General features: G+C 61.3%; 107 protein-coding genes, 2 tRNA genes and 1 riboswitch (2 of these 110 only partly in view). Of the genes, 46 read left to right on the plus strand and 63 right to left on the minus strand.

Going from position 1 to position 111,825, the window contains the following annotated elements; genetic code table 11:
- The 3 genes from pyrC to ASE04_RS11805 all read left to right on the plus strand — a co-directional run.
- Positions 1 to 1,011, plus strand: partial view of a dihydroorotase gene (gene pyrC / locus ASE04_RS11795; protein WP_056817026.1) — the 3' portion only. Its footprint begins 30 nt before the window's first position; the window shows 1,011 of its 1,041 coding nt (coding positions 31-1,041); its start codon lies off the left edge, out of view; it ends in the stop codon at positions 1,009 to 1,011.
- Positions 1,012 to 1,196: 185 nt separating this feature from the next.
- Positions 1,197 to 2,375, plus strand: coding sequence for a GGDEF domain-containing protein (locus ASE04_RS11800; RefSeq protein ID WP_056817028.1), 1,179 nt, complete (start codon positions 1,197 to 1,199; stop codon positions 2,373 to 2,375).
- Between the two features lie 189 nt (positions 2,376 to 2,564).
- Positions 2,565 to 3,101: a glyoxalase superfamily protein gene (locus ASE04_RS11805; protein ID WP_056817031.1), complete on the plus strand. Its 537-nt coding sequence runs from the start codon at positions 2,565 to 2,567 to the stop codon at positions 3,099 to 3,101.
- Positions 3,102 to 3,136: 35 nt separating this feature from the next.
- Here the strand turns inward: ASE04_RS11805 and ASE04_RS11810 are convergent, their stop codons facing one another.
- Entirely contained in the window at positions 3,137 to 3,619 is a 483-nt protein-coding gene (locus ASE04_RS11810) for an anthrone oxygenase family protein (RefSeq protein ID WP_056817035.1), read from the minus strand.
- 93 nt (positions 3,620 to 3,712) lie between these two features.
- Between ASE04_RS11810 and ASE04_RS11815 the strand changes: the two genes are divergently transcribed.
- On the plus strand, positions 3,713 to 4,363 hold the full coding sequence (locus ASE04_RS11815) for a TetR/AcrR family transcriptional regulator (RefSeq protein ID WP_056817038.1): 651 nt from the start codon (positions 3,713 to 3,715) through the stop codon (positions 4,361 to 4,363).
- On the opposite strand, the gene ASE04_RS11820 is transcribed toward ASE04_RS11815, so the two are convergent.
- Entirely contained in the window at positions 4,360 to 5,262 is a 903-nt protein-coding gene (locus ASE04_RS11820) for a GGDEF domain-containing protein (protein WP_056817043.1), read from the minus strand. The genes ASE04_RS11815 and ASE04_RS11820 overlap by 4 nt on opposite strands.
- 275 nt (positions 5,263 to 5,537) lie before the next feature.
- Positions 5,538 to 6,809 (minus strand): MgtC/SapB family protein, encoded by a 1,272-nt coding sequence (locus ASE04_RS11825; RefSeq protein ID WP_056817047.1) that lies wholly within the window; start codon positions 6,807 to 6,809, stop codon positions 5,538 to 5,540.
- Positions 6,810 to 7,017: 208 nt separating this feature from the next.
- Between ASE04_RS11825 and ASE04_RS11830 the strand changes: the two genes are divergently transcribed.
- Together ASE04_RS11830 and ASE04_RS11835 are read left to right on the plus strand one after the other, a co-directional pair.
- A complete protein-coding gene (locus tag ASE04_RS11830) occupies positions 7,018 to 7,707 on the plus strand; it encodes an orotate phosphoribosyltransferase (protein WP_056817050.1) in 690 nt (229 codons plus the stop codon).
- Between the two features lie 91 nt (positions 7,708 to 7,798).
- A complete protein-coding gene (locus tag ASE04_RS11835; protein WP_056817052.1) occupies positions 7,799 to 8,725 on the plus strand; it encodes a carbohydrate kinase family protein in 927 nt (308 codons plus the stop codon).
- Between the two features lie 8 nt (positions 8,726 to 8,733).
- Here ASE04_RS11835 and ASE04_RS11840 read toward each other — a convergent pair whose 3' ends face one another.
- The 3 genes from ASE04_RS11840 to ASE04_RS11850 all read right to left on the minus strand — a co-directional run bounded on the left by ASE04_RS11840 (position 8,734) and on the right by ASE04_RS11850 (position 13,122).
- Positions 8,734 to 9,534 carry an alpha/beta fold hydrolase gene (locus tag ASE04_RS11840; protein WP_056817055.1) on the minus strand — a complete coding sequence of 267 codons (801 nt, stop codon included), beginning with the start codon at positions 9,532 to 9,534 and terminating at the stop codon, positions 8,734 to 8,736.
- 123 nt (positions 9,535 to 9,657) lie between these two features.
- Positions 9,658 to 11,283 carry a glucose-6-phosphate isomerase gene (gene pgi / locus ASE04_RS11845; RefSeq protein WP_056817058.1) on the minus strand — a complete coding sequence of 542 codons (1,626 nt, stop codon included), beginning with the start codon at positions 11,281 to 11,283 and terminating at the stop codon, positions 9,658 to 9,660.
- A gap of 138 nt (positions 11,284 to 11,421) precedes the next feature.
- Positions 11,422 to 13,122, minus strand: coding sequence for a long-chain fatty acid--CoA ligase (locus ASE04_RS11850; protein WP_056817061.1), 1,701 nt, complete (start codon positions 13,120 to 13,122; stop codon positions 11,422 to 11,424).
- A gap of 246 nt (positions 13,123 to 13,368) precedes the next feature.
- Between ASE04_RS11850 and ASE04_RS11855 the strand changes: the two genes are divergently transcribed.
- Positions 13,369 to 13,761, plus strand: coding sequence for a PRC-barrel domain-containing protein (locus ASE04_RS11855; RefSeq protein ID WP_056817063.1), 393 nt, complete (start codon positions 13,369 to 13,371; stop codon positions 13,759 to 13,761).
- Positions 13,762 to 13,874: 113 nt separating this feature from the next.
- Here the strand turns inward: ASE04_RS11855 and ASE04_RS11860 are convergent, their stop codons facing one another.
- The 7 genes from ASE04_RS11860 to osmF form a co-directional block, all read right to left on the minus strand.
- The gene (locus ASE04_RS11860; RefSeq protein ID WP_056817066.1) at positions 13,875 to 14,099 is read right to left on the minus strand and encodes a DUF4189 domain-containing protein; all 225 of its coding nucleotides are present in this window, start codon (positions 14,097 to 14,099) and stop codon (positions 13,875 to 13,877) included.
- 115 nt (positions 14,100 to 14,214) lie between these two features.
- A complete protein-coding gene (locus ASE04_RS11865; RefSeq protein ID WP_056817069.1) occupies positions 14,215 to 16,665 on the minus strand; it encodes a glycoside hydrolase family 2 protein in 2,451 nt (816 codons plus the stop codon).
- Between the two features lie 9 nt (positions 16,666 to 16,674).
- The gene (locus ASE04_RS11870) at positions 16,675 to 17,070 is read right to left on the minus strand and encodes a VOC family protein (protein ID WP_056817072.1); all 396 of its coding nucleotides are present in this window, start codon (positions 17,068 to 17,070) and stop codon (positions 16,675 to 16,677) included.
- Positions 17,071 to 17,117: 47 nt separating this feature from the next.
- A complete protein-coding gene (locus ASE04_RS11875; RefSeq protein ID WP_056817075.1) occupies positions 17,118 to 17,867 on the minus strand; it encodes an ABC transporter permease in 750 nt (249 codons plus the stop codon).
- Positions 17,864 to 18,808, minus strand: a complete 945-nt coding sequence (locus ASE04_RS11880; protein WP_056817078.1) for an ABC transporter ATP-binding protein — start codon at positions 18,806 to 18,808, stop codon at positions 17,864 to 17,866. The genes ASE04_RS11875 and ASE04_RS11880 overlap by 4 nt, the downstream gene beginning before the upstream one ends.
- Complete coding sequence (locus ASE04_RS11885) at positions 18,805 to 19,971, minus strand: ABC transporter permease (protein ID WP_056817083.1); 1,167 nt, start codon at positions 19,969 to 19,971, stop codon at positions 18,805 to 18,807. Before ASE04_RS11885 ends, ASE04_RS11880 begins: the two co-directional genes overlap by 4 nt.
- A 59-nt stretch (positions 19,972 to 20,030) precedes the next feature.
- Positions 20,031 to 20,939, minus strand: a complete 909-nt coding sequence (osmF, locus tag ASE04_RS11890) for a glycine betaine ABC transporter substrate-binding protein OsmF (RefSeq protein ID WP_056817095.1) — start codon at positions 20,937 to 20,939, stop codon at positions 20,031 to 20,033.
- A 217-nt stretch (positions 20,940 to 21,156) separates the two neighbouring features.
- On the opposite strand from osmF, the gene ASE04_RS11895 reads away from it, so the two are divergent.
- Entirely contained in the window at positions 21,157 to 21,879 is a 723-nt protein-coding gene (locus ASE04_RS11895; protein WP_056817098.1) for a copper homeostasis protein CutC, read from the plus strand.
- Here the strand turns inward: ASE04_RS11895 and ASE04_RS11900 are convergent.
- The 7 genes from ASE04_RS11900 to ASE04_RS11930 form a co-directional block, all read right to left on the minus strand.
- Positions 21,876 to 22,895, minus strand: coding sequence for a zinc-binding alcohol dehydrogenase family protein (locus tag ASE04_RS11900; RefSeq protein ID WP_056817107.1), 1,020 nt, complete (start codon positions 22,893 to 22,895; stop codon positions 21,876 to 21,878). The two genes, ASE04_RS11895 and ASE04_RS11900, sit on opposite strands and share 4 nt — an antisense overlap.
- Positions 22,896 to 22,962: 67 nt before the next feature.
- Positions 22,963 to 23,937, minus strand: coding sequence for an ABC transporter permease (locus ASE04_RS11905; protein ID WP_056817109.1), 975 nt, complete (start codon positions 23,935 to 23,937; stop codon positions 22,963 to 22,965).
- A gap of 24 nt (positions 23,938 to 23,961) precedes the next feature.
- On the minus strand, positions 23,962 to 25,509 hold the full coding sequence (locus ASE04_RS11910) for a sugar ABC transporter ATP-binding protein (protein ID WP_056817672.1): 1,548 nt from the start codon (positions 25,507 to 25,509) through the stop codon (positions 23,962 to 23,964).
- A 121-nt stretch (positions 25,510 to 25,630) separates the two neighbouring features.
- Positions 25,631 to 26,617 (minus strand): ABC transporter substrate-binding protein, encoded by a 987-nt coding sequence (locus ASE04_RS11915; protein ID WP_056817112.1) that lies wholly within the window; start codon positions 26,615 to 26,617, stop codon positions 25,631 to 25,633.
- Between the two features lie 292 nt (positions 26,618 to 26,909).
- A complete protein-coding gene (locus tag ASE04_RS11920; RefSeq protein ID WP_056817113.1) occupies positions 26,910 to 27,356 on the minus strand; it encodes an RbsD/FucU family protein in 447 nt (148 codons plus the stop codon).
- 10 nt (positions 27,357 to 27,366) lie between these two features.
- Positions 27,367 to 28,386 carry an aldo/keto reductase gene (locus tag ASE04_RS11925; RefSeq protein ID WP_056817116.1) on the minus strand — a complete coding sequence of 340 codons (1,020 nt, stop codon included), beginning with the start codon at positions 28,384 to 28,386 and terminating at the stop codon, positions 27,367 to 27,369.
- 34 nt (positions 28,387 to 28,420) lie between these two features.
- A complete protein-coding gene (locus tag ASE04_RS11930; RefSeq protein ID WP_056817120.1) occupies positions 28,421 to 29,923 on the minus strand; it encodes a UxaA family hydrolase in 1,503 nt (500 codons plus the stop codon).
- A 204-nt stretch (positions 29,924 to 30,127) separates the two neighbouring features.
- Between ASE04_RS11930 and ASE04_RS11935 the strand changes: the two genes are divergently transcribed.
- On the plus strand, positions 30,128 to 31,039 hold the full coding sequence (locus tag ASE04_RS11935) for a GntR family transcriptional regulator (protein ID WP_056817677.1): 912 nt from the start codon (positions 30,128 to 30,130) through the stop codon (positions 31,037 to 31,039).
- A gap of 179 nt (positions 31,040 to 31,218) precedes the next feature.
- Complete coding sequence (locus ASE04_RS11940; protein ID WP_056817124.1) at positions 31,219 to 32,184, plus strand: flagellin N-terminal helical domain-containing protein; 966 nt, start codon at positions 31,219 to 31,221, stop codon at positions 32,182 to 32,184.
- Positions 32,185 to 32,267: 83 nt separating this feature from the next.
- On the opposite strand, the gene ASE04_RS11945 is transcribed toward ASE04_RS11940, so the two are convergent.
- Both ASE04_RS11945 and ASE04_RS11950 read right to left on the minus strand, forming a co-directional pair.
- A tRNA-Thr gene (locus ASE04_RS11945) sits at positions 32,268 to 32,343 on the minus strand.
- A gap of 127 nt (positions 32,344 to 32,470) precedes the next feature.
- Entirely contained in the window at positions 32,471 to 33,430 is a 960-nt protein-coding gene (locus ASE04_RS11950) for an NAD(P)H-dependent flavin oxidoreductase (RefSeq protein WP_056817128.1), read from the minus strand.
- Positions 33,431 to 33,686: 256 nt separating this feature from the next.
- Between ASE04_RS11950 and ASE04_RS11960 the strand changes: the two genes are divergently transcribed.
- A complete protein-coding gene (locus ASE04_RS11960; RefSeq protein ID WP_056817134.1) occupies positions 33,687 to 34,877 on the plus strand; it encodes a hypothetical protein in 1,191 nt (396 codons plus the stop codon).
- Here the strand turns inward: ASE04_RS11960 and ppk2 are convergent, their stop codons facing one another.
- Positions 34,878 to 35,759 (minus strand): polyphosphate kinase 2, encoded by an 882-nt coding sequence (gene ppk2 / locus ASE04_RS11965; RefSeq protein ID WP_056817137.1) that lies wholly within the window; start codon positions 35,757 to 35,759, stop codon positions 34,878 to 34,880.
- Between the two features lie 220 nt (positions 35,760 to 35,979).
- Between ppk2 and phoR the strand changes: the two genes are divergently transcribed.
- The 7 genes from phoR to phoB all read left to right on the plus strand — a co-directional run bounded on the left by phoR (position 35,980) and on the right by phoB (position 43,693).
- The gene (phoR, locus tag ASE04_RS11970) at positions 35,980 to 37,206 is read left to right on the plus strand and encodes a phosphate regulon sensor histidine kinase PhoR (RefSeq protein ID WP_443216858.1); all 1,227 of its coding nucleotides are present in this window, start codon (positions 35,980 to 35,982) and stop codon (positions 37,204 to 37,206) included.
- Between the two features lie 200 nt (positions 37,207 to 37,406).
- Positions 37,407 to 38,441, plus strand: a complete 1,035-nt coding sequence (locus ASE04_RS11975; RefSeq protein WP_056817139.1) for a substrate-binding domain-containing protein — start codon at positions 37,407 to 37,409, stop codon at positions 38,439 to 38,441.
- 149 nt (positions 38,442 to 38,590) lie between these two features.
- Positions 38,591 to 40,072 (plus strand): phosphate ABC transporter permease subunit PstC, encoded by a 1,482-nt coding sequence (gene pstC / locus ASE04_RS11980; protein ID WP_056817141.1) that lies wholly within the window; start codon positions 38,591 to 38,593, stop codon positions 40,070 to 40,072.
- Positions 40,069 to 41,388 carry a phosphate ABC transporter permease PstA gene (pstA, locus tag ASE04_RS11985; RefSeq protein ID WP_056817142.1) on the plus strand — a complete coding sequence of 440 codons (1,320 nt, stop codon included), beginning with the start codon at positions 40,069 to 40,071 and terminating at the stop codon, positions 41,386 to 41,388. Before pstC ends, pstA begins: the two co-directional genes overlap by 4 nt.
- Positions 41,389 to 41,402: 14 nt before the next feature.
- The gene (gene pstB, locus ASE04_RS11990; RefSeq protein WP_056817144.1) at positions 41,403 to 42,218 is read left to right on the plus strand and encodes a phosphate ABC transporter ATP-binding protein PstB; all 816 of its coding nucleotides are present in this window, start codon (positions 41,403 to 41,405) and stop codon (positions 42,216 to 42,218) included.
- A gap of 42 nt (positions 42,219 to 42,260) precedes the next feature.
- Positions 42,261 to 42,974 (plus strand): phosphate signaling complex protein PhoU, encoded by a 714-nt coding sequence (gene phoU / locus ASE04_RS11995; RefSeq protein WP_056817146.1) that lies wholly within the window; start codon positions 42,261 to 42,263, stop codon positions 42,972 to 42,974.
- A gap of 35 nt (positions 42,975 to 43,009) precedes the next feature.
- A complete protein-coding gene (gene phoB / locus ASE04_RS12000) occupies positions 43,010 to 43,693 on the plus strand; it encodes a phosphate regulon transcriptional regulator PhoB (protein ID WP_056817148.1) in 684 nt (227 codons plus the stop codon).
- Positions 43,694 to 43,755: 62 nt separating this feature from the next.
- On the opposite strand, the gene ASE04_RS12005 is transcribed toward phoB, so the two are convergent.
- Both ASE04_RS12005 and ASE04_RS12010 read right to left on the minus strand, forming a co-directional pair.
- Positions 43,756 to 44,406: an aspartate/glutamate racemase family protein gene (locus tag ASE04_RS12005; RefSeq protein ID WP_056817151.1), complete on the minus strand. Its 651-nt coding sequence runs from the start codon at positions 44,404 to 44,406 to the stop codon at positions 43,756 to 43,758.
- Between the two features lie 145 nt (positions 44,407 to 44,551).
- Positions 44,552 to 45,085: a GcrA family cell cycle regulator gene (locus ASE04_RS12010; protein ID WP_056817154.1), complete on the minus strand. Its 534-nt coding sequence runs from the start codon at positions 45,083 to 45,085 to the stop codon at positions 44,552 to 44,554.
- Between the two features lie 430 nt (positions 45,086 to 45,515).
- Here ASE04_RS12010 and ASE04_RS12015 point away from each other — a divergent pair, with 430 nt between their 5' ends.
- The 3 genes from ASE04_RS12015 (at position 45,516) to ASE04_RS12025 (ending at position 48,761) form a co-directional block, all read left to right on the plus strand.
- The gene (locus tag ASE04_RS12015; RefSeq protein WP_056817157.1) at positions 45,516 to 46,709 is read left to right on the plus strand and encodes an aspartate aminotransferase family protein; all 1,194 of its coding nucleotides are present in this window, start codon (positions 45,516 to 45,518) and stop codon (positions 46,707 to 46,709) included.
- Between the two features lie 45 nt (positions 46,710 to 46,754).
- Positions 46,755 to 47,672, plus strand: a complete 918-nt coding sequence (gene argF / locus ASE04_RS12020) for an ornithine carbamoyltransferase (RefSeq protein ID WP_056817160.1) — start codon at positions 46,755 to 46,757, stop codon at positions 47,670 to 47,672.
- Between the two features lie 93 nt (positions 47,673 to 47,765).
- On the plus strand, positions 47,766 to 48,761 hold the full coding sequence (locus ASE04_RS12025) for an Hsp33 family molecular chaperone (protein WP_056817168.1): 996 nt from the start codon (positions 47,766 to 47,768) through the stop codon (positions 48,759 to 48,761).
- On the opposite strand, the gene apaG is transcribed toward ASE04_RS12025, so the two are convergent.
- On the minus strand, positions 48,762 to 49,154 hold the full coding sequence (gene apaG / locus ASE04_RS12030; protein WP_056817175.1) for a Co2+/Mg2+ efflux protein ApaG: 393 nt from the start codon (positions 49,152 to 49,154) through the stop codon (positions 48,762 to 48,764).
- A 186-nt stretch (positions 49,155 to 49,340) separates the two neighbouring features.
- On the minus strand, positions 49,341 to 50,525 hold the full coding sequence (locus tag ASE04_RS12035) for an O-succinylhomoserine sulfhydrylase (protein ID WP_056817185.1): 1,185 nt from the start codon (positions 50,523 to 50,525) through the stop codon (positions 49,341 to 49,343).
- Between the two features lie 43 nt (positions 50,526 to 50,568).
- Positions 50,569 to 50,647, minus strand: a riboswitch (SAM riboswitch).
- A gap of 73 nt (positions 50,648 to 50,720) precedes the next feature.
- On the opposite strand from ASE04_RS12035, the gene ASE04_RS12040 reads away from it, so the two are divergent.
- Positions 50,721 to 51,815: a 2'-deoxycytidine 5'-triphosphate deaminase gene (locus ASE04_RS12040; RefSeq protein WP_056817191.1), complete on the plus strand. Its 1,095-nt coding sequence runs from the start codon at positions 50,721 to 50,723 to the stop codon at positions 51,813 to 51,815.
- Between the two features lie 54 nt (positions 51,816 to 51,869).
- Positions 51,870 to 51,943: transfer RNA gene (locus tag ASE04_RS12045), tRNA-Gly, on the plus strand.
- A gap of 51 nt (positions 51,944 to 51,994) precedes the next feature.
- Here the strand turns inward: ASE04_RS12045 and ASE04_RS12050 are convergent.
- From ASE04_RS12050 to ASE04_RS12065, 3 genes are all read right to left on the minus strand, one after another.
- Positions 51,995 to 53,143: a hypothetical protein gene (locus ASE04_RS12050; RefSeq protein WP_056817194.1), complete on the minus strand. Its 1,149-nt coding sequence runs from the start codon at positions 53,141 to 53,143 to the stop codon at positions 51,995 to 51,997.
- On the minus strand, positions 53,133 to 53,348 hold the full coding sequence (locus ASE04_RS12055) for a hypothetical protein (protein WP_056817197.1): 216 nt from the start codon (positions 53,346 to 53,348) through the stop codon (positions 53,133 to 53,135). The genes ASE04_RS12050 and ASE04_RS12055 overlap by 11 nt, the downstream gene beginning before the upstream one ends.
- A 693-nt stretch (positions 53,349 to 54,041) precedes the next feature.
- Positions 54,042 to 54,401, minus strand: coding sequence for a hypothetical protein (locus ASE04_RS12065; RefSeq protein WP_156408761.1), 360 nt, complete (start codon positions 54,399 to 54,401; stop codon positions 54,042 to 54,044).
- 652 nt (positions 54,402 to 55,053) lie between these two features.
- Here ASE04_RS12065 and ASE04_RS12070 point away from each other — a divergent pair.
- Complete coding sequence (locus tag ASE04_RS12070) at positions 55,054 to 56,127, plus strand: acyltransferase family protein (RefSeq protein WP_056817207.1); 1,074 nt, start codon at positions 55,054 to 55,056, stop codon at positions 56,125 to 56,127.
- 135 nt (positions 56,128 to 56,262) lie between these two features.
- Complete coding sequence (locus ASE04_RS12075; RefSeq protein WP_056817210.1) at positions 56,263 to 56,451, plus strand: hypothetical protein; 189 nt, start codon at positions 56,263 to 56,265, stop codon at positions 56,449 to 56,451.
- An 85-nt stretch (positions 56,452 to 56,536) separates the two neighbouring features.
- Here the strand turns inward: ASE04_RS12075 and ASE04_RS12080 are convergent, their stop codons facing one another.
- Both ASE04_RS12080 and ASE04_RS12085 read right to left on the minus strand, forming a co-directional pair.
- A complete protein-coding gene (locus ASE04_RS12080) occupies positions 56,537 to 58,552 on the minus strand; it encodes a methyl-accepting chemotaxis protein (protein ID WP_056817686.1) in 2,016 nt (671 codons plus the stop codon).
- Positions 58,553 to 58,745: 193 nt separating this feature from the next.
- Positions 58,746 to 60,713 carry a glycosyltransferase family 2 protein gene (locus ASE04_RS12085; protein ID WP_056817217.1) on the minus strand — a complete coding sequence of 656 codons (1,968 nt, stop codon included), beginning with the start codon at positions 60,711 to 60,713 and terminating at the stop codon, positions 58,746 to 58,748.
- Between the two features lie 59 nt (positions 60,714 to 60,772).
- On the opposite strand from ASE04_RS12085, the gene ASE04_RS12090 reads away from it, so the two are divergent.
- Positions 60,773 to 61,648 (plus strand): transporter substrate-binding domain-containing protein, encoded by an 876-nt coding sequence (locus ASE04_RS12090; RefSeq protein WP_056817220.1) that lies wholly within the window; start codon positions 60,773 to 60,775, stop codon positions 61,646 to 61,648.
- A gap of 14 nt (positions 61,649 to 61,662) precedes the next feature.
- Here ASE04_RS12090 and ASE04_RS12095 read toward each other — a convergent pair whose 3' ends face one another.
- The 5 genes from ASE04_RS12095 to ASE04_RS12115 all read right to left on the minus strand — a co-directional run bounded on the left by ASE04_RS12095 (position 61,663) and on the right by ASE04_RS12115 (position 64,784).
- Positions 61,663 to 62,076, minus strand: a complete 414-nt coding sequence (locus ASE04_RS12095; protein ID WP_056817224.1) for a tellurite resistance TerB family protein — start codon at positions 62,074 to 62,076, stop codon at positions 61,663 to 61,665.
- A 52-nt stretch (positions 62,077 to 62,128) separates the two neighbouring features.
- On the minus strand, positions 62,129 to 62,866 hold the full coding sequence (locus tag ASE04_RS12100; protein ID WP_056817227.1) for a thermonuclease family protein: 738 nt from the start codon (positions 62,864 to 62,866) through the stop codon (positions 62,129 to 62,131).
- 11 nt (positions 62,867 to 62,877) lie between these two features.
- On the minus strand, positions 62,878 to 63,543 hold the full coding sequence (locus ASE04_RS12105; RefSeq protein WP_056817232.1) for a S24 family peptidase: 666 nt from the start codon (positions 63,541 to 63,543) through the stop codon (positions 62,878 to 62,880).
- Positions 63,544 to 63,648: 105 nt separating this feature from the next.
- Positions 63,649 to 64,296, minus strand: coding sequence for a response regulator (locus ASE04_RS12110; RefSeq protein WP_056817242.1), 648 nt, complete (start codon positions 64,294 to 64,296; stop codon positions 63,649 to 63,651).
- Between the two features lie 89 nt (positions 64,297 to 64,385).
- Positions 64,386 to 64,784: a hypothetical protein gene (locus ASE04_RS12115; RefSeq protein ID WP_056817246.1), complete on the minus strand. Its 399-nt coding sequence runs from the start codon at positions 64,782 to 64,784 to the stop codon at positions 64,386 to 64,388.
- Positions 64,785 to 64,832: 48 nt separating this feature from the next.
- Between ASE04_RS12115 and ASE04_RS12120 the strand changes: the two genes are divergently transcribed.
- Together ASE04_RS12120 and ASE04_RS12125 are read left to right on the plus strand one after the other, a co-directional pair.
- Complete coding sequence (locus ASE04_RS12120; RefSeq protein ID WP_056817254.1) at positions 64,833 to 65,246, plus strand: DUF952 domain-containing protein; 414 nt, start codon at positions 64,833 to 64,835, stop codon at positions 65,244 to 65,246.
- The gene (locus ASE04_RS12125) at positions 65,243 to 66,331 is read left to right on the plus strand and encodes a quinone-dependent dihydroorotate dehydrogenase (RefSeq protein ID WP_056817259.1); all 1,089 of its coding nucleotides are present in this window, start codon (positions 65,243 to 65,245) and stop codon (positions 66,329 to 66,331) included. Before ASE04_RS12120 ends, ASE04_RS12125 begins: the two co-directional genes overlap by 4 nt.
- Here ASE04_RS12125 and ASE04_RS12130 read toward each other — a convergent pair.
- Genes ASE04_RS12130 through ASE04_RS12140 form a run of 3 tightly spaced genes read right to left on the minus strand, consistent with a single transcriptional unit; the run spans position 66,307 to position 68,451 of the window.
- Positions 66,307 to 67,653 carry an MATE family efflux transporter gene (locus ASE04_RS12130; protein ID WP_056817267.1) on the minus strand — a complete coding sequence of 449 codons (1,347 nt, stop codon included), beginning with the start codon at positions 67,651 to 67,653 and terminating at the stop codon, positions 66,307 to 66,309. The genes ASE04_RS12125 and ASE04_RS12130 overlap by 25 nt on opposite strands.
- Before the next feature lie 32 nt (positions 67,654 to 67,685).
- Positions 67,686 to 68,183, minus strand: a complete 498-nt coding sequence (locus tag ASE04_RS12135) for a CAP domain-containing protein (RefSeq protein ID WP_056817276.1) — start codon at positions 68,181 to 68,183, stop codon at positions 67,686 to 67,688.
- A 1-nt stretch (position 68,184) separates the two neighbouring features.
- On the minus strand, positions 68,185 to 68,451 hold the full coding sequence (locus ASE04_RS12140; RefSeq protein ID WP_056817288.1) for a DUF6460 domain-containing protein: 267 nt from the start codon (positions 68,449 to 68,451) through the stop codon (positions 68,185 to 68,187).
- A gap of 146 nt (positions 68,452 to 68,597) precedes the next feature.
- Here ASE04_RS12140 and ASE04_RS12145 point away from each other — a divergent pair, with 146 nt between their 5' ends.
- Positions 68,598 to 69,530 (plus strand): methyltransferase, encoded by a 933-nt coding sequence (locus ASE04_RS12145; protein WP_056817690.1) that lies wholly within the window; start codon positions 68,598 to 68,600, stop codon positions 69,528 to 69,530.
- A 208-nt stretch (positions 69,531 to 69,738) separates the two neighbouring features.
- The gene (locus tag ASE04_RS12150) at positions 69,739 to 70,374 is read left to right on the plus strand and encodes a YitT family protein (protein ID WP_056817299.1); all 636 of its coding nucleotides are present in this window, start codon (positions 69,739 to 69,741) and stop codon (positions 70,372 to 70,374) included.
- Positions 70,375 to 70,390: 16 nt separating this feature from the next.
- On the opposite strand, the gene pdeM is transcribed toward ASE04_RS12150, so the two are convergent.
- The 4 genes from pdeM to ASE04_RS12170 all read right to left on the minus strand — a co-directional run bounded on the left by pdeM (position 70,391) and on the right by ASE04_RS12170 (position 75,815).
- Entirely contained in the window at positions 70,391 to 71,116 is a 726-nt protein-coding gene (gene pdeM / locus ASE04_RS12155; RefSeq protein WP_056817311.1) for a ligase-associated DNA damage response endonuclease PdeM, read from the minus strand.
- A 64-nt stretch (positions 71,117 to 71,180) separates the two neighbouring features.
- Complete coding sequence (locus ASE04_RS12160) at positions 71,181 to 73,691, minus strand: ligase-associated DNA damage response DEXH box helicase (RefSeq protein ID WP_056817320.1); 2,511 nt, start codon at positions 73,689 to 73,691, stop codon at positions 71,181 to 71,183.
- 51 nt (positions 73,692 to 73,742) lie between these two features.
- The gene (locus ASE04_RS12165; protein ID WP_056817328.1) at positions 73,743 to 74,996 is read right to left on the minus strand and encodes an NAD(P)/FAD-dependent oxidoreductase; all 1,254 of its coding nucleotides are present in this window, start codon (positions 74,994 to 74,996) and stop codon (positions 73,743 to 73,745) included.
- Positions 74,997 to 75,059: 63 nt separating this feature from the next.
- Complete coding sequence (locus ASE04_RS12170) at positions 75,060 to 75,815, minus strand: ABC transporter substrate-binding protein (RefSeq protein WP_056817331.1); 756 nt, start codon at positions 75,813 to 75,815, stop codon at positions 75,060 to 75,062.
- Between the two features lie 176 nt (positions 75,816 to 75,991).
- Between ASE04_RS12170 and ASE04_RS12175 the strand changes: the two genes are divergently transcribed.
- Positions 75,992 to 76,492 (plus strand): RrF2 family transcriptional regulator, encoded by a 501-nt coding sequence (locus ASE04_RS12175; RefSeq protein WP_056817333.1) that lies wholly within the window; start codon positions 75,992 to 75,994, stop codon positions 76,490 to 76,492.
- 29 nt (positions 76,493 to 76,521) lie between these two features.
- Positions 76,522 to 76,983, plus strand: a complete 462-nt coding sequence (locus ASE04_RS12180; protein WP_056817336.1) for a carboxymuconolactone decarboxylase family protein — start codon at positions 76,522 to 76,524, stop codon at positions 76,981 to 76,983.
- A 54-nt stretch (positions 76,984 to 77,037) separates the two neighbouring features.
- Here ASE04_RS12180 and ASE04_RS12185 read toward each other — a convergent pair whose 3' ends face one another.
- Together ASE04_RS12185 and ASE04_RS12190 are read right to left on the minus strand one after the other, a co-directional pair.
- Positions 77,038 to 77,619 (minus strand): transglycosylase SLT domain-containing protein, encoded by a 582-nt coding sequence (locus tag ASE04_RS12185; protein WP_056817338.1) that lies wholly within the window; start codon positions 77,617 to 77,619, stop codon positions 77,038 to 77,040.
- A 135-nt stretch (positions 77,620 to 77,754) separates the two neighbouring features.
- Positions 77,755 to 78,318, minus strand: coding sequence for a dihydrofolate reductase family protein (locus ASE04_RS12190; protein WP_056817341.1), 564 nt, complete (start codon positions 78,316 to 78,318; stop codon positions 77,755 to 77,757).
- A gap of 87 nt (positions 78,319 to 78,405) precedes the next feature.
- Here ASE04_RS12190 and ASE04_RS12195 point away from each other — a divergent pair, with 87 nt between their 5' ends.
- Complete coding sequence (locus tag ASE04_RS12195) at positions 78,406 to 78,981, plus strand: winged helix-turn-helix transcriptional regulator (RefSeq protein WP_056817344.1); 576 nt, start codon at positions 78,406 to 78,408, stop codon at positions 78,979 to 78,981.
- Here ASE04_RS12195 and ASE04_RS12200 read toward each other — a convergent pair.
- Positions 78,907 to 79,710: a TIGR02186 family protein gene (locus ASE04_RS12200; RefSeq protein WP_056817346.1), complete on the minus strand. Its 804-nt coding sequence runs from the start codon at positions 79,708 to 79,710 to the stop codon at positions 78,907 to 78,909. The genes ASE04_RS12195 and ASE04_RS12200 overlap by 75 nt on opposite strands.
- Positions 79,710 to 80,633: a sulfite exporter TauE/SafE family protein gene (locus ASE04_RS12205; RefSeq protein ID WP_056817349.1), complete on the minus strand. Its 924-nt coding sequence runs from the start codon at positions 80,631 to 80,633 to the stop codon at positions 79,710 to 79,712. The genes ASE04_RS12200 and ASE04_RS12205 overlap by 1 nt, the downstream gene beginning before the upstream one ends.
- A 251-nt stretch (positions 80,634 to 80,884) precedes the next feature.
- Here ASE04_RS12205 and ASE04_RS12210 point away from each other — a divergent pair, with 251 nt between their 5' ends.
- Positions 80,885 to 81,484, plus strand: a complete 600-nt coding sequence (locus ASE04_RS12210) for a DUF922 domain-containing Zn-dependent protease (RefSeq protein ID WP_082597320.1) — start codon at positions 80,885 to 80,887, stop codon at positions 81,482 to 81,484.
- An 18-nt stretch (positions 81,485 to 81,502) separates the two neighbouring features.
- Here ASE04_RS12210 and ASE04_RS12215 read toward each other — a convergent pair whose 3' ends face one another.
- The 3 genes from ASE04_RS12215 to ASE04_RS12225 form a co-directional block, all read right to left on the minus strand.
- Complete coding sequence (locus ASE04_RS12215) at positions 81,503 to 82,132, minus strand: TerC family protein (protein WP_056817702.1); 630 nt, start codon at positions 82,130 to 82,132, stop codon at positions 81,503 to 81,505.
- A gap of 205 nt (positions 82,133 to 82,337) precedes the next feature.
- Positions 82,338 to 86,141: a peptidoglycan-binding protein gene (locus tag ASE04_RS12220; RefSeq protein ID WP_056817353.1), complete on the minus strand. Its 3,804-nt coding sequence runs from the start codon at positions 86,139 to 86,141 to the stop codon at positions 82,338 to 82,340.
- Positions 86,142 to 86,444: 303 nt separating this feature from the next.
- A complete protein-coding gene (locus ASE04_RS12225; protein WP_056817358.1) occupies positions 86,445 to 86,903 on the minus strand; it encodes an Lrp/AsnC family transcriptional regulator in 459 nt (152 codons plus the stop codon).
- 121 nt (positions 86,904 to 87,024) lie between these two features.
- Here ASE04_RS12225 and ASE04_RS12230 point away from each other — a divergent pair, with 121 nt between their 5' ends.
- Positions 87,025 to 88,308 carry a cystathionine gamma-synthase family protein gene (locus tag ASE04_RS12230; protein ID WP_056817362.1) on the plus strand — a complete coding sequence of 428 codons (1,284 nt, stop codon included), beginning with the start codon at positions 87,025 to 87,027 and terminating at the stop codon, positions 88,306 to 88,308.
- 11 nt (positions 88,309 to 88,319) lie between these two features.
- Here the strand turns inward: ASE04_RS12230 and ASE04_RS12235 are convergent, their stop codons facing one another.
- From ASE04_RS12235 to ASE04_RS12255, 5 genes are all read right to left on the minus strand, one after another.
- On the minus strand, positions 88,320 to 88,691 hold the full coding sequence (locus ASE04_RS12235) for a hypothetical protein (protein WP_056817365.1): 372 nt from the start codon (positions 88,689 to 88,691) through the stop codon (positions 88,320 to 88,322).
- A gap of 198 nt (positions 88,692 to 88,889) precedes the next feature.
- Positions 88,890 to 89,909: a sensor histidine kinase gene (locus ASE04_RS12240; RefSeq protein WP_056817371.1), complete on the minus strand. Its 1,020-nt coding sequence runs from the start codon at positions 89,907 to 89,909 to the stop codon at positions 88,890 to 88,892.
- Between the two features lie 16 nt (positions 89,910 to 89,925).
- Positions 89,926 to 90,363 (minus strand): response regulator, encoded by a 438-nt coding sequence (locus tag ASE04_RS12245; RefSeq protein WP_056817375.1) that lies wholly within the window; start codon positions 90,361 to 90,363, stop codon positions 89,926 to 89,928.
- Entirely contained in the window at positions 90,360 to 91,853 is a 1,494-nt protein-coding gene (locus tag ASE04_RS12250) for a sensor histidine kinase (protein ID WP_156408762.1), read from the minus strand. The genes ASE04_RS12245 and ASE04_RS12250 overlap by 4 nt, the downstream gene beginning before the upstream one ends.
- Before the next feature lie 129 nt (positions 91,854 to 91,982).
- Complete coding sequence (locus ASE04_RS12255) at positions 91,983 to 92,456, minus strand: VOC family protein (protein WP_056817379.1); 474 nt, start codon at positions 92,454 to 92,456, stop codon at positions 91,983 to 91,985.
- Positions 92,457 to 92,658: 202 nt separating this feature from the next.
- On the opposite strand from ASE04_RS12255, the gene ASE04_RS12260 reads away from it, so the two are divergent.
- Genes ASE04_RS12260 through ASE04_RS12275 form a run of 4 tightly spaced genes read left to right on the plus strand, consistent with a single transcriptional unit; the run spans position 92,659 to position 98,177 of the window.
- Positions 92,659 to 94,455: an acyl-CoA dehydrogenase C-terminal domain-containing protein gene (locus ASE04_RS12260; protein ID WP_056817382.1), complete on the plus strand. Its 1,797-nt coding sequence runs from the start codon at positions 92,659 to 92,661 to the stop codon at positions 94,453 to 94,455.
- A gap of 36 nt (positions 94,456 to 94,491) precedes the next feature.
- Positions 94,492 to 95,700, plus strand: a complete 1,209-nt coding sequence (locus tag ASE04_RS12265) for an acetyl-CoA C-acetyltransferase (protein ID WP_056817385.1) — start codon at positions 94,492 to 94,494, stop codon at positions 95,698 to 95,700.
- An 11-nt stretch (positions 95,701 to 95,711) separates the two neighbouring features.
- The gene (locus ASE04_RS12270; RefSeq protein ID WP_056817389.1) at positions 95,712 to 95,927 is read left to right on the plus strand and encodes a hypothetical protein; all 216 of its coding nucleotides are present in this window, start codon (positions 95,712 to 95,714) and stop codon (positions 95,925 to 95,927) included.
- 33 nt (positions 95,928 to 95,960) lie between these two features.
- Entirely contained in the window at positions 95,961 to 98,177 is a 2,217-nt protein-coding gene (locus ASE04_RS12275) for a 3-hydroxyacyl-CoA dehydrogenase NAD-binding domain-containing protein (protein ID WP_056817392.1), read from the plus strand.
- A gap of 58 nt (positions 98,178 to 98,235) precedes the next feature.
- Here the strand turns inward: ASE04_RS12275 and ASE04_RS12280 are convergent, their stop codons facing one another.
- Positions 98,236 to 98,640, minus strand: a complete 405-nt coding sequence (locus ASE04_RS12280) for a VOC family protein (RefSeq protein ID WP_056817397.1) — start codon at positions 98,638 to 98,640, stop codon at positions 98,236 to 98,238.
- A gap of 221 nt (positions 98,641 to 98,861) precedes the next feature.
- Here ASE04_RS12280 and ASE04_RS12285 point away from each other — a divergent pair, with 221 nt between their 5' ends.
- Positions 98,862 to 99,791 (plus strand): lytic transglycosylase domain-containing protein, encoded by a 930-nt coding sequence (locus ASE04_RS12285; protein WP_056817403.1) that lies wholly within the window; start codon positions 98,862 to 98,864, stop codon positions 99,789 to 99,791.
- A gap of 16 nt (positions 99,792 to 99,807) precedes the next feature.
- Here ASE04_RS12285 and greA read toward each other — a convergent pair whose 3' ends face one another.
- Entirely contained in the window at positions 99,808 to 100,290 is a 483-nt protein-coding gene (greA, locus tag ASE04_RS12290; protein WP_056817406.1) for a transcription elongation factor GreA, read from the minus strand.
- Between the two features lie 165 nt (positions 100,291 to 100,455).
- Entirely contained in the window at positions 100,456 to 101,661 is a 1,206-nt protein-coding gene (locus ASE04_RS12295) for an MFS transporter (protein ID WP_056817409.1), read from the minus strand.
- Between the two features lie 132 nt (positions 101,662 to 101,793).
- On the opposite strand from ASE04_RS12295, the gene ASE04_RS12300 reads away from it, so the two are divergent.
- On the plus strand, positions 101,794 to 102,393 hold the full coding sequence (locus tag ASE04_RS12300; protein ID WP_056817414.1) for a TetR/AcrR family transcriptional regulator: 600 nt from the start codon (positions 101,794 to 101,796) through the stop codon (positions 102,391 to 102,393).
- Here the strand turns inward: ASE04_RS12300 and ASE04_RS12305 are convergent.
- On the minus strand, positions 102,353 to 105,856 hold the full coding sequence (locus ASE04_RS12305) for a PAS domain-containing hybrid sensor histidine kinase/response regulator (protein ID WP_056817417.1): 3,504 nt from the start codon (positions 105,854 to 105,856) through the stop codon (positions 102,353 to 102,355). The genes ASE04_RS12300 and ASE04_RS12305 overlap by 41 nt on opposite strands.
- A gap of 216 nt (positions 105,857 to 106,072) precedes the next feature.
- Here ASE04_RS12305 and mscL point away from each other — a divergent pair, with 216 nt between their 5' ends.
- The 4 genes from mscL to ASE04_RS12325 all read left to right on the plus strand — a co-directional run bounded on the left by mscL (position 106,073) and on the right by ASE04_RS12325 (position 110,227).
- Positions 106,073 to 106,510, plus strand: a complete 438-nt coding sequence (gene mscL / locus ASE04_RS12310) for a large conductance mechanosensitive channel protein MscL (protein WP_056817427.1) — start codon at positions 106,073 to 106,075, stop codon at positions 106,508 to 106,510.
- 123 nt (positions 106,511 to 106,633) lie between these two features.
- Positions 106,634 to 107,800 (plus strand): pyridoxal phosphate-dependent aminotransferase, encoded by a 1,167-nt coding sequence (locus ASE04_RS12315; RefSeq protein ID WP_056817438.1) that lies wholly within the window; start codon positions 106,634 to 106,636, stop codon positions 107,798 to 107,800.
- A 175-nt stretch (positions 107,801 to 107,975) separates the two neighbouring features.
- Entirely contained in the window at positions 107,976 to 109,010 is a 1,035-nt protein-coding gene (galE, locus tag ASE04_RS12320; RefSeq protein WP_056817449.1) for a UDP-glucose 4-epimerase GalE, read from the plus strand.
- A gap of 152 nt (positions 109,011 to 109,162) precedes the next feature.
- Complete coding sequence (locus ASE04_RS12325) at positions 109,163 to 110,227, plus strand: enoyl-CoA hydratase/isomerase family protein (protein WP_056817452.1); 1,065 nt, start codon at positions 109,163 to 109,165, stop codon at positions 110,225 to 110,227.
- A gap of 28 nt (positions 110,228 to 110,255) precedes the next feature.
- On the opposite strand, the gene ASE04_RS12330 is transcribed toward ASE04_RS12325, so the two are convergent.
- Positions 110,256 to 110,522, minus strand: a complete 267-nt coding sequence (locus ASE04_RS12330; RefSeq protein ID WP_056817456.1) for a hypothetical protein — start codon at positions 110,520 to 110,522, stop codon at positions 110,256 to 110,258.
- Between the two features lie 283 nt (positions 110,523 to 110,805).
- On the opposite strand from ASE04_RS12330, the gene ASE04_RS12335 reads away from it, so the two are divergent.
- Entirely contained in the window at positions 110,806 to 111,066 is a 261-nt protein-coding gene (locus ASE04_RS12335; protein ID WP_056817459.1) for a hypothetical protein, read from the plus strand.
- 327 nt (positions 111,067 to 111,393) lie between these two features.
- Here ASE04_RS12335 and ASE04_RS12340 read toward each other — a convergent pair whose 3' ends face one another.
- Both ASE04_RS12340 and ASE04_RS12345 read right to left on the minus strand, forming a co-directional pair.
- Complete coding sequence (locus ASE04_RS12340) at positions 111,394 to 111,636, minus strand: DUF982 domain-containing protein (RefSeq protein ID WP_056817463.1); 243 nt, start codon at positions 111,634 to 111,636, stop codon at positions 111,394 to 111,396.
- Positions 111,637 to 111,811: 175 nt separating this feature from the next.
- A protein-coding gene (locus ASE04_RS12345; RefSeq protein ID WP_056817467.1) for a hypothetical protein crosses the window boundary here: on the minus strand, positions 111,812 to 111,825 show its end. It continues 247 nt past the right edge of the window; only the last 14 of its 261 coding nucleotides appear in the window; the start codon falls outside the window, past its right edge; the stop codon is at positions 111,812 to 111,814.

Consider the following 111,825-nt stretch of genomic DNA (forward strand, 5'->3'; position numbering starts at 1 on the left):
GACTGGCATCTGCACCTGCGCGATGGCGCCATGCTGGAAGGCGTGATCGGCGATACGAGCCGCGATTTCGCCCGCGCGATCATCATGCCGAACCTTGTGCCGCCGGTTGTGACCACGGCCGATGCCCAAGCCTATCGCGGCCGTATCATGGCGGCGCTGCCGAAGGGCGACAGCTTCCAGCCGCTGATGACGCTTTACCTGACGGAGCATACGAACCCGGATGACGTCGAAGCGGGAAAGAAGAGCGGCCTGATCACGGCCGTCAAGCTTTACCCGGCCGGTGCGACGACCAATTCTCACGGCGGCGTCCGCGATATCGAGAAGGCGATGCCGGTGCTGGAACGCATGGCCAAGGTCGGCCTCCCGCTCTGCGTCCACGGCGAGGTCACCACGCCTGACGTCGATATCTTCGATCGCGAGGCGGTCTTCATCGAAACCGTCCTCGATCCGCTGCGCAAGCGGCTGCCAGAGCTGAAGGTGACGATGGAACACGTCACCACGAAGGACGGCATCGACTACATCAAGTCCTCGAACGGCAATCTCGCAGGCTCGATCACGACGCACCATCTGATCATCAATCGCAACGCCATCCTGGTTGGCGGCATTCGACCACATTACTATTGCCTGCCGGTCGCCAAGCGCGAGAACCATCGCCTCGCGCTCCGCGCCGCGGCAACGAGCGGCGATCCGCGTTTCTTCCTCGGCACCGACTCGGCACCGCACGTCGATCCGCTCAAGGAATGCGCTTGTGGTTGCGCCGGCATCTATACCTCGATCAACACGATGAGCTGCCTTGCGCATGTCTTCGAGCAGGATGGCGCGCTCGATAAGCTCGAGGCGTTTGCGTCGCTGAACGGTCCGGCCTGGTACGGCCTTCCCGTCAACGAGGAGACAGTAACGCTGGTGAAGCGGGATGCTCCCGTCAACTTCCCCGCAAAAGTCGAAACCGGCGCGGGACCCGTTACCGTCTTCGACCCAATGTTCCCGCTTCATTGGGATGTTCAGCGCTAGACTTTTTCTGGTCTCACGTGATTTTTACTGCCGTTCTTCTATGAGAACGGCACGTGAGTGCTATGGGCACGGCAGTACTGATTTAATTGCATGATTTTTTAACGAAAAAAGTAAGACATTCGTCATAGCGGACCCTTAGGCTCCGCACGAATGAGGGGCGCGGCGATTGCTGCGATTTTTAGAGCATGACGCTTGATTATAATTCCCTATTGATGGCGCTCGCCGTTTCGACGACGTGCCTTGCCGTGACGCTGCTCGGGAGCTGGTTTGCCCGCCGTGCCGAAACATTCCTCCTGACCGGAACGCTTGGCCTTACGCTGATCGTCAGCGGTATCGTCGTCTATGGCCTGTACGTCGATGATCCGGCGATAGCCTTTGCCGTTGCCTCGTTCGTGCTTTTCCACGCGGGTTTCGCCGCACTTTGGGGAGCTGGTCGCCAGTTTCTCACCGGCGCCTTGCCGCGTGGCGCCACCGTCGCCTGCGCACTCGCGGCAATGCTTGTTTCGATACCGCCGATGCTGGTTGGCTATGACGGGCTCGGGTTCATCGCCGAGAACATCGCGATCGCCGCCATGCTGTTCGGCACCGCCCATCACTATTGGCGCGCGCGCGCCGAGGCGCCGGCTCCGCTGATGGGAATAACCGCGCTCTATTGCCTCACGGCGACGTCCTTCGTCATGTGCGCCGGCGTTCTGATCGCCGATGGCAAAATGGTTCTTGGCACTGCTCCAAGCAACTGGGCGGAAGATTTCAGCATTGCTATCTCCATCGCCAGCATGACGGGCATCGGTGCCCTGTCGCTGGCGCTGCATCAGTGGCGTCTTGCCGCCCGCCACCGTCTGGACGCGATCACGGATCCGCTGACCGGCCTTCTGAACCGGCGAGCGCTTTTCGATCGTCACGGACATGGCACGATGGGGGCAACAACTGCCGTCCTGATTTTCGACCTCGATCACTTCAAGTCGATCAACGACACCTTCGGCCACGCCGGCGGCGATCGCGTCCTGAAAGTCTTCGCAGCCGAGCTTGCCGCCAATTGCAGAGCCGGCGACATCGCCGCCCGTCTTGGTGGCGAGGAGTTTGCGCTGGTGCTGACCGAAACGATGCCTGGCCGCGCCGAGCTGGTCGCCGAACGCATCCGCAAGGCTTTCGCCAAGCGTGACATCTATCTCGACGACGAAACGCTGAACTGCACCGTCAGCGTCGGCGTCGCGCCGGGCCGCTCCACGCCTGTCGATTTCGATGCCATGTTGAGCGCGGCCGACAAGGCGCTCTATGCTGCCAAGAGGGCAGGGCGAAACAGGATCGAGCTTGCCAGCCACCTGCATGCCGTGCCGGCTGGCGCCGTTCGCACCGGCTCTTGATCGGACGGATATCCTCACCTAATGTTGGCGCTGGCCGGATGCGGCCTGCCGCCCCGCGGCGCGAAAGCGCTATGGTGAATGCATCCAGATACATCCTTCACATCCCTTGCCGTTTGGCGATTGATGGCGAACGGGTCAGCAGACGCGGGCACTGATCATCCTGTTTGCCGCCAACGGAAGGAATGAACCATGCGCGATTTTCGCGACGCCAAGCTCATGGCGAAAGCACTGCGGCAGGCACTGGCCGCCCGCGATGTAGATCTCACACACAGCGAAACCCTGGGGATCGTTGCCCGGCAGTTCGGCTTCGATCAATGGAATATCCTATCGGCCAAGCTCGATGAGCAGGAAACGGTGAAACCCGCGGTGGCCATCGAGCCGCCGATCCCGATCTTCCGCATCTTCGACGTCGATAAGGCGAAGGAGTTCTATTGCGGCTTCCTCGGCTTCGCGCTCGACTGGGAGCATCGCTTCGGCGACCACTTCCCGCTTTATTGCCAGGTGTCGAGAAGCGGTATGATCCTGCATCTCAGCGAGCATTCCGGCGATGCCAGTCCCGGCGCCCGCGCCTTCGTACCGGTCAACGGCGTGCGCGCCTTCCAGGCCGAACTCGCGGCCAAGCAATACCGCTATATGAAGCCGGGCCTGCAGGAGGCACCCTGGGGCCTCGAAATGGAAGTCGTCGATCCCTTCAACAACCGACTGACTTTCTGCGAGCGCAGCTAGGTCTGCCAGGCGGGAGACATGTTTTCCCGCCGTCATCAGCCAAGCATCAACGCTCGAACAAAAGCGATCGAAGCCAGCAGTGAGGCGATCGTCCTGACATGGTTCCACCATGTCCAGTCTTTCAGATAGCTCGTCCATAGCGCCGTCGCTTCCGCGCCGTTGCCGCTGACTTTTGCTAGCGCGTCATTCATCGGCACGTTGAAGACGATGGTCGAGATGAAGGACGCGAAGATGTAGAGAGCTGCGCCTGCCAGCATCCAGAGGCTGGCGCCGCCGCGCCAGTTGAAGAAAGCCAAAGCAGCGATCGCGAGACACAGCACCAGCGTTGTCAGAAACAGCAGCATGAACGGCGAGCGGACGATGGTGACGTTGATGGAATTCATCGCAGCGATCCCCTGTTCCGTCGGGATGCGCGCGAAGGCGGTCATGATGAATGTCGAGAAGGCGAAGAAGATGCCGGCCACGAGGCCGCTGCCGATCGCCGCGGCGACAAGGGCGATGACGAGAACGATGGCCATCTGAATATTCCTCCACAAATAAGAGAAATTCTCTCATTTGCTAAATGCGATAATCTCTCTTATTTTCTGCGTCAAGCGAAAATGGAGATCAGGATGGCCGAAGAGGGTGGCGTCAGGCGCAGAAGGCAGCCGGAGCCGACAGGTCAGCCGCGCCGGATTCCGAAGCAGCAGCGCGGGCGGGAGCGGTTCGAAAAGATCCTTTCGGTGGCGCTTTCCCTGATCGAGAAAAACGGCAGCGATGCGCTGAAGATGAGCGAGATCGTTGAAAAGGCCGAACTCTCGTTCGGCGCACTTTACCAGTATTTTCCGGACAAGAGCTCGATCATTCGAACGCTTGCCGAACGCTTCAACGAGCAGGGCCGCGTATGTGTCGAGGCTGAGCTTGCTGGGGTGACTGACGCGGCGACGCTGCGGCAGGCGCTCTGCAATATCGCCGATCAGTACTATGACTTCTTCCGGCAGGAGCCGGTCATGCGCGATATTTGGGTTGCGACCCAGGCAGACCGGCTACTGCAGGAGGTAGATGCCGAGGATATGGAGTTTCACGCCCAGGCGTTGTTGACAGTGCTCGTGCGGCTGGAGCCGGAGCGGAGCAAGAGCGAACTTCTCGCCATTGCCAGGCTGACCATGCAGCTCATGGCCGCCGCCGTCCGCTACGCCATCTCATTGGAGGATGCTGAAGGGCGCTCGGCGATTGCGCTTTATAAGCGGATGCTGCCCGCCAACATCACGCGGCTGGCTTAGGCTCGGATGCGCCGATCTCTGATCGAGGGCGCAACCTCGGCGTGAACCCGGTTGCGGCCGGCATTCTTCGCGGCATAAAGCTTGCGGTCGGCCTCGGTCAGCATGGTCTTCAGCGTCTCGCTGTTCGGATCCCCGTGGTAGACGCCGAAGCTCGCGGTAATGCGTCCCTTCGGCAAGGCCCCGACGGTCTTTGCCTCCAGCTGCGTACGCAGGCGATCGGCGATGGCGGTTGCCGCGTCGACATCGGTGCGTGGCAGCACGAGGCAGAATTCCTCGCCACCGATGCGCGCGGCGATATCGTAGGGGCGCAGGCAATGCTGGATCGTTGCACCCGTCATCATCAGCACTTGATCGCCAACGTCGTGGCCGAACTGGTCGTTGATCTGCTTGAAATGGTCGAGGTCGAAGACGACGACGGATAGCGACGTGCGTTCACGCTGCGCCCTGTTGATCTCCAGGGACGCGATCTCCTTCAGCCAGCGGCGGTTGCCGAGGCCGGTCAGGACATCGGTCGTCGCCTGTCGGCGCAACTGCGAAAGCGTCGCATCGAGTTCGCCAATCAGGACGGAAATGCCATTGGTGACAACGCCGATCTCATCCTTGCGCGAGCTATGGACCGCTTGAACGGCTCCGGTCGAGCGATAGGCTTCGACGACGTTGGCGACTTGATGCAGCGGCTTGATCAGCCGCCATACGGACGCGAGGCAGAAGGCCGTGCCGGCAAGCGTGGCGGCGAGCACGAGCAATAGAACAGGCAGGGCTTCGCTGCGGAAGCCGGTAACCAGATAGACGACCAGCGCCAGCAACGGCACATGGGTCGATAGGAAGCAGATTGAAAAGATCTTGAAGGTCAGTGACGCGCTGAATTTTTCGCGGATATCGGACAGGCTCAGGTTCATTCCGGATTTCCTCTCATGTCTCCTCGGAGCGGGAAAATGCCGCCGGAGTTCCGACTGGATTCCTAAGGAAATCATTAGAATTTGAGTGATCCGGCGCCCGTCCACAGGGCTCGCGCAGGCAAGTATCCGGAAGCAAAGCAGTTTTGCGAAGTATCTGAAATTCAATAGGTATTGCACTTTATTGCATAGTGATATTCGTTTATATCGCAAAAGTTATCGCAGCACGCGGCGAACTCGCCTTTGGCGCGATTTTCCGGCGCCGGTAATGATTTGCTTCAGGCTTCCAGGAAGCCGCGCATGGTGAAGTAGCCGATCGCCCCAAGGATGACGGCGACGGCCGAAGCGATGCCAAGCGACACCGCATATTCCCGGCGCCCGGCTGTAAACGCGAGCGCGACCTTCGCTACCATGTTGACCGTAACGGCGATCAGGATGACATCGGCAGCCGTTTTTACCGCGATCGTCGAGCCGACGAGGCGGGCCGTTGAAAGTGTGATGGCATCGACGTCGACTAGGCCTGAAATCGCAGCCACGACAAAGAGCGCCGATGGTCCGACATACTCGATCGCGACTTTCGACACGAGGCTGATCAGGCCGAGCAGCAGCGCGAAGGAAACGACTGTTTGCAGTTCGAACGGGTTCTTGAGCCCGATGTCAGGCGCCTGCGTCACCGACTTGGAGCGCCAGACCGAAAAGAAACTGGTGGCGAGGAAGCCGATGATCGCAGGGATGAGGGCGGTGGAAAGCGGCGCGAACATGCTGAAAGACAGCGCACTGGCAATGACGAGGACACGCGCGAAGGAAAGAGCGCCGGCAACCGCTGCGCCGGCAGCCAACTGCTGCGCGCCCTGCGGCGCTTCGGTGGAGTAGCGAGCGAACGACAGCGTCAACGCCGTGGAGGAGACAAGCCCGCCCGCAGCGCCCGCCAGCAAGATGCCGCGATTGGTGCCCATCAGGCGGATCGCCACATATCCGGCGAAGGAAAGTGCTGCGATCGTGATGGTCAGCAGCCAGAGCGAATAGGGATTGAGCGCCCCCCAAGGGTCGAGTGGCTTGTCCGGCAACAACGGCAGAGCAATGACCGTCATCGCAAGCAGCATCAGTGCTGACCGGAGTTCCACCCAGGTCAGCCCCTCCAGGAAGCCATGCAGGCTCGTGCGCGCCGCAAGCACGACCGTTATCGCAACAGCGCCGGCGCCCGCCGTGACGAGGTCGCCGACGGCGGCGAGTACGCCAAGCGCGAACACGGCGAGGGCGGCAACGATCGAGGTGATGCCGTAGTCCTTGTCCTCGATCGCCTCCTGCCATTTGCCGGCGATGTAGACGATGCCGAGAAGGGCTGCGATCGTTGCCGGCAGGAACGGTCCGGTCAGCGGTTGCAACGTGCCGACGACGCCGCCGAGAAAGCCGGTGAGGCCGAAGGTGCGAATGCCGGCGGTTCGTCCGCCGGCGCGCACCTCGCGCTCCGTCCAGCCGCGCTCGACGCCGACGAGCAGACCAATGGCAAGCGCAACGCCGAGACGGCGGAAGACTTCGATATGTTCCATGCCAGGCACGATATCGCCGCCGCGCCGCTAAGCAAGCGCAAACATCTGAAACCATTGGCGCATTCGGATCGCGCGGGCGCAAAAGCAGACAACGGAATGATCGCGCGGCATTCGCAGGCGATGTTTCTGCGGGTGGAAGTGCGGCTCGTTCTGGAAAACCGGCGCGCTTGCTGCTATTGGCCCATAAATTTGGCCAAAGGAGAGAGCGATGATCCAGACGACATTCACCGACCGTGCCGTAATGGCGGAACTCGTGGCGAAGATGCTCTGGGAGATCAAGGCGGTGCACTTCAATGCCGCACAGCCTTACAAGTTCGCCTCCGGCATGGCGAGCCCGGTCTATATCGATTGCCGCAAGCTGCTCTCCTTCCCGCGCGTCCGTTCGACCGTGATGGATTTTGCCGCGAGCGTCGTGCTGCGCGAAGCCGGTTTCGAGCAGTTCGATTGCATTGCCGGTGGCGAGACCGCGGGCATTCCCTTCGCAGCCCTGCTCGCCGATCGCCTCAGCCTGCCGATGATCTATGTCCGCAAGCAGCCGAAGGGCCACGGCCGCAACGCGCAGATCGAAGGCAACATGCCTGAGGGTTCGCGCGTCCTCGTCATCGAGGACCTGACGACGGCCGGCGGCAGCATGTTCAAGTTCATCGATGCCGTCAGGTCTGCCGGCGGTGTCGTCGATCACGGTATCGCGCTGTTCTACTACGGCATTTTCGATGAAGGCGCGCTGCGCTTTGCCGATGGCAAGGTGAAGCTGCACTACATCGCGACTTGGCGCGATGTGCTGGCTGTTGCCAGGGCGCAGAAGCTGTTCGACGAGAAGACACTGAGCGAAGTCGAGGCCTTCCTCGATGCGCCGCTCGCCTGGTCGGGACGCAACGGCGGCATTTCATCACTTTGAATGAAGAATTACGTCGCGGCGCTTTGCTTTTGCCACGAAATTATCTAATCGATTTGAACATCGATGGATCGCAATGCCTTGGGAGGCCGGAATGATTTTGTGCTGTGGCGAAGCGCTGATTGACATGTTGCCGCGGGAGACGACGCTCGGCGAAAAGGGCTTTGCTCCTTACGCCGGCGGTGCGATCTTCAATACGGCAATTGCTCTCGGACGCCTCAACATTCCGACCGCCTTCTTCACCGGCCTTGCCGATGACATGATGGGCGAAATCCTGCGCGATACGCTGAAGGCGAGCAACGTCGATTTCAGCCTGTGCGCGATCACACCGCGTCCGTCGACGGTCGCCTTCGTCAAGCTCGTCAATGGCCAGGCGACCTATGCCTTCTATGACGAGGGCACAGCCGGTCGCATGATCACAATCGACGATCTGCCCGCGCTCGGCGACGATTGCGAAGCGCTGCATTTCGGCGCGATTAGCCTGATCCCCAGCCCCTGCGGCGAAACCTATGAGGCGCTGCTCGATCGCGAAGCCGACAAGCGGGTGATCTCGCTCGATCCAAACATCCGCCCCGGCTTCATCAAGGACAAGAACGCGCACATGGCGCGCATCAAGCGCATGGCCTCCAAGTCCGATATTCTGAAGTTCTCGGATGAGGATCTGGAGTGGTTCGGCCTCGAGGGCAGCCATGACGATCTCGCGGCCTACTGGCTGAAGCAGGGCGCCAAGCTCGTCGTCATCACCAAGGGTGCCGAAGGCGCGTCGGGCTACACCAGCGAACGCAAGGTCACCGTGCCGAGCGAGCGCGTCACCGTCGTCGACACCGTCGGCGCGGGCGACACTTTCGATGCCGGCGTGCTTGCCTCGCTGAAGGTCGATGATCTCCTGACCAAGGAAAAGGTCGCCTCGCTCAGCGAAAAGGCGTTGCAGAACGCCCTCTCGCTCGGCGCCAAGGCCGCCGCCGTCACCGTCTCGCGCGCCGGCGCCAATCCCCCTTGGGCGAAGGAAATCGGCCTCTGAGAGGAGGCTTATAGCCGATCGAGAAAGGCGAGCACTTCACGATTGAAGTGCTCTGGCCGCTGCAGCGGTGCGAAATGGCTGACCTCGGGAAGCAGGATCAGTTCGGCATCGGGAATGCTGCGTGCCAGATAATCGGCGTGCTCGCGCTTGATGAACTCGTCGTTCTCCCCGAGTACGACCGCGACCGGCACCTTTATGCCTTCGAGGTCGGCTGCCGTATAGTTCGGCTCGCTCGCCATCATTTTCGACACGTCGCCAACGAAACTCTCAAAGGCATCGGGCGTGGCTGAAAGTGCCTGATAGTCTTTCCGATGGCGGCTGAAGCAGCGATCGATCACTGGTGTCGGCTTGAATTCAAGCGTGCCGCTCGGATCCATGTTGCAGGCGAAGAAGAACACGCCGGAAGCCCGCTCCGGCTGCTTGTCGGCCAGGATCAGTGCGGTACAGGCACCGTCACTCCAGCCGACAAGTGCGGCCTTTGCAAGCTCCAGCCGATCCATGACCGCAAGCACATCGTCTGCCATTTGGGTATAATGATACGGACGCTCATCGCGCGTGCTGCGACCGTGGCCGCGACTATCGATGACGACAACCTGCCGGCCGGCTGCGACGAGTGCCGGCACCTGATAACCCCAGTTTCCGGCATTACCGAGTCCGCCATGCAGCAGGATTACTGCCGGGCCCGAACCGTAGGTCGCATACCAGATGCGCGCGCCGTCATTCTCCACGAAGCCTTCACGTGCCGCCTCGGGCAGAGGAGCGGCCCCAATCGCTTCGAATGCCACCAGTTCATCGTCCGTCTCGTTCATGCCTCGCTCCCTTATCATTCTGCAATAGAGACGAAGAGATGTAGCCCGTTTCGACAGCTTCAAACAAAAAAGCTCACCCACATGGCATGGGCGAGCTCTTGATGCGTTCTGTTGTGCGCGGGCTTACTTCGCGAGCTTCGCCAGCGTAGCGACCAGACCCTGCGTCGAGGAATCATGGCCGGCAGCACTTTCCTTGCCCTCGACAACGGGAAGCAACCCGGTTGCCAGTTCCTTGCCGAGCTCGACGCCCCACTGGTCGAACGAGTTGATGCGGAACAACACGCCTTCGACGAAGACGCGGTGCTCGTAAAGCGCGATCAGGCGGCCGAGCGCATAGGGCGTCAGCTTGTCGTAGACGAAGGTGATCGACGGGCGGTTGCCGGTGAAGACGCGGTGCGGTGCGATGAAGTCAGCCTTCTTGTCGTCCATTCCCTTGTCGGTCAGCTGCTTCTTCGCTTCCTCGAAGGTACGGCCCTTCATCAGCGCTTCGGACTGTGCGAGCACGTTCGAGATCAGAAGCTGGTGCTGGTGGCGCAGTTCCGGCTCGAAGGCGTTTGCCGCGATCATGAACTCGGCCGGGATGACGCTCGTGCCCTGGTGGATCAGCTGGTAGAAGGCGTGCTGGCCGTTTGTGCCGGGCTCGCCCCACACGACAGGACCGGAATTGCCCTCGACCGGCGTGCCGTCGATCGTCACACCCTTGCCGTTCGATTCCATGTCGAGCTGCTGCAGATAAGCCGGGAAGCGCGACAGGCGCTGATCGTAAGGCAGGACCGCGCGGGTCGGATAGCCGAGCACATTGCGGTGATAGAAGCCGATCAGGCCGAGCAGAACAGGCAGGTTCTTGGCAACAGGCGCCGTGCGGAAGTGGTTGTCGACCGCGTGGGCGCCCTCGAGAAACCTGATGAAATTATCCGGTCCGATCGCGATCATGATCGGCAGGCCGATCGCCGACCAGAGCGAATAGCGGCCACCGACCCAATCCCAGAAGCCGAAGACGCGGCCACTCTCGATACCGAAAGCCGAGACCTTGTCGAGTGCGGTCGAAACGGCGGCGAAATGATGCTGGACGGCGGCCTCGCCGAGGGCATCGGCGATGAACTTGCGCGCCGTCTGCGCGTTCGTCATCGTCTCCACCGTCGTGAAGGTCTTGGAGGCAACGATGAACAGCGTCGTCTCGGGCTGAACAAGCTTCAGCGTGTCGGCGATATGGGCGCCGTCGATGTTGGAGACGAAGTGCGCGCGCGGGCCGTCGTGGAAGGGTGCCAGCGCCAGCGTTGCCATCACCGGGCCGAGGTCGGAGCCGCCGATGCCGATGTTGATGACGTCGGTGATCGCCTTGCCGGTCGCGCCCTTGAGGGCGCCGGAGCGGATACCGTCGGCGAACTTGCCCATGGCTGATAGCACGGCGTTGACGTCGGGCATGACGTCCTTGCCATCGACCAGCACCGGCGTATTGGAACGGTTGCGGAGCGCGGTGTGCAGAACGGCGCGGTTTTCGGTGAAGTTGATCGCCTTGCCGGCAAACATCGCGTCGCGCTTGGCCTCGACGCCGCCCGTTTCCGCGAGCTTGACCAGAAGAGCCAGGATCTCGTCGTTCACCGCCGTCTTGGAATAGTCCATCAGGAGGTCGTCGAGCGACGCGCTGAAGTGGGCGAAACGCTGCGGATCGGCGGCAAAGGCGGCGCGCAGATCAGTCGCCTTGGTGGCGGCCGCAGTGCTCTTCAATTGTTCGACGATGGCATTCATGGGAGGCTCCTTTGCAGGGCGAGAGGGTCGCGGAAACTATTCGCTTTGTAGGGCGCAAATCAAGTTCGACGACCTGTCGAAACGCAAAAAAGCCATCCGAACAAACGGATGGCTCTCAATTTCACGCAATCGTCAAAATTAACCGCGCAGATCCTTGCGCAGGATCTTTCCCACAGGCGTCTTCGGCAACTCGGTGCGGAATTCGATGAAACGCGGGCGCTTGTAGTTGGTGAGGTTCGCCGCGCAGTGCGTCTTCACGTCGGCCTCCGTGAGCGTCGGGTCCTTACGCACCACGAAGAGCTTGACGGCCTCGCCGGAATGCCCGTCGGGGATACCGACAGCCGCCGCCTCGAGAATGCCGGGATGCATTGCCGCCACTTCCTCGATCTCGTTCGGATAGACGTTGAAGCCGGAGACCAGGATCATGTCCTTCTTCCGGTCGACGATCTTGGTGTAGCCGCGCGCATCCATGAAGCCCATGTCGCCGCTGCGGAAATAGCCGTCCGGTGTCATCACGCGGGCGGTTTCCTCCGGCTTGTTCCAATAGCCGGCCATCACCTGTGGACCGCGGATGCAGATCTCTCCGATCTCGCCGAGCGGCAGCGAATTGCCGTCCTCGTCGCGAATGTCGAGCTCGGTCGAGGGGACAGGCAGGCCGATCGAGCCGGTGAACTCGGCCGAGTCGAAGCGGTTCGCGGTGGCGACCGGCGACGTCTCCGAGAGCCCGTAGCCCTCGGTGATATGAGAGCCGGTGATCTTCATCCAGCGCTCTGCGACCGGCCGCTGCACCGCCATACCGCCACCGAGCGACATCACGACGGAGGAAAAGTCGAGCTTGGCGAAATCGGCATTGTTCATCAGCGCATTGAAGAGCGTGTTGAGGCCAGGGAAGATATGAACCTTCACCTTGCCGAACTCCTTGACCAGGGCCGGAATATCGCGCGGGTTGGCGACGAGGATATTATGGGCGCCAAGCGACATGCCCATCAGCGAATTCACCGTCAATGCGAAGATGTGATAGAGCGGCAGCGCACAGAGGAAGTTCAGAACATCAGGGCGCGGCTTGTTGTCGAAGGCCGATTGCAGCCAGAGTTCGAGCTGCAGCTTGTTGGAGAGCAGGTTCCTGTGCGTCAGCATCGCGCCCTTGGCAACGCCGGTCGTGCCGCCGGTATATTGCAGGAAGGCGATGTCGTCGCCCTTGAGGCTCGTGGGCTTCAAGGTCTTGCCGGCACCTTCGCCGAGCACCTGCTTGAACGTCCTGTGCTGTGGGATCGACCAGGACGGGACGAGCTTCTTCACTTTCCGCACGAGTAGATTGACGATCAGCCCCTTGGCACCCAGCATCTCGCCAAGCGACGTGACGACGACATGGCGCACATCGGTCTTGACCAGTACCTGCTCGACCGTGCGGGCGAAATTCTCGAGTACGAAGATGGCTTTGGCGCCGGAGTCGCGCAGCTGGTGTTCGAGCTCGCGGGGCGTGTAGAGCGGGTTGACATTCACGACCACGAAGCCGGCCCGCAGGATACCATAAACGGCGACCGGATTTTGCAGCACGTTCGGCATCATGACCGCGACGCGATCACCCTTTTCTAGGCCGATGCTCTGCAGCCAAGCCGCGATCTTGCGCGTCTGGCTTTCAAGATTGCCGTAGGTCAGGGACTTGCCCATGCTGGAGAATGCAGTGCGGTTGGCGTAGCGCCCACAGGATTTCTCGAGCAGTTCCGCCAGCGATTCGTATTCCAATGCGGGGAGTTCTGCCGGTACGCTGTTGGGATAGGTCGCAAGCCAGGGCTTTTCGGGCTTCGCACCGTCTGGATGGACGGAAATGCTGTTCATCGTGTCTCTCTCCCTGTCGCCGCCGGCCGGTGCCACCGGCAAGCCGTTGGACGATCCTCCATCTTCCAACGCAGCAGCTTATGTCATCGCCTGAATGGTTCAAGCTGGAATAGAGTTATACTAACCTTGACGTAAACGTCAATATTCGTCCACCTGCGCTTTCTCGCGTCGGATCGGGAACCATGAGTGTGGGGCGACGTTCTGAATTTGTGGACCAACCACGAGGAAACAATAAGGAGGTGCACAATGCTGCATCAGGACGCTGACAAGACCCGCCGTGACCCCAACGTGAAGGATACGCCGACGCTAATTGCCAGCGACCGCGTGGAAGGCACACGCGTGTATGGGGCTGATGGCAAGCATATCGGCTCCATTGAACGATTGATCCTCGGCAAGCAGGATGGACGCGTGGCCTACGCCGTGCTCAGTTTCGGCGGGTTCATGGGCATCGGCCACGATCACTATCCACTGCCGTGGGAAAAGCTGACCTATGATACCCAGCTTGACGGCTACCGCATCGACCTGACGAAAGAGCAGATCGAAGGCGCGCCAAGCTATTCGGACGACGATGACAGCTGGTACAACGACAATGGCCGCCGGGTCTACGACTACTATGGCGTGCCGCCCTACTGGATGTAACGTTATTCGCACGGCGAAAACGGCGGGCCCCGGCGGCCACCGTTGAGCCTTCGCCACCAAGACCTCCGGCGGAAGCCGGAGGTTTTTGATACAGCAGGTATCCGGACCGCGAATTACTTGTCCTCGTCGCAGTCCTGTATCTCGCAGATTTCGTCGGTGCGCGCTGTGCACTCATCTAGTGCGCGATCTTCCGCATCGCCTCTCCTGTTGAAGTCATAGCTATACCCATAAGCGTTGCCGCTGTCTGAGGTTGCGATGCATCCCCATGCAAAGGCATTGGAGACGGGAGCGGCCACGCAGAGCGCGCAGGCCGCCGCAGCGAGTACAGTCATTCTCATTGGCGGTCCTCTGGAGCGTTTATATCCGGCCCCAGTAGCAGCTTCAGTCTTAAGCCATCAGCAACAGCATCGGCCCATTTTTGGGGTCAATCGTGCTTCCGAAGAAAGAGCTCTCTTAGCCCTGCGTCACAAGGTCGTTTGCACACCGCAGCACGGTCCCGGGCGTGATGTCTGCCGCCGAGATGCTCCTTGCCGTAGTGACCCGGAACACATGGCTTTCACCCGGCAGCAGCGTGACCAGCATCGAATCCACCACCGCATCGGGATCGAGGCGGTCCACCATCAGGCAGAGGTCCTTCAGGAAAGAGACCGCCGTGAACCTGACATGATAACCCTCATCGGTTTTAATCACGGAAACCGTAAATTCGGGCTTCGGCAGCTTGAGATCGATGTCCTCGACGAAATAGTGGAACGCGCGTCGGTCGAGCATCTGCACCACGATGAGTTCGTCGTCGGCATCATCAGGCGTGGCGATATCCGCCGGTAGCGGAAACGCCTTTGCCTCGAAGCGGTCGCATAGAAGCCGCCAGAACTCGAACTCCGCAATCACCGTGCCGTCGAGTTTCAACCGCTGGCCACTGATCTTGGCGCGCCAGAACAGCGTCCGTTCATTCACTGCCACGGCAGCAAGGCCGTTGTCGCGCGGCTGGATCGTCAGCAGCCTCGGATCGAAGGCCTGCTGCATCGCATACCACAGCGGCTTCCGCCGTCCCGCCGAGTCGAGTGCCGCCCAGGAGGTCACCGGCCAGCAATCATTGAACTGCCAGACGACGGCGCCCTTGCAGACATCCCGGTGCGAGCGCATGTGCTCGATCGCGAAGCGGATGGCGCGCGCCTGGTTGAGTTGCGTTGCGAAATGCCAGGCGTCCATCGTCTGCGGCACCGGCAGATGCCCGGCGAGCCCGCGGATCAGCTTGTCGTTGCCTTGTGTTGCCTTCTGATGGTGGAACACGCCGTTCGAAACGGGCGTCAGCGGCGCGTCATGCACGCTCTCTTCGATCGTCGCCCAGTTCGGCGGCGCCTGCCAGCCGAATTCCGAGCAGAAGCGCGGGATGTAGTTGCGATAGACCTCGTAACCGACATCGTTCCAGACGTCCCAGATGTGCTTGCAGCCGTGCTCGTCCGCGTTCGGCTCGATCTCCATCGTCCCGGAATAGGGGCTGCCGGGATAGTAGGGCCGATCCGGATCGAGTTCGGCGCAGAGCTTGGGCAGAACATCGAGATAGTAACCGAGCCCCCAGCTGACGCCATCCTTGATGATCGGTCGCCAGCCCCATTCGTCGAAGCCCCAGATATTCTCGTTGTTGCCGTTCCAGACGATCAGCGACGCATGCGGCATCAGGCGCACGACGTTGTCGCGCACCTCTGCTTCGACCTCGCCGCGCAACGGTTCTTCTTCCGGATAGGAGGCGCAGGCAAACAGGAAGTCCTGCCAGACGAGCATCCCTGCGCGGTCGCAGGCCTCGTAGAAGTCGTCGCGCTCGAAGATGCCACCGCCCCAGACGCGCAGCAGGTTGATGTTCGCAGCCTTTGCCTCCTCGATCCGCGAGACATAACGCTCGGCGGTCACCCGCGACGGGAAGCAATCATCCGGAATCCAGTTCGCGCCGCAGAGGAAAAGCGGCACGTCGTTGATGACGAAGGTGAAGGCCGAGCCGTGTTCGTCCGGTGCCGTATCGAGCCGAACCGAACGGAAGCCGATCTCTTTCGAATAGCTGTCGAGTAAGTCATCGCTTACGGCGTCACGCAATTCGATCAGCAGCGGATAGAGCGGTTGGGCGCCAAGATGATGCGGCCACCAGATCTGCGGCGAGGCAACAGTCAGCTGGAACTCGACCGCATCAGTTCCTTCCGTGAACTCGGCGACATGACGGACGCCGGCAATGGTTGCGACAAGCTTTGCCGGAACGCCATCGTGGCGCTCGACGCTTGCACGAACGGTCACGCGCCCGTCGGCGCCGGCAAGCGTTGCGGATACCCGCGTTTCCGCAAGTCGCACCCGCTCCCAGCTTTCCAGCCGCACCGGCTTCCAGATCCCCGCCGTCACCAGCGTCGGACCCCAGTCCCAGCCGAAGTTGCAGGCCATCTTGCGCATCAGATTGCCTGGACCGGGATAGTTGTTCGGCCGGTAGCCGTAATGCGCCTCCATCTCGGCGCCGTAGGCATAGGCAGAGCGGAAGGTCACGACCAGCTCGTTCGCCCCTTCTTTCAGCCGCTCCGACACGTCGAAGCGATAGGTGCGGTGCATGTTGAAGGTTCGGCCAAGCTCTTCGCCGTTCAGCACGATCGTCGCGACCGTATCGAGGCCTTCGAACACAAGTTCCTGGACCTTCCCGGCGTCAGGCGATCCATCGAAGCTGCAGCGATAGGTCCAGTCTTCCTTGCCGATCCAGTCGCTGGTGATCTCGTTGACGTCGAGATAGGGATCGGGGATGAGCCGGTTGGCGAGCAGGTCGAGATGCACGCAGCCGGGCACCTGTGCTGGGATTTCAGCCGGCAGGTCGCGGCGGCCTGTAACGTTGCAGGAGAGCGTCCAGCCCCGGTTCAGTTTGGTCTTTTCGATCATGGGAAACTCTTAGAGATAACGGCCGTGGCGCTGCAGGACTTCGATCTTGTAGCCGTCGGGATCGGTGATGAAGAAGAACAGCGCCAGCAGCTTGCCGTCGCGGTTGAGCTCGGCGATCTTGCCGGGATTGAGGCCGGCCTCCGTCAGACGCTTGTGTTCCGGCGCGATTTCCTCGACCGACAGCGCAAGGTGGCCGTAGCCGTTGCCGAGATCATAGGGCTCGGTGCGCCCCTTGTTGACCGTCAGTTCCAGCTCGAAGCCGGTTTCCCCGTTGCTCATGTAGATCAGCGTGAAGGTATCGAAGTCGATGCGATCGGCGACCTTGAGGCCGAACACCTTGCCGTAGAACTCGACCGATCGCGCCTCCTCGAGAACGCGGATCATGGAGTGGATCATCTTGGCCAAGGCTGCCTCCCATTGCCGATATCACGGCAGCCTTGGTAGCCGCCGCCTCATGCCGGGCGCAAGCCAATTCTTTGCGTGATGATGTTTTCGACGAGCCCCATCGCATCGTAGATCAGGACCGCCATCAGCCCGACGATCAGGCCGCCTTGCAGGATGAAGGCCGTGTTGTCGGAGTTCAGTCCGGCGATGATGACTTCACCGAGCCCCTTGGCCGCAACGGTGGAGCCGATGGTGGCGGTCCCGATGTTGATGACGGTCGCTATCTTCAGCCCCTCCACGATCAGCGGCAAGGCAAGCGGCAGCTCGACGCGAAAGAGTTTCTGCGGTCCGTTCATGCCCATCCCGTCGGCGGCGTCCAATACCGAGGAGGGAACCTGTCGCAGGCCGGAGATCGTATTCTCGAAGATCGGCAGCAGACCGTAGAGGAAGAGCGCGATCAGCGTTGGCTGCGCGCCGAAGCCGGTGGCGGGAACCGCAAGCGCCAGCACGGCGACCGGAGGAAAGGTCTGCCCCGCATTGGCGATGGCGCGCGATAGCGGCAGGAAATCGGCGCCGCTCGGGCGCGTCACGAAGATCCCGCCGATGACTGCGACGAGCGCGCTTGCGAAGATGGAAATCGCCACGAGCTCCAGATGACCCGCCGCAAGCCAGGCCAGGCTGTTCTGCCTATAGATCGCGGGAGCACCGTTCTTGGTCAGCGGCTCCAGCAGAAACGACAGCCACTCGGTTTTGAACAGCAACACGAGCAGCAGCAGAAGCGCGAGTGCGCGAAAGAGGTTCGTAGCAATCAGCTTCATGCACGGCGGCCCAGCCGCAGAAGCCGCGACATCGAAATGGATCCGACCGGCGCTTTCCGCTCATCCTGAACCGCAGCCTCGTCGACGCCTTGCCAGATCATCTCGGCAAGCGCATCGCGGGCGCTCAGCGTTTGCGGCAGGGCGGGCAAGAGGCCAGGCTTCGGCGGCGCCATGCTATCCCTGATCGGCTGCAGCGACAGCAGCTTCAGAGCCCGGTCGGATGTGCCGGTCAGCTGCTGGACCAGCGGATCGGCAGGCTCCGTCAGGATCTTTTCCGGCGGCGAGCATTGCAGGAGCCGGCCCTTGCTCATGACGGCGATCTGGTGGCCGAGATGAAAGGCCTCGTCCATGTCGTGGGTGACCAGAACCACGGTTGTCCCGAACTGCTTCTGGATGGCAAGCAGGTCATCCTGGGCCTTTGCGCGGATCACCGGATCGAGCGCGCCGAACGGCTCGTCCATGATCAATATTTCAGGCTCGGCTGCCAGCGCCCGCGCGACGCCGACACGCTGCTGTTCGCCGCCGGAAAGCTGATGCGGGTATTTGCCGGCGAAGGCGACCGGGTCGAGGTTGAACAGCGACAGCAGCTCCTCGACGCGCGTGTCGATACGCGTGGTATCCCATCCGAGCAGCTGCGGCACGGTCGCGATGTTCTCCGCCACTGTTCGATGCGGGAACAGGCCGTGGCTCTGGATCGCATAGCCGATCCCCCGGCGCAGCTCGGTGGCCGGCACATCCATGATGTTGCGGCCGGCGACGAGGATTTCGCCTTCGGAGGCGGTAACCAGCCGGTTGATCATCCGCACTAAGGTCGATTTTCCGGAGCCTGAGGTCCCGACGATCACGGTAATCGTGCCCTTTTCCATCGTCATGGAAACATCGTTCACGACTGCTGTCGTGCCGTAGCGCTTGGTGACGTGTCTGATATCGATCATGCTCATGCGGAAGCGCCTCGGAGGGTATCGATGACCGCATCCAGGATGACGGCCGAAGAAAAAGCGAAAAACACGGTCGGTACGGCCCCGAGCAGCACAAGATCCATGGCTGTCTGGCCGAGCCCCTGGAAGATGAAGACGCCGAAACCGCCGCCGCCAACCAGCGCCGCGACCGCAACGAGGCCGATGGTCTGCACAAGCACGATACGGATACCGGTCAGAATGACGGGCAGGGCGAGGGGAAGCTCGATGTCGGTAAGAATCTGTCTGCGCGTCAGGCCCATCCCTGTTGCGGCGTCACGCACCGCAGGGTCGACACCATCGAGCCCGACAACAGTGTTGGCGACGATCGGCAGCAACGCGTAGAGCACAAGCGCGATCAATGCGGGCGCGGCGCCGATCCCGTGGATGCCGAGCCACGCGGCAAGGGGAAAGTCGGCTGCCAGCGAACCGAGCGGCACCATCAGGAGGCCAAAGAGCGCAAGGCTTGGGATCGTCTGGATGATGCTCAGCGCCTGCAGCGCGACGGCTCTCACTTTCGGCAGCCAGAAACAGAGAATGCCGAGCGGCAGGCCGATCAGCGCGGCGATCGCCAAAGAACCAAAGGCAAGACGCAAATGCGCGAGCGCTTCCGTCCAGAACTGGCTGCCGCGGATCGAAAACTCCTTGAGGATCGAAAGATCGTCGAGGAGGCCGGAAGCAAGGCAGCCGCCGAGCAGAACCGTGTAGGCAAGCAGCGCCGCGATCCTCTGCCAGGCGGCCAGCCGGATTTTGACGAGGGCATCGGAGATGATCAGGCCGATCACGGCAAACAGCACCCAGAAAGCTCCGCCGGGCGACATGCGCGCGGCGGTGCTGTTCGGCGGCGTAAACGTGCTGGCCGTGATGCCGATCGCGACCATGAGCGCAACAAGGCAGAGCGAGCCGATCGCCAGCCGAATTTCCGCCTTCTGGACAAGGATCGCTGCCGCTCCGGCCACGACAAGCAGGACGACGAGAGCGATGACGGAAGGCTGGTCGAAAAGCCGGGCGATCGGCATCGGCTTGCCGGCCGCGATCCGGTTCGCCTTGACGTATATGAACGGCAGAAACGCCGCAGCGGCCGCGCCGACGGCGGCAAGTACCAGTCCGAGCCGATCCACTTTGTGGACCGCTGAGGTTTCTTCCATCGATACGTCCTAATGCGGGCAGAAAGGATCTCCGCCCGTGAAGGGCGGAGCCAGATTTACTACTTCAGGAATCCCTTTTCCTTCAGATAGTCTTCCGCCACGGTCTTTGCAGGCTGGCCATCCACTTGGATCTTGCCGTTCAGCTTGCGCAGTTCATCGGCGGTCAGGCCCTTGAAGATCGGCGCCAGGACTTCCTCGATCTTCGGGTTGGCCTTCAGGATCTCCTCGCGGATGATCGGCGTCGGCGCATAGACCTGCTGCACGCTCTTGTCGTCCTCGAGGACGGTGAGTTCCGCAGCTTCGATGGCTCCGTCGGTGCCGTAGACCATGGCGGTGTTCGCGCCGTTGGTCTGGTCCGCCGCAGCCTTGATGGTGGCAGCCGTATCGCCGCCGGACAGGACGATCTCCTGCTCGGGCTTCAGCGTGAAACCATAAGTCGTCTGGAACGCCGGAAGCGCGCCGGCGGAGTTCACGAATTCGGCGGATGCGACAAGCTTTGCCGTGCCGCCGCCCGCAACCCATTTGCCGAAGTCGGACATGGTCTTGAGCTTGTTTTCGCCCGCGACGTCATTCCTGACCGCCAGCGCCCAGGTGTTGTTGGCGGGCGATGGCGTCAGCCAGACGATCTTGTTAGCATCATAGTCCAGCTTCTTGGCGAGGTCGTAGCCTTGCTGCAGGTTCTTCCAGGCGGCATCATCTGCCTTGTTGAAGAAGAACCCGGCATTGCCGGTGTATTCCGGATAGATGTCGATTTCTCCGGCGGTGATTGCCTTGCGCACCACGGGGGTTGCCCCGAGTGCGATGCGGTCCTGCGTCTTGATGCCATTGGCATTCAGAGCCAGCGCGATGACGTTTCCGAGGAGCGTTCCTTCGGTGTCGATTTTCGAGGAAACGACGACGTCTGCTGCCTGGGCGACGCCCATGCCAAGAATTGTCAGCGGAGCGGCAAGTGCGAATTTCGTCAGCATGGAGTACCCCCTGAGTAAATCATCGGATGCCGCAACACTCTGGCGGAGAGCCCGCGGCGGATAGTATCGGCGGCGGATGCATTCCGCCGGGAAGAACGTGCGTAACGGAAATAGTGTGCGCAATCGAAAAATCGATGCAACGATTAAATTTGTCCGAATGTTATCGCATCGCGTGGCGACTCCAAGTAAAAACGCCTGCAAACAGGGAGAAGCGACCGTGACGATTTTGCTGGAAGTATGTGTGGACAGCCCGCGTGGCCTGGCAGCCGCGATCGAGGGAGGTGCCGACCGCATCGAACTTTGCTCCGCGCTCGAGGTCGGTGGTCTGACGCCGCTCGCCGGCTTGATGAAGGCGGCCGCTTCCGCACCCATCCCGATCTACGCAATGATCCGCCCGCATGCCGGCCCTTTCGTTTTCGACGCAGCCGACGAAGCCGCGATGATGGCCGACATCGATGCTGTCAGGGCGTTTGGTCTTGCCGGCGTCGTCATCGGAGCCAATCGGGTCGATGGAACGCTCGATCTGCCACTGATCCATCGGCTGAAGGCCCACGCGGCAGGGCTCGGCTCGACTCTGCACCGTGCATTCGATCTCGTGCCGGATGCGGACGCGGCTCTCGATCAGGCAATCGAGCTTGGCTGTGAGCGCATCCTGACGTCCGGTTGCGTGCCGAAGGCGTTCGACGGGATCGATACGCTCGCCCGCCTGTCGCGAAAGGCTGCCGGTCGTATTTCGATCATGCCAGGCAGCGGCGTGCGACCGACCAATGCGGCGGAAATCCTTCGCGCAACCGGTGCGCGCGAGATCCACGGATCCTGCAGCACGCCAGTCGCGAGCGTCGATGCACGCGCAGTGGCCTTTGGTTTCGAGGCGCCCGCCGCCAACCGAACGGATGCCGCTGTCGTCCGCCAGATGCGACAGACGATCGACGCGATTTAGTCCGCGATCTTTATCACCGCCTTGATCAGGCCACCCTTTTCGTGCGCCCAGCGCGCCAGGTCTCGTGGCGCGTTCTTGAGCGTGGTTCGGTGCGTGATCAGTTGCTCGACGGGTACGAGGCCCTTGGCCATCGAATCCGCGACATGTTCGAAGTCGACCTGCGTCGCGTTGCGGCTGCCGATCACCATCATCTCGCGCTTGTGAAATTCCGGGTCGGAGAAGCGGATGTCGTCCTTCACCACGCTGACCAGCACCAGCGCGCCGCCATGCGCGACGAAGCTGAAGGCCTTTTCCATCGACGGGCCATAGCCCGTGGCGTCGAAGACGACGTCGAAACCGTCGCCGCCCGTCTTCGCCTCGACGGCTTCGGCAGCACCATCCCCGGCCACAATGCTTGAGGAGAAGTCGAACCGGTCGGCTGCCATCTGCAGCCGCTCCTGGCTGGTGTCGAGCAAGGTGACCTCATGGCCGGCAATCCGCGAGAAGATCGCGGCACCCAGCCCGATCGGGCCGGCACCGATAACGAGCGAGCGTGATCCCGCTGGCGCCATCGACCGGCGAACCGCATGAGCGCCGATCGCCAGAAATTCAGTTGTCGCCGCAGCCTCCAGGCTCACGCCCTTTGCGGGATAGAGGTTGCCTGCAGGAACGCTGATCTCCTCGCAGAAGGCACCATCCGTATGGACGCCCAGCACCTTGATGTTGGTGCAGCAATTCGGCTTTCCCTGGCGACACGCGACGCAGTTGCCGCAGGACAGGTAGGGATTGACGATGACAGGCGTACCGACCGCCAGGACAATACCGTCACCTGCCTCCAGAACCGTTGCCGAGATTTCGTGCCCCATGACGCGCGGATATTCGAGGAACGGATGCTTGCCCTCGAAGATGTGGTAGTCGGTGCCGCAGATGCCGACGTGGCTGACGGCAAGGCGCACCCAGCCGGCTTCAGGCGTGCCGGGGGAAGGGCGGTCCACGAGTTCGAGGACGCCGGGTTCTTGGCAAAGCACTGCTTTCATGAGGGTCTCGCATTCCTGAAATTGAAGAAGCCGACGTTCAATGCCGGCTTCTTGTCTTGCCGGCCGTTTACGGGTTGCGGCGACGGCGCAGCTGATCGAAGTAGACAATCACGATGATCAGCAGGCCGGTGATGATGCGCTGCCAGAACGAATTGACGTTGAGCAGGTTGGCACCGTTGTTGATGGTCGCAAGGATGAACGCGCCGATCAGCGGGCCATGGACGGTGCCAACAGCACCGAACAAGCTCGTGCCGCCGATGACCGATGATGCAATCGCCTGCAGTTCCCAACCATCCGCCTGCGTGGCGTTGCCGATCGCGATACGCGAGGCCAGCAGAACGCCGACGAAGGCAGCGAAGGTCGCCGAGAGAATATAGGCCATGTAGATGATGCCGTTCACCCGCACGCCCGAAAGACGCGCCGCTTCACGGTTTGAACCGACGGCGAAGAGATAGCGTCCCCAACGGCTGAGATGGAGGAAGATGTAGGAGGGCACCGCGACGAGGATGACCATCCAGAACAGGCTAGGCACGCCGAGAAAGTCGGCGCGGGCAAAGTTCGTGAACGGCTCGTTGACGATATTGATGGTCGAACCGTTGGTGATGAGAAGCCCGATACCGCGCAGCGACGTCAGCGTTGCCAGCGTAATGATGAAGGGCGGCAGTCCCATCTTGACGATGCCGAAGCCATGGAAAACCCCGATACCGACACCGATCAGCAGAGTGATCAGGATCGACGCCCAGACCGGAAAACCGGCCTGCAACAGCCAGGCGAGGATAACGGTGCAGAAGCCGACGATCGCACCGACCGAGAGGTCGATGCCGGCGGTGATGATCACGAATGTCTGGCCGAGCGCCAGAATGGCGGTCATCGCGCCCTGACGCAGCAGGTTCGAAATATTCAGCGGCGTCCAGAAGCTGACGGTGACGAAGCCAAGCAGGATCCAGAGGAAAGCCAGAAGACCGATAAGGGTCAGGCCGAAGAGGATGTTCACTTTCCGGCGCGGCGGCGGTGCGGCGATATCGGTGGGGGTTACGGTCATTGGTTCTCTCTCCCTCTTATTCTTCTAGACGCCGATCGCTTCGCTGAGCACTTCTTCATGTGTAGCCGCATGGAAGTCATGGCTCGCCACCAGCTGGCCACGCCGGAAGACATGCAGCCGGTCCGCAAGCTCGTAGACTTCGGGCAGGTAGGACGAGATCAGGATGATCCCGGCGCCCTGTTTCAGCAACTTGGCGAACAGCCGGTAGATTTCGGCCTTCGTGCCGACGTCGACACCCACGGTCGGCTCGTCGAAAATGAACAGACGCGCACCATGGCTCAGCCATTTGCCGATGACGACTTTCTGCTGATTGCCGCCCGACATGGCCGAGACCAGCACACGACGGCTTGGCGTCTTGATCGCCAGGTCACGGATCTGTTGGTCGGCGTTCTGCGCTTCCTCGCTATGGCTGATGACGGGGCCCTTGCTCAGCCGCTTGAAGACCGGGAGGTTGATGTTCAGCCCGATTGGCAGGTTGAGGCAGAGGCCTTGGTCGCGGCGGCTCTCCGGCGCGAGGGCGATCCCGAGTTCCATCGCCGTACGCTCGTCCTTGATGTCGACCTTCTTGCCCATCCAGTGGATGTCGCCGGTTGTCTTTTCGCGGCCGTAGAGGCCGAGCGCGAATTCGCTGCGACCGGCGCCAATGAGGCCATAGAGGCCGACGATCTGCCCGGCCTTGACGCTCAGCGAGACATTCTCGAAGCCTGGTCCCGATAGCCCGCGCACGTCGAGGATCGTCTCGCCGATCGGGATTTCTTCCTTGTGGTAAATCTGCTCGATCGAGCGGTTGATCATCAAGGCGATCAGCTCGTTCTCGTTGGTCTCGCCAATGATCCGCGTGCCGACATGGGTGCCGTCGCGCAGCACCGAAACGCGATCGGCAAGCTCGAACACCTCTTCCATGCGGTGGCTGATGTAGACGATCGTCACGCCTTCGCCCTGCAAGCGGCGGATCAGCTTGATGAGCTGTGCAGACTCCTGACGAGTCAAATAGGCGGTCGGCTCGTCGAATATCAGGAACTGCGTACCGCGCATTGCCGCGCGCGCCGTCGCAACCAGCTGCTGCTGGCCGATCGTCAAATCGCTGAGCGGGGCGCCGGCAGGCAGTCCGAAACCGAGATCGTCGAGAACGGCCTGCGCCATCTTCTCCATCTCTTTTTTGCGCATCAGGCCGTATTTATTGACCTCGTCGCCGAGAAAGAGATTGGCCGCGACCGTCAGGTGCGGGCAAAGCACGACTTCCTGGTGAACGGCGTTGATGCCGCGGGCGATCGCCTCGTTGGGCGTTGCGAGCGCAACCGGCTGTCCGCACCACAGGATCTCGCCTGCCGTGCGGGTGATCACGCCCGTCAGCAGCTTGATCAGCGTCGACTTGCCGGCGCCGTTTTCGCCGACGATCGCGTGGATCTCGCCGGCGAGGAACGTCATTGTCGCCGGTTTCAGCGCCTGGACGTATCCGTAATTCTTCTGCAATCCCTTGAGTTCGAGGATCGGGGCGCCCGCTGGAACGCGGTCTCCCTCTTTCCGCGTGGCGCTATCATCGTGTCGATGACTGACCTCTTCCAAGCTCATAGGCGTGTCCTCCTCGCGAATTGCCATGCCTCCACCGGCCATCCGCGCTCCTCATGCGGACGATAACACAGGTGAAGGAAAGGCCGCGCGGGATTTCTCCCGCGCGGCCATCGTCAGATCATTACTTGATCTTCGGGTTCAGCAGAGCGTCGATCTTCGGGTCGCTCATGTTGGCCTTGGTGACGAGGTTTGCGCCGGTGTCGACGTTTTCTTCAACCTTTTCGCCCTTCGATACGGCGAGCGCCGTCTTCACGCCGTCATAGCCCATGCGATAGGGATCCTGAACGACGAGGCCGGCAAGCGAGCCGTCCTTGAGGAAACCGACCGTCTTGTCGTCGCTGTCGAAGGCGATGACCTTGATCTTGTCGCCGAGCTTGTTTTCAGCGATTGCCTGGCCGACGCCCTGGCCGAGGATGAGGTTCGAAGCGAACACACCCACGAGCTTCGGATTGGCGGTGATCAAGTCGGTCATCATGTTGAGGCCGGTCGTTGCCTGGCCGTCACCATACTTGTCGGCGATGACCTTAAGGCCCGGATGCTTGGTCTTCACCTGATCCAGGAAGCCTTCGCGGCGCTGCTCAAGAGAGCCGACGCCCGGCAGGTTGGTGAGGATGACGACTTCGCCTTCTTCCTTGCCGGTCATTTCCTTGATGGCAGCGGCAAGGCCGTCGGCGGCGATGCGGCCACCCTGGACGTTGTCGGTCGTCAGGAACGACTTGAAGGCCTTGGAGTCCGCGCCCGAGTCGATGCCGATGATCGGAACCGACTTGGCAGCTTCGTCGATCGGCTTGCCGAGCGCCTTGAATTCGGTCGGCGAGATCACGATCGCAGCCGGCTTGCCGGCGACGGCGTTCTCGAGAATGCTGATCTGGCCGTTGATGTCGGATTCAGCCTGCGCGCCGAGTTCCGGCACCTTGACGCCGAGATCCTGGCCGGCCTTGCGGGCGCCGGCGAGAACGATCTGCCAGTAGAAGGACGTCGTGTCCTTGACGATGATCGGAATGGTCACGTCGGCTGCAAAGGTCGTGACCGGCATCGCCGTGGCAATAGCGGCCGCGCCGGCAAGAGCGGTGAAGGCTCTGCGTGACAGAATGGACTTCATGCGCATTTTGGTTCTCCTCTCAGGTGCGTTCTCCTCCAGGAAATCTCTCGCGAACGCGGACGAGAGACTTTTATCGATAAAAAACATTTATCTTTGGAAGCTAGCCGAGCCCCATATCAATTTCAAGTCCGGCGCCTCTAAGCCTTTGGTGCCTGTCCGGCCCGCCCCGCCGAACGCGTTTGTCGGGAGTTAATGCCGACTGTAGGCGGGGTGACTTTTTCTGGCTGCAGGCACTGCTGTTATTGTAAAATGCAACATAGATTTCGAATGATTGTCAATACGGAATGTTTATTCCGTTTTATCCCGTGAAGACCTCGTGCGGGTGCACGACGCCCTTCTTGAGAATGAGATTGCCATAAAGCCTGAATTCCGTCGTCGCGACGATGTAGGCCGCCTTGCGCGAGCGTTCGTAGAAAGCGAAGCGCTCGAGCGTGGCAATCGGATAGTCGCCGGCGCGCGCATTCACGATGGTCTGAAACTCGGTGCAGACCTCCGGCACCGCCTGGGGATCGCCGACGACTTCCATGCGCCAGGCAGTCTCCGGAACAAAGGTATCCAGCGGCAAGTGCGTCAGGATGGCTTCGGCCATCGTCGTGGCGCTCACGCCGTCGGCGCGGATCACTTCCGGTCCCATGCTGCTGGAGGGGAAATTGGCATCGGCGATGACGATTTCGTCGCCATGGCCCATGCGGGCGATCGCCAGAAGGAGATCGGGGCTGAGTACGGGATGAATACCTTTGAGCATACCTGTGTCCTTAAACGCGTACGGCTTCCGCACCGAGCGGTGGTGCGACGAGCGTGAAATTATCGAATTCCGGAAAGATCGAATCCGCAATGGCCGGGGAAAGAAGTTTCATGTTGCGCTCAAGGCTCGATGCCCTGGCGGTGCCGATCAGCACCGATGAAACAAGCGGATCGCGCAGGGCAAACTGCAGGGCGGGCGCGGCGAGCGGAACGCCATGCTTGCTGGCGACGGCCTCCATCTGCCCGACCTTGGCAAGCACATCGTCATTGGCCGGCATGTAGTCGAAGTGCGAGCCGGGCACCGGCCCGGTGGCCAGGATGCCGGAATTGAACACGCCGCCAACCACCAGCGACGTGCCCTTGCGGCGGCAAAGCGGCAGCAGCTCGGCAACTGCCGTGCGGTCGAGCAGCGTGTAGCGGCCGGCCAGCAGAATGCAGTCGATGTCGGCGTTGGTCATCACGTCGATGCAGACGGGAACCTCGTTGACGCCAAGCCCGAACGCCTTGATCGCTCCCGAGGATTTCAGTTCCTCAAGCGCCCGGATGCCGGAGTCCAGGAAATGCCGGAGGTGAACGGCGTTTCTTTCGGCGCCGTGCGTGTAGCCGCCGAGATCGTGGACATAGAGGATGTCGATCCTGTTCAGACCGAGGCGCGCATAGCTGAATTCGACCGAGCGCATGATGCCGTCATACGAATAGTCGTAGTCGGCGTCGAAGGAGAGCGGATCGACATAGCTGTAATCAGGTACGGTCCCCGTCGGCACCGGGCGCAGTAGCCGCCCGACCTTCGTCGAAAGCACCCATTCTGTCTCCGGCTTGCCGCGCAGGAAGTCGCCGACGTGGCGTTCGCCCAAGCCGAGGCCGTACCACGGCGCGACATCGAAATAGCGGATGCCGGCGTCCCAGGCGGCCGAAAGGGTTTCCATCGCCTGCTCGCGGGGGCATGCCCGGTAAAGGCCGCCGAGTGCAGCTGCACCGAAGCTTACTTCGCTCACTTCGAGCCCGGTCTGGCCGATCCTCCTCGTCTTCATCATTCCTCCTCTGAAGACCCTATCCGCAGTTGATCTAGAGCGTTGCTCCGAGATGCCACGGCACGAATTCGTTATCGCCGTAGCCGAACTCTTCGCTCTTGGTTTTCTTGCCCGAAGCCGTGTCGATGATCAGATCGAAAATCTCGCGGCCCTTGGCGCTGATCGAAATGTCCCCGGTGGCGATCGTGCCGCAGTCGATATCCATGTCTTCTTCCATGGAAGCATAGAGCGCCGAATTGCTCGATAGCTTGATCGACGGCGCCGGGCGGCAGCCGAAGCAACTACCACGACCGGTGGTGAACGCGATCATGTTCGCGCCGCCAGCCACCTGGCCGGTTGCCGAAACCGGATCGTAGCCGGGCGTATCCATGAAAACGAGGCCGGGAGCCGTGACGCGCTCGGCGTAGCCATAGACCGCCGTCAGAGGCGAACGGCCGCCCTTTGCGACGGCGCCCAGCGATTTCTCGAGAATGGTCGTCAAGCCGCCGCGCTTGTTGCCGGGCGATGGATTGTTGTCAAGCGAAGCGCCGTGCATGGCGACATACTTCTCCCACCACGCGATCTTCTCGTCGAGCTTCCTCGCAACGTCGTCGCTGACGGCGCGGCTGCGCAGAAGATGTTCGGCGCCGTAAATCTCCGAGGTCTCGGAGAGGATCGCCGTGCCGCCGGCCGCGGCCAGAAGATCCGCCGCAATCCCGAGTGCGGGATTGGCGGTGATGCCGGAGAAACCATCGGAACCACCGCATTGCAAGCCGATGATGATATCGCCGATCGGAAGTGCGACGCGCCGCTCCTTGCCGACATCGGCTGCGATCTCCCGCAGCATGCCCATGGCCCGCTCGACAGCGCGCCGCGAGCCGCCGGCATCCTGGATGTTGAAGTGGCGTTTCGAGTTGCCTGCGCCGCTCTGGCCGTACAGCGTCAACTGGTTCACTTCGCAGCCAAGACCGATCATCAGCACGCCGCCGAAATTGACGTGGCGCGTATAGCCGGCGAGCGTGCGGTGCAGAACCGACATGCCATCGCCGGTCGAGCTCATGCCGCAGCCTTGGTCGTGCACGATCGGAACGAAGCCGTCGATGCCCTCGTAATGAGGCAGGATCGTGCGGTTCGCCTCGTCGGCGATGGCACGACAGACGGTGGTGGAACAGTTCACGCTGGCAATGATGCCGATATAGTTGCGGGTCGCCACACGCCCGTCGGCGCGCTTGTAGCCCATGAAGGTGCGCGCCTTGTCAGCGGCGCTGGCTTCCTCGGGCGCCGCGTTGGCGGTGGCCGCAAGGCGATCGTTTTCGAAGTGCAGATTGTGGCTGTGAACGTGATCGCCAGCTTTGACGTCAGCCGTGGTGCGCCCGATCGCCTGGCCGTATTTCACGACTGGCTGCCCAAGCTCGATGTCTGCGAGCGCGATCTTGTGGCCGGGGTCGATCTTCTCGCGCGTTTCAACTCCGGCAACCATCGCTCCTGCGGGAATGGCAGCCGTCGCGACCGCGACATTGTCTCCGGCCGACAGGATGATCCAAGGGTCCTTGTTCAACAATTTTCTCCCTAGGGAAGCACCCGCTGCCTCGGCGAATGCGCATTGATTTTGTTTTTTATCTACAATAAACATTTTCAAGTCAACGGGGTTCTTGATCCTGTGGACGAGGGAGGCAAACAGCCGCAGGCGGTCCGGAATTACGATAAGGATTGCCGCGAAATACGCTTCTGCCATGCGGCGGAGCAGGAGGGCGGGGCGCGCATGGCAAGGCAAAACACGGTCTTCAAGGAAGCCTACAACCGCTATGTGGCGACGTTGCGGACCGATGAGGCCCTGCCGTCGGAACCCGAGATCGCAAGCCAGCTTGGGATCAGCCGCAGCACCGCGCGCGCCATTCTTGGACGCCTCAGCGAGGAGGGCATCATCCGCTGGAACAAGCGCCAGAAGATCGTACTTCGTGATCCATCGCGTGATGATTTCTTCCCGTCGGAAGAAACGGATTCACTGCATGACATCATCGAGCGCAGCTTCATGCAGCGCATTCTCTCTGATGATGCAGCGCCCGGCATGCAGATCAACGAGCTCGAACTTGCGCGCGAAATCGGCACGGGAACCACGAGCGTCCGCGAATTTCTGATCCGCTTCTCGCGCTTCGGCCTGATTGAGAAGCGGCCGAACAGCCACTGGATATTGAAGGGCTTCACCCGCGAATTCGCGCTTGAGCTCGCCGATGTCAGGGAGATGTTCGAGCTGCATTCGGCCGCCGAGTTCGGCAGGCTGCCCGCCGATAACGAAGCCTGGGAGGCGCTTGCAAGGATCAAGGACGACCACCGGGCGATGCTTGTCGATTTCGACAACCGCTACAAGGCGTTCTCGGCACTGGACGAGCGCTTCCATCTTTTGATCCACGGGGCATCGAGAAACCGCTTCATTGCCGATTTCTATGATGCGATCGCCATCATCTTCCACTATCACTATCAGTGGAACAAGGCCTTTGCCCGGGAACGGAACGAGCGCGCCATCCACGAACACCTCGATTATATCGCGGCACTTGAGGCGCGCGATCCAGCGGCGATCGAGCGTGCATGCCGGCTGCATCTGCGCTCCGCACGCCAGACACTCCTGCAGTCGCTGCCGCAGTCCATGTCGGACGCCGAGGCCCGCACGGCCTGAACGGCCGAACATTTTCCAAGCGCCGAAATAACTGCCAAAAGTTGTGAGAGATCATCAGATTTATCCGATGGACTCTACTCTTTGTTAACCAAGGCTTTTCTATTTTGACAGCTATAGGCTGCATGAGGCGCCGAAGTTCTCGCCACGAATAAATCTCCGGTTTTATCTTCAGGATCTTCATGACTTCCATAGTCACGAACACGTCTGCAGCGAACGCGCTTCAGACGCTTCGATCGCTCAACTCTGGACTGCATCAGACGCAGGGCCGGGTATCGTCAGGCCTCCGCGTCGAACGCGCCGCCGACAACGCCGCCTATTGGTCGATCGCAACGACGATGCGTTCCGACAACAAGGCCCTTTCGGCGGTCAGCGATGCCTTGGGGCTTGGTGCGGCAACGGTGGATACCGCCTATTCGGCGATGTCGCAGGCAATTGACGTGATGTCCGAGATCAAGGCTAGGTTCGTTGCCGCGACAGAGGCGGGCGTCGACAAGACGAAGATCAACGAGGAGCTCGATCAGCTGAAGGCGCAACTGCGCAGCACCGCGGAATCGGCGTCCTTTTCCGGCCAGAACTGGCTCTACATGAATTCGCCTGAAGACAACGTCGATCGGTCGGTCACCTCGGGCTTCACCCGCGACGCGGACGGCAGCGTGTCGCTCCAGAGCCTGACCTACAGCCTCTATTCCGATTGGGATACGCCGGACGTCTCGTTCCTGGTCGATGATGAAAGCGGCGATGCCGGCATTGTTACCAACTCCGCCTATGCCGACAGTCTGGGGACCGCCAGTGACTGGGTGCTGTTTAACGGAGAGCGCCATCAGGTCCACCGCGAGATGGTTCTGACGGATGCGACGACGACCGACGAGATCCAGGAGATGCTGCAGGTAACGGAGACGATGACAGCAAAGATGACCGAGGTCGGTTCCCGCCTGGGCTCGCTCTCGAAAGGCATTGCGATGCAACAGGCCTTCGCATCCAATCTTCGGGATTCGATTTCATCCGGCATCGGACGTCTCGTTGATGCCGATATGGAAACAGAATCCAGCAAGCTGGCCGCACTTCAGACTCAACAGCAGCTCGCAACCCAATCGCTATCGATCGCAAACCGTGCGCCGCAGAACATTCTCAGCCTTTTTCAATAGGGAATGATTTCAGGCTGAAGTATGCGGATTCACGAAATCCGAACTGACCTCGAGCTATTTTTGGGATGACCTGAGAGAAAGAATGGTGCCGCTTGCAGGACTCGAACCTGCGACCCCATCATTACGAATGATGTGCTCTACCACCTGAGCTAAAGCGGCAACTTGCGAGAGGAACTATCCGGCCCGCGATTTGCATGGCGCTGATACAGGCATTGTTTGCAGATTTCAAGCGCCCTGTCGCGTCTTTGGAAAAAAAGAGTGATGCTGTGGAGAGCAGCGCTCGTTCTCAGGCCAAGAGACGCGCACGGGCGCCATTATACTCCGTCTTGAGGCGATCGACGAGGGCGGCGACGGGTTCGACGGCCTTGATGGCGGAGATGCCTTGGCCGCTGCCCCAGATGTCCTTCCAGGCTTTCGCGCCGCCGACGGCCTGCTCGAAGTTCATTTTCGAAGGGTCGGCGGCGGGCAGGTTATCAGGATCGAGGCCGACTGCCGTGATCGAGGGCTTGAGGTAATTGCCATGCACTCCGGTAAAATAGTTGGAATAGACGACGTCACCGGCCGCGCCTTCGACGATCGCCTGCTTGTAAGCCTCGGATGCACGCGCTTCGGTGGTGGCGATGAAGGGAGTGCCGATATAGGCCATGTCGGCACCCATTGCCTGCGCCGCGAGGATCGCACCGCCATTGGCGATCGCGCCCGCGAGCAGCAACGGCCCGTCGAACCACTCGCGAATTTCCTGCACCAGGGCAAACGGCGACAGCGTTCCGGCATGGCCGCCAGCACCGGCCGCGACGGCGATCAATCCGTCGGCACCCTTGCGAATGGCCGAGTTGGCATGGCGGTTGTTGATGACATCGTGAAGAACGATACCGCCGTAGGAATGCACCGCAGCATTCACCTCGGGGACCGCGCCGAGCGACGAAATCACGATCGGTACCTTGTATTTCACACAGAGGCCGAGATCATGTTCCAGCCGCTTGTTGGACATGTGGACGATCTGGTTGACCGCAAAGGGCGCGGCCGGTCGGTCGGGGTGTGTCGCATTGTGGGCGGCAAGGTCTTCCGTGATCATGGCCAGCCACTCGTCGAGTTGGCTCTCCGGCCGTGCGTTGAGGGCCGGGAAGGAGCCGACGACGCCGGCCTTGCACTGCGCGAGCGTCAGGGCGGGATGCGAAATGATGAACAGCGGCGATGCCACCGCAGGCAGCCGGAGGTTTTCAGTCAAAATCGGGGGAAGGGCCATATGTCACCGCTGCTGATTGACGTTTACGAAAACGTCAATTTTCTAGCAGAGACTTTCGCAAGTGGGAAGGTGGTCTATCGGTTCTCGGAATATCGTCTATTGTTGACGTTGCCGGGGCGAAGACCCTGCGTCATGCTGTTATCCCCTGCCGACGCGACAACGAGTGCCCTGCCGGACTTGCGGTTTGCGCAAACAGCAGTTACCGCATTTATGAATTGTTAAGCATGATGCCCAGTCTCAGAGTAAAGGACCGGACGTGAGCGGATTAGAAACGGCTATCAGAACGGCGCTCAGCAACGCCGATCGCGACAATCCCGAAGTCCGAGCAAAGATCTATCAATCAGCCCGCCAGGCATTGGAAGCCGGTCTGCGCAAGCAGGACGTCACCGACGCCGACGCTGTCGCTCATCATCGCCACAGGCTCGAGACCACCATCCACATGATCGAGGCGGAGGAGCGCGAACGGCTGCATCCGCGCCAGGGGCCGCCGGAAGTGGCGGTTCCGCCTGTCGTCGATGTCCCGCGCGCCACCACGCATCGCCCTGCGGAAGGCGCTGCCGATAGCCTGTCGATCGGCGGCCAGACGCGCGCCCATACGGTCGCCGACCCACGCTTCGACGATGACTCCAGCCTTGCCGGTATCCATGCTGAGGATGCCGATCATCTCGGAACCGCGCCCGCGCCAGTTGCGGCCGAGACCATGACCGCAGAAAAGCCGGCGACGAACATGGATTTCCGGCCGGAGCGGGCAGCCGCCCGCCGCAAGCCGCGCAAGTTCTTTTCCAGGCTGCTGGTCTGGTGCGTGTTGCTCGCCTTCATCGGCATAGGTGCATGGTGGGCGCATACGTCTGGCCTGTTGATGACGTCGGCCGAGCGTGACACCAGTGTCGCCAACCCGCCCCCGAGCACCGAGCCTGAAGACTTCAACGGCAACGAAAATGCCGAAAACGGCGGTGCCACCGGCGAGGCGCCTACGATCGATCCGCAAAACTCCTTCTCCTCTGCATGGATCGAGGTGTTCAAGCCATCCGACGCGGACAAGATCGTCCCCGGCGCGCAGGCGAAGACGCAGAACGTCGCGGAGAATGATGGTCCCGCCGTCCGCCTGATCTCGCAAAGCGGCGACACCGCCGGCAATGTCGGCATAAGTGTTCCGGCCGATGTATTGCAACAGCTGGCCGGCAAGTCCTCCACGGTCGCGATCACGCTTCAGTCCACCACGGACGAGCCGACGCAGGTCACCGTCGAATGCGACTTCCAGTCGCTCGGCGACTGCGCGCGCCATCGCTTCACGGTCACGCGCGAAAAATCGGATGTGCTGCTGCAGGTGCGTTTCGATCGCTCGCTGGCGCCGAGTTCCGCCGGAAAGCTGATGATCAACAGCGATCTCGACGGAAAGGCCCGCGGCATCAACCTCTACGCAGTGCGGATTCTGCCGGGGCAGTGATCACTTCAGGAAGCCCGGCCCCGAGCCGATGATCTTGTCGTCGAGCTTGCCGATGGCATCCTTGTCCTTGCCGTCGTAGTCCATCGATTTCAGCATGTGACGGATCAGGTTCAGCCGGGCGCGGCGCTTGTCGTTCGCGTGGATCACGGTCCACGGCGCGAATTCGGTGTGCGTCTGCTTCAGCATCCGGTCGCGCTTCTCGCTGTAATCGCCCCATTTGGTCAGCGCGGCGATGTCCATCGACGAGAGCTTCCAGACCTTCAGCGGATCATGCCGGCGGTCGTGGAACCGCTTCAGCTGCATCTCGCGGCCGATATCCAGATAGAACTTGAAGAAGAAGATGCCTTCGTGAGCCAGCACTTTCTCAAGTTGCGGCACCTGCTCCAGAAAGTCCTCGTATTGCTTCGGCGTGCAAAAGCCCATGACTGGTTCGACACCGGCGCGGTTGTACCAGGATCGGTCGAAGAGCACGAATTCGCCTGACGTGGGAAACTGGGCGATGTAGCGCTGGAAGTACCATTGGCCAAGTTCGCGCTCGGTCGGCTTCGACAGCGCCACGACGCGCGCGAGGCGCGGGTTCATGTGCGCCGAGGAGGCGGAAATCGCGCCGCCCTTGCCGGCGGCGTCGCGTCCCTCAAAGACCGCCATGACGCGCTTGCCGGTCGCCTGCAGCCAGAACTGAACTTTCACGAGCTCCACCTGCAGCTTCTGAAGCTCCTCCAGATACTCCTCTTCCTTCAGTTTTTTGTTGTAGGGGAAATCGCCGGACTGGAAGGCGTTCTCATCGATCCAGTCGGGCAGGACAGGATCGTCGACATCGAAGATGCGCTTCTTGCCGCGAATATCCAATTCGACGGCTCTGCTTTCGACATCATCGGCCATGGTGCACCTCCGCTAAACTCTTTTCGACAGGCGAACATATTTTCCGTTGAAAATCAAATGCCTTGCCCATTGGCAAAAAACTTAGGGAGAAGTGAGGGGTCATGGCGGCATGTGAAAATTTCTGTCATGAATCAGGTCTATCAGGCACAATCTGGTCTAATGAAGAACGCATCGGCGTCGCGAGGGGCAGTTGGAAGACGAAATACCATGGGCACGCAGGTTGATTGTACGCATACGCGATGCCCGCCTCTCACTGCTGGTAGCCCTGTTTATAGCGCTTCTCGCGCTTGCAGCCGACGTTAATCAATGGGCCGTGCTTGGATTGCTGGCGGCGATGGTCGTTGCGATCCTCGCGTCAATGAGGCCTTCAGTCAGGCCGTCGCCTCCGGTTCCCGAAGTTATCTTCGAAGAACCTGCCGAGCGCAGCCTGTTGCCTGAAGTTTCCGCGACGCTCTCGGCCCTCGATATACCGGTCATGGTGCTATCGGGTGATGCGTCGGTGCTCTTTCAGAACCCCGCGGCCGAGAAGGCTTTCGGAGAGGTCGCGCGTGGCGCGCATCTGTCGTCGCGCCTGCGATCGCCGGGCATTCTCGACATGGTGGGCGAAACGATCGCCACCAACGCGCCGAACCAGATCGAGCACTCCGAACGGCTTCCCTCGGAACGCGTCTACATAGTCCGCAGTTCGCCGGTGAAGCTGCCGACGAATGGCAATGGCGAACGCCTTTTCATGCTGGCATTTCGGGATATTTCCGAGGTTCGCCGGATCGACCGTATGCGGTCGGATTTCGTTGCCAACGCAAGTCACGAACTGCGCACGCCCCTCGCGTCGCTGCGCGGGTTCATCGAGACAATTCAGGGGCCCGCCAAGAACGACCTGAAAGCGCAGGAACGCTTTCTCGGCATCATGTTCGATCAGACGACGCGCATGAGCCGTCTGGTGGACGATCTCCTGTCCTTGTCTAGGCTCGAGCTGAAATCGCATATCGCGCCGGATCAGAAGGTCGATCTCGTTCCGCTTCTCGGGCATGTCAGGGATTCACTGCTGCCGCTTGCCAAGGATGTCGGCGTCGAGATTGCGCTGCATCTGCCGGAGGGCAAGGCGGAGGTCTTGGGCGACCGCGACGAGCTCGTGCAGGTCTTCGAGAACCTGATGGAGAATGCCTGCAAGTATGGCCAGGAAGGAAAGTCGGTCGATGTCTTCCTGAAGAACGGCCCGGGCGAGCCGGTGGAGGTTTCGGTGGTCGACAAGGGGCCGGGCATTCCGGCCGAACATGTGCCGCGTCTGACCGAGCGTTTCTACCGCGTCAGCATCGAGGATAGCCGCTCGAAAAAGGGAACCGGCCTTGGCCTCGCCATCGTCAAGCACATTCTCACGCGCCACCGCGCCCGACTGATCGTGAAGTCCGAAGTGGGCAAGGGAACGAGCTTTACCGTGCGTTTTTGACATATAGCGGCGCACCTGCTGTAATCGGCTGTAATTTTTGCATTATAAATCAGCTACATAAGCTGTCACAAATGTTTCATCGAACTGACATAAAAGCTCTAGGCAACGGGCGCTAAAGAGAGCGTGCCGCTGATGAAGACGGCGCCGCCAAGGGGCCGCTCAAGGCCACACTCAGACCGCTATATGTCCGGGAGATTGACATGAACGCTTTTAAACTTACGGTCGCCGCACTTGCTGCTTCCGCCGCTTTCGCTGGCGCAGCTGTTGCTCGCGATCAGGTCCAGGTCAGTGGTTCGTCCACCGTTCTGCCTTACGCCAAGATCGTTGCCGAAACGTTCGGCGAAACCTTCAAGGACTTCAAGACGCCGGTCGTCGAATCCGGCGGTACGGGCGCTGGCCTCAAGGAATTCTGCAAGGGCGTTGGCCCTGACACGATCGACGTTGCGAACGCTTCGCGCCCGATCAACGCCAAGGAACTGGAAGCCTGCAAGGCTGCCGGCGTAACCGACATCCAGGAAGTCAAGATCGGCTACGACGGCATCGTCTTCGCAACCGACGCTTCGAACCCTGACGTTGCCTACGTTCCGGCCGACATCTACAAGGCTCTCGCTGCTCAGGTTGTTGTTGACGGCAAGCTCGTCGAAAACCCTTACAAGAAGTGGTCGGAAGTCAACCCGAAGCTCCCGGCTGTTGATATCGCTGCTTACATCCCGGGCGAAAAGCACGGCACCCGCGAAGTCTTCGAACAGAACGTTCTCCAGGCTGGCTGCAAGGCTTCCGGCGCTCTCGACGTCATCAAGGCTTCGATCACTGAAGCTGCCGCCCAGACCAAGGCTTGCGTTGCAGTTCGTAAGGACGGCGCTGCTGTCGACATCGACGGTGACTATCCGGAAACGCTGGCACGCATCGCTGCCAACAAGACCGGCGTTGGCGTCTTCGGCCTGTCCTTCTATGAAAACAACGCCGACAAGCTGAAGGTTGCGACCGTCAACGGTATCGTTCCGTCGACAGAAACCATCTCCAACGGCACGTACCCGGTTTCCCGCCCGCTGTTCTTCTACGTCAAGAAGGCACACCTCGGCGTCATCCCGGGCCTGAAGGAATACGTCAACTTCTTCGTTGCCGACCAGATGATCGGCCCCGAAGGCCCGCTCGCTGAATACGGCCTCGTTGCCGCTCCGGACGCAGAGCGCGAAGAAATCCGCAAGTCTGTCGAAGACGGCAAGACCATGTAATCGACTTTGCCGGCGCGACCTTGGTCGCGCCGGCATTGCCTTGTCGGTGTCTTCGGGCCGGCGAGGCTGACATCTCCATCATTGGAAGCCGGATCGGCCCGCCCGCCGTTTCTGGTTTTTTGGGGCCAAGGGCCTGGGGACCTTAAAGAATGAGTACATCCGTCATACTCTTGTGCCTCGTGGTGCTGGGCGCCGTTGCCTTCGTGGCAGCACGCAGCCGCGCTACGGCACTTGCCGGAGGCAAGTCCTCGGCATTGCATTCCAGACCCGGTTATTATGGTGCCTATGCCGCCATCTGGGCGATCCTGCCGGCACTGATCGTTCTTTTCGCCTGGCTCGCCATTAGCCCGTCGATCATCGAATCCTCCGTCCGCGGTGGGTTCCCGGATGATATCAAGGCTCAGCCTGCCGCCCAGCAGAACCTGAATTACGGCATGGTCAGCGCGATTGCGCGCGGTCTACCGTCGCTGACGCCGGAAGAAATCGGCGCTGGGGTGGGTGATCCCGCTGGTCTGCAGGCGAAGCTTGCGGCGAAGGGCGTCCCGCTCGCCGGCGAACCGCAGCCTTACATGATCGAAGCCGCCCAGAAGCTGAACGCAGAAAGTGGCGCCAGCCGCGCTGTGATGACTGCCGTCATTCTGGCCCTGGCGCTCGCCGGCGGTTTCTATGCTCTGCGCGAGGTCGCACCGCGCTTCCGTGCTCGTAACCGTGTCGAGCGCGTCATGCTCTGGGGTCTGCTCCTGGCATCGTCGATCGCGATCCTCACGACCATCGGCATTGTATTGTCGATGCTGACCGAGGCGGCCCACTTCTTCGCCGCTGTTCCGGCCGCCGATTTCTTCTTCGGCACCGTCTGGGACCCGCGCTTTGCCGGCGCCGGCAGCTCGTCCTTCGGCCAGTTCGGCCTGATCCCGCTGCTGCTCGGCACGCTCTACATCGGCTTTGTGGCCATGCTGGTCGCGGTTCCTGTCGGTCTGTTTGCTGCCGTCTACATGGCTGAATACGCGGCTCCCAAGGTTCGCTCGCTGGCCAAGCCTTTGCTCGAAGTTCTGGCGGGCATCCCGACCATCGTCTACGGCTTCTTCGCGTTGATCACCGTCGGCCCCTTCCTGCGCGACCTTTCCTCGCAGGTGAACGGCCTTCTGACCGGCAACTACACCAACTTCATTCAGGCACAGAGCGTTCTGACCGCCGGTATCGTCATGGGCATCATGCTGATCCCGTACGTTTCGTCGCTCTCCGACGACATCATCACCGCCGTGCCGCGCGCGCTGCGTGACGGTTCGCTCGGCCTCGGGGCAACGCGCTCGGAAACGATCAAAAAGGTGGTCCTGCCCGCAGCGCTTCCCGGCATCGTCGGCGCTCTGCTGATGACCGCCTCGCGCGCCATCGGCGAAACCATGATCGTGGTGCTTGCTGCGGGTGTCGCAGCCCGCATCCAGATCAACCCGTTCGAACCGATGACGACAGTGACTGTCAAGATCGTCAACCAGCTGACGGGTGACCTTGAGTTCACCTCGCCGCAGACGCTGGTGGCCTTCGCGCTTGGCATCACGCTGTTCTTCATCACGCTTTGCCTCAACATCTACGCGCTCTACATCGTGCGCAAATACCGGGAGCAGTACGAATGACGGATATTGTTTCCCCCGCAGGCGTCATCGTCTCCAAGGCGCCCGCCCGCCGCGACATCGGTATCAAGCGTCGTTACGCAGCCGAGCGTCGGTTCCAGGCCTATGGCATCGCCGCCATCTCCTTCGGCCTGATCTTTCTCGCGATCCTGCTGACCACCGTTATCCGCCAGGGCTATACGGCCTTCCAGCAGACGGCGATCACGCTGCCGATCGAGTTCAGCGAAAAGACGCTCGACCCGAACAACAAGCGCGCCACCGATCCATCGGTGCTGGTGGCCGCGAACTATCCGGTCCTGATCCGCGATGCGATGGTCAAGACGCTCGGGCTCAATGCCTCCAGCCGCCCGGACACGCGCGACGCTTCGGCAATGATCTCCAAGGGTGCTCCGATCGTGCTCCGCGACATGGTCGTGGCCGATCCGTCGCTCATCGGCAAGACCGTCAATGTCACGCTTCTCGCGGATGCCAATATCGACTCTGCCAACAAGGGCCAGATCGATCTCAAGGTCGCCGAGAAGAACCGCAAGGTTAACGACAAGCAGGTCGGCTGGATGCAGCAATTGACGGCTAGCGGCGCCCTGCACAAGGACTTCAACACCGGCCTTTTCGTCAACGGCAATTCGAGCCGTCCTGAAGCAGCGGGTCTCGGTGTAGCTCTGATCGGCTCGCTTTATCTGATGCTGATCGTTCTCGCCCTGTCTCTGCCGATCGGCGTTGCCGCTTCGATCTATCTCGAAGAGTTCGCGCCGAAGAACAGGCTGACCGACCTGATCGAGGTCAACATCAACAACCTCGCGGCTGTTCCCTCGATCGTCTATGGTCTGCTCGGTCTCGCTGTCTTCATCAATTTCGCCGGTCTGCCGCGCTCCGCGTCGCTCGTCGGTGGCCTTGTTCTGTCACTGATGACCCTGCCGACCATCATTATCGCGACCCGCGCAGCGTTGCGCGCCGTGCCACCGTCGATCCGCGCTGCGGCGCTTGGTCTCGGCGCATCGAAGATGCAGATGGTGTTCCACCACGTCCTGCCGCTTGCGATGCCCGGTATCCTGACCGGCACGATTATCGGTCTGGCGCACGCGCTCGGCGAAACCGCTCCGTTGCTGTTGATCGGCATGGTCGCCTTCGTCGCCAATGCACCGGCCACCCCAATGGATCCTTCCACGGCTCTGCCGGTGCAGGTCTATATGTGGGCAAACGAAGCCGAACGCGCTTTCGTCGAGCGTACGTCCGGCGCCATCATCGTCCTGCTCCTGTTCCTGATCGTCATGAACCTCGGAGCTATCCTCTTGCGTCGTCGCTTTGAGCGCCGCTGGTAAACGGAGTAGACATTATGAACATGTTGACGGAAGCAGCAGTTGAGAAAGCGGTTGATCAGAAGATGAACACCATTCCTTACAAGATGATCGGCCAGGACGTTTCGGTTTACTACGGCGAAAAGCGCGCGCTCTTCGACGTCAAGCTGAACATTCGCGAAAACACGGTGACGGCGCTTATCGGCCCGTCCGGTTGCGGCAAGTCTACCTTCCTGCGCAGCCTGAACCGTATGAACGACACGATCGACAATTGCCGCGTCACTGGCAAGATCACGCTCGACGGCGATGATATCTACGATCCGGATATCGACGTGGTCGAGCTGCGGGCTCGCGTCGGCATGGTCTTCCAGAAGCCGAACCCGTTCCCGAAGACGATCTACGAGAACGTCGCTTACGGCCCGCGCATCCACGGTCTGGCAAAGAGCAAGGCTGACATGGACCAGATCGTCGAACACAGCCTGCAGCGTGCCGGCCTGTGGAACGAAGTGAAGGATCGCGTGCACGAGTCCGGCACCGGCCTCTCCGGCGGTCAGCAGCAGCGCCTCTGCATTGCTCGCGCCGTCGCCGTCAGCCCTGAAGTCATCCTGATGGACGAGCCGTGCTCGGCTCTCGACCCGATCGCGACGGCGAAGGTGGAAGAGCTGATCCACGAGCTGCGCGAAGCCTATACCATCGTCATCGTGACGCACTCGATGCAGCAGGCGGCCCGCGTTTCGCAGCGCACCGCCATGTTCCACCTCGGCAACCTCGTCGAGGAGAATGATACCGACAAGATGTTCACCAACCCGGATGATCCGCGCACGCAGGATTACATCATGGGCCGCTTCGGTTGATTTCCCGCGTCGGAACCCCACACGATATTCAAGGATAATCCTATGGCATCGACACATATTTTTTCCGCCTACGACGACGACCTGAAGTACCTTTCGCGCCGGATTTCTGAAATGGGCGGCCTGGCCGAACAGATGGTATCGGACGCCGTCCGCGCTCTCGTGAACGGCGACACGGGGCTGGCACAGAAGGTCATCTCCGACGACGTGATTCTCGATCACGCCGAACGCGAAGTCGGCGACAAGGCGATTGTTACGATCGCGCGCCGGCAGCCGATGGCCGCTGACCTCCGCGAGATCATGGGTTCGATCCGCATCGCCGCCGATCTCGAACGCGTCGGCGACCTCGGAAAGAACACAGCCAAGCGCGTGATCGCGGTTCAGAACACCGGCGTGCCGCGCAAGCTCGCCCGTGGCCTTGAGCACCTGTCGGAGCTGGCGCTGGTTCAGCTCAAGGAAGTGCTCGACGTCTACACGAGCCGTGCGGCCGACAAGGCAAAGTCGATCCGTGAGCGCGACGAGGAAATCGACGCGATGTACACCTCGCTTTTCCGCGAGATGCTGACCTACATGATGGAAGATCCGCGCAACATCACCAGCTGCACGCATCTTCTGTTCTGCGCCAAGAACATCGAACGCATCGGCGACCACGCCACCAATATCGCCGAAACGATCTACTACATGGCCACCGGCGCCCAGCCGGAAGGCGAGCGTCCGAAGGACGACACCGCCAACACCGTCGGTGCGGTGACGGAATAAGCGTTCCGGACCACGCCCCCAGGAGACCGAAACGAATGATCCCGAGAATAGCTGTTGTCGAAGACGAAGAAGCACTGAGCGTGCTTCTTCGCTATAACCTTGAGGCTGAAGGCTTCGACGTCGACACGATCTTGCGCGGCGATGAGGCCGAAATCCGCCTACAGGAACGCACACCGGACCTGTTGATCCTCGATTGGATGCTGCCGGGCGTTTCCGGCATCGAGCTGTGCCGTCGTCTGCGCATGCGTCCGGAAACCGAACGTCTGCCGATCATCATGTTGACGGCGCGTGGCGAGGAGAGCGAACGCGTTCGCGGCCTCTCGACCGGCGCCGACGACTATGTCGTGAAGCCGTTCTCGACGCCGGAGCTTGTCGCCCGTGTCAAGGCGATGCTGCGTCGCGCCAAGCCGGAAGTGCTGTCGACCCTGCTGAAGTGCGGCGACATCGAACTCGACCGCGAGACCCATCGTGTCCACCGCAAAAGCCGCGAGGTTCGTCTGGGGCCGACGGAGTTCCGCCTTCTCGAGTTCCTGATGGCGTCGCCGGGGCGTGTCTTCTCGCGCTCGCAGTTGCTCGATGGCGTCTGGGGTCATGACATCTACGTCGACGAGCGCACTGTGGACGTCCATGTCGGTCGTCTGCGCAAGGCGCTGAACTTCTCCAACATGCAGGACGTCATCCGCACCGTACGTGGCGCCGGATACTCGATGGAAGCCTGAGGCTTCCATCCTGCTGCCGGCAAGAACGAGCCGCTGGGGGCTCGTCTTGCGGGTACGCGACCTCAGGCTTCTCGCAAAACCATTTCGACAGCGGCGGCAAGTCCCGCCGCTGGACTGCTCAGGGGCCTCGGGCCGCCTTTCACCAAATCCGCCGCGCCCGCCATCGATGCCTGTGCGAGAGCGACAATCGTGGCTCCCTCGCGGTAAGCGGCATCGGCCGCCTCGGCAATGGCCGATAAATAACCATCGCGATCACCGGTTTTGAACAGATCCCATGCTCCGGGAACGAGGCGAACCTCGAACGGCGTTTGAGTTGCCGCGACTGCCGCAGCGAACAGCCGTGCGGTTGGCTCCAGGGTTGTTTCAACCGCGCAGAGGACGACGATCCTGCCGCCGACCTGAACTGCCTGTTCTGCCAGCGCGGCATCGACGCGAAGGGTAGGGACGGACATCGTGCGCTCAGGTTCGTCGACGGACGGCCCCAGGGTCGAGCATGTCAGGACAACAGCATCTGCCGTCTGCCCAAGCGACCGCAGCACCGAGGCAGTCTCGCGAGCAATATCGTCGGTCAATCCACCAGCCCGCTCGGCACCCGCGAGCAGATCTGCCCGAACCGCATGGGAGAGCACGTCTTTGGAAAGGCCGATCTCTCGGGCTGCGGCCTCGAAGACAGCAATATTGCTATCGGCCGTATGCAGGCAGGCTATTCTCATCGCATTCTCCAGTCCAAGCGGCTCCAAGATTGCACGGCAGACAGCGGTCTGGAAATGCGCGTGCCGACATGAGTATCGGGTATCGCGCCCAATGAAAAACGGGCCCGCGAAGGCCCGTTTTTGTATTCCTTATCCGGCTTCCGGATCAAGCGACCCGGTTGGCGGCCTTCCGGCGCTCGTTGACCGGCTGGTAAGCCATGCGCTGATGGTATGTGCAGTAAGGCGAGGAGTCCGGGGACTCGCAGCCGCAGAAATGAAAGTCGTCCTTGAGCGGATCACCGACCGGCCACTTGCAGGTGCGTTCGGTCAGTTCCGTCAGGCCGAGGCGGCGCGAGATCGGGATGACAACGTTGGAAGCGGGGCGGAAGCGGACTTCCTCGATCGCATTGACGTCGATCTCTTCCTTCAACATCGTTGCGCCTTGCTGGCGGGTAACGGTGCGGGTTGCAACGCGCGATGCATAGTTCGGAGCGCGGGGAGCCGTGGTGGTGCGCTTCGGTGTGCGAGCGGTCGTCGTGGTGCCGCCAGCCTTGGCCCGGCCTGGCAGGCTGAGGCGATGGACCTTGCCGATAACGGCGTTACGACTTACACCGCCAAGTTGTGCTGCGATTTGGCTGGCGCTTAGTCCTTCGGACCATAGCTTTTTCAGCTTTTCAACGCGCTCGTCTGTCCAGTTCATGCCCCTGTCTCCGCCTTGTTAGCGTTGGTGTAGGCAGAATCCTTCACCGTCACCCCGGACGTGTCCGAGGCAAGAAACGCTTGCTCGATTTTTGGTGACTAGTTCCGCCGCATGCAGTCTAGTAATTGAGTTTTAACCTAGTGTGAGGCTGACTCCGTGACAAGAGTCGGTTGAATCGCGGAGAATCGATTTTCCGGTTTTTCCCCAACTTGCTCGTGCGGAGAGTCATTTCTGCAACATTGCTTGTTGATAGCTGGCGTCGCATGAATTGACCGCTTGACGCATGCAGTAAATCCTCAGTTTTGTTGACATCGCAGTGCGAAAAGTAAATAGTGCTGCTCGCCGCCGAAAGGCGGCATTTTTAATTTTCCGGACCTGCTTTTCTTAGCCGGAGTCCGGCTGCTGATGGTCAATGACAGGAGATCGCGCCATGGCTGAAGCCGCGCTATACGATACCTACTCTCGCGCCCCTTTGCGGTTCGAGCGAGGAGAGGGTGTATGGCTGATCACCGAAAACGGCGAGCGATATCTCGATTTCGGAGCGGGCGTGGCGGTCACTTCAGTCGGGCATGGCCACCCGCATGTCGTCGGCGCATTGAAGGAGCAGGCCGACAAGGTCTGGCACCTGTCCAACGTTTATGAAATTCCGGGCCAGGAAGCCTTCGCCAGGCGCCTGACCAACGCAACTTTTGCGGATAAGGTGTTCTTCACCAACTCTGGCGCCGAGGCGCTCGAGTGCGCCATCAAGACGGCTCGTCGTTATCAGTTCTCCAAGGGCCATCCGGAGCGCTTCGGCATCATCACGTTCGAGGGCGCCTTCCACGGCCGCACGCTGGCAACGATCGCCGCCGGTGGCCAGGAAAAGTACCTTGAGGGCTTCGGTCCGAAAACGCCTGGCTTCGATCAGGTCGCCTTCGGTGACATCGATGCCGTGCGCGCCGCCGTGACCGATGAAACCGCCGGTATCCTCATCGAGCCGGTACAGGGCGAAGGCGGTATCCGCCCGGCGACGACCGAATTCATGAAGGCGCTACGCCAGCTGTGCGATGAGCGTGGCCTTCTTCTCATTCTCGACGAAGTCCAGTCCGGTGTCGGCCGCACGGGCAAGCTGTTCGCGCATGAATGGTCCGGCGTCACGCCTGATATCATGGCTGTTGCAAAGGGCATCGGCGGCGGCTTCCCGCTTGGCGCCTGCCTCGCGACCGCGGAAGCGGCCTCCGGCATGAAGGCCGGCACGCATGGCTCCACCTATGGCGGAAATCCGCTGGCAATGGCTGTCGGCAATGCCGTGCTCGACGTGGTGCTCGAAGAGGGCTTCCTTCAGCAGGTCCGCGACGTTTCGCTGGTCTTCCGTCAGGGGCTGGCGTCTCTGAAGGATCGCTATCCCGATGTCATCGAGGATGTCAGAGGCGAAGGTCTGATGCTTGGCGTTAAGGCCGCCGTGCCGTCCGCCGAATTGCTGCAGGCGATGCGGGCAGCTCAACTTCTTGCTATTCCGGCCGGCGACAACGTCATCCGTCTGTTGCCGCCACTCGTCGTCACGCCGGACGAAGCTCGTGAAGGGCTCGCCCGCCTCGAGCGCGCTGCGGAAACCGTGCGCGCATCGGCAAAGAAGACGGCTTGAACGGAAAGGTGATCTGCCGAACGGCAGGCGTAACAGGTACACACAATGGCTTCCCCGAAACACTTCCTCGATCTCTCCGCTGTTGAAGCGTCCGAGCTGCGGCTCATCATGAACGACGCCATCTCCCGCAAGCAGGCCTTCAAGGCCGGGCAGGGGGACAAGCCGCTCGCCGGCAAGATGCTCGCCATGATCTTCGAGAAACCGTCCACCCGCACCCGCGTCTCCTTCGACGTCGGCATGCGCCAGCTTGGCGGCGAGACACTGTTCCTGTCCGGCACCGAAATGCAGCTCGGCCGCGCCGAGACGATTGGCGACACGGCCAAGGTATTGTCTCGCTACGTCGATGCGATCATGATCCGCACGACCGATCATGCCCGCATGCTGGAACTTGCCGAGCATGCGACGGTTCCCGTCATCAATGCGCTGACCGACGATACGCATCCCTGCCAGATCATGGCCGACGTCATGACCTTCGAAGAACATCGCGGCCCGATCAAGGGCAAGACGATCGCCTGGACCGGCGACGGCAACAATGTGCTGCATTCGTTGGTCGAAGGGGCAGCGCGTTTCGGCTACCGGATGAATATGGCAGTGCCTCTTGGTTCCGAGCCGAAGGATCACTATTTGAACTGGGCCCGCAATGAGGGCGCCGAAATCATGCTTTACCATGATGCAGACCGTGCGGTCGCCGGCGTCGATTGCGTGGTGACCGATACCTGGGTTTCCATGAATCAGGAACATCGGGCACGCGGTCACAACGTCTTCCAGCCTTACCAGGTCAATGAGACCCTGATGGCGCAGGCCGGCAAGGATGCATTGTTCATGCATTGCCTGCCGGCTCATCGCGGTGAGGAGGTTACGGACGAGGTGATCGACGGCCCGCAATCCGTGGTCTTCGATGAAGCGGAAAACCGTCTTCATGCGCAGAAGTCGATTCTTGCTTGGTGCCTGGGCGCGATCTGAACCATACTGGACGCCACGTTTGGCCTTGGGGCCCGTTGGCCGCGCGAGCGGATGGATGCTCTATTCCATTCGTTCTCAGACTAGGAGAAGACCATGGCAGAACCTTCAGCCGCGCTCGGCGAGTTCGATTTCGCCGGCGATGATCACGTCGTTCCCTTTCAGGTGGAAGGCCTGGACGTGCGCGGTCGCGCCGTTCAGCTCGGCCCCATGCTGGACGCGATCCTTGAGCGTCACAACTATCCCGCGCCGGTCGCGAGGCTTCTGGCCGAAGTCATCGCCCTTACGGTGCTTCTCGGCACGTCGCTGAAATTCGACGGCAAATTCACGGTTCAGACCAAGGGTGACGGCCCGGTGGATCTGCTCGTCTGCGATTTCACGACGCCCGAGAATGTCCGTGCCTATGCGCGCTTCAACCAGGGTCTTCTCGACGAGGCTGTCGCCGCCGGCCAGATCGAGCCTGAACAGTTGCTCGGCAAGGGCATGCTGGCGTTCACGATCGACCAGGGCAAGTTCAGCCAGCCCTATCAGGGCATCGTTGCGCTCGACGGTGCGACACTCGAGGAAATTGCCGGAACCTACTTCCGCCAGTCGGAGCAGATCCCGACGAGAGTGCGCCTTGCTGCCGCCGAACTGCTCGATCGCGATGAGGACGGCAAGCCGCGTCATCGCTGGCGTGCTGGCGGACTTGTCGCGCAGTTCCTGCCGGAAGCACCGGAACGCATGCGGCAGCAGGATCTTCATGGCGGCGATGGCGATAGCGCTCCGACCCTGCACAAGGAAGACGATTCCTGGTCGGAAGCCCGTTCGCTGGTCGAGACGATCGATGCGGACGAACTGACGGATCCGCTGGTCGGCACTGAGCGACTTCTCTATCGCCTGTTCCACGAGCGCGGCGTGCGGGTTTATGGCGCGAGCGCCGTCTTCGACCGTTGCAGCTGTTCGCGGGAAAAGATCAAGGGCGTATTGAAGGGCTTCTCGGCCGAGGAAATCGATGCAAGCCAGGAAGACGGCAAGATTTCCGTCACCTGCGAATTCTGCTCGACGACCTATCGTTACGAGGTTGAAGAGGTCGCGCAGGCAGCCGAGTGATCAGTTCAGGACTCTGAGCAGCCCTGGCGAATCCAGCGAGAAGGCGGGTATTTCGACATCGAAAAGCTCGCCTTCGTCCGTTTCCATCTGGTAATGGCCGAACATAAGCCCCGACGGCGTGTCGAGCGGGCAACCCGAGGAGTACTCGTAGGTATCTCCCGGTGAAAGCCGTGGCTGTTCGCCGACGACACCGGCGCCGGTAACCTCGTCGACGATGCCGTTCTGATCAGTGATGTTCCAATAGCGGTTCACCAGTCGTACGGTCTTTTCGGAGTTGTTGCTGATGACGATCCGATAACCCCAGACATAACGATCGTCGTCCGGATCGGATTGCTCCTCCAGATAAAAGGGTTCGACGACGACTTCAATGTCTCGTGTCAGGGCGCGGTACATGCCTACACCATAGTCAATATGCGTTACCGGTATCTTATACGACAGCGGATCCGTCAATAAACCGTGAGGCGATCATGCCTTGAATGCCCGCAATGGCAAAAGGTTTCGCGTGTTAAGCCTAATTTCCGCGCTTTTCGCGCGCATATGTAAGCTGCGGCCGATGAAAGCTCGGCCGCAGCGTCTTGATCAGGAATTCACCTTGGCGAGCGCCTGGGCGAAATCTTCGATCAGGTCATCGGTGTCCTCGATGCCCGCTGAAAGGCGCACGGTGCCGCCGGAGATGCCGAGTTCGGCGCGTGCCTCGTCGGTCAGGTTCTTGTGCGTGGTTGTGGCTGGATGCGTGATAAGGCTCTTCGCATCGCCGAGATTGTTGGAGATCTTGACGATCTCAAGCGCGTTCTGCAGCGCGAATGCCGCTTCTTTCCCGCCCTTGAGTTCGATCGCAACAAGCGTCGAGCCGCCCTTCATCTGCCGGGCAACGATATCGGCTTGTGGATGGTCCTTGCGGCCTGGGTAGATGATCTTTGCGACCTTCGGCTGATCGGCGAGGAAGTCCGCGATCTTCGAGGCGTTCTCGGTCTGCTGCTTGACGCGCAGGGGGAGAGTTTCCAGCCCCTTCAGCAATGTCCATGCCGTGAACGGTGACATCGCAGGACCTGTGTGACGATAGTAGTCCTGCAGGTGCTCGGTTACCCATTCCTTGTCGGAAAGGATCACGCCGCCGAGGCTGCGGCCCTGGCCGTCGATATGTTTGGTCGCGGAATAGACGACGATATGGGCACCGAGTTCCAGCGGCTTCTGGAAGATCGGGGTCGCAAAGACGTTGTCGACGACGACCTTGGCGCCGATCTGGTTGGCGAGCTTGGCAACGCCTTCGATATCGACCACTTCAAGTGTCGGATTGGTCGGGCTTTCCAGGAAGAAGACCTTGGTGTTCGGGCGTATCGCCTTTTCCCAGTTTTCCAGATGGCGACCATCGACCAGCGTGCATTCGATGCCGTACCTCGGAGCGAGTGTCTCGACGACCCAGCGGCAGGAGCCGAAGAGCGCGCGTGCGGCGACGATGTGGTCGCCGGCCTTGACCTGGCAGAGGATCGCGGCTGCGACGGCGGCCATGCCGGATGCCGTGGCGCGGGCTTCCTCGGCGCCCTCGAGGGCGCACATGCGCTTCTCGAACATGTCGTTCGTCGGGCTGCCGTAACGGGCGTAGATATAGCCCTCGGTCTCGCCCTTGAAGCGCGCTTCCGCCGCTTCGGCGCTATCGTAGACGAAGCCCTGCGTGAGATAGATCGCCTCGGAGGTCTCGCCGTACTGAGAGCGCAGCGAACCGCCATGGACGAGTTGGGTTGCCGGGCGCCAGGTCTTGCTCATGAATCACCACTTTCAAACACAAAAAAACCGGCCGCAAATGCAGACCGGTTTCAACCCGGTCTATTTAGCCACTTGTTTAACGTGGCTGCAAGCCGACCGGCCAAATCACCACGGGATAAAGCTGCAATACTGCCGTTCCGTGCTTGCGTCAATTCCTCGAGTTTGGTTTTGTCTGCGGCAAAATATGGATGGGGCATGATGGCTCGCGAAACAGGAATATTGGCAGACCGCGCGATCGCCGCGTTGTTTGAAACGGGGCGGCTGATTTCCGAGCGCGATCTCGACAGCGACCAGATCCAGCCGGCGAGCCTCGATCTGCGGCTCGGTGCAAAGGCATTCCGTGTCCGCGCCAGCTTCATGCCGGGCCCGAACAGCCTCGTTTCCGACAAGCTGGACCGCCTCAAGCTGCATGTCGTCGACCTCAGTGAAGGCGCGGTGCTGGAAACCGGCTGCGTCTATATCGTTCCATTGATGGAGCGCCTCGACCTTCCGGCAGATATGTCAGCTTCGGCAAATCCGAAAAGCTCGACCGGCCGTCTCGATATTTTCACCCGCGTCATTACCGACTACGCCCAGGAATTCGACAAGATTCCGGTAGGCTATTCCGGCCCGCTCTATCTCGAAATCTCGCCGCGCACCTTCCCAATCGTCGTGCGTCGCGGCTCGCGCCTGTCGCAAATCCGCTTCCGCGTCGGCCATTCGGTCTTGGGTGACCCGGAATTGCTGGCGCTGCATGATGCCGAGACGCTGGTCGCCAGCAAGCAGCCGAACGTATCGGGCGGTGGAATTGCGCTGTCGATCGACCTCGCCGGCGACAAGGACGGTCTGATCGGCTACCGTGGCAAACACCACACCGCCGTCGTCGACGTCGACAAGAAGGCGCAGCACGACATTTATGATTTCTGGGAGCCGCTCTATAGCCGCGGCCGCAACGAACTGATCCTCGATCCGGACGAGTTCTATATCCTCGTGTCGCGTGAGGCGGTTCACGTGCCGCCGCACTACGCGGCCGAGATGACGCCGTTCGATCCGCTCGTCGGCGAATTCCGCGTACACTATGCCGGCTTCTTCGATCCGGGCTTCGGCCACGCCCCCGCCGGCGGTCGTGGCAGCCGCGCCGTGCTGGAAGTGCGCAGCCACGAGGTGCCGTTCATCCTCGAGGACGGCCAGATCGTCGGTCGCCTGATCTACGAACACATGCTCGAACATCCCACCAGCCTCTACGGCACGGGCCTTGGCTCCAACTATCAGGCGCAGGGCCTGAAACTCTCCAAGCACTTCCGCATCTGACACGACCGCTGCCGCTTGACAGCGGTGGCCATCTGTTGGAAGTCTCCGTCTAGCGCGGGTGTAGCTCAATGGTAGAGCAGCAGCTTCCCAAGCTGACGACGAGGGTTCGATCCCCTTCACCCGCTCCAGCAAATTCAATAACTTAAGTATGTCGGCGTTTCACTCGTTTCACTGCCGTGTCACTTACGCTTTGCGTTGCGTGCTTCGGCAATCTTGCGGCTGGTCTCAAGTCTGTCGCCGCGGCTGTACTTTTTTGTCATCTTCGTCGTCGTGTGGGTGGCGAGATCGCTGGCCATTTCGATAGAGCCCGTTGCTTCCACCGTCTCCGAAACGGCGCCAGCTCGGGTATCCATAGACCAGACATTGTCTGGCACCCCAGCCGCATCGCGAACCGTTCTGAACTTGGTCGCGTAGCGGTTTTCCCAATAGGGTTTCCCGTAATCCTCATCGATCACGAGAGGCCCAATATCGGGCAGTGAGTAGGCCTTTAGAGCCTCGACCACCAACTGATAGCTTTTCAGGTCCCGCGCTACTGGCGCTCCTGTCTTGCTGGTCTTGATGGACAGGATCATGTCTCGCGACAAATCGCGAGGCGCTGTCAGGCCTGTCCATTTGAACGGACCACCTTCTTCCGATGGAGCCCATTCACCTATCACATCGATGCGTCGCAACGCGGTTTCGAATTTGACCGCCTCGACGAACCCAATAGAAGGGCAACCGAGTTCGGCGCTCTTCTTCACGATCGCCAAGCATTGCTCGTAGGTCATGAACACGTCTCGCGGCGCTGGCTGCTCAAACCGCATGTCGGCCAAGATTGCCCTGGCGTCCTTGCATCCTCGCAATCGCTCGCCAGCACCATATGACAGGATCAACCGGAGGAGCTTGATTGCGCCGGTTGCTCGGCGGTGCTTTCCTTTCTTTCTCCACCCATTGAACCACCTGGTGAAGTCAGACGCCCGGAGAGCGTTGATGTCACGGTCGCCCACGTTTTTGTCGAGAATACGCAAGCTCGGTTCGTAGTCCCTGATCCGGGTCGAGTGCTTCACCCCGTGCAAGGTGCTTGTCTTGTCGTGACGGTAGCACTTGATGAGCGAGGAGATGGTGCCGTCGAACACAGGTGCGTTCCCGGCATTCCGAACCTCGGGCCGCAGCTGGGTTGTCAGCCTTTGGCACTCGGCGCAGATCTGCTCCTCGGTGAAGTCGTCGGGCAGGCGTATGATCGAAAGAGCGCTGGATGCGCCTTTCACCGCTCGCTGCGGGTTCCAGTAGTGGACGCGTGTTCCGTCCCTTTTAGCCCGGTACTGGTAACCGGGCCGGTCATTCCTCATCCCAATTTTCCTTTCCATCGGGGGCGTAATTGCCCGATGGCAAGATGCCCAGCGGATTGCCCTCTTCGTCAACCGGTTTCTGCTGATCGGATGGGATGATGGTGACAATCAGGGTTTTCATGTCGATTTGAACGAACGCTTTGGCACGGCCTGCGGCTTTGACCACGCGCTCCATATCGGATTGTCGAAAGGCAACGCGACTCATTCGCCCTCCGCTTCGGCTGAAGATGGGTTGACCTGGTGGTCAGCCGTGTGCGCCGCGATGAGAGCCAACCGAACGATGGACAATCGTATCTGTCGCTGCTCGTCGCTCGATGCTTTGAAGTAATTCTCGGGTACGGGTCGGTCAAAGATATCGTGTGCCGCCAAGACGGCGGCAGTTGTGATTCGAGGTTTGCTCAATGATTTGCCGCCGTCTCTGAGGCCGTTGCGATATCCTGCTTCCCAGCGTCGCTTTGAAGACCCTGCCATTACTGAGAATCCCTCTGGACGGGTGGTGGGATGACCTCGATCGGCGCTGAGCGAGACTTATCTGAGACGCGCTCTATATTAAGATCATCGCCGAAATCTCGGCGGCTGGGAGATAAGTGAGCTCTCGCGATGGCGCGGAGCTGCTCATGCCTAGCATCACCCCTTACGAACCGGATATGTTTGTTTTCTACGACAGCTCGACGCGGAGCGTGATTGTCAGCTTCCGTGGATATCTCACTTTCCTGGGCCGCTTCGTTGACAAATCTGGTGCTTACGAGGCAGCGGAGGACTTCTGTCGGAGGCGCGGCTGGAAAGGATGATAAGAAGCAACTCAGGAGCGGTTTGGTAGGCAAATCCCCGATAGACGTTTGATTACGGCGCGCGGTGGACGATGCTGAGGGAGCGAAGTGAATTAGCGTCGGAGAATTCATTTGCTATCGTCCATGATTGAGCGCAGGTTGAAGTTCTCGGCAGCCATCGAACGGGCGCTGCTGATTGAAGCTGTTAGCTTCGCCCTGACCGAAAGGAGGACAACATGTCTTCCACGATCGACACCACCAATCTCCCTGCCAAAGACCTGAAGATGCTTAACGGGGTCCTTGCTAGCTGCGGCTACAGCGGCAACATATCGGGTAGCCTGACAGGTGAACTGAATGTCGCCTGCAAGTTGATAGTCAGGCTTTTCCACCAGGGCATTCGTGAACCTGCGCACCTGGCTGGCGCTTTGCACCGAAACTTCGGTAAGCCCTTGGCCGCGCTGAACTCGATTCACGTCACGGGCCTGCATCGATATGCAGTCCAAGGCATAACACCGCTGAGGGGACGCCGCGTTCACACAACTCCTCCTTCTGCTGAACACACTCCCATCATTGCGGATCGGTGACTGGGGCCCGGACCCCCCACTCGGGCCCAACGGTCCATTGCTAACCGCGCGACAATCCTCGGATATGTCGGGCGCTGAATGATCAATGCTGTTAGCGGATTGTCTTCCTTCAGGGCCCTTATTCCTGTGTGGGCCTAGGGGCTCATCGCTCACCCCGCGATGAGCCTCTGATGCTTCCGCACCCCTCACATTATGTTGGGGCGCTGGGGTGCCGGTGCGCACTCGACATCACCGGTAGCCTAGACTTTAACGGCGCACACTTGGAGCGGCTTGCCGTCGCTATCGCTTCCGCCCTTGAAGCGGAGCGAATCTCCGGTATGGCGTTTCAAATCCTCGCCGGGGAGTGCCCGGCGAGGTCTGGTATCAGTGAAACGCCGCCTTGAATTTGCTCAGGGTTCTCGAAGCTTCCCAAGCTGACGACGAGGGTTCGATCCCCTTCACCCGCTCCAGTTCTGCCGACTGTCCCCGTTTACCAAATTTCCGCTTTCCGTTTTGCAGCCGCGTCGAAGCGCGCTAATCCCTAGGGTGAATTTTCTCTTAATGAGAGCCCAAGGATATGGCCGAACGCAGGGAAATAAGACCGCTCACTGGCTTTCGCGGCGTCGCAGCCCTCGTGGTCGTCACCTATCATTTTTTCCTGGCGATGGGAGGGACGGCGCCCCTCCCGTTCGATCGCGGCTATCTTGCCGTCGATGCCTTCTTCGTGCTGAGCGGCTATGTTCTCGCATACAACTACGATGCGACCTTCAGAGCGGGTGCGGATATTGCAAAGTATGGCGAATTCCTCTTCCGCCGATTTGTCCGTCTCTATCCGGCCTATATCGTTCTTGTGTCGCTCGGCGTCGTCAAGCTGGCGATCAAGCCTGGGCTTGGCGATTTCACCGCCTGGGATACGTTCTGCAATCTGTTCATGCTGACGGGCTGGGGTTTGCATGCCAAGCCGGTGGTCGGGCTTTCATGGTCGGTGAGCGCTGAAATCTTCTGCTACGCGGCTTTTCCGCTGGTCCTCATGCTCGGGCGATTGAAGACCGTCGGGACATGCGCGGCGCTGCTCGGTCTCGCCGTGTTGATTGTCGCAATCTCGAAAGTCGGTGGCGGCATCAGCGGGCCGATGGATGTCGTATCCGACGTCACGGTCTTCCCATTGCTCCGCGCCCTGGCCGGTTTCAGCATCGGTGTCATTCTCTGCGGTCTGGCGGCTCGCCGCTCGGCCTTCAGTTCCTCCATCGCCGATCTCGGCACCCTGCTTGCGTGTCTTGCTGTGATCGCTGCCGCCACTTTCGATCACAGCGATCTTGTGACCTACCTCTGCATCGTCGGCGCCGTATTCTGGTTGGCCGCGGATTCGCCGCTGTCGAATGCGCTGTTTGCGAACGGGCCGGTCTATCGGCTGGGCGAAATCTCCTATTCGCTTTACCTCATCCATCCCCTCGTGTTCAGCGCCTTCGGGCGCCCGATGCTCGCCCTTCAGCCGGTCATTGGGGCGAAAACGACCTTGGCGATAGCCTATGTCGTCTGCGTCGGCGCAACCATTTTGTTGGCTTCGCTGTCTTATCGCTTCATCGAAATCGGCGGAAAACGGGCATTGATGCAGCTGCGTCAGAGTGTGCTTAAACCCGCAAGCAGATAATCGGCTGTGGCGGCTACGCCCTTTCGATTAGTTGACGATTATCTAATATATATGGTTAATTTTTAACTATTCCCCGGTACACGGAACAGAGGCGGCGTTAGGCCGTTATCGGCTCACGACGAGGAGGAATGCGGAATGCTTCTGAGAATCTTTACTGCGAAACGCGATGCGGTCGATACCGGCGACACCGGTACCTATGCTGACGGCTATCATATGCCGGAACTGGAAACGGCTGCCTACAAGCGTGGCGATAGCCGTTCGTCCTACGAGCGCGACTACGGCCGTGGACGCAAGATCGAGGAAGTTCCGCTGGGTTTTGCCTGATCATCCGGACATCACATTCGGCTCCTGCCGAACGAAAAATGGGCGGCCACTGGCCGCCCATTTCATTTGTGCATCCACGATGCGGTCAGAACTCGGTCCAGTCCGCATCCTTGCTTGGCTCGGCGCTGCCGAAGGCACTCGCGAGCTTCTGGCCAAGCGCGCGCGCAGGCGACGAGGACGGTCGCGAAACGCCAGGTGTCGCGACCCGGACCGGCGCCTTGCGGGTGACGACGGGCTGGCTTGCCGGACGCGGAGCGGTGGCTGCCTGAGCAGGCGCGGAGCGCGCGCCCGTCGGTACGAAGTTTGTAGCCATGCCACCCGTACCCGTCAGCTTGAACTGGTCGAGCAGATTGCCGAGCGTTGCTGCTTCGGTCGCGAGCCTATGGCTGGCAGCCGTGCTTTCCTCGACCATGGCGGCATTCTGCTGCGTGCCCTGGTCCATGGTGTTGACGGCGGTGTTGATTTCCTGAAGGCCGGTCGATTGTTCGCGTGCGGCTTCCGCGATCGCGTTGACGTGCTGGTTGATCTCCTGCACCTCATGGACGATCTCGTCCAGTGCCTTGCCGGTTTCGCCGACGAGCGAAACGCCGGACTGGACGTGGTCGCCTGAGGTCGTGATCAGCGACTTGATCTCCTTGGCGGCATTGGCCGAGCGCTGCGCCAGTTCGCGAACTTCCTGTGCGACAACCGCAAAACCCTTGCCCGCCTCGCCGGCACGCGCGGCCTCGACGCCGGCGTTGAGCGCCAGCAGGTTCGTCTGGAAGGCGATGTCGTCGATGACACCGATGATGTTGCCGATCTCGACCGAGGATTGCTCGATCTGCTGCATCGCATCGACTGCCTTGCGCACGACGTTGCCGGATTTCTCGGCGCCGTTCCGCGTCCTTGCGACCAGCGAGCGAGCTTCCTCGGCGCGCTTGGCGGCGTCCTTGACCGTCGTTGTGATTTCTTCCAGCGCGGCGGCCGTTTCTTCGACGGAAGCAGCCTGCTGTTCGGTACGCTTGGCGAGCTCATCGGCGGCAGCGCGGATTTCGCTGGAGCCGGCCATGATCGCCCGGGCATTGGTGCCAACGGTCTGCATGGTTTCGTTCAGCCTGTAGACTGAATTGTTGAAATCCTGGCGCAGCGCGTCGAGATCTCCGACGAAGGGCGTGTTGATCTGCGAGGCGAGATCGCCTGCGGCCAGACGACGGAGACCATCGCCAAGCGCGCCGACGGCACGCGACAGATCGGCGGCTTCGGTGGCCTTTTGCGCATCGCGTTCACGACGTTCGCTGTCGCTGAGATTGCGGTTCCGCTCCGCCTCGTTTTCGAGACGTCCGCGCTCGATCGCGTTGTCACGGAATACGGCGACAGCTTCCGCCATCTTGCCGATCTCGTCGCGGCGGTCCAGTCCGTCGATCGGGCTTGCCGTCTCGCCCTGGGCAAGGCGCGTCATGCGTTCGCGCAGCTTCGCCATCGGTGCGGAGATGCCAGCCTGTGCGATCCACACGCTCAGTCCGATCGCGCCGAGAACGGCGAGGCCGATCAGCGCGAAACAGAGGTCGATGCGTGCGTTGACTTCGGCCGAGAGTTCGTCGCCGCCATCGTTGAGAAGGGACATCAGCGCATCGTTGTTGGCGATCAGCTTCGGTGTAGCGAGGTTGAGCTTGGCGTTCAGGTCAGCGACGACGGCGAGCGCGCCGGCCTTGTCCTTCGCCTGCGCAAGCTGGGTGGACTTGGCGGCCAGCGTCTCCATCTCGTCGATGCTTGCGATAAGCTCGTCGGTGGCGGGCTTGCGACTCGGGACGAGCTGGGCCGACTGCTGCAGGCGCTCGCGAGCCTGGGTGAACCTGTTCGGTGCTGCGAGGGCGGCGTTGAATTCCGGCGTCTCGGGCGTCAGGTTGGCAACGAAGGTTGCCTGCAGCACGGCGGCGTTGGCTGAGGCGCTGGCGCGGGAGGCCTGCATCGCCGCGAGCGCTTCATGGTCGATGAACGCGCTGTAAGCGGCATCGGCGCCACGGAATTCGCTGACAGTGTAGATGAGGCCGCCGATCGAGATCACGCCAAGAAGCGCGACGACCGATATGATCTTGGTGCGGATTTTGAGATGTTTCAGCATGGAGATCCACTTGAGGTCCAGTGTTGCGCTGGACTGGCATTTTGGGAGAACGAGAAGGGCGATCTGAATTGGCGGGAAATGCCTGGAGTGGCTCGACATGCGCATCATGCGTTGCGGTCAGAAAAAGAGCCGGCGTCGTCGGTCTCGAATAGAGGCGATATTGCTTAATGGGGACCTAACGGCCGAGCGATGTTCAACGAAATTTTTCAGCGTTTACGCTTCTGACGGAATGGAACCGCGCGGGATGCAACTTTCCTTTTGTATCGGTCGGCAGGTGGGGCGTCTTGCTCCAGAAGAACGGCTTGAACGGGAGCTCGAGAGCCGCGCGCCAGGCGGCAAGCGAAATCATCAGCCAGTAGACGGGAACCGCCAGCCAGCGCTGGCCGATCTGTTGCCGTTCATCCCGCAGCATCGCCCGCCGGCCGAGCAGGTAGAACAGGCCGTAGCTCATTGTCGTGTTCGCGATGTCGAGCATGAAAAGGACCTGCTCGGTGCTGCCGGGCGGCGGAAAACCGAGCAACACATAGGTCGCGGTCGTCATCAAAAGGACGATGAGCCAGGGATGGGCGAGAGAGGAAACCAGCATCCCGCCGATCAGCAGCTGGAAAACCGCGAAGGCCCGAGGTCCCATCTCCTTTAGGAGCACGAGCGGCGAACGCATCATCACCAGCCAGGTCTGCAGCCAGCCCTTGAACCAGCGGGTCCGCTGGTTCAGCCAGACCTTCGCGGTCGTCGGCGCGTCTTCATAGGTGGGGCAGTCGATCACCCCGCAGCGGTAGCCAAGCCGGTAAAGCCGCATGCCGAGGTCGGCGTCCTCGGTGACGTTGTGGGGATCCCATCCGCCTGCTGCTTTCAGTTCCGCGACGCGCAGGTGGTTCGACGTGCCGCCGAGCGGCATCGGCAGGCGGTAGCTCGCCAGCATCGGCAGCAGCATCCGAAACAGCGCGGCATACTCGAGCGCGAAGGAGGCTGCGATCCAGGATGCGCTTCCGTTGGTGGTCACAAGCGGCGCCTGCAGGCAGACGACGTCGGCGGGGCTTGCCGCGAACTCGGCGTGCGCGGCGCGCAACTGATCCGGATGCGGTCGATCTTCCGCATCGTAGATGACGAGGAATTCGCCGCGCACGGCAGTTAGTGCATAGTTGAGCGCCTTGGGCTTGGTGCGCGGCTGCATGGCCGGCACTTCGACAAGCTCGAACTGCGGTCCCAGCTCCTCAGCGCGCAGGGCGGCAATGGTCAGGTGATCATCAGCCTCGCAGATGAGCTTGATGTCGAGCTTTGAGGCCGGCCAGTTCAGCCGCTTGAGAGCGGCCACAAGCTGGCCCGCGACCTCGGCCTCCTTGTAGAGGGCAACGAGCACCGTGTAGACGGGCAAACGGTCGGTCGTTTGCGGCATGGCTGCCGATTTGCGGGTATGGCCGAGCGCGAGCGCACGCAGCAGAATTGCTCCCATATAGATCATCGAGACGGTCAAGTGCACGATGAGCCCGGTCGCCACCCCGGATGCAAAGGCCGCGGCTGCGGCACAGAGGCCGAGCCCTGCCAGAAAACCCTGCTTGCCTGAAAGAACGATCCGCGCGCTGAAACCAGCTCGCGTGTCGAACAGGTGCCGGGCACTATCCTTGACGCGGCGCTCGGCGCCGCAACGCCAGACGGCCTGCCGCAGCGCCGCGGGTGTCGTGATGACGGTTCGCTCCGAGAGCGTCGGGCGGTCGCGCATGAATGCAGCGATCTCGTCGAGTTTCGAGATCTCAGGCACGATCGCCAAAACGGCCCCGCTGACATGGTTTAGCCTGACCATGCGTGCATCGATCAGCTGCGTATCCAGCGTCTTGCTGTCGGCAATCAGCGAAGCGTCGATGGTGGGAAGAAACGAGAGCCGCAGCACGCGCGCCAGTCCGGCATAATAGCTGTCGGGGTCAAGCGTGCCGCTTGCGAGCAGTTCGCGTTCTATCGTTGTACCGTTGTTGCGAGCGGCGATCGCTGCGCGTGCAATGACCGGCTTCCCGATACCGAGCCTGAGCAGCGCATCGATTTCGACTTCGAACGAATCGAACGCCGCCCTTTGCGGAGCGGGCCGGTCGCGAGACGATATAGCGATGTTATGCGGCGCTGCCTGGTCGGCTTCCAGCCCACCCAGCGCATATTCCCCGATACGCATGACTCTGATACACCGTCGTTAGTTGTGGCAGTGCATATTCATCCCCGAGGCGGATCATAATGGTGCGAATAAAACCGGCATCTCTCAATCTTAAGGGGTTTTTCTGCTTATGGCTGTCATTGGTTGCATTTCTCGCCCCTAAAATGCTGCTTGCGCAGCAGCCGGCGCCATCCCTGCCGCTCCTCTTCGATTCCAGGGAGCGATTGGCCAAGCCCGACTTGTCGGCGCTGGTGCGCCTTCGGTTTCTGACCTCGGTCGATTTTCCGCCGTTCAATTTCATGGATCAGAACGGCAAGCTCTCCGGCTTCAATGTCGATCTCGCCCGTGAGATCTGCGCCGAACTGGAGATCGCCGACAAATGCCAGATCCAGGCGCTGCCTTTCGCGGACCTGAAGGAGGCGCTCGCCGCCTCGCAAGGCGACGCGGTCATCGCCGGTGTTGCGGTCAGCGAGCAACTGCGCAGCCAGTTTGCCTTTTCGCGTCCCTATCTGATGCTGCCGGCCCGCTTTGCACGCAATCTGAAGGCGCCGCTTCAGGGTGACAGCGCCGCTGCCCTTGCGGACCGACCGGTCGGCGTTGTGAAGGCGACCGTTCACGAAGCGATGCTGGCCGCCTATTTCCCGAAAGTGAAGGCCGTGGCGTTCGACAGCAAGGAGACGCTGCTGACCGCATTGAAGGACGGCAAGGTCGACGCAGCCTTCGCTGATTCCCTGCAGCTTTCCTTCTGGGTGGCGTCACAGGCATCCGGCAATTGCTGCACGCTCTTCGATGGGCCATACACCTCGGAACGGTTTCTCGGCGAGGGCATGACGATCATGCTGCGACAGAAGGACGACGTCTTGAGAGCGGCCTTCGACCATGCGCTGGCCGCGCTGTCGCGGAGCGGCCGTCTCCAGGAAATCTACCTGCGTTATTTCCCTTACGGTCTCTATTGAGGGAATGTGACTGATCAGCCCTTGCGGAAGCGTGCGATCGCACTGCGTTCGATTGCAGCGCAGGTGAGCTTGTCCAACCCGAAGCGATCGCGAAGCAGGCTGAGCAGGCGCAGTTCCTCCGCCTTTACCGAAAGATCTGCGGAAGCGACTTCCACGGCAAGCGCATAGGCGGTGTCGTAGAGGCGGATCGGCAGTGTGTCCTTGACGGTTTCGAGCACGATGTCGAGACCTTCGGGTCCAGCGAGAAGAGCCGCGCAGTCGCGGGCGACCGAAATCAGCTTGTCGTCGTCGAAGCCCCTGAAGACCGGCAGAAAGCCGATCAACTGGCCGATTCTTTCCATTTCGCGATCGTTCATCGTGCTGTCGACGGCGGAGGCCATCACCATCACGTAGATCAGTGCGTCGTGGGGCGAAAGCGGCTTGTTCATGCGGGAAAGGTCCTCTCTGTTGGACACAGAGTTTAGGGAGTGGCCGGCGGCATTACAAGGGATCGGGTAGCGCTTGCGGCAGTGGTTCGGTCGCTGGTGTCACCGGATCTCCCTTGCGCGGATCGTCGCCATGGATGCCCTTCCTCTCGTCCTTCGCGCTCTTTCCGATGTCCGCCAAGGAAGACCCCTCCGACGGTGCGGCCCAGCCGTTTTCCACCAGCCATCGCGAAATGTCCTGCGTGCCGATCTTGCAGGATGCCGTGGTCGTTCCGCTCCACGTCGCGTCGTCGAGATCGCAGTGCACCGTGCGCAATCGCAGAAACAGTCGGAAGTTGGTCTTCGCCAGCATGCCGCAAGGCCACTCTTCTCCGTCGGATCCGCTGCAGACCTTGTCGAAAGGTGTCGCTTCTATCCCGGCAAGCTGCAGACGCCGGTCGCCAAAGCCAAGAATGCCGGCGCTCTCGGCAACGGGGCGCGGTAGATCGACGCCGTTATCCGCTTTCACTCTCGGCGTTTCCGGGATTACCGCAGCCACGCGCTCCAGCGGTCTTCCATCGACGCTGGCCGGGTAGAACTGGCTTGCGTCGTCGATGGGCCGCGCGTTCATGCTGGCGGCAGGATCGGTGGTTGGGGAAGGGGCCGCGGCTGTTTCCGCCCGCTCGGGTGAAGTGGTTTCGTCGGCTGCCGCCGTTTGCTGCGCATCGGTCCGCAGGCGCTGGCCGCCGAAAGCAATCAGTGCGACCACAATTCCGATCCCCGCAACAGCCGTGAGTATTGTCGCAGGGCGCATGGAAGATTTTCCTATTGGCTGGCCCAGATGATACGGGCAATCCAGTCTACGTCGGAAAGCTCGATCGTCCGGTTCGGATGCTCGGGATTCAGCGACATCAGCTCGATGGAACGCGGGCTCTGGCGCAGCAGTACCTTCGCCATCACCTCGCCCTCGCGCGTCTTGACGACGACGCGGTCGTTGCGGCGAACCTGGGCGCCTGGCTCGACGATCAGCACGTCACCGTCGCGATAAAGCGGCATCATGCTTTCGCCCTGGACTTCCAGCGCATAGACGCCAGCCTTCTGCGACGGCGCGGCCGGAAACTCGACAACATCCCAGCCCTGTCCCGCCGGAAAGCCACCGTCGTCGAAAAAGCCGCCTGCACCCGCCTGCGCAAAGCCGAGAAGGGGGATGGAGCTGCCTTGCGGCGGAAACGCGCCTTCGGGAAGGGAGGAAAAGCCGTTGGTCGGCCGCATGAAGGTCAGAAACTGCTCCATGCTGGCACCTGTGGCATCCAGCACCTTGGCAATCGATTCCGTCGACGGCCAGCGAAGACGCCCGTCGGCTGACAGTCGCTTGGATTTGTTGAACGAGGTCGGGTCGAGGCCGGCACGTCGGGCAAGCCCTGACGGCGTCAGGTCATGCCGTTCGGCAAGCCTGTCGATCGCTCCCCAGATCTGCTCGTGTGACAGCATGTTTCAATCCGTGCGGCTGCATGCGGAAGTATTTCAATCGGATTGAAATATTAGCGGCAAGCGTTACGGGAGTAAAGAGATGAGAGGAATAAAATCCTCTTCCTCTCATGCGACGAGCGCCATGTTGATCTTGCCGAGTTGGATCACGGCCTGCGTGCGGCTGTCGACATTGAGCTTGAGCAGAATAGCCGAGACATGTGCCTTGATCGTCGCCTCGGAAACACCGAGCTCATAGGCGATCTGCTTGTTCAGCAGACCTTCGGCCAGCATGGTCAGTACGCGGCTCTGCTGCGGTGTCAGCGTATGCAGCCGGTGGATCAGGTCGGCGACGTCAGGGTCCTGTTCCTGTCCGTCACGGTAGCTTTCGGGCGTGGCGATATCGCCGGCAAGGACCGTCTGGATGCCGTGGCGGATGTCCTCGATCCCTGACGATTTCGAGATGAACCCGGACGCGCCGAGCTCCAGAGCGCGGCGGATCGTCGTCGCGTCGTCGGTTGCGGAAATGATGACGATCGGCAAGCCGTTGAACTCGGAGCGCAGCGCCATCAGACCGGAAAAGCCGCTGACGCCGGGCATCGAAAGGTCGAGCAGCATCAGGTCGGCGTCGGGATGCTTGACGGCCGCCATGCGAGCAGCCGCGAAATCGCCGGCTTCGACGATATCAGGATGGCCTTCCATGCCGATCACCGCCTGGCGAAGCGCATCCCGAAACAGCGGGTGATCGTCGGCGATGATGATTGTCTGTTCCTGCATCGATCACTCCCTCCCAAGAGCTCGATTGCCCCGCATGGCGCGTACTCCCCACACGCTCCATGCCTCAATTCTGAAGAGACTATATCAAATCACGTCTTTTGCGGAAGGGCATTGCGTTCGTCTTCGCTTTGGAATTCCTTGACTATCCCCATGAAGCTGCGCATCCAGCGCTCCATGATGCCGATCGAGCGGTCGATTTCCGCGTCCGAAGGCAGCGCCTTGTTGACGATGCTCTTGTTCTCCAGCGCCGTGACGCGGCCCGAAAGCCGGTCGAGTTCCTGCTCGTAGGCGGCGCGCTCATCGGCGGCCATGCGGCAGACGAGCGTGCCGTCCTTCTCCTCGCAGAGCGACATGGCGCCGGTCTGCTTGTCGAGGCGCACGAAATGGTCGCCGCTGCGCTCAAGCTGGAAACGCGACGTGTCCGTCTCGGCCGCATAAGCGCCGAGTGGCAGGAGAAGGACGAAAAGGCCGATTGCGATATTCTTCATGGTTTCCTCCGGAAATCTCGGTGGCTGCCGCATTTTTCGCGGCGAGGCGTGGACATCGCCGTCGCTTTGCGGCAAAGCCCGGGAAAGACCAGCCATTCTGAGGCCATCATGACCCTGACACCCACGCTTTACAAGATCGTGACGGAAACGCTCTGGCGGGAGGCGAAGGCCGCCGGGGTGTTTCGCGGGGCAGCGATCGACCTCACGGATGGCTATATCCACTTCTCGACGGCCACGCAGGTCAAGCAGACGGCGGCGCTTTACTTCGCCGGCCAGACCGGACTGATGCTGGTTGCCGTCGATAGCGGCAAGTTCGGCGACGAGCTCGTTTTCGAGCCTTCGCGCGACGGCGCGCTCTTCCCGCATCTCTATGCGGACCTGCCTTTCTCGGCCGTGCTGTGGGAGGCGCCGCTTCCCCTCGATGTCGCCGGCCAGCATATTTTTCCGGACCTTGCACCATGATCGATCTTTTCAAGCACGCCGCCCGCAAGGGTCTCTTCCTCTTCGACCCCGAAACCGCGCACGGCATGTCGATCGCGGCATTGAAGGCGGGTGCGGTGCCGGCCTGCCGGATCGCGCCGGATCCGCGCCTGCGGCAGACCGTTGCCGGTCTCGATTTCATCAATCCGATCGGCATGGCAGCTGGTTACGACAAGAACGCCGAGGTTCCCGAGGCGCTACTGAAGATCGGCTTCGGCTTTACCGAGATCGGCACCGTGACGCCGAAGGCCCAGCCCGGCAATCCGCGTCCCCGCATCTTCCGTCTGGTCGAGGATGAGGGCGTCATCAACCGCCTCGGCTTCAACAACGAAGGCCACGACGCCGCCTTTGCGCGTCTCGCGACCGTCACCGGCAACGGCATGATCGGCGTCAACATCGGCGCCAACAAGGACAGTGAAGACCGCATCGGCGATTATGTCCTCGGCATCCGCCGGTTCTATTCCGTCGCGCGCTACTTCACCGCCAACATCTCGTCTCCGAACACGCCGGGCCTGCGCGACCTGCAGGCGCGCGAAAGCCTGGCGGCCCTTTTGTCGGCCGTGCTTGCCGCCCGCGACGCCGAAGCCGAGAAGGCAGGCAGAAAGATCCCGGTCTTCCTGAAGATCGCACCCGACCTGACGGAAGAGGGCATGGACGACATCGCTGCCGAGGCGCTATCGCACGCCCTCGATGGCCTGATCGTCTCGAATACCACGCTTTCTCGCGAAGGCCTGAGCGATCAGCGCCAGGCAAAGGAGGCCGGTGGGCTTTCCGGCAAGCCGCTCTTCGACAAATCGACCGCTGTTCTTGCCCGGATGCGCAAGCGCGTTGGCACTGCCATGCCGCTCATCGGCGTCGGCGGTGTATCGTCCGCCGAAACGGCGCTCGAAAAAATCAAGGCCGGTGCCGATCTCGTGCAGCTCTATTCCTGCATGGTCTATGAAGGGCCGGGCTTGCCGGGCACGGTCGTTCGCGGCCTCTCGAAGCTGCTCGATCGGGAGCAGGTCAGATCGATCCGCGACCTCAGGGACACGAAGACGGACTACTGGGCGGAACGGAACGTCTGATCCGCCCGCGGACGCACGAGCGTCGCCAGGAAGACGCCACGGAACAGCAGGAAGCCGTTCATCGCCAGCCATAGGCCATGATTGCCGTATAGCGGCACGAAGACGGCCAGCGCGATGAGATAGCCGGCAAACGACATCAGCATCCGGTTGCGCATGTCGGTCGACCATGTCGCGCCGATGAACACGCCGTCCATCAGGAAGGCCAGCGCGCCTGTCAGCCCGGTGACGGCGGCCCATGGCAGGTAGGTTTCGGCTGCCTGCTGCACCTCCAGCGATGTGGTCAGAACGGAAATCAGCCAAGGACCTGCCAGCAGGAAGAACACGGAAATGAGGCCGGCAAGCCCGAAGGACCAGAATGCTGTCAGCTTCAGGCCGCGGTCGAAGGCAGGGCGGTAGCGCGCACCGATCGCCCGTCCGGTGATCTGCTCGGCGGCGTTGGCAAGGCCGTCGAGATAATATCCTGAGAGCAGGAAGAAGTTCATCAGCACGGCGTTGGCCGCCAGCGTCACCGCGCCGAAGCCCGTGCCGATCCGCGTCATGATGGTAAAGGCGGCCAGCAATACGAATGTGCGGATCAGGATGTCGCGGTTCAATGCGAAGAGTTCCGCCAGCCGATGCCGTGAGAAGATCTCCGCGCGCGTCGGCCGCTCGGCACGGTTGAAACCGCTGATGACGATCAGCAGGCCGACGACCGCGCCCGCCGTTTCGCCGACCATCGTGCCCCAGGCAACGCCTGCCACGCCCCAGTCGAGCCAGAGGCCGAGCAGGATTGCCAGCACGATGTTGGTGCCGTTGATGATCGTTTGCAGCAGCAGGCCGACGCTCCCCTGGCCACGACCGAGGACGAAGCCGAGGATGGCATAGTTGGCAAGCGCTGCTGGCCCGGCGAGAATGCGGATGGAGAAATAGGTGCTGGTGGCCGCGGCCACGGCGTTCTCCGGTCCCATCAGCTTCAGCCCCGCCGCGAGAAGCAGCGGCGAAAGACAGAGCAGCGCGACGCCGCAGCCGAGTGCCGAAATCAGCGCTCGCCAGAAAACCCCTTGCTGGGCATGTCGGTCACGCCGTCCGAACGCTTGGGCCGTCAGTCCGGTGGTGGAAGCGCGCAGGAAATTGAAGCTGCCGAGGATCAGATCGAACAGCATGGCGCCGATCGCCAGCCCCGCCAGCGCGTCCGGCTGCCCCATGTGCCCGACGACGCCCGTGCCGACAAGACCGAGCAGCGGCGTGGTGATGAAGCCGAGCGTCATTGGAATGGCGATCGATAGCACCAGCCGGTGCGTTACGTCGAATGCCAAACCGTTTTCGCGACTGCCGGTGTCCATGCCTGCCTCTATTCAGATGAGGCAGAATCGCCTCAGGTCGACAGTACCATTGCCCAGTAAGGCACGTTTCTGGAAGCGGGATTGTGAGCGACGGCAACGCCGATGCCGTTATACCTGCCGAGCATGTTTTCGAGATGGTGCGGGGAGTTGATCCACGCGGTTACAACGGCCGGGACCGACTGTTGACCGGCGGCGATATTCTCGGCCGCAGGCAGCCGGACGCCACTCGCCTTGACGCGGGGCCCGAAGCCATCGGCGATGCCCATCACGTGCTTCATCTTGCCTGCCGATGCCATGCGCTTGGCCTGGAACAGGGCTGCAGCCGTCGCTGCCGGATCAACCGAAAGCGGCGGCAGGCCGTTCTTGGCACGCAACTGGTTGACGAGCGGCAGCGCAGCGCCTGTCTGGTCCTCGCCATCGGAAGGCGTCGAGGGTTTTTCCGGCGCGGTCGCGCAGCTTGCAACGCCTGCGACAAGCGCAAGCCCGGAGACGCGCAGCAGGCCGCGCCGTGAGAGAATGAAAGAGGTCATGTTACCGGCGATAGCTGAAGAGACGGATGACGACGAAAATCGGGATCACGATGGTCGCGCCGAGCAGCAGATAGTCGCCGACGCGGCCGAGTGCGGAGAAACCGCGATGCCAGACTTCCAGAATGAAATTGCGGATACCATAGACGAAATCGAGTGGTGCCAATCCGAAGACGGCCATGATGAAGCCGACGATCAACGACACCACCAAAAGCTTGACCAACGTGCGGCCGAGCGAGTCGCCGAGAAACTTGTTCACTTGATCGGACATGCATCATCTCCTGTTCATCCCTGAAATACGGTCGCGAATCGTTGCTCGCAAGCCTTTTTCAGGTCTGGCGCCTCCGCCTCTGAAATAGGACTTGAGTTTTTTTGTGGCCGCAGCCAAATGCGGGCCGATCCCAACAGGTTTTCACCATGCAGCCGCACCAGCTCACTTCAGGCGACGTCATCGCCGACCGTCGCGCAGACTATGCGAAGATGCTCGACGAAAGCGGCGAGCAGGATGCGGCCGCCGAACTGATGGAGCAGGCGCTGGAGCTGGTGCCGGGCTGGGCGGCCGGATGGTATCGGCTGGCAGGTTACCGCGAGAAGGCTGGCAACACGGTGGGCGCGATCGAGGCCTACAGGCAGACGCTCGCAGCAAGCCCGGACGATATCTTCGGCGCGGAACTCAAGCTTGCGCTGCTTGGTGATGTCGAGACGCCCGACCAGCCGCCGAGCAGCTATGTGGAGCGCCTGTTCGACGACTATGCGGATCGCTTCGAAACCGCGCTGGTCGAGAAGCTGGACTACAGCGTGCCCGCAAAGCTCGCCGCCCTCGTTGCGACGACAGGATGTCACTATGCGCTGGCCGTCGATCTCGGCTGCGGCACAGGCCTTCTCGGGCCGGAAATCCGCGATCATGTTGCGCGCCTTGAGGGCTTCGATTTGTCACAAAACATGCTCGCCAAGGCCGCCGAGAAGCATGTCTATGATCATCTCGCGCAGGCCGATCTCTCGCTGTCACCGGAGGCGACTGGCCTGTTCGCGGATGGCGCGCCGCATCGCGCCGATCTGGTCACCGCAGCCGATGTGCTGATGTATCTCGGCAATCTTGAAAGTGTCTTCGAGGCGGTCGCGGCGCTCATGGGCCCGGGTGCCGACTTCGCTTTTTCCGTCGAGGATGCGGGTGGCGAGGAAGGGTTCCACCTCGCGCCGTCGCTGCGTTATGCGCATTCGGAAGCCTACGTGCGGGCCCTATGCGACCGGCATGGCCTCGACGTCATGACGGTGAAGAAAACGCCCATTCGCAAAGATGGCGCGAATGTCATTTCCGGCATTCTGTTCCTTACGCGCAAAGCGGCATGACAGAACGATTATTGCGAAGTGATAATAGGTCAGTATTGCTTACGTATTTCGCTTGATTGCCCGGCGAAATCCCCTGATAATCCTGGGCAATTGACCGCGTAGGACTGTCGCAAGAGCCTCAGCGGAACACCATTCTTCATCTACATTCCGCTTCGCTCGGGGTTTCCTTGGGCGTTCTTGAACTCGTCTGCCGTTTGGGATCAACGACATGGCACAGCTCATCAATACCCTCGGTTTCTGGAACACCAGCGCCACCCGCCACACCCCTGTCGAGGATGTGCAGGGGATTTTCTCGGGCAGCCTGATTGCTGCGCTCGGGCTTTACATGCTGGCCAGCGCCGGGCTTCTGACCGGAAGCACCGCCGGCATCGCCTTCCTGCTCCACTATGCTTTCGGGATGAATTTCGGGCTCGCGTTCTTTCTCCTGAACCTGCCGTTCTTCTATCTATCGTGGAAGCGCCTCGGTATGGCCTTCACCGTGAAGACCTTCATTGCCATCGGCCTGACGTCACTGATGACGAGCCTGCAGCCGAAGGTCATGGATATTTCCGCCATTCACCCGGCATGGGCAGCCCTTCTCGGTGGCGTCTTGCTGGGTTTTGGACTGCTGGCGCTCTACCGCCACCGCGCCAGCCTCGGTGGCGTCGGCATCCTCGGCATCTACATGCAGGAGCGCTTCGGCATCCGCGCCGGTCTGGTGCAGATGGCGATCGATCTCTGCGTCCTTGCCGCCGCCTTCTTCGTCACCACGCCGCCTGTCGTGTTCTATTCGGTTCTCGGCGCGGTGGTTCTGAATCTCTTCGTCACCATCAACCACCGGGCAGACCGCTACATCGCGCTCTGAGGTGTAACGGCAGGCCTCAGCCGACGAGGTTTCCGAACCGGACGGAATAGATCCGGTCGCGCCCGAGCAGATGGGCGATCAGCGAACTGTGGTCGAAGAGACCTTTCATCGCCTTGTGGCGAAGGTCTAGGCAACCGGTCATGACGCCGAAGGCCGGCATCAGCAGGCGGGCGCCGTCGGTAGCAAAGCACGGTCGGCGGACGGATTTTTCCCGACGACGAACGGTCGCGGCCGGATGCAGGTGCCCGGCGATCTCGCCCTTCTGCAGGCCGCCTTTCGGTTCATGCCGGAAGGTCAGGCCGCCGTAATGCAATTCATCGACGGAAGCGCCCGGCAGATCGACGGTGCCGTCAGGATCATGGTTGCCGTTGATCCAGAGCCATTCGCGGCCGCGGGCCATTTCCGCAATCAGGCTGCGGAATGCCTCGGGCAGATGCGCCGAGCCGACTCGGTCGTGGAAATTATCGCCAAGCGAGATCACCAGCTTCGGATCGTAGCGGGTGATGACGGCGGAAAGCACTGTCAGCGTTGCGAGCGTATCGTAGGGCGGCAGCATCATGCCGCGACGGGCGAAGGCCGCACCCTTTTCCAAATGCAGATCGGACACGACGAGAATGCCGGCGTCGGGCATGTAGAGCGCGCCGAGCGGGTCGCAGACGGCGGCAACGCCATGCACGGACGTCTCTACGCCTGGCAGCGCAGCCACTCCGTTCAGTTCACGTGCAAGCGCCAGGCGGTTCATCGATCGGTCAGTCCTTGATCATTGTAGCGCAGCTTCAAGTCGGCGCGACACCATCCGTTGTTTCCTAGGCCAGCGCCTCGGCGATCAGGTCCTCGGCGGCTTCCGCCAGCACCGCGTCGTGCGCCTCGCCATGCACTGGTTCCTTGCCGATCTCGAGCATGACGGGAACCGCCAGAGGCGAGATGTGGTCGAGCGCGCGATGCGTGATGTGGCCTTTGATTCGCCTGAGCATATCGCCAAGCCGTGAAATATCCAAAAGGCCGGTTGCCGCATCCTGCCGCGTCGCCTGCAGGAGGATGTGATCCGGCTCGTGGGTTCTCAGCACATCGTAGATCAGATCGGCCGAGACCGTGACCTGTCGCCCGGTCTTTTCCTTGCCCGGGTGACGGCGCTCGATCAAGCCTGCAATCACGGCGCAATTGCGGAAGGTTCGCTTCAAAAGGAAAGATTCGTCGAGCCAGCTTTCGAGGTCGTCGCCCAGCATGTCCTCGTCGAAGAGATAGGCGAGGCTGAGCCGGTCGTTCTGGATCATGAGCCCCATGTCCTCGAAGCCCCAGATGCCGAGCGAATAATCCGTCGCGACGAAGCCGAGCGGCTTGGCGCCGGCCCGCTCAAGGCGGCGGGTCAGCAGCATGCCGAGCGTCTGGTGCGCCAGCCGCCCCTCGAAGGGATAGATGACCATGTAGCAGCGGCTGCCGCGCGGGAAGGTCTCGATCAGCAGTTCGTCGCGTTTCGGCAGCATCGACTTTTCCTGCTGGATCGCCAGCCAGTCGCGCACCTGGTCCGGCAGATGGTGCCAGCGATCGGGGTCGGCGATCATCGAACGCACCTGATCCGCCAGATAGGTGGAGAGCGGGAACTTGCCGCCGGCATAGGAGGGGATCTTCGGATCGTTGGAATAGGCTTGGCTGGCCAGCGCCTCGTTCTCGCGAATGCCTTCGAAGCGCAGCACCTTGCCGGAGAAGATGAAGGTATCGCCGGGCGACAACTGCTCGAAGAAATACTCCTCCATCTTGCCGAGCGTGGCGCCGCCGCGACCGATCCGACCGCCTTCTCCGCGCTTCACCATCTTCAGGCTCAGCATCGGGCTCTCGACAATAGTGCCTGAATTCAGCCGGTATTGCTGCGCGACCTGCGGATTGGAAACGCGCCAACGCCCGTCCTGGGTCCTGCGGATGCGGGCATAGCGCTCATAGGTGCGCAGCGCATAGCCGCCCGTCGCGACGAAATCGACGACGCGCTCGAAGGTTTCCCAGCAGATATCCGCATAGGGCGAGGCGCTGGTGATTTCGTCGTAAAGCTCCAGCATGTCGAAGGGCTCGGCGCATGCCATGCCGAGCACATGCTGCGCCAGCGCATCGAGCGCACCCTTGCCGACCGGTGGCGTGTCCTGCGCGCCGATATAGTTCGCGTCGAGCGCTGCCTGGCACTCCATCACCTCGAAGCGATTGGCCGGCACAAGGATCGCCTTCGACGGCTCGTCCATACGGTGGTTGGCGCGACCGATGCGCTGGGCAAGCCGCGAGGCGCCCTTCGGCGCACCGACATGGACGACGAGATCAACGTCACCCCAGTCGATGCCGAGGTCGAGCGTCGAGGTGGCGACGACGGCCCGCAACCGGTTTGCCGCCATGGCCGCCTCCACCTTGCGCCGCTGCCCGACATCGAGCGAGCCGTGATGCAGCGCGATCGGCAGGTTCTCCTCGTTGACGGTCCAGAGTTCCTGGAACAGCATCTCGGCCTGTGATCGGGTGTTGACGAAGAGCAGCGTCGTTTGGTGCTCGAGCAGCTGTTTGTAGACGTCGGGGATCGCATACTTCGCAGAATGGCCGGACCAGGGGATACGCTCCTCGGTCGAGAGGATCGAGATATCAGGCTTGGCGCCGCCCTCGACGGTGACCAGGCCGGCATGGTGATCCTCGCCTTCCCGCTGCGCGACCAGCCACTTCTGCAGGTCCATCGGGTCGGAGACGGTTGCCGAAAGGCCGATCGTCTGCAGGGCTGGCGCCAGCCGGCGCAGGCGGGCAAGACCGAGCGAAAGCATATGGCCACGCTTCGAGGTAACGAGCGAGTGCAGCTCGTCGAAGACGATGTATTTGAGATCCTTGAAGAAGCGTTCCGCCTCGCGGTTGGCAAGCAGCAGCGCCACCTGCTCCGGTGTCGTCAGCAGGATATCGGGCGGATTGAGCTTCTGCCGTTGGCGCTTGGCAACAGGCGTGTCGCCGGTGCGGTTTTCGACCGTCACCGGGAGGCCCATTTCCTCCACCGGCTTCATCAGGTTGCGCTCGATGTCGACGGCAAGCGCCTTCAGCGGCGAGATGTAGAGTGTGTGGATGCCGGTGAAGGCGGAGCCCGGCGGGATCTTGCCGCGACGGGTCAAGTCGGTCAGCGACGGCAGGAAGCCGGCGAGCGTCTTGCCGGCGCCGGTTGGCGCGATCAGCAGCGTGCTGTCACCAGCCTCGGCACGGGCGAGCAGTTCCAGCTGATGGGCACGCGGCCGCCATCCCTTATCCGCGAACCAGCGGGCGAAAGGCGCGGGCAGGGCAACGAGGGCTTCGGAATCGATCTGGTCCACGGGGCTAAAGGTAGTGCGGCGACGACCGAAATAGAATGGCAGGCCCGCGAACTACAGGAAGCGATGCGGATGGAAGGGCTTGGGATCGGCGAAGGTGTCGTTCCCGGCCATCTGCTCCGCCAATAGCCGTCCGCTTGCCGGGCCGAGCGTCAGGCCGTGATGGGCGTGGCCGAAATTGAACCACAGACCGCGATGGCGCGGAGCCGGGCCGATCACCGGGCGCATGTCAGGCAGACAGGGCCGCAGCCCCAGCCAGGGCGTCGCCTCCACCGGCTCGCCGAGCGGAAACAGCGCGCGGGCATGTTTCTCGTCGCGACGGAGCTGGATGGTATTCGGGGGCGCATCGGGCGCGGCGAACTCGATGCCTGTCGTCAAACGGATGCCATTGGCCATCGGCGCCAGCACGTAGCCGGCTTCCTCGTCAACGACGGAATGGCCAAGCGGCTGGCCCTCGCTTTGCGCATAGTGCCGATGGTAGCCGCGCTTGACCGCTAGCGGCAGCGGATAGCCGAGCTTGCGGAAGATCAGCCCGGATTGCGGACCGAGGGCGACGACGACCTCGCCGGCCTCGATAGTCTCGTCTTCAGCTGTCGGGATCGACCAACCGTTCTTCTCCTCGCGCAGAGCGGAGGCATCGGCCCGGACGATCTTGCCGCCGGTAGTCGTGAAGAGCTCCGCATAGGCTGCCGTTAGCGCCTGCGGATCGGTCACGGTCTTCGGGTCGAGCCAGTGGACGCCGCCGGAGATGCTGTTGCCGCTTGCAGCAAAGGCGGGTTCCAGCGCCAGAAATTCTCTGGTGTCGAGAATGCGGATTGCCAGACCATGGGCTGATAGGCTTTCGGCCTCGGCACGGGCGGCCTCGAAACGGCGCGGGTCCTTGTAGAATGACACCCAGCCACGTTCGCGGATAAGGTCGGAGGCGCCGGCGCGGCCAATCAGCTTGTCGTGCTCGGTAACGCTGGCCTCGATCAACGGCAGCAGCGCGCGTGTTGCCTTTTCCAGATTGGTCGGTGACGAATGCCACCAGTAGCGCGCCAGCCATTTGGCGATGCGCGGCAGGTAGGCGGGGTCGTAGCGAACATCGGATGAGCTGTTCAGCGCATATTTCGCGATGGCACCGAGTTGCCGCGGAAACGAGTAGGGAACGATGGAGGAGCGCTCGATCAGCCCGGCATTGCCGAAGCTGGTGCCGCCGCCCGGCTCGCCGCGATCGGCCAGCACGACGGAGCGGCCGCGATCCTGCAAATGAATGGCCGCACTGACGCCGACAATGCCAGCACCGAGAACGAGGATATCTGTTTTCATGAGATGAACTTGGTCAAAGGGCGCGGAGGCTTCTGGCCTCCGCGCGATTGGATCGACAGGCGATCAGTAGATGTTGAAGGGGAAATACTTCTTGGTGATTTCCTGATATTTCCCGTTGGCGACGAGCGCGTCGATCGCCTTGTTGAAGCGCTCCTTCAGTTCGGTCTCGCCCTGACGGATGCCGATGCCGGCTTGCGTCTCGGTGCCCGGAACGTCGCCGAGCAGCTTGCAGCAATCCTTGCCGGCCTTGTTCAGCCAGTCGACGACCACGAACTTGTCGGAGATCAGCGCGTCCATGCGGCCGTTCTGCAGGTCGGCCACGGCCTCGTCCTGCGTCGGATACATCTTCGCCTCGGCACCGCCCTTGGCGTAGACGTCGTTGAGGTAGTCGGCCTGCGTGGTCGAGGCCTGCGCGCCGACAACCTTGCCCTTCATGTCCTCGACGCTGACGCCCTTCAGCGGGCTGTCCTTCGGCACGGCGACGGCGAGCGGCGTCGTGTAGTACTTGTTGGTGAAGTCGATCTGCTTCTTGCGCTCTTCGGTGATGCTCATCGACGCGACGATGGCGTCGTACTTCTTGGCCAGCAGACCGGGGATAATGCCGTCCCAGTCCTGCGCGACGATTGTGCACTTGGCCTTCATTTCCTCGCAGAGCGCATTGGCCATGTCGACGTCGAGCCCCTTCAGGCTGCCGTCGGACTCGACGAAGTTGAAGGGAGGATAGGCGCCCTCGGTTGCGATGCGGATCGTGTCCTCGGCGGATGCGAGGTGCGTCGCTGCCAGCAAGGCAGCGGCCGCCAGGAAAATCGTCTTTCTCATTGCTGTTCCCTTATTGGAATTGTTTTTGCCCAACGGCGCCGACTTTAGCGAATCCCTATCGCTTAACAACCCCTGTGCGAGTGCGGGATCGTTCGTATCGGTCGGCCCCGAAATACGCTCTTGACATAGCCGACAATCACGGATAAATTTTATCCACGATTGAAGGAGGTGGTCCGATGAAACTCGGTGACGGGGTGGAGCAGGCGATACACAGCGTAGCGATGCTTGCCGGCCTTTCGGACGGCGGCGTTCTCTCGGCCGCTGCTCTTGCGGAGTTCCATGGAGTCTCGACGAGCTACCTCCTGAAGCATTTGCAAGCGCTCTCCGGCGCCGGCATCGTCAACACCGTGCCTGGACCGAAAGGCGGGTATCGGCTCGCAAGGCTGGCTAAGGACATCAGCCTTCTCGACATCCTGCTTGCGGTCGAAGGGCCGGAGCCGGCGTTCCGATGCAGCGAAATCCGCCAGCGCGGGCCGAACCAGCTGCCGGGCCGCTATTTCACCAAACCATGCCAGATCAGCGCGGCGATGCTGAGGGCGGAGCGCGTCTATCGCGCCGAACTCGCCAAGACCAGCATTGCCGACATCCTGGTGCAGCTCACTGCTGATGACGACGGCGGCATCGCCGCCCGCGGCTGCGCCTTCCTCGAAATCAATGAACGCAGAACGGCTCGCTGAGCCCCTGAAAAACAGAAGGAGAATGAATCATGCAAGCACGTTTCAACTTCGCCAAGGCATCGCCGGACGCTTACAAGGCCGTCGCCGCACTGGAGCAATATGTCCAAGAGTCGGGCCTCGAGCGCCGCTTCATCCACCTGATCAAGCTGCGCGCCTCGCAGATCAATGGCTGCGCCTATTGCGTCGACATGCATGTGAAAGAATCCAGGCACGACGGCCTTAGCGAACAGTGGATCAACCTGATGTGCGTCTGGCGGGAATCGCCTGTCTATGACGCCAAGGAACGTGCCCTGCTCGGCTGGGTCGACGCCGTCACCCGGATCGCCGAAACCGGCGCACCGGATGCCGATTTCGAAGCCCTGAAGGCGCATTTCACGGAAGAAGAGATCACCAAGATCACGGTCGCCATCGGTACGATCAACATCTGGAACCGGCTTGCCGTCGGCTTCCGCACGCAGCACCCGATCGACAAGACCGCACAGGCTGCCTGATCGACATTGCTTGAGCTCGACCGGCGTGATGCCGGTCGAGCATGCAGGGAGGCGTCAGTTGCACCCCTGAAGCTGCTGCTGGTAGTTCGCCGCCATGCTTGCAAATCGCTGTGCGGTTTTTTGCAGCTGCGCATTGGAGCGCCAGTCGCCGCGCATGTAGCCCTTCGGACCTGAGTAATATGCCAGATAGAGGCCGTAGGCGTCATTCGGCTGTATGCCTGTCACCTGGCTGTTCTGCGAATGATACCAGCCGATGAAATCGATCGCGTCGGCGAAGTTTGCCCGTCGTGCCGCCCAGTTGCCGGTCGCCGACTGGTAGTGATCCCAGGTGCCGTTCAGCGCCTGCGAATAGCCATAGGCGGTTGATTGCCGGGTCCAGGGAATGAAGCCGAAGAGCTTGGTGCGCGGTGGTCGGGCATAGGGCTGGAAGCCGGACTCCACATACATGGTTGCCATCAGGATCGGCACTGGAACGCCGTATTTCCGCTCTGTCTTTTCGGCGGCGCGCTGCCAGCTGCTGAAAAGGCCGTCACGCTGCTCGAACACGGCACAGATGTTACGGGTCTGGCGGGGAGCCGTGGCGCAGCTGGCAAGGAGCCCCAGTAGCACAAGCGCCAGGAGGGTACGGATACGCATTACAGGAAACCTCTCATGTCTGAGAGATTACTAACTGGTAAATCTTAATGGCCGGTTTTTAGATAAAGGCGAAGCTGTGTTCATGCCGCGGCAAGAGTCCGGCAGGCCGAAAACGAGCCTGCCGAGCGGATGAAATCAGGCCGCGTCCGCGACCGGCTCGTAGCGCAGGATGACGGCGCCCTTTGCCGTTACCGAAGAGTCGAGCAGACGAAGCGGGCGTGGCTTTGAAGCGGGCCTGAAGTGTGGATTACCACCGCCGAGGATGACAGGTACGAGGCAAATCCGGATTTCGTCGATGAGGCCTTCCTTGAGAAGCGAGTCCGCAAGCTCGGCGCTGCCGAAGATGAAGATCGTCTTTCCGTCTTCCGCTTTCAATTTCCGGAGTTCCGATACCGGATCGTGGACGACGCGCGAATTGTTCCAGTCAGCCTTCTCGATCGTGCGGGAGACGGCAAGCTTGGCGATGCTGTTCATGAAGGACTTGATTGTCTCTTCTTCCTCGGCGGTCTGCCAATAGGCGGCCATGCCCTCGTAGGTCTTTCGTCCGAAGACGAGCAGATCGCCTTCCTCGCCGAGCTGTTGCGAGTAACGTTCGAGTTCCGGCCCCCAGGCCAAACTGTGGAAGTCGATGTCCCACGGCTTCGTCCCCTCGAAATAGCCGTCGAGCGTCATCAGATTCCACACCACAAGCTTTCGCATCTCCGTCTCCTCCAAACTGATTGCGTTTTGCAAGCAGTTGAAAGCTAGTTTGACTGGTGGCAAAATGCAAGCAGTTTTGGAGATGCAATGGAAGAGCTTCACCGATCGGGATGCCCGATAAATCTGACGCTGGAGATATTGGGCGACCGATGGAGCCTGATCGTGATCCGCGACATCATGTTTGGCAACCGGCGTCATTTCCGCGAGTTGCTGCAGAATTCGCAGGAGCGCATCGCGTCCAATATCCTTGCGGATCGGTTACGGCGTCTCGTCGATCGGGGACTGCTGACCCGCGAGGACGACCCGACCCACAAGCAGAAAGCGATCTACAGCCTCACCGAAATGGCGATCGACCTTGTGCCCTTGCTTGCGCAGATGGGGGCCTGGGGACGCAAGCATCTACCCGTATCCGAGGAACTGTCGATCCGCGCCGAGTTGCTGGAAAACGGCGGTCAGGCGCTCTGGAACGATTTCATGGAGGAGCTGCGGGCCAAACATCTCGGCAAGCAGCTTCCACCGGGGACTCCATCGGTTCTGGCCGGGTTGACCAAGGCCTATCTCGATGTGCTGGCGAAGAAGGCCGGCTGCTCAGTCCTTGCGGAAAATGACACTGGCGCTCCAGCCGGTCACCAGGGCCAGAAATACGGCGAAAACGCCGTATGAGATCGGCCGCTCGTGGGCCGCATCCGTGATCATCTGTTCGATCCCGGTCTTGATGACGCGCAGAGGCACCGATTTGTCGGTGACGAATTTCCCGCTCTTGAAGAGATAGGCGCGCACAGTGTGGACGCCGTTCGGGATGTTGGCCGGCAGGCGCAGGCTCGCCTTGAAGAGGTTCGAACTGACGAAGCGCACGCCGCTCGGATCGCGGTCGTACAGCCCGCCTTTTTCCTGCAGCCGCCGAAACGCCTGCCGAAATTCGCCGAGGTTGCTGGCATTGCCGACAAAGCCGACCGGCGAGAGAGGGATGTGGTCGATGCCGATCCCCTGCTCTGTCAGGTCGAGCGGGGTCGTGACGTCGTCGAGCATTCGCGAGCTCGACATCGAATAGGAATGCGGAACGGCTTCGAAGGTCATCGACCGCGTGTTGATCCAGATGCCGAAGACGCGCTCTTTCCGGCGCACGGTGGCATTGTCGCGCGGGCCCTCGAGGACCACCACGACGTCGTACTGACCGATCGCCAGCAGCAGGCTGTCGGTGTTGGTCACCGCGCCGAAAATCGTCAGGTCCGCGCCATGGAAATCCGAGGTGATGGCGATTTCGCTGGTCGACGTACCGATCTCCAGGCCTTCGGCGGTCACCGCCTGCGTCGCCTGCCCGGGCAGCAAGATCTGCGCGCCGGCAACGGCTGGCAGCAGCAAGAGCAGCAGAGCGGCGGTGAGAAGACGCATCAGTTTCCGCCTCCCATCACGACGGAATAGATGTCGGCCGGCGTTACGACGAGGGCGACGGCAAGACGAAGGCCGACGGCAAGCACGAGAAGGCCGAGCAGGGCGCGCAACTGCTCGCCGCGCAGCTTCTGGCCGACGCGCACGCCGTATTGTGCCCCGATCACCCCGGCGACCATCAGAATGAGCGCGAGCACGATATCGACGGAAAAGTTCGTCGCGGCCTGGACGACCGTCGTGTAGGCGGTGACGAAAATGATCTGGAAGAGGGACGTGCCGACAACGACGTTGGTCGGGATCCGCAGCAGATAGATCATCGCGGGCACCATAATGAAGCCGCCGCCGACGCCCATGACCGAGGTGAGGATACCGATGGCGAAGCCGAGCGCCACGATCGGGATGACGCTGAGGAAGATCTTCGACTTCTTGAAGCGCATCTTCAGCGGCAGGCGGTGAACCCAGTGATGGTGCCCGGGCTTGCGCGCAGCCGGCGGGATGTTCTTTGCCGAACGGCGCATCGCGTTGACGCTTTCGAGCAGCATCAGCGCGCCGACGGTGCCGAGGAAGACGACGTAGAGCAACGAGATGAAGAGGTCGAGTTGGCCGAGCCGCCGCAAGAGCGAGAAGATCCATATTCCGACGGTCGCGCCCGTCAGACCGCCGACAAGCAGGACACCACCCAGCTTGACGTCAAGCGTGCCGCGCCGGAAATGCGTTATCGCGCCCGATATGGACGATGCGACGACCTGGTTTGCCCCGGTGGCAACCGCGACGACGGGCGGAATGTTGTAGAAGATCAGCAATGGTGTGATCAGGAAGCCGCCGCCGACGCCGAACATACCGGACAAAAAGCCCACGGCGGCGCCCATGCCGAGAATGATGAAGATGTTCACCGACAATTCTGCGATGGGCAGATAAATTGTCACAGCCGACCCCGATCCCTGATCTGCCCGATCGGCAGACGCGCTCCCGTATTTCCTTCGAAAGAGGCATCATACGGCGAAATCGTTGCCATAGGCTTTCGATCAGCGACATGCGCTCCCCTCATATGTGAAGAATTATGAATAATCAGGCTTTTTTAGGTTTTTACGACAGGCTGGAGAACCTCGGCGCGCCTGTTGAATGCGACTGGTTCCGATCCTAGATTGCCGCGATCGCGAACTGATTTGGGGGCAGCGTGAAGGCGGACGCACGAATTCTATTCCTTGCGCTTCTATGCGTATTCGGTCCGGCGACCGCATCGGCGCAATGGCAGCCATCGGAGGAGGTCCGAACCTATTCGATCTCGGGAAAGACGGGGGCCGAACTATACGGCTCGATCGGGGAGCGAGGGCCCGAGGTCGGTGGTGGGGTTCGCACCATCGCCCATACGACGTTCAGGCTGACCTGGCAGCGGAAATACGAACCGCGCGATGGCGCCTGCGTCCTCGCCTCCGCAAAGCCGAAGCTGGTGCTGATCTACACGCTGCCGAAACCCTCGACATCGCTTTCCCCGACCGTAAAAGCGAGTTGGGATACCTTTCTGGATGGCGTGCGCAAGCACGAGAAGGTTCACGGCACGATCATTACGGAGATGGTCCATGACATCGAAGCGATGAGCGTCGGGTTCTCGGCGCCAGACGATCCCGATTGCCGCAAGATCCGTGTCGAGCTCACGAAACGATTGGGTCAACTCTCCGACAAGCAACGCGAACGCGGTCGCGAATTCGACCGCGTCGAGATGGGGCAGGGCGGAAACATCCAGGCTCTGATCCTGGATTTCGTGAACGGGCCCTGAAGTCCGTCCACCGCGTGATCAGCCCGCGGCACCCGCAAGCGGCGCCACATGCGGCCATACCTCGAGCGCGCCGCGATAGATCATGTGGAGTGCAACGTAGAGGATGATGACCAGGCCCACATAGGCGACCCAGTGATAGCGATTGAGCAGCCGCGCGATGAAGTTCGCCGCGACCCCCATCATGGCGATCGACAGGATGAGGCCGATGACGAGAACCGTCGGATGCTCGCGCGCGGCACCGGCAACGGCAAGCACGTTGTCGAGCGACATCGAGACGTCGGCGATGACGATCTGTGTGGCCGCCTGCACGAAGGTTTTGCGCGGTGCCTGGCTCGCGTCGCCGACATCCGCATCGTGGTTGCCGCCGGCCCGCAGCTCACGCCACATCTTCCAGCAGACCCACAGCAGCAGAATGCCGCCGGCGAGCAGCAGGCCGATGATGTCGAGCAGTTGCACGGTCACGCTGGCAAGGGCGATACGCAGTACGGTTGCGGCGAGAATGCCGACGAGGATGGCCTTACGCCTCTGCTCCGGCGCAAGTCCGGCTGCAGCAAGCCCGATCACGACTGCATTGTCGCCGGCGAGAACGAGGTCGATCAAAATGACCTGTAGAAGCGCCAGCAGACCGGCGGACGTGAAAATTTCCATCATGCGATAATCCCTTGCCTAACGCGAAGCGCCTCCCCGGGCGCTACCCACGCATAGAGGATCGCTCCGGCGGGGATCAAGTAGGGGCATCGATGCCATCGACAAGATTGCGGCGGCAACGTTGCCGAAAAAGCACCGCTTCAGGTCAGAAGACGTGAAAACGCCCGCCGGGTTGCACCAGCGGGCGTTCGGTACGCGAGTTGTCTCAGGCCTTGGTCGCCGGTGCCTTGTTGCGTTCCAGAAGGGCCTTGACCGTGTCGTCGTTGATCTTGCCGCTCGGCTCCTGGCCGATGGACTTCTGGAAGCTCTTGATTGCTGCAACCGTCTTTGCGCCGAGCTCGCCGTCCGGATTGCCGGCATCGAAGCCGTTGTTGTTCAGGATCGCCTGGATGTTGCGGATTGCCCGCTTCATGTCGACGGTCGAAGTCTTCGTCGCCGTGCCGTTCCATTCGTCCGGAACATCGACAGCGTTGGTCTTCGTGTTCAGTGGTTCGGCTTTCCAGAGATCGGCCTTGGCGCGCGCCTTCTCCAGCTGGTCGGGCTTCAGGGCGTTGGCCACTTCGTCGCGCTTCTGCGACGCGTCCTTGTCACCGCCCTTGGCCGCGATCGCGAACCACTTGTAGGATTCCGTCAGGTCCTGCGCGACCCCGTTGCCGCGGGCGCAGAGAATGGCGAGGTTGAACTGGCTGTCGGTGATGCCGAGGTTGGCGGCCTTGATGAACCAGTTGGCGGCCTTGGCGTAGTCCTGCTGGCCGAGAGCGCCGGAGGCGTAGAGAACGGCGAGGTTGTGCATGGCGCTGGCATTGCCCTGATCGGCTGCCTGCTCATAATACTGCCTAGCCTTGTTGATGTCGCGCTCGACACCGGTACCCTTCTCGTAAATGCTGCCCATGCGGTATTCGGCCGGTGCGAAGCCCTTGTCGGCCGAGAGCTGGTACCAGCTTATCGCTTCCTTCGGATCCGCAGTGATGCCGGCGCGACCGTCGCTGTAGCGTGCGCCAATCTCGAAGAGAGCCAGCGCGTCGCCGCCCTTGGCCGCGTCCACCAGCGACTTCGGCTGGATGGTGTCGGGAATGGCGATGGTCTCTGTTGCCGGTGCCGGGGCCATGGCGGCGGCAGTCGGCGCGGTGTCCTTCGAGACGAAGGCGGATGCGTCCTGCGGCGTTCCCGAGGGGGCAAGCGTGGTTGCGGCTTCGCCGTTCAAGGGCGCGGCGGCGGTCAGATGTTCCGAGGCAATCTCGGGCGTTGCCGCGGGTGCCTGCGCCTGAGCGCCGTTCTTCTGTGCTGCCGGTGCGGCGGGAGCAGCGGCCTGGTTCTGATCAGGCGCCGTTTCGCTGTCGGTCGGTAGCGGCAAGGCTGCCGGCGGCTCGGCGATCGTCGCGACCTCGGCCGATGGAGCAGGCGTGCCGGTCGTCAGGGTGCGCGCAAGCGGAAATGCCATGATCGCCAGGAGAATTGCGCCGACGGCCAGAAGGATAGGCCGACGGAAGCGGGAAAATGCACCGCCTTTTGCGGTTGCATCCTTGCTCTTGCCCTTCTTCTCGCCTTTCGATCCGGACTTCGCACCAGCGTCGACTTCCATGGCGGCGGCTTGCGCGGCACGGCGGGCGGCGGCGATGTAATCGGCGCGCTCGGTTTCGCTTGCCGGTTTCGCATTGCTGCGGGTGGCTTGCTGGCTGGCCCGTACGCGCTCCAGGATCTTCTTCACATCGGGTGCGCCGGAACCTGGCTCGAGCGGCTCGTTCGCGGCTTCCGGCGGCATGACGTCAACGGGGTCGATCGATGGCGTAGGGTCGATGACCGCGCGTTCGCCGGTCTTCGCTTTCTTGGCGGGCAGCAGGCGTTTTCCGAGGCTGACAAGCAGGCTACCTTTGCCTGGAAGAGCGGTTGCTGCAGGCTTGGTCGCGGCTTCGATCGCGATCGCGCTCGTTTCGCCAGTTGCGATAACAGGGGTTACGGGCTCGCGGAAAGACTCGGCGTCTTGTGCGACAGGAGCGGTGCGGGTTCCGAAGACCGCGGGCCTTTCCGGTTCGTCGGCATCAGCTGGCACCAGCGAATAGGGATCAACGTGGAAGTCGACATCCGCGGCCGGCATGCGCGCTGCTGGGCGTGTCGTTCGGCTTTCCATGTCGTCGAGCCGGTCAGCGATCTGTACCAGCGTCTCGTGCAGCGCCTGGAAGGTCCGATGTGTCCGTTCCTCGCCGTTGCGGCTGAGATCCTCGAGATTGCGAAGATCGGCCGCGAGCGCGTTGAGGGCGGAGATGTCGGCCGGAGCTCCGTGCTGAATTCCGCCGTTGCGGGCATAGGCCTCGACAACAGCTTCCGCAGCCTGGCGAGCGGCCTCGACGATATATTCGTCGCTTGTCGCCATGTAGTCTTCGATGGCGCCCATGCGGCGGTCGAGGTCGGCAGGGATTTCTGCTGGCCGGGGTTCGCTCATCAGGGCCGAGAGATTGGCGATCTGGTCTTCCAGATTGCGCAGCGCCGTCGTGTCCGTTGCCGGAGCCGCGGTGCTCTCGTTGAGGCGTGCAGCGATATCGCTGAGACGGTCCTCGATACGGTGGAACGCGCTTTCATCGATTGCCGGCTGCACCGGTTGAAGCGGCTGGAATTCCATCTCGTCGATGCGGCGCGCGAGGTAGTCGAGCCGCTGTGCCAGCACGTCGTTGACGGAGCCATGCTCGAGCGCGTCGATCTTGCGGGAAATGTCCGACAGCGCGCCCGTCAGTTCCGGCAGGGGCGATACCCGCTGGCTCTGTTCGAGAAGATAGGAGAGGTGCTCGAGGCGCTCGTCGAGGCGCGAGGTGGACTCCGCATTGGCAAGTTCTTCGACACGCGCGGTCAGCGCTTCGAGCCGGTCGGCCAGATTGTCGGTCGGCGCCGAACGGCTGGCAACGCTGTGTCCCATCAGCTCGATCTGTTCGGCAAGGCCAGCCAGTCGGCCTTCCAGGCGATGCATCATCGCCGGATCTCCGCTGGCAGCTGTCCGGCCCGAGGCCGCGATCGCACGGCTGATCTCGTCCAGCCGGCTGTCGACCGAGGCAAACTGGTCCGACATCGAGCGGTCGTACGGCTGGATCATGGTTGCAAACTGTTCCATGGCCGTGGCGATGGAGATCAGCTTGTCCTCGAGCGCGCGGACAGCCGGGCTCTCGCCCATGCCGCTGATGTTGCGCTTGATATCGTCAAGACGATAGGCCACGGCCACGAGCTCTTCCTGCAGGCCCGCCGTATCGACGGATTGCAGGTGTGTCTCGAAGCCATCCCAGCGGTCCTCGATGTGACGGATCGAATCTTCGCGTGCAAGGCCATCCATTAGAGAACGCAGTTCTTCGAACTCGCCGCGCAGGTTCTGCGCATCGGGTGCGTTCGAACGGTTCGTCAGCTGGTCGATGCTCTCGGCAAGCCGGCCCATGTCGGCGCGGATGTCATCGGCGAAATGCCGGTCGGTGGCGCTTGCCTTGATTTCCCTGAGTTCGCCGCGCAGCGCGTTCATTTCGCGGGTCACGCCTTCGGAAATGTCACGCTTCAGGTCTTGGCGCAGACTGACCAGCGCCTGCGCGATCTCGGTCATGGTGTCTTCGGCGCTTGGCTTGCCAGGGGTCGGTATAGCGCTCTGTGGCATTGCCGGGCGCGGAGAAGGAGCAGCGGCACGCTCGGGTGCAGGCGCGTAGCTGCGTGCCGGTTCGCGGGTATAGGTCTGCGGTTCGCGGTTGGAATAGGGCAGCGGCTCGCGCGCTACTGGCCGTTCGCGGCTTGCTTCGAGCATGCGCTGGCGCTGGCGAATCTCTGCGATCGGGTCGGGCCGTGGCTCGGCCGCCGCGTAAGGTGCACGCGGCGCGTAGGCCGGTGCTTCGCGGGCGGGCGCTGCCGGCCGTGGTGCCTGCTCGCGAACGCTATTGCCGATCAAGCCCTCGATACGGGCCTCGAGCCCCTCGATGGTGCGGTTCAGCGCATCAAGCGACGCCCTGTCGGAATGCCGTGTGGTTTGTGTTCGCGATCCGTTCATCTTCTTGCTCGCTTCGACTGTTCGAACCCTCGTCAGGGCCGATCATTGGCTTTTCCGTCAGCGGCCGCACCGAAATGCGAACCAGAGCACCATTCATGAGGAAGTAATCAATTAGGCTTTCCTCAACCTGTACGGCTTAGCGGCATTCAAGAAACGCGAGACTTGAAAGAACGAATGCAGGTCGCCAATGCTCAAACGGCACCTTTCACGAAACGTGGTAAATAACCCGTTAACCGGCGTGAGATTTTTTTAACGATTGTGGCTTCGAGCGCGATTTTCGCACACTGGCGAGGCCCAGCGCGCCTAGACGCGGCGTGCCTTTATCGTGTTCATCACGAAGCTCGTCTCGATCGTGTCGACGCATTTCAGCTTGGCGATCTTCTCCTTGATGAAGCGCTCGTACTGATCGAGCCCCGCGCTCATGACCTTCAGGACATAGTCGCGCGTGCCGGTGACGAGATGGCATTCGAGCACTTCATCCCACTCCAGAACAGCATTCTCGAACATGCGGATTTCGTCTTCGTGCTGACGGCTGAGGCGCACCGACGCGAGGGCCGTCATTGTCCAGCCTTCGATGGCGGGGTCGACGAGAGTGGTGTAGCCTTGAATGATCTCAGCTTCCTCGAGGCGGCGCAGACGCCGAAGGCAGGCAGAGGCCGATAGGCCGACACGTTCCGCAAGCTCGTTGTTGGGCAGCCTCGCATCGCGTGTCAGTTCCTTCAGAATCTTCCGGTCCATGTCATCAGCAATTTTCTGCGCCATATATCCGCTATCTCCGCATTGGATTGCTTCATGAAGGAGGCGCGCGCGTGAAATAGCAAGGATAGGTCGAAGACTTTGATATAATTTGTCCGGTAACACGCCATCGACGCAGGAGATCACCATGACCGCCCCGCATCCCTCCAAGACGCATATCGGCAACCATGCTCTGCACCCGGAAACGCAGATGCTGAACTATGGCTACGATCCCGAGCTTTCGGAGGGCGCGGTGAAGCCGCCGGTCTTCCTGACCTCGACCTTCGTATTCAAATCCGCCGAAGATGGCCGCGATTTCTTCGACTATGTTTCCGGTCGGCGCGAGCCGCCAGCAGGCACGGGCGCGGGCCTCGTCTACTCCCGCTTCAATCATCCGAACAGCGAGATCGTCGAGGATCGGCTGGCGGTCTATGAGCGCACGGAAAGCTGCGCGCTGTTTTCGTCCGGTATGTCGGCAATCGCCACGACCCTGCTCGCCTTCGTTCGCCCTGGAGACGCCGTGCTGCATTCGCAGCCTCTCTATGGTGGCACCGAGACGCTGTTGGCCAAGACGTTTCTGAACCTTGGCGTCGCCGCGGTCGGCTTCGCCGATGGCGTCAGCGAAACCTCGGTACTGGCAGCCGCCGAGGAGGCCATGGCCAAGGGTCGCGTTTCTGTCATCCTGATCGAGACGCCGGCCAATCCGACCAACAGCCTCGTCGACGTCGCCCTGATCGGCCGCGTTGCCGATGTGATTGCGGAACGTCAGCGCCACCGGCCGATCATCGCCTGTGACAACACGCTGCTCGGCCCGGTCTTCCAGCGCCCGATCGAACACGGCGCCGATATCTCGCTCTATTCATTGACGAAATATGTCGGCGGCCATTCCGACTTGATCGCCGGGGCGGCACTCGGTCCCAAGGCTGTGATGAAGCAGGTGAAGGCTCTGCGCGGCGCCATTGGAACGCAGCTCGATCCGCATTCATGCTGGATGCTGGGACGCTCGCTGGAAACGCTGCAGATTCGCATGGAGCGGGCAAACAGCAATGCCCTGACGGTGGCCGATTTCCTGCGCGATCATCCCAAGGTCGCGAAGATCCATTACCTGCCATATCACGAGCCGGATTCGCCGCTTGGCCGGACGTTCGCCGCACAATGCACGGGTGCCGGATCGACCTTCTCGTTCGACATCGCGGGTGGCCAGCCGGCCTCCTTCCGCTTCCTCAACGCCTTGCAGATCTTCAAGCTGGCCGTCAGCCTCGGCGGCACGGAATCGCTGGCAAGCCACCCTGCCACCATGACGCATTCGGGTGTACCGGCTGAAGTCCGTCAGCGGATCGGCGTTCTGGAATCGACCATCCGGCTGTCGATCGGCATCGAGCATCCCGATGATCTCGTTGCCGATCTTACGCAGGCTCTGGACGCCGCCTGAGGGGGCGGCTGTTATGCAGCCGCGGTTTCGCGGACGTCGTCGAGCAGGAAATGAAGGACGACGTACTTCGTCGTGTATTGACGTCCGCTGTCGGAGACGCGCTCCTCGCCGCCGCCATCGGCCGGATGCCAGCGATGATAGTGCGGATTTGTCGTGATCAGCGTGATCGCTTCGCCCAGATGCTTGCCGCCGAGCCGGTAACGCATTTCCGCGAGGGGCCAGATGCGTTCGTAGTCCTCGGTCGCGATGCGCACCTTGAGCGCCTTGCGGCTGACAGCCTCGCTCCGCGAGCCGTCATCGTGAACCACCGCAGGCAGGTCGATGGTCACCTCTTCCGCACCGTCGAGAATGGAGTTGAACTCTTCAGGCCACGTCCGTCTCATGAAATCGCTCCTCCTAAGCTTTTTCGTCGGTTAGCCAGCAAAATCTAGCGTGGATTGCGCACGATGCAAATCCGGAGATCGATCATTCAGTGATGATTTTCGTATCGTATTGAAAAATAGATATAAATCGTTTGTCTTTGTCGCGCTGAAGTTCCGCGATGGTTTGGATAATGCTGTCTTCGTGCAACGGTATTTTGACTATTGCTGCCAGTTGACGGCGACGTATGTGCCCGCAGGCTTGTCGTCATGGCCATAGGTGATGGTCGCGCCGAGCGTGATCGACATGGCGTTGATCAGCCGTGTGCCGAGCCCGGTGCCCTTCGGCCCCTTTGCGCTGTCATAGCCGATGCCGTCGTCTTCCACCGACAGCGTGGCCCTTCCGTTCTGGGTCTGGAGCTTGATCCGGACCTCGCCGCTGCCGCCCGGGTAGGCGTATTTCATCGCGTTGGTGACCAGTTCGATCAGGATGACACCAAGGGCCACGGCCTTGTCGGCGGTGGTGGAGAGCCGACACAGATCGGTCGACAGCGTTGTCCCCCGGGCAGCGGCATTCGTGCTCTGCAGTTCTGCGAGCAGCGGGCCGAGATAGACGTCCAGCTGCACCTCGCCGACATTCTCCGAGGTGTAAAGGCTGCGGTGCACGCCGGCGATCGCGGTGATGCGGTTCTGCGTCTCGTTGAGCGCCGTCTTCGTCTCCTCGCTACCGGCAATCTGCATCTGCATTCGGATCATGGCCGAAACGAGCGACAGGCTGTTGGCGATGCGATGGTTCATCTCGGCCAGCAGAAGCTCCGCCCGCTCCTTGGCGAGAATGAGCTGGCGATCGGCTTCTTCCTTTTCCCGGCGGAGCCGCGCATTTTCCAGCGCCTGTTCTATGGCGCTGATCAGAAGCGGAAAGAAGTCGTCGGTCGCGGTCTTGACCACGTAGTCTGCCGCGCCACCCTTCAGCGCCCGGATCGCCACATCCGCATCGCTCGATCCGGTGACGTAGAGCACCGGCGTCATCTTGCCCCTTTCGGCAATCGCTTCGAGGAAGTTCAGGCCGGTCTGGTTCTCGAAGTAGTGGTCGAGAACGACGGCTTCGAATTCCTCCGCCGCAAACAGCTCGAGGCCGGTTTCGATCGAGGGGGCATGAATGACTTCGAAATCATTGCGCGCAAGAACCCGCGCGGCAAGGCGGGCGAGGGCTGGATCATCGTCGACGTAAAGGATGCGCACAGATGTTGGCTACTCTCTAGGGGACCTGGATAACGGAGAAGAAAAGGCCGAGGTTACGGATGGCGTTGGAGAAGCCGTCGTAATCAACCGGCTTGGTGATGTAGACGTTGGCGCCGAGATCATAGCATTTCTGGATCTCCCGCTCGTCGTCCGTCGTCGTCAGCACGACGACAGGCAGGCGGCGCGTATGCTCGTTGCTCTTGATCTGCTCGAGAATATCAATTCCCGACATGTCGGGCAGATTGAGGTCGAGCAGCACGAGGAGATACCGGTCCTTGCTGACGACGCCATCGCGGTTCGGGCCGAGAATATAGTCGAGAGCGCTTTTGCCGAGCGTGAAGGGTACGATCTCATTGTTCACCCCGGCGCGGCGCACATTCTTTTCGATGAGACGGGCATGCCCCTCGTCATCCTCGATCATGACGATCGTGACTTCCTGACCCGTGGTTTTCATGGTTCCATACTCCGGACAATTTTCGTGAGGTCGGACGGCAGCGTCAGAATGAACGTGCTGCCCTGACCGAGTTCGGACTCGACCGTAATGTCTCCGCCCAAATTTCGTATTAACGAGCGCACATGGGCAAGGCCTATGCCTTCGCCGCGCTGATCCTGCTCTCCGGCCCTGCGAAACAGCTCGAACACGCGTTCGTGGTCCTGAGGCCCGATGCCGCGACCGTTGTCCTTGAAGTCGATCCGAACGCGACCCGGCCCATCGGGGCGGGCATCGACCTCGAGTACAAGGGGCCTGCCGTGCACCTGGTACTTCACAGCATTGTCCAAAAGATTGCCGAAAATCTGTTCAAGCGAGAAACGATCGGTGACGACAGGGCCCGTGCGGACGCGAATGTCCACGGTGCCGCCTGATTCCGACAACTGGTGATGAACGTTGGCGGCGGCGGTTTCCAGCAGTGATTTGAGATCAATCCGGTCCGGCTGCAGCTTCCGGCGCCCGTCACGGGAGATCTTCAGGATGGCGTTGATCAGTGAATCCATCTTCCGTGTCGAAGAACGGATGAAGCCGAGCGCTTCCGGCAGATCCTCTTCAACCGCCAGCCGCGCTTCCCGGATTTCCTCTTCGGTGGGTGTCTTGTTGTCGGAGAGAATATAAGTCGAAACCGACTTCATCGCCGTGTCGAGTTCGCTGAGAAAACCCATGATGTTGACGAGCGGCGCGCGCAGGTCGTGCGTGACGATGTAGGCGAAGCGCTGAATTTCCTGATTGGCGCGGATGACCTCTTCCGTCCGTTCACGCACGCGCGTCTCCAGGCCGACATTGAGGAACTCGACCTCATCGGTCGCGGTCTGCAGGTCGCGCACGTGCTGCACGATGATCAGGATCGCACCGCCGAGCACGATGAGGATCGCGATTGCGCCGCCGACCGTCACCCATTGCAGATTGCCTGCAGCGGAAAGCTGTGCCTGCACGAGCACGCGCAAATGGTCGTCGCTCTGCTCGAGGAAGCTGCCGAGGATCGAACGGACCGCATCCATGTATTCGCGGCCCGCGTCGTCGCGAACGATCGCGATCGCTTCGGCGACCTTGCCTTCCTTTGCAAGCGCAACGGTCGTCGACAGCTCATGAAGCTTGCCTTCGACGGCGGTGTTCAGTGCATCGAGCTGCGGGGCGTAGTTCGGCAACGGCGAAAGGTTGTCGACGAGAGCCTTCCTGCGTTCAGGCAGGTCCTTCAGCGCTTTGTCGTAAGGCGCGAGATAGCCCGGATCGCTCGACAGCAGAAATCCGCGCTGGCCTGTTTCGGCGTCCTGTACGGTCGTCAGGAGTCCGACGATCGAGCTGCGAACGCGGCGCAGCGAGGCCGTCTCTTCGGAGTAATTGTTGTTGGCGCGTACGAGCCAGATGGACGAACCGACAATGCCGAGGAGAATAAGCACTCCAATGGCAAGCATGATCAGACTGGAACGGTAGAAGGCGGCTGTGGAAGTCATTAGGCGTCCGCGATTTCGGTGGGCGCTTACTTCTATACATAGCCATCCCGTAAAGATAGCGCCCTCATAGTATGCCGTTTCAACAATAAATCTCGCAGCGGCAGCTACCGCCGCGAGAGTTCAGTTTCGTCAGCCGTAGGCCTGCGTTAGCTTCGCGATGTCGAGCTTCACCATGCCGAGCATGACCTCCGTGACGCGCTTTGCGCGCTCCGGATCCGGACTGGCGATCATCTCGGACAGGGCCCTCGGCACGATCTGCCAGCAGAGACCCCATCGATCCCGGAGCCAGCCGCACTGCTCTTCCGCGCCGCCGTTCTGCAGGAAGGCGTTCCATATCCGGTCGATCTCTTCCTGCGTTTCACATTCCACCGAGATCGAGAAAGCGTGGTTGAAGGCATCGAGTGGGCCGGCCTGCATCGCCACGAAATCCTGCTGCCCCAGCTTGAACTCGACGATGATGACGCTGCCCGGAGGGCCGCTCGGCGTTTCGACGGGAAGCACGGTTGTGCGTCCCATCGACGAATTCGGAATTGTTGCCACATAGAAATCGACGGCTTGCTTTACATCTTTATCGAACCACAGATTCGACGTGACCTTAAGCATGGCTTCTCCTCCTCGTTTCTCTTCGGCGAAATGTCCGAACAGCCCAAGGACGGTGTGGCCAGGCTCGATCCGACAGCGCGGCGGGTCATTTCTGCAAATTCGGACGCGCCCGATATTTGACGTTTACGCAAACGTCAATATTTTGTAAGAGTCTCTCGAATGCCGGTGTCATCCGGCGTGCCGAATTGGAGGAATTCGAACGATGCCAGTCTACAAGGCCCCGGTTAACGACACGCTCTTCGTGCTGAACGACGTGCTCGGCCTGGAACGCTACAACAATCTCCCGGGGTTTGCCGACGCGACGCCAGACATGATCGAGGCGATTTTGGGCGAGGCTGCGAAGGTCGCCGAGGAAGCGCTCTTTCCACTCAACTATTCCGGCGACCAGGAAGGCTGCACGCGCCGCGAGGATGGCTCGGTCTCGGTGCCGAAGGGCTTCAAGCAGGCATATGATGCCTACTGCCAGGGCGGCTGGACCGGCCTTGCCGTTCCCGAGGAATTCGGCGGTCAGGGCCTTCCCTATGCGCTGCATGCCGCCGTCGGCGAATATACCTCCGCCGCCAACATGTCGCTGATGATGTATCCGGGACTGACCCAGGGCGCGATCGCGGCGATCCTCGTGCATGGCTCGGACGAGCAGAAGCAGACCTATCTGCCGAAAATGGTCTCCGGCGAATGGTCCGGCACGATGAACCTCACCGAGCCGCATTGCGGCACTGATCTCGGCCTGCTGCGTACCAAGGCGGTGCCGCAGGCAGACGGCAGCTACAAACTATCAGGCCAGAAGATCTTCATTTCCGCAGGCGAGCACGACATGACGGACAATATCGTCCATCTGGTGTTGGCCCGCATCGAGGGCGCACCCGAGGGTACCCGGGGCATTTCGCTCTTCATCGTCCCGAAGTTTATGGTCACGGCTGATGGCGCGGTTGGAGCGCGCAACCAGGTCTCCTGCGGCGCGGTCGAGCACAAGATGGGTATTCACGGCAACGCCACCTGCGTCATGAACTATGACGATGCGGCCGGCTTCCTCATTGGCGCCGAGAACAAGGGCCTCAGCGCCATGTTCGTGATGATGAACGAGGCGCGTCTCAGCGTCGGCCTGCAGGGACTGGCAATCTCCGAAATCGCTTACCAGAACGCCGTCAACTATGCCCGCGAGCGCATCCAGGGCCGTTCTCTGTCCGGCCCGAAGGCGCCGGAAAAGAAGGCGGATCCGATCATCGTGCATCCGGATATCCGCCGCACGCTGATGACGATCCGCGCCTTCAACGAGGCCGGCCGCGCCTTCCTGCTCTGGACGGCGCTGAAATCCGACATCGCCCACCGCTCGGCGGACGAGAAGGAGCGCCAGACGGCCGACGATATCCTCGGCCTCGTCACCCCTATCCTCAAGGGCGTCCTGACCGACAAGGGCTTCGACCACGCCGTCATGGCCCAGCAGGTCTTCGGTGGCCACGGTTACATCGAAGAGCACGGCATGAGCCAATATGTGCGCGATGCGCGCATCGCCATGATCTACGAGGGTGCCAACGGCATCCAGGCGCTCGATCTGGTCGGCCGCAAGCTCGGCCAGAACGGCGGCCGCGCCGTCATGGCGCTGTTCAAGGAAATCGGCGATTTCTGCGAGGAAAACCGCAACGACGAACAGATGGCCTTCTTCACCAAGAACCTGAAGAAGGGGTTGAACGACGTGCAGGCGGCAACCATGTGGTTCATGCAGCATGCGATGGCCAAGCCCGACAATGCCGGCGCCGGCTCGACCGACTACATGCACCTCTTCGGTCTCGTCGTGCTCGGCTACATGTGGGCAAAGATGGCGAAGGCCGCCGAGGACGGCATTGCCGCCGGAGAGACGGAGCGCGAGGCCTTCCTTCGCAACAAACTGATCACCGCGCGCTTCTTCATGGAGCGGATCATGCCGGAAACGGCGCTGCGCAAGGCCCGGATCGAAACCGGTGCCGAAACGATGATGACCTTGGCCGCCGAGGCCTTTTGAGTTCAACGGCGCCCGCGCCGACAGGGAGATAGAGGAATGACCGAGGTTTTCATTTACGACCACGTGCGTACGCCACGCGGCCGCGGCAAGAAGGACGGCTCGCTGCACGAAGTACCGTCGGTGCGGCTTGCCGCCAAAACGCTGGAGGCGATCCGCGACCGCAACGGGCTTGATACGGCAACCGTCGACGACATCATCATGGGCTGCGTCGATCCTGTCATGGAAGCCGGCGCCGTGATCCCGCGCGGGGCCGCATTCGAGGCAGGCTACTCCACCAAGGCGCCCGGCATGCAGATTTCCCGCTTCTGCGCCTCCGGTCTCGACGCGGTGAATTTCGGCGCGGCGAAGATCGCCCAGGGCGCCGATGACATCGTCATCGCCGGTGGCGTGGAGAGCATGTCGCGCGTCGGTCTCGGCATGTCCGGCGGCGCCTGGTTCATGGATCCGTCGGTGAACTTCCCGGCCTATTTCATGCCGCAGGGCGTGTCGGCCGACTTGATCGCCACCAAGTACGGCTTCTCCCGCGATGACGTCGACGCCTATGCCGTCGAGAGCCAGAAGCGCGCGGCGAGTGCCTGGGAGAAGGGCTACTTCAAGAACTCCGTCATTCCGGTGAAGGACCAGAACGGCCTAACGATCCTGGCCCATGACGAGCACATGCGCGCGGGCACCGACATGCAGGCGCTGGCGGCGCTCAACCCCTCTTTCCAGATGCCGGGCGAGATGGGTGGCTTCGAAGCCGTCGCCATCCAGGCCCATCCGGAGATCGAGCGCCTCAACTATGTTCACCACGCCGGCAATTCCTCGGGCATCGTCGATGGCGCGGCCGCCGTGCTGCTGGGCTCCAAGGCTGGCGGCGAGAGCATGGGCGTCAAGCCCCGCGGTCGCATCAAGGCCTTCGCCAATATCGGCTCCGACCCGGCGCTGATGCTGACCGGCCCGGTCGACGTCACCGAGAAACTGCTGAAGCGCACGGGCATGACGCTTGCCGACATCGATCTCTTTGAACTCAACGAGGCCTTTGCCGCCGTCGTGCTGCGCTACATGCAGGCCTTCGAGATCCCGCACGACCAGATCAACGTCAACGGCGGCGCCATCGCCATGGGCCACCCGCTCGGCGCCACCGGCGCGATGATTCTCGGCACGGTGCTCGACGAACTGGAGCGGCGCGACCTCAACACTGCGCTCGTCACGCTCTGCATCGGCGCCGGTATGGGCACGGCAACGGTAATCGAACGCGTCTAGGGAAGACCGGGATGGAACGCGAGGTCTACCAGCAGCAAAAGAACGGGATCGAACAGCAGTTCGCGCAGCATAATCTGGAGAAGGATATGGCAGCGGATTACGCCGCCGCCTTCTCGAAGGTGGATGATGGCGCGCAAGTACGCGAGCTCAACTCGGTAAACCGTGCGCTGCTGGTATTTCTTGCTGTGGTTTTGATCGGCTTCGCAGTCCTGGTCGCCGTCTACTGACGAAAACGAATTTGAGGGAAGAGGAATCCCAGAATGACCACCTACACCAATTTCACCGTCGAAACAGACGCGGACGGCATCGCCCTTGTCACCTGGGACATGCCCGGCAAATCCATGAACGTCTTCACCGAAGAGGTGATGGACGAGTTGAATGCCATCGTCGATGCCGTCGTTGCCGATAGCACCGTCAAGGGCGCGGTCATCACCTCAGGCAAGTCGAGCTTTTCCGGCGGCGCCGACCTCTCGATGATCAAGTCGATGTTCGCGCTCTACCAGCATGAAAAGGCTGCCAACCCCGATGGCGCGGCGCAGAAGCTGTTCGATCTCGTCGGCCGCATGACCGGCCTGTTCCGCAAGATCGAAACCTCGGGCAAGCCGTGGGTCTCGGCGATCAACGGAACCTGCATGGGCGGCGCCTTCGAAATGTCGCTTGCCTGCCACGGCCGCGTCGCCTCCAACGCCAAGTCGGTGAAGATCGCGCTTCCCGAGGTCAAGGTCGGCATCTTCCCGGGTGCCGGCGGCACGCAGCGCGTCTCGCGCCTGGCGGACGCCCAGTCGGCCCTGCAGATGATGACGACGGGCCAGTCGCTGACGGCAGCGCGCGCCAAGGCGATGAACCTCCTGCATCAGGTGGTCGAACCGGACCAGCTGATCGCGGCAGCCAGGCAGATGATCAAGGACGGGCTGAAGCCGGTCGCTCCCTGGGACGAAAAGGGCTTCAAGGTGCCCGGCGGCGGCATCTGGACGCCGGCGGCAGCGCAGCTCTGGCCGGCCGCACCGGCGATCCTGCGCCGCGAAACCTCAGGCAACTACCCGGCTGCACTCGCCATCCTCAAATGCGTCTATGAAGGCCTGCAAGTGCCGTTCGACACCGGCCTCAGGATCGAGCAGCGCTACTTCACCGAGATCCTGCAGACCAGCGAAGCCTTCTCGATGATCCGTTCGCTCTTCATTTCCATGCAGGAGCTCGGCAAAGGGGCCCGCCGCCCCGCCGGGATCCCGAAAACGGTGTTGAAGAAAGTGGGTGTCGTCGGCGCCGGTTTCATGGGAGCCTCGATCGCCTACGTGACCGCCGCTGCCGGCATCCCAGTGACCCTCATTGACCGCGACATCGAAGCGGCGACCAAGGGCAAGGGCGTCGGCGAGGGACTGGTGAAAGACTCAGTCGGTAAGGGTCGTCTTACGCAGGATGAGGGCGCGGCGCTGCTGTCGCGTATCACCCCCTCTGCCGACTATGCCGACCTCAAGGATGCCGATCTCGTCATCGAAGCGGTGTTCGAAGACCGCGAGGTCAAGAAGGCCGTGATCGAGGCGGTTGAGGCCGTGTTGCCCGAGGGCGCCATCTTCGCCTCCAACACCTCGACGCTGCCGATCACGGGCCTTGCCAAAAGCTCCAAGCGACCGGTTGATTTCATCGGCGTGCACTTCTTCTCGCCGGTCGAAAAGATGATGCTGACGGAGGTCATTCTCGGCAAGCAGACCGGCGACAAGGCGCTTGCCGTTGCGCTCGATTACGTCGCCGCGATCAGGAAGACGCCCATCGTCGTCAACGACACCCGCGGCTTCTTCGTCAACCGCTGCGTCTTCCGCTACATCCACGAAGCCTACGATATGCTGATCGAAGGCGTGCCGCCCGCGATGATCGAGAATGCCGCGAAGATGGCGGGCATGCCGGTTGGACCGCTATCCCTGAACGACGAGGTGGCGATCGATCTCAGCCAGAAGATCCTCAAGGCGACCGTCGCCGATCTCGGTGAGGCCGCCGTCAATCCCGAACATATGGCGCTGATCAACAGGATGGTCGATGAGCTCGACCGCCGCGGCCGCAAGAACGGCAAGGGCTTCTACGACTATCCGGCGAAACCGGCGAAGAAATCGCTCTGGCCTGAACTGAAGACCTTTTACCCGCAGAAGAAGGCGGGTGAGGTCGATGTCGAGGTGCTGAAGCAGCGCTTCCTCGTCACCATCGCGCTTGAGGCGGCGCGCACCATCGAGGAAGGCATCGTCACCGACCCGCGCGAGGCCGACGTCGGCTCCATCCTCGGATTCGGCTTCGCCCCCTACACCGGCGGCGCCCTCTCCTACATCGACGGCATGGGTGTGAAGACCTTCGTGGAACTCTGCGATAAGCTTGCGGTAACCTACGGCACCCACTTCGAGCCGACAGCACTGCTGAAGGACATGGCTGCCAAGGGCGAGACCTTCTACACCAGGTTCAATCCCTATGCGAAGGAGAAGGAGGCGGCGTAGGCCGCCTTCGCGCGCGCGGCCGGGGCCGCGGCTATGCGTGGTCCCCAGGCTGGACGCCTCAGTCCCGACCGTCGGTAAACTCGACGAGATCCCAGAGATTTCCGTAGAGATCCCTAAATACCGCCACGATGCCGTAGTCGGCATCCTTCGGCTCGCGTACGAACTCCACTCCCTTTCCCGTCAAGCTGCGATAGTCCCGCCAGAAGTCGTCGGTCCGCAGGAAAAGGAAAACCCGTCCACCCGCCTGATCGCCGATGTATTCTTGCTGGTGCGGCGTCGAGGCGCGCGCAAGCAACAGGGAGGCACTTCCGTCGCCGGGTGGCTTCACGACGACCCAGCGCTTGTCCTGCTCCGGCTGATAGCGATCCTCGACGAGGACGAATCCGAGCGTCTGAACATAGAAGTCGATGGCTTCATCGTAGTCGCGCACGACGATGGCGATATAGGTGAGGCTCTGGTTCATCGGGTTGCGTCAGGCTTTCGCTTGGGTTCGCCATGAGTATAGGGAGCGCCGTCCGTTGAGAATACCGCACCGTCGTCTCTGCGCGCTTCCGGGTCCGCCGCGGAAAATTTCCCTCGATGATTGACGGCGTCGTTTTTGCTGCCAAAATTTCGGTCGGGCACCGGCCTTGAGTGATCATCCGGCACCTGCCGCGCAGTCTTGATGCCGATTGAGGTCTGCCAATGATGACATGCCGCGTGACCCGGTTGGCCGTCGCGCTGATTTCGATAGCGTGCGTGATGCACCAGCCCGAGATCGCCTTGGCGGAGCCTCGCGACGTCGATGCCGCGTGCCTTTATACCGGCAATGCCGACGATGGCAGGCCGCTTTGCATCCGCAAGGATCACTTCAATACCGATCTCTGCGAGGTCATCGATCACTTCGCGGCCAGCCGCAACCTGCCACCGGCCTTTTTCGCGCGGCTCATATGGCGTGAGAGTCTCTTCCGACCGGAAGCTGTAAGCCCCAAGGGGGCGGAGGGCATCGCGCAATTCATGCCGGCCACCGCGCGGCGCCGGTCGCTGGAAAACAGTTTTGATGTGGTCAAGGCGCTGGATGCGTCATCGCGATATCTGGATGAGCTGAGGCTCCGTTTCGGCAATCTCGGGCTCGCAGCCGCAGCCTACAATGCCGGTGAAGCCGGCCTGTCTCGTTTCCTTTCCTCCGGCCGTCTGTCGATCGAAACCCGGGATTATGTCTTTGCGATCACCGGCCATATCGTCGAAGCGTGGCGGGACAATCCTCCCGAAAGCGCCGCGCCGGCACTGCAGGACGGAAAGCCGTTTCGCGATGCCTGCATAACGCTTGCCGAGACAAGGCAGATGAACGATCCCGTGCTTGCAGGTTCGGCCGATTGGGCGCCCTGGGGCGTCCAGCTCGCGGCGCACTACAATCCCGCCGTCGCCGACCGGCTGTTTCTCGTCTCTCTTTCAAAGCTGCCGGCGCCATTGAACGCCGAGCGCGCGCTTATCGTCCGTCAGCGAGGCGGAAACTTCGGATACCGGCCGCGTTATGCGGCAAGGATCGGCCAGGAAACGAGGGGCGATGCGACAAAGCTCTGCGGTGCCATTCGCGCCGCCGGCGTTCCCTGCACGGTCTTCCGCAATCGTTAACGGCTGTAGCGGGCGCTTATGAAATCGCGACGATCTCGATTTCCTGCCCGCCGGTTTCGAAGGCATCCCCGACCGCTTTGCCGATGAGAAGCCTCGCCACTGGAGACACGAACGAGATCGATCCGGCTTTCGGATCGGCCTCGTCCTCGCCGACGATCCGGTAGGTCTGGACACGTCCGTCGTCACGGCTGAACGTCACCATGCTTCCGAATGCGACCACGTCCGAGGACGTTGGATCTGGCATGAGCTGCGCCGTGTGAAGTCTGGCCTTGAGATAGCGCAGGTCGCGCATAGGACCTGCCGTCTGTCGCCGCCGCTCGTTGATATCCTCCACGACGCTGGCGGCATCGTAGGCCTCGCGCGCTTCTTTCAGCTGGCGTTCGAGTGCATCAAGACCTGCCTTCGTCACAAGGTTGGGGTGGGGCGAAATCGGCCGGTCGGGGAGCAAGGTCTCCGATGCGGCTTCCGCACTCTCTTCCTTCACAAAGGCAACGCTCAATCGTCCAACTCCAATCCAATACAACAAGCTCAATGCCGCCTCGCGGCCATGGCAGCGCCTTTATGAAGCATAGGCCGACTGCAAATTTGTGCAACTCGCGAAGCCGGCAGCAGTCGGAAATGGCGATGGGGGCACCTCTGCGCCATGCCGTATTGTCAGGCCGCTTCAAGCTGCAGCCGCTGGCTTCTCCCGTCCGTTGCGAATTGCCATCAATCCGGAAATGCTGACGAGAATGATCGCCGTCGCATAGATGTCGGTGGTGAGCGTGTAGCCCAGCGATTTGGCGAGGAACCCCGCCAGGATCGCGGGCAGGCTGAAGGCAAGGTAGCTCTGGATGTAGAAGGCCGACAGCAGGCCCGCCCGCTCCTCGGGTCGAGCAAGCGGCATGATGGTGCCGAGCGCGCCCAGGAAATTGGTGCCGAAGCCGGCGCCGGTCAGCAGCGTTCCGAGCAGCAGCAAAGTGACGCTGGCAAGATGAACACCGCCGACAACGGTCAGGATGCCGAGCGTGGTCGTCAACGTCCCGATCGCAAGGTTTGCATTCGCTGCCTTGCTGCGGCGAAGGAAGACGGTGGCAGCGCCCGAGGCCATGAGTGCCGTCACGACAGCACCGCCCGTCAACGGCGCATGATTGCCTGTCGTGGTCACCACAAGCGAGGGGACGAGCGAGAGATAGAAACCGCCCAGCGTCCAGTTGGCGATGTTGATCGGCGTCACCAGCGATAGCGGGCGCCGGATCTGCGGCGGGACCGCGATGCTTGGCTTCAGCGCGTTCCAGAAGCCGGGACGCCTTCCGCCTGTCTCCGGCGTTGCCCAGATCGCCACTGCCTGTACGACGAAAGCGGCGAGCAGCAGTGCATAGACGAGATGCAGCGGGAAGGGGCCGTATTGGATGAGCGCGCTCGTACCGAGTGCCCCGATCGCCATCCCCGACAGCGGCGCGATGGAGTTGACGAGCTGCCCTTTCGCGCGGTCGACATCGACCAGTGCCGCGCCGATCGAAGCGCCGGCGATCCCGGTGGCGAGACCCTGAACGATGCGCGCGGCGATCAACCAGCCGGGGCCGCTGGCAATGACGAAAAGCCCCATCGCAAGAATTTCAATGATCAGGGCGGCGAAGATGACAGGCTTGCGGCCAAGATGATCCGAAATCGAGCCGGCGATCAGCAATGCCCCGAGGAGTGCAAAGGCATACACGGCAAAGACAAGGGTGATGAGCACAGGAGAGATGGCGAAACTCTCCTGGTAGATGCGGTAGAGGGGCGTGGGCGCTGCCGAAGCGCCGAAGAACGTGCCGAGCGTGACGGCGTGGAAGGCGACGGGGTTTTTCGGGGAGTACGGAGTTTCTCTGGATTCGCGGGAGGACAGCATCTATATTCCCCTTAAAGCTAAATCGTTGCGTTTGCGTGATGTAGGCGCGCGGGACGCTAAAAGCAAATTATTTGCGTTAATGGGACGTTCAAAGATTTTGAACCGTCCTCGGAAAAGGCAAGCAGGCAGGTCATGACGACAAAGGAAAATCTTCGCCCCGGCGGTCGCAGTGCCCGGGTGCAGGCATCGGTGCACAAGGCGGTTCTAACGCTGCTGAAGACGATGGACCGTTCCGAGGTCACGATCCCGCTGATCGCGACGGAAGCCGGCGTTACCCCGTCAACGATCTACCGTCGCTGGGGTGACCTGCAGGAACTGCTCGCGGATGTCGCGGTCGAACGGCTGCGTCCGGACATGCAGCCGGTCGACACAGGCAGCGCCAAGGGCGACCTGCAGGCATGGGCCGAGCAATATGCCGAAGAAATGTCGTCCGGCCCCGGGCGCGAAATGATCCGCGACGTCCTCGCGGTTCAGGACAATGCGAACGCCTGCAAGTGCCACGCTTTCACCCGCGAACAGATGGAGCTGATCGGCGTTCGCGCCGGCGAACGCGGCGAGAGCTTTCCGTCGGCGGATGAGCTGATGGATCGCGTCGTCGCCCCGATCCTCTATGGGATATTGTTCGGCGAAGCGCCGACGACCAAACGCGTCGATGGCCTCGTCGCCGATGTCATGGCCGAGCGTCCGGTAGCTACTCCGCGGCAGCGCGCTTCTGCGCCGAAATCTGCGTGATAAAGGCTCTAAGCGCAGCCGGGCGCACCGGCTTGTGCTGCACGCCGATGCCATGACGTTCGGCATCGACCCGAACCTCCGGTGTCCGGTCCGCCGTGATTACGAGACCGGGCACATAGGTCGAAAAGCGCTCCCGAACGGCAAGGATCGCCTCCACTCCGGTTCCGTCGCCGAGATGATAGTCGGCGATGACGAGATCGGGTGCTCCGCGCGCTGAATCCATCTGCGCCAGACCGGCAAGCGAATCCGCCGATTGAACCTCGCATCCCCAGCCGCCGATCAAGAGCGCCATGCCTTCCAGAATATGGGGTTCGTTGTCGATGCAGAGGACTTTCAGCCCCTGCAGGTTCTGGGCCGTGCGCTCCGCCGGTCGGACCGGAGCCGGCAGCTCGGCGGAACGGGAGGTTTCGCGTGCCATCACGATCCGGAAATCCGTGCCTCGTCCATGCGTCGATCGCAGTTCGACAGGATGGTTCAGCACCCTGGCGATGCGGTCGACGATCGAAAGCCCGAGCCCGAGACCGGAAGCCGTGCGGGCGCCCTCGTCGAGCCGAGCGAATTCCTTGAATACGGTTTTGAATTTCGACGGCGGAATGCCGATACCGGAATCGACGACCTGGATGACCACATGCTTGCCACGGCGTCGCGCCCCCACCAGCACCGTGCCGCTGATCGTATACTTGATCGCGTTCGAGACAAGGTTCTGGATCAGTCGCCGCAAAAGATTGGGGTCCGATCGTACCTTGAGCGATGTCGGCATGATGACGAGCTTGAGGTTCTTTTCGCGGGCGATGGGCGCGAAATCGGTATGAACGCGTTCCAGCAGCTCGGCGAGCGGAACAGTCGTGAGCCGCGGACGCATGGCGCCGGTGTCGAGGCGGGATATATCGAGGACGGCGCCGAGAATGCTCTCTACCGATTCCAGCGCCGAGTCGATGTTACGGACAATCGCGCTGCTTTCCGATTGCCCCATCCGCTCGACCAGCGCCGAGGAGTAAAGGCGAGCGGCGTTGAGCGGCTGCAGGATATCGTGGCCGGCGGCCGCAAAGAAGCGCGTCTTGCCAAGGTTTGCCTCGTCGGCGGTGGCGCGGGCCTCGCCAAGTTCGTGGTTCACGCGTGTCAGCTCGGCTGTGCGCTCCTCAACTCGTTGCTCCAGCGTTTCGTTGGCCTGTTTCAGGGCCATGTCGGCGGCGACGCGCTGGGTGATGTCGGTGAAGGTGGCGACGATGCCCTTGTCCGGCATCGCATTCGAGCGCACTTCGATGATGCGTTCGCCGCCTGCCAGAACCAGTGAGAAAGGCTTGTCGAGCGTCAGGAAGTGCCGAACCGTCTGGCTGACGTCGCTGTCCTTCAGATCGCCGCGCTGGCTGAGGATCGCCACGATCTCCGACAACGGGAAGCCAACCTGCCCGGCCGTCTCCGGCAGATCGAGCAACTGCCGGAAGCGACGGTTCCAAATGGTCAGGTGGTTGGAACTGTCGAAGACGGCAATGCCCTGATCCATCTGCGAAAGTGCGGTCTGCAGCATGTCCTGGTTATACTGCAGTGCTTCGCTCGCCTGATCGAGCAGCCAGGCGGTATCGGCGGAGGCGTCCTCGACCTTCTGCAGGATGAGCGAGAGAACCAACCGGGCGGAAGAAGAGCCGATCGCGCTGCCGAGCAGCTGTTCGGTGAAATGGATGAGCGCCATGTCGGCAGGCTGATCGTCTTCCAGCCGCCGGCCGGAGTTCTGCTGATATGTCCGAAACGATCGCTCCATCCGCTCTTCGCCGAGATAGCGGGAGATCGTCGTCTTGAGATCGCCGACGCTGATCCGGGTTTTCCAGCCACGCGTCGCAAATTGCGACCGCGACTGCCGCTTGACGAAGATGCCCGCCTGGATCCGTTCGAGCGGTCGTGCGTTGCGCGTCACCGATCCGATGACGAAGAAGGCGGTGTTGATGAGCAGGCTCATCACCGTCGCATTGACCAGCGGGTCGGCGTTCGGGGCGCTGAAGATAGTGGTGCCGGGAAAGATGAAGCCGAGCACGGCGCTGGCAACCGACGAATAATCAGGCCCGCCAAGCGAAGGTAGGAACAGCAGGTAGATCCAGATGACGAAGCCGGACGTCAGCCCGAGGATCGCGCCGCGCGCATTGGCGCGACGCCAGATCAACCCGCCGAACAGCGACGGCGCCATCTGAGCGATAGCGGCAAAGGAAAGCAGTCCGATCGAGGCAAGACCAGTGGTGCTGTCGGTCGAACGGTAATAGGCATAGCCGAGCAGTAACACAGCAAAGATCGAGCTGCGCCGGATGTTGAGCAGGGTCTTGGCGAAGTCCTCGCGCTGGCCGGCCCGGCCGGCAAGCTTGCGGTGTAGGAAGATCGGCATCACGATATCGTTTGAGACCATGATCGAAAGCGCCACGGAGGCGACGATCACCATCGCCGTAGCGGCCGAAAATCCGCCGATGAAGGTCACCAGCGAGACGAGCGGCATGTCGCCGGCGATCGGTAGCGACAGCATATAGAGATCCGCATTGCCGCTGCCGCCAAAGGTCAGCAGACCTCCAAGCGCCACCGGCAGCACGAACAGGTTGATGGCGACGAGATAAAGCGGGAAGAGGAAGCCTGCCAACCGCAGCTCTTTCGGTGTGCGGTTCTCTACCACCGTCACGTGGAACTGTCGCGGCAGCATGATGATCGCGAAGGCCGACAGCAGCGTCAGCGTGATCCATCGGCTGAGTGGTGTCTGATAGCTGAGCGCCGAAAGCGCCAGCGTGTTGTCGGCGGCCTCGCGCCATAGGTCGGCGGGACCGTCGAACAGGAACCAGATCACGCAGACACCCGCAGTCACGGACGCCACGAGCTTGACGACGGACTCCATCGCGACGGCAAGGATCAGCCCGTCCTGGTGTTCGGTGGCGTCGGTATGGCGGGTGCCGAACATGATCGCGAAGCACGCCAGAACCAGCGTCACAAGTAGCGGCAGGTCGAGAAAATACAGATTGCCGCTGCCGATCCCGTAGTCGGATGGATTGAGCATCGCCGTAACGGTGCTGGAAACGGATTTCAGCTGCAGCGCGATGTAAGGGATCGCGCCGACGAGCGAGATCAGCGCGACGATCGTCGCGACGGTCGAGTTCTTCCCGTAACGGGCGGCGATGAAGTCGGCGACCGACGTCAGCTTTTCCGCCTTGGCGAGTTCGATGATCCGCCGCAGCACCGGCATTCCCAATGTGAAGACGAGAATGGGTCCGATATAGATACCGGTGAACTCCAGCCCGCGTTGAGACGCGAGGCCGACACCGCCGAAATAGGTCCAGGACGTACAGTAGATGGCGAGGCTGAGCGCATAGACGATCGGCCGGCCACCCTCCGGCACGCGGAAGCGCCGGGTACGGCGATCGCCGTGGCTTGCCACTGCAAACAGCAGTAGCAGGTAGCCGAATGCTGACGCGACTATAACCCAACCTGGTAACATTGACCCTCCGCCGACGCCGATGCGCCGGTTCTCCCGGATATGTCGAGACTACGGCAATTCCAGCCCTTTGAAAATTGGGGGTCGTCTAGGCATTAAGTCAAAGATACCGCAGCGCGGAACGATATTTGTAATTAGCAATTGAATATTTGTATCGAACATGTAGCTAATGAAAACAATGACCTGTCACTGCAACTGCATCAAAGGGAGACGGATCGGATGCTCAACGAGTTCAAAGCATTTATCGCCCGCGGCAATGTCATGGATCTTGCTGTCGGTGTGATTATCGGTGGTGCGTTCGGCGGCATCGTGAAATCGCTTGTCGACGATATCATCATGCCGATCGTCGGCGCGATTTTCGGCGGCTTCGACTTCTCCAATTACTTCATCGGCCTGTCGTCCAGCGTTAACGCACCGACGCTTGCCGCGGCTCGTCAGCAGGGCGCGGTTCTGGCTTACGGCAGCTTTATCACCGTCCTCATCAACTTCCTCATCCTCGCCTGGATCATCTTCCTGATGGTCAAGGGCGTGAACATGATGCAGGCCCAGGTCGACAGGCAGAAGAAGGCAGCTCCGGAAGCTCCGGCCGCACCGGCTGCTGATATCGCTCTGCTGACCGAAATCCGCGATCTGCTCGCGAAGCGGCCTGCTGTCTGATGCAGGCCTACCGGCCCCGCCATTGTCGCGGGGCCATCCATCACGGAAATCGCTATTGCATCACCGATTGTCATGAGATTTGCGCCGGCAATTGATCTAAGAAGGCGAAAACCGGAGTGATGCATGTCGATCGTAAATAGCCTCAGCCCGCGCGCCATCTCCGCGCCAGAAAGCGGGATCGTCGAAGTCGTAAATTATGCCCGTGGCCGTGAAGGCCTGCTGCCGCTTTGGGTCGGAGAAGGCGATCTTCCGAGTCCGGAGTTCGTCAATCGGGCGGCGATGGATGCGCTTGCTGGAGGCGAAACGTTTTACACCTATCAGCGCGGCATTCCCGAGCTTCGCCAGGCGCTTTCAGCCTACTACGCGCGTCATTTCGGCATCGATCTGCCCGTCGACCATTTCTACGTCACGGGTTCCGGCATGCAGGCGATCCAGATCGCCGTGCAGGCGATGACGTCGCCGGGTGACGAACTGGTCTACCTGACGCCGGCTTGGCCGAACATCGCGGCGGCACTCGAGATTGCGGGCGCCCGCTCCGTTGGCGTTGAGCTTCGTTTCGAGGCCGGCATGTGGACGATCGATCTCGATAGCATCGAAGCAGCCATCACCAACAAGACCCGCGCGCTTTTCATCAACACGCCGTCCAACCCAACGGGCTGGACCGCGACGCGCGAGGACCTCGCCGCCATCCTCGCACTTGCCCGCAAGCATGGTCTCTGGATCATGGCCGATGAGATCTACGCTCGCTATTACTTCCCCGGCGGCCGCGCGCCGTCGTTCCTCGATGTGATGGACGCTGACGACAAGGTGATGTTCGTCAATTCCTTCTCGAAGAACTGGTCGATGACCGGCTGGCGGGTGGGCTGGATCGTCGCTCCGCCACAGACCGGCCAGGTCATCGAGAATCTCATTCAGTATTCGACCTCCGGCGTCGCGCAGTTCATGCAACGAGGCGCCGTCGCGGCTCTCAACGAAGGCGACGCTTTTGTCCAGGCCAACATCGAAAAGGCCAAGCGGTCGCGCGATATCCTCTGCGACGCGCTGATTGCGACCAACCGCGTCGAGACCCTCAAGCCGGACGGTGCGCTTTACGCGTTCCTGAAGATCGACGGGGTGACCGACAGCCGCAAGGCGGCGATCGACATCGTCGACAAGACTGGCGTCGGCCTGGCGCCGGGGACGGCGTTCGGGCCGGGTGGGGAGCTGTTCCTGCGCGCCTGCTTCCTCAGGGATCCCGCTCAGATACAGGTCGCTGCCGATCGGCTGTGCGACTACATTTTGAAGCTTTGATCCGCTCTGGCGCACCAGAAACCGCACATCGATAAAATTGTAGGAAAGCGGGAAATCCGCTTCTAACCACATCCGAAAACTTAGCCGCCGGACAGGCTCGTAAGGCCCGTCCGGTAGGAAGTTCGGAAAGGAAACAGGCCTCAGATGATCCCCGGACAAAACGGGGAGTGCGGACATGGCAATTCTGGTCACGGGCGGCGCCGGCTACATCGGCAGCCACATGGTCTGGACATTGTTGGATGCGGGTGAGGATGTGGTTGTGCTCGATCGGCTATCCACCGGATTTCGGTGGGCGGTCGCGCCGGCTGCGCGGTTCTATCTCGGCGATGTCGCCGATGCCGCTCTGCTGAAGACGATCTTTATCGAGAACGATATCGAAGCCATCATTCACTTCGCCGGCTCGGCCGTCGTGCCTGTTTCCGTCACCGACCCGTTGGCCTACTACGACAACAATTCCGGCAAGACGCGGGCCTTGCTGAGTGCCGCCGTCAGCGCCGGCGTGCGCCACTTCGTCTTCTCCTCGACCGCCGCCGTCTACGGGCCGCAGAAAACGTCTGAGCCCGTCAAGGAAGATGCGCCGCTCAATCCGGAGAACCCCTACGGCCAGTCGAAGCTGATGACCGAATTCATGCTTCGCGACTGCGCTTCGGCCTATGATTTCAACTATGTGGCGCTTCGCTACTTCAACGTCGCGGGAGCCGATCCCGAAGGACGCAGCGGCCAGTCGACTGCCGGCGCCACGCATCTGATCAAGGTTGCCTGCGAGGCAGCACTCGGCAAGCGCGACAGCGTCCATGTCTATGGCTTCGATTATCCGACGCACGACGGAACCGGCGTTCGGGACTACATCCACGTCAGTGATCTGACCGCTGCACACCTGAAGGCCCTGCAGCATCTGCGCCGGGGCAAAGGTTCGCTGGTCGCGAACTGCGGCTACGGGACGGGCTATTCCGTGCTCGACGTGTTGAACATGGTCACGCGCCTCCATGGATACTCCTTCAAGATCCACATGGCGCAGCGCCGCCCCGGCGACGCCTCAAGCGTCGTTGCCGATGCGGCCCTGGCGCGTCGGGTGCTGGAGTGGGAGCCACGATACGACTCCCTCGAAACGATCGTGCGCAGCGCGCTCGATTGGGAGCTCTTCCTCATGAACCGCAATGTCGAGGATCTTCACGGCATCCGTCGTGCGCTCGCCGCGGCGTCGTTCTGAGCGATCGATCGCCTCCGTTCTGCATCGCCGGGCATCGACTAAATCGCTGAACGCTATAGATTTATAGCCGGGCTACGCATCTGCTCCGATCGCCGGTCGATTGGAGCGAAGTCTGTCGGCCCGGATATTCGGCGAGTGTTTCGGGAGGCACCATGCACGACAAGACCGACCAGCATGACGTTCTCCTCGAGCGGCGTGGAACAGCGGCCATCATTCGCCTCAATCGTGCCCGCGCGCTGAACAGCCTCACCCTCGATATGGTTCGCACGGTCGCGGCGGCGCTCGACGCTTTTGCCGCCGACCCCGCTGTCGCAACGGTCGTCGTCATGGGAGAGGGGGAGCGCGGCTTCTGCGCCGGCGGCGATATCCGCGCCCTGCACGAAAGCGGAAGAACCGGCACCGCGCTGGCGGAGAATTTCTGGCGTGACGAGTTTCGGTTGAACCATCGTATCGCGACCTACGAGAAGCCTTACGTGGCGCTGATGGACGGGATCACCATGGGAGGGGGTGTCGGCTTGTCCTCACATGGACGTCACAGGGTCGTGACCGAGCGCACGCGATTTGCGATGCCGGAAACGGGGATAGGCTATTTCCCCGATGTCGGCGCGACCTGGTTGCTGGCGCACGCCCCTGCCGAGATCGGCACCTGGATGGGATTGACGGGCCTCGAAGTCGGACCTGCCGACGTCATACACGCCGGCCTTGCCGATGTGCAGGTGGCGTCGTTTCAGCTACCCGAACTGATCGAGACGCTTGCGGAGCTTCCGCGCGGAGCGCTTTCCCGAGACGTCGACAGCGTCCTCAAGAACCTCGGGGCCGATCCGGGGAGGGGACCGCTCAGAGCCAATCATGACGTTATCGAACCCATCTTCCGGCTGAACAGCGTGCGCGCCATCGCGGAAGCGCTCCATGCCAACGGTTCGGATTTTGCCGACAAGACACTGCATGCCATGTCGACGCGATCGCCGACGAGCCTTGTTCTGACGCTGCGCCTTCTGCGGGAGGGCAAACAGAGCAGGAGTCTAGCGGAGTGCCTGCGGCGCGAGTTCGGTGCCTGCCTGCAGATACTGAAGTCACCTGACTTCTACGAAGGCATACGGGCGGCTTTAATCGACAAGGACAGGAATCCCGACTGGTCGCCCGCAAGACTTGATGAGGTCAAGGCCGAAACGATCGACGCGTTTTTCCAACCCGCTGACGTTCCGCTGTCGCTGTAGGTAGAGCACCCGAGCTTCAGCCGATCGCCTACATCGGAAAGTCGGGGATGATCTCACGTCGGGTCAGCTTGAGCGTCCTGTCAGGTTGCAGGATGTAGGTCTCCAGGACCTTGCTGCCGGTCTGATCGTAGAACGAATTATGAAGGACACTACCCGGCGGTGATTTGGTGAGCTTGGTGCGCGGCTGCCCATTATAGGTGATGCTGCCGGGAATGGGCTTGACCTCTTCGGTTTCGCCAGTCGTGCAGCCTGCCAGAACGGCGACCGCCATGAGAATCGAAAGCAGCGTTTTCATCGTATTCACCCAAGTTGCGCGCCGTAATTCATAATATGGCACCACGTTCAGGTGCGCCAAGAGGCAGCGGATCATCCTGTCCAAAATAGCGTGGCGGGATCGATATATGAGGAAATGCTTATATTTCTGTAGGCGGCTTCATACCTTTTCATAGTGCCGGTCCAGGCCGCAATACTCCATCCTCAAAAGAGAAGAGCGTTCGAATATGCAAAAGAGGTAATGGGCGAGGGAACTAAACTTGGCATTTCTAAGTTAATGTTGCGGTCAAACAAAGGAGAAGTGCATGAAACGCCTCCTTCACCTCGGAATACCTGCCTTCGCCTCGGCCATCGCAGCCTTCACGCTTCCGGCGTCCGCCTCACTCGAATTCTCCAGCGACTACTCCGCGATCCAGCGGGATGACGTCGTGTTAGCGCAGTACGCGGGTCCGGTTTCCTGTGTACCTGAGGGCGCACATTACGTCCCCTCGTTCATCCGGGCGATGGATGGAACGATTATCGGCGTGGGTTATGTCGAAGTCGAAAGCACGGCGTCCGGTTGCTGACCACTTACCACTCGTTAACCAGTGGCTGACGTCGCTCGGCTGTCATTGCCGAGACAGGGTCGTGACGCGCCCGCAACTCGCCAAATCATTGGATTTTCTGATAAAATCGACGAGGCTCGTCTGCTGGTTAGAGCAGAGGGTGACGAGCCTCTGACCATCATCATGATGGCTGAGGTCGTTCTAACGATCCCAGGCTGGTGGAGACAATGCCCTTTTTTGGGGAGTGAACCTTTGCATTCCGCAACGGTTAAACAAAAATAAACTATCGCCCTGTTTCGATACAGCTTGAGCGAAAACGGGCATTTTTCGAGCTTTGAAAAGCAGAGACTAATGAAGCGACAGCTTTGCTTCCTCGGCTGCTGCAACAAATTCCGCTCGCGCTTCCTCAAGCGTCTTGCGACCATCGAGCGCGGCACGGCATGTGCTTCGAGCCTTCAGATACCTCAGGCCGCGCACGCTTGGCCAAAAATCCGACAGGCACTTCAACGCATCGAACGGCCCGGACACCGTGTGCGCGCCAGCGGTTTCAAAGCCTACGCGGATAGGGTCGTTCCATTTTTCATTTGCCATCGGCGAACTCCTCCATTCGTTCACGCCCGAGATGCGCGGCGCGCTCGCTCCTCCTACGAACAAGTGCGCAGAAGGTATTTTAGCGACAATTTAAAAACCCGCAAATGGGAAATGTTCGCCGTGGATCGTGAGAAGCAGGTCTCCCCCGTCATCAACGCGGGAGAGACCATTCGGATCAGTCACAAACGC

This window comes from Rhizobium sp. Root708 (assembly GCF_001429725.1).
Taxonomy (GTDB): Bacteria; Pseudomonadota; Alphaproteobacteria; order Rhizobiales; family Rhizobiaceae; genus Rhizobium.

Bases quoted from the DNA above. Each gene is read 5' to 3' on its own strand.
- ASE04_RS12225 (WP_056817358.1), bottom strand. From the start codon at position 86,903: ATGGCGCAGAAAATTGCTGATGACATGGACCGGAAGATTCTGAAGGAA.
- ASE04_RS12090 (WP_056817220.1), top strand. From the start codon at position 60,773: ATGGTGCGAATAAAACCGGCATCTCTCAATCTTAAGGGGTTTTTCTGC.
- ASE04_RS11805 (WP_056817031.1), top strand. From the start codon at position 2,565: ATGCGCGATTTTCGCGACGCCAAGCTCATGGCGAAAGCACTGCGGCAG.
- ASE04_RS12315 (WP_056817438.1), top strand. From the start codon at position 106,634: ATGTCGATCGTAAATAGCCTCAGCCCGCGCGCCATCTCCGCGCCAGAA.
- ASE04_RS12340 (WP_056817463.1), bottom strand. From the start codon at position 111,636: ATGGCAAATGAAAAATGGAACGACCCTATCCGCGTAGGCTTTGAAACC.
- ASE04_RS12250 (WP_156408762.1), bottom strand. From the start codon at position 91,853: ATGACTTCCACAGCCGCCTTCTACCGTTCCAGTCTGATCATGCTTGCC.
- ASE04_RS12200 (WP_056817346.1), bottom strand. From the start codon at position 79,710: ATGCGTCTTCTCACCGCCGCTCTGCTGCTCTTGCTGCTGCCAGCCGTT.
- ASE04_RS12115 (WP_056817246.1), bottom strand. From the start codon at position 64,784: ATGAAGAATATCGCAATCGGCCTTTTCGTCCTTCTCCTGCCACTCGGC.
- ASE04_RS11865 (WP_056817069.1), bottom strand. From the start codon at position 16,665: ATGATCGAAAAGACCAAACTGAACCGGGGCTGGACGCTCTCCTGCAAC.
- ASE04_RS12190 (WP_056817341.1), bottom strand. From the start codon at position 78,318: ATGCGAAAGCTTGTGGTGTGGAATCTGATGACGCTCGACGGCTATTTC.
- ASE04_RS12145 (WP_056817690.1), top strand. From the start codon at position 68,598: ATGCAGCCGCACCAGCTCACTTCAGGCGACGTCATCGCCGACCGTCGC.
- ASE04_RS11840 (WP_056817055.1), bottom strand. From the start codon at position 9,534: ATGAACGAGACGGACGATGAACTGGTGGCATTCGAAGCGATTGGGGCC.
- ASE04_RS12285 (WP_056817403.1), top strand. From the start codon at position 98,862: ATGATGACATGCCGCGTGACCCGGTTGGCCGTCGCGCTGATTTCGATA.
- ASE04_RS12330 (WP_056817456.1), bottom strand. From the start codon at position 110,522: ATGAAAACGCTGCTTTCGATTCTCATGGCGGTCGCCGTTCTGGCAGGC.
- ASE04_RS12040 (WP_056817191.1), top strand. From the start codon at position 50,721: ATGATGGCTCGCGAAACAGGAATATTGGCAGACCGCGCGATCGCCGCG.
- ASE04_RS11855 (WP_056817063.1), top strand. From the start codon at position 13,369: ATGCTGCATCAGGACGCTGACAAGACCCGCCGTGACCCCAACGTGAAG.
- phoB (WP_056817148.1), top strand. From the start codon at position 43,010: ATGATCCCGAGAATAGCTGTTGTCGAAGACGAAGAAGCACTGAGCGTG.
- ASE04_RS12335 (WP_056817459.1), top strand. From the start codon at position 110,806: ATGAAACGCCTCCTTCACCTCGGAATACCTGCCTTCGCCTCGGCCATC.
- ASE04_RS12110 (WP_056817242.1), bottom strand. From the start codon at position 64,296: ATGCAGGAACAGACAATCATCATCGCCGACGATCACCCGCTGTTTCGG.
- ASE04_RS12080 (WP_056817686.1), bottom strand. From the start codon at position 58,552: ATGCTGAAACATCTCAAAATCCGCACCAAGATCATATCGGTCGTCGCG.
- ASE04_RS11880 (WP_056817078.1), bottom strand. From the start codon at position 18,808: ATGAGCATGATCGATATCAGACACGTCACCAAGCGCTACGGCACGACA.
- ASE04_RS12180 (WP_056817336.1), top strand. From the start codon at position 76,522: ATGCAAGCACGTTTCAACTTCGCCAAGGCATCGCCGGACGCTTACAAG.
- ASE04_RS11935 (WP_056817677.1), top strand. From the start codon at position 30,128: ATGGCAAGGCAAAACACGGTCTTCAAGGAAGCCTACAACCGCTATGTG.
- ASE04_RS12195 (WP_056817344.1), top strand. From the start codon at position 78,406: ATGGAAGAGCTTCACCGATCGGGATGCCCGATAAATCTGACGCTGGAG.
- ASE04_RS11940 (WP_056817124.1), top strand. From the start codon at position 31,219: ATGACTTCCATAGTCACGAACACGTCTGCAGCGAACGCGCTTCAGACG.
- ASE04_RS12270 (WP_056817389.1), top strand. From the start codon at position 95,712: ATGGAACGCGAGGTCTACCAGCAGCAAAAGAACGGGATCGAACAGCAG.
- ASE04_RS11925 (WP_056817116.1), bottom strand. From the start codon at position 28,386: ATGAAGACGAGGAGGATCGGCCAGACCGGGCTCGAAGTGAGCGAAGTA.
- osmF (WP_056817095.1), bottom strand. From the start codon at position 20,939: ATGCTGACGAAATTCGCACTTGCCGCTCCGCTGACAATTCTTGGCATG.
- ASE04_RS12280 (WP_056817397.1), bottom strand. From the start codon at position 98,640: ATGAACCAGAGCCTCACCTATATCGCCATCGTCGTGCGCGACTACGAT.
- ASE04_RS11820 (WP_056817043.1), bottom strand. From the start codon at position 5,262: ATGAACCTGAGCCTGTCCGATATCCGCGAAAAATTCAGCGCGTCACTG.
- ASE04_RS12075 (WP_056817210.1), top strand. From the start codon at position 56,263: ATGCTTCTGAGAATCTTTACTGCGAAACGCGATGCGGTCGATACCGGC.
- ASE04_RS12185 (WP_056817338.1), bottom strand. From the start codon at position 77,619: ATGCGTATCCGTACCCTCCTGGCGCTTGTGCTACTGGGGCTCCTTGCC.
- ASE04_RS12300 (WP_056817414.1), top strand. From the start codon at position 101,794: ATGACGACAAAGGAAAATCTTCGCCCCGGCGGTCGCAGTGCCCGGGTG.
- ASE04_RS12325 (WP_056817452.1), top strand. From the start codon at position 109,163: ATGCACGACAAGACCGACCAGCATGACGTTCTCCTCGAGCGGCGTGGA.
- ASE04_RS12305 (WP_056817417.1), bottom strand. From the start codon at position 105,856: ATGTTACCAGGTTGGGTTATAGTCGCGTCAGCATTCGGCTACCTGCTA.
- ASE04_RS11810 (WP_056817035.1), bottom strand. From the start codon at position 3,619: ATGGCCATCGTTCTCGTCATCGCCCTTGTCGCCGCGGCGATCGGCAGC.
- ASE04_RS11875 (WP_056817075.1), bottom strand. From the start codon at position 17,867: ATGAAGCTGATTGCTACGAACCTCTTTCGCGCACTCGCGCTTCTGCTG.
- ASE04_RS12015 (WP_056817157.1), top strand. From the start codon at position 45,516: ATGGCTGAAGCCGCGCTATACGATACCTACTCTCGCGCCCCTTTGCGG.
- mscL (WP_056817427.1), top strand. From the start codon at position 106,073: ATGCTCAACGAGTTCAAAGCATTTATCGCCCGCGGCAATGTCATGGAT.
- ASE04_RS12065 (WP_156408761.1), bottom strand. From the start codon at position 54,401: ATGCAGGCCCGTGACGTGAATCGAGTTCAGCGCGGCCAAGGGCTTACC.
- ASE04_RS12265 (WP_056817385.1), top strand. From the start codon at position 94,492: ATGACCGAGGTTTTCATTTACGACCACGTGCGTACGCCACGCGGCCGC.
- ppk2 (WP_056817137.1), bottom strand. From the start codon at position 35,759: ATGGCCGATGATGTCGAAAGCAGAGCCGTCGAATTGGATATTCGCGGC.
- ASE04_RS12105 (WP_056817232.1), bottom strand. From the start codon at position 63,543: ATGCTGTCACACGAGCAGATCTGGGGAGCGATCGACAGGCTTGCCGAA.
- ASE04_RS11900 (WP_056817107.1), bottom strand. From the start codon at position 22,895: ATGAAAGCAGTGCTTTGCCAAGAACCCGGCGTCCTCGAACTCGTGGAC.
- galE (WP_056817449.1), top strand. From the start codon at position 107,976: ATGGCAATTCTGGTCACGGGCGGCGCCGGCTACATCGGCAGCCACATG.
- ASE04_RS12260 (WP_056817382.1), top strand. From the start codon at position 92,659: ATGCCAGTCTACAAGGCCCCGGTTAACGACACGCTCTTCGTGCTGAAC.
- ASE04_RS12025 (WP_056817168.1), top strand. From the start codon at position 47,766: ATGGCAGAACCTTCAGCCGCGCTCGGCGAGTTCGATTTCGCCGGCGAT.
- ASE04_RS12220 (WP_056817353.1), bottom strand. From the start codon at position 86,141: ATGAACGGATCGCGAACACAAACCACACGGCATTCCGACAGGGCGTCG.
- ASE04_RS11910 (WP_056817672.1), bottom strand. From the start codon at position 25,509: ATGAGCTTGGAAGAGGTCAGTCATCGACACGATGATAGCGCCACGCGG.
- ASE04_RS12135 (WP_056817276.1), bottom strand. From the start codon at position 68,183: ATGACCTCTTTCATTCTCTCACGGCGCGGCCTGCTGCGCGTCTCCGGG.
- ASE04_RS12215 (WP_056817702.1), bottom strand. From the start codon at position 82,132: ATGGAAATTTTCACGTCCGCCGGTCTGCTGGCGCTTCTACAGGTCATT.
- ASE04_RS12245 (WP_056817375.1), bottom strand. From the start codon at position 90,363: ATGAAAACCACGGGTCAGGAAGTCACGATCGTCATGATCGAGGATGAC.
- ASE04_RS11885 (WP_056817083.1), bottom strand. From the start codon at position 19,971: ATGGAAGAAACCTCAGCGGTCCACAAAGTGGATCGGCTCGGACTGGTA.
- ASE04_RS12170 (WP_056817331.1), bottom strand. From the start codon at position 75,815: ATGAGAAAGACGATTTTCCTGGCGGCCGCTGCCTTGCTGGCAGCGACG.
- ASE04_RS12100 (WP_056817227.1), bottom strand. From the start codon at position 62,866: ATGCGCCCTGCGACAATACTCACGGCTGTTGCGGGGATCGGAATTGTG.
- ASE04_RS11835 (WP_056817052.1), top strand. From the start codon at position 7,799: ATGATTTTGTGCTGTGGCGAAGCGCTGATTGACATGTTGCCGCGGGAG.
- ASE04_RS11975 (WP_056817139.1), top strand. From the start codon at position 37,407: ATGAACGCTTTTAAACTTACGGTCGCCGCACTTGCTGCTTCCGCCGCT.
- ASE04_RS11950 (WP_056817128.1), bottom strand. From the start codon at position 33,430: ATGGCCCTTCCCCCGATTTTGACTGAAAACCTCCGGCTGCCTGCGGTG.
- phoU (WP_056817146.1), top strand. From the start codon at position 42,261: ATGGCATCGACACATATTTTTTCCGCCTACGACGACGACCTGAAGTAC.
- ASE04_RS11815 (WP_056817038.1), top strand. From the start codon at position 3,713: ATGGCCGAAGAGGGTGGCGTCAGGCGCAGAAGGCAGCCGGAGCCGACA.
- ASE04_RS11825 (WP_056817047.1), bottom strand. From the start codon at position 6,809: ATGGAACATATCGAAGTCTTCCGCCGTCTCGGCGTTGCGCTTGCCATT.
- ASE04_RS12140 (WP_056817288.1), bottom strand. From the start codon at position 68,451: ATGTCCGATCAAGTGAACAAGTTTCTCGGCGACTCGCTCGGCCGCACG.
- ASE04_RS11915 (WP_056817112.1), bottom strand. From the start codon at position 26,617: ATGCGCATGAAGTCCATTCTGTCACGCAGAGCCTTCACCGCTCTTGCC.
- ASE04_RS11920 (WP_056817113.1), bottom strand. From the start codon at position 27,356: ATGCTCAAAGGTATTCATCCCGTACTCAGCCCCGATCTCCTTCTGGCG.
- ASE04_RS12230 (WP_056817362.1), top strand. From the start codon at position 87,025: ATGACCGCCCCGCATCCCTCCAAGACGCATATCGGCAACCATGCTCTG.
- pdeM (WP_056817311.1), bottom strand. From the start codon at position 71,116: ATGAACCGCCTGGCGCTTGCACGTGAACTGAACGGAGTGGCTGCGCTG.
- ASE04_RS11905 (WP_056817109.1), bottom strand. From the start codon at position 23,937: ATGACCGTAACCCCCACCGATATCGCCGCACCGCCGCCGCGCCGGAAA.
- ASE04_RS12275 (WP_056817392.1), top strand. From the start codon at position 95,961: ATGACCACCTACACCAATTTCACCGTCGAAACAGACGCGGACGGCATC.
- pstC (WP_056817141.1), top strand. From the start codon at position 38,591: ATGAGTACATCCGTCATACTCTTGTGCCTCGTGGTGCTGGGCGCCGTT.
- apaG (WP_056817175.1), bottom strand. From the start codon at position 49,154: ATGTACCGCGCCCTGACACGAGACATTGAAGTCGTCGTCGAACCCTTT.
- ASE04_RS12005 (WP_056817151.1), bottom strand. From the start codon at position 44,406: ATGAGAATAGCCTGCCTGCATACGGCCGATAGCAATATTGCTGTCTTC.
- ASE04_RS12125 (WP_056817259.1), top strand. From the start codon at position 65,243: ATGATCGATCTTTTCAAGCACGCCGCCCGCAAGGGTCTCTTCCTCTTC.
- ASE04_RS12165 (WP_056817328.1), bottom strand. From the start codon at position 74,996: ATGAAAACAGATATCCTCGTTCTCGGTGCTGGCATTGTCGGCGTCAGT.
- ASE04_RS11800 (WP_056817028.1), top strand. From the start codon at position 1,197: ATGACGCTTGATTATAATTCCCTATTGATGGCGCTCGCCGTTTCGACG.
- ASE04_RS11830 (WP_056817050.1), top strand. From the start codon at position 7,018: ATGATCCAGACGACATTCACCGACCGTGCCGTAATGGCGGAACTCGTG.
- ASE04_RS12010 (WP_056817154.1), bottom strand. From the start codon at position 45,085: ATGAACTGGACAGACGAGCGCGTTGAAAAGCTGAAAAAGCTATGGTCC.
- ASE04_RS12235 (WP_056817365.1), bottom strand. From the start codon at position 88,691: ATGAGACGGACGTGGCCTGAAGAGTTCAACTCCATTCTCGACGGTGCG.
- ASE04_RS12095 (WP_056817224.1), bottom strand. From the start codon at position 62,076: ATGAACAAGCCGCTTTCGCCCCACGACGCACTGATCTACGTGATGGTG.
- ASE04_RS12150 (WP_056817299.1), top strand. From the start codon at position 69,739: ATGGCACAGCTCATCAATACCCTCGGTTTCTGGAACACCAGCGCCACC.
- ASE04_RS12175 (WP_056817333.1), top strand. From the start codon at position 75,992: ATGAAACTCGGTGACGGGGTGGAGCAGGCGATACACAGCGTAGCGATG.
- ASE04_RS12295 (WP_056817409.1), bottom strand. From the start codon at position 101,661: ATGCTGTCCTCCCGCGAATCCAGAGAAACTCCGTACTCCCCGAAAAAC.
- ASE04_RS11850 (WP_056817061.1), bottom strand. From the start codon at position 13,122: ATGAACAGCATTTCCGTCCATCCAGACGGTGCGAAGCCCGAAAAGCCC.
- ASE04_RS12085 (WP_056817217.1), bottom strand. From the start codon at position 60,713: ATGCGTATCGGGGAATATGCGCTGGGTGGGCTGGAAGCCGACCAGGCA.
- ASE04_RS12255 (WP_056817379.1), bottom strand. From the start codon at position 92,456: ATGCTTAAGGTCACGTCGAATCTGTGGTTCGATAAAGATGTAAAGCAA.
- pgi (WP_056817058.1), bottom strand. From the start codon at position 11,283: ATGAATGCCATCGTCGAACAATTGAAGAGCACTGCGGCCGCCACCAAG.
- ASE04_RS12130 (WP_056817267.1), bottom strand. From the start codon at position 67,653: ATGGACACCGGCAGTCGCGAAAACGGTTTGGCATTCGACGTAACGCAC.
- ASE04_RS12070 (WP_056817207.1), top strand. From the start codon at position 55,054: ATGGCCGAACGCAGGGAAATAAGACCGCTCACTGGCTTTCGCGGCGTC.
- pstA (WP_056817142.1), top strand. From the start codon at position 40,069: ATGACGGATATTGTTTCCCCCGCAGGCGTCATCGTCTCCAAGGCGCCC.
- ASE04_RS12050 (WP_056817194.1), bottom strand. From the start codon at position 53,143: ATGAGGAATGACCGGCCCGGTTACCAGTACCGGGCTAAAAGGGACGGA.
- argF (WP_056817160.1), top strand. From the start codon at position 46,755: ATGGCTTCCCCGAAACACTTCCTCGATCTCTCCGCTGTTGAAGCGTCC.
- ASE04_RS12035 (WP_056817185.1), bottom strand. From the start codon at position 50,525: ATGAGCAAGACCTGGCGCCCGGCAACCCAACTCGTCCATGGCGGTTCG.
- pstB (WP_056817144.1), top strand. From the start codon at position 41,403: ATGAACATGTTGACGGAAGCAGCAGTTGAGAAAGCGGTTGATCAGAAG.
- ASE04_RS12055 (WP_056817197.1), bottom strand. From the start codon at position 53,348: ATGAGTCGCGTTGCCTTTCGACAATCCGATATGGAGCGCGTGGTCAAA.
- ASE04_RS11860 (WP_056817066.1), bottom strand. From the start codon at position 14,099: ATGAGAATGACTGTACTCGCTGCGGCGGCCTGCGCGCTCTGCGTGGCC.